This window comes from Streptomyces sp. NPDC002935, assembly GCF_040611295.1.
GTDB lineage: Bacteria > Actinomycetota > Actinomycetes > Streptomycetales > Streptomycetaceae > Streptomyces.
The window spans coordinates 64,410-178,453 of the sequence record NZ_JBEXNW010000007.1; the positions used below are offsets into that span (position 1 = coordinate 64,410).

Genomic DNA, 114,044 nt, shown 5'->3' on the forward strand with positions numbered 1-114,044 from the left:
CTGGACCCCGGGGGGGGGGGCTGACCCCCGGTTTGGGCGGATGGGGGTTGGGGCCCCCCCCCCAACCCCCCCTTCACGTCTGTGTCCCGGAATCCGCCGCTCGCGCCCGTTCCCCGCGGTCACGTGAGTCTGCCCGCTCCTCGCAATGACCCGAGCCTGTTCCTACAGGGACGTGAGGTGGCCCGAGTTGGGCGGCTGGGGCAGCAGCGAGCGTTCGTACGACGCCGATCTCGGCTCCAGCGCCAGCACCGCGGCGACCGGGTGCTCGTCGTCCACCAGGACGTCCGTCGGAGCCGCGGCCGGTTCGGGCGCCGAGCGGGACAGCGTCACCACGCCCCATCCGGCGATCGACGCCCCGGTGAGCGCGAGCAGGATGCCCGCCGCCCCGCCCTGGAGGCGTTCGCCGAGCAGGGACAGCCCGATCACCGCCGCGGCCAGCGGGTTGGCGAGGGTCACGACGGCCAGCGGAGCACCGAGTCCGCCCTGATACGCGGTCTGCGACAGCAGCAGTCCGCCGGCCGCGAAGACCGCCACGAGCAGTGCCACCACGACCACTTGGGCGCTCAGCGGCGCGTCCGAACGGTCGGTCGCGGCCACCGTCACCGTCTGGGTGAGAGCCGAAGCCACACCCGAGGCGAACCCGGAGGCCGTCGCGTGCCGAAGGCCCGGCCGCGCGCCACGCGCCAGAGCGCCGATGACCACGGCGGTCGTACCGGCGACGGCCAACGCCTGCGGCAGGCTGAGCACTTCGTCGGGCGCGGGCCCGGACGCCGTGACGAGCAGCGCGGCGAGGCCGATGAGCGTGAGCGCCGTACCGCGCCACTCGACCGCGCTGACCCGCCGTCCGGCGACCCGCGCGCCCAGCGGCACCGCCGCCACGAGCGTGAGCGCCCCGAGCGGCTGGACGAGTGTGAGCGTCCCGTACTTGAGAGCCGCGACGTGCAGCAGTGCGGCCGAGGCGTTCAGTGTCACCGACCACCACCAGGAGCTGGTGGCCAGCAGGCGCAGCGTGCCCGCGCCGGCCGACCGGGCGGCGAGCCGCTCCTGGGCGACGGCCGCGGCCGCGTACGCGACGGCGGAGAAGAGGGACAGGACGACGGCGGCGAGGGTCGGGTTCATCGCCCCGCTCCCACGAGCTCGGGCAGTTCCCGTACGGGGAAGTCGGCGCGCTCGCGCTCCGGGCGCCGCCCCGCGGTCGTCGCCGTCCGGCGCGGCGGGGGGACCACGGCGAGGGCGATGCAGAGCAGCGCGGTCGCGACGATCGCGTCGAGCCAGTAGTGGTTCGCGGTGCCGACGATCACCACCAGGGTGAGCAGCGGATGCAGCAGCCACAGCAGCCGCAGGCGCGACCGGGTCGCCGCGATCAGGCCGATCGCGACCATCAGCGCCCAGCCGAAGTGCAGCGACGGCATCGCCGCGAACTGGTTCGCCATCGCGTCGGTCGCCGGGTGCGCCCCGTACACCGTGGGCCCGTACACCTGCCCGGTGTCGACGAGACCCGCCTCGCCGAGGAGCCGCGGCGGTGCGAGCGGGAAGGTGAGGTGCCCGACCAGGGCGGCGGCGGTGACCAGGGCCAGGACCCGGCGGGCCCACACATAGTGCGCGGGGCGCCGCAGATAGAGCCAGACCAGGAAGGCCGCGGTGGCCGGGAAGTGGACAGCCGCGTAGTACGTGTTCGCGATGTGCACGAGTGCGTCACTGTGCAGCAGCGTGGTCTGGACGGCGCCCTCGCCAGGCAGGTGCAGGAAGCGTTCCCAGTCCCACACGCGGTGCGCGTCGGCGAAGGCCTCGTCGGTGTGGCCGGTGGCCAGCAGGCGCCCGGCCTTGTAGACGACGAAGAGGCCGACGACGAGCAGCAGCTCCCGCAGGAGCGGTGGCCGCACCGCGGTGTCGTGGGGTCCCTGACGCGGGTGCGCCCTCGCGGCCGCGTCGCGTGACGCGGCCGCGGGTATGGCCGCGTCGGGCGGCTCCGGTTCTGATGCGGACTCGGATGCGGAATCTGCAGGCTCGGTTCGGGAATCCATCCCCGGCCCCCTTGCTGACGGTCTGGTGTGAGGTGGTGCGCGGTGAGCCCAGGACAGGATCCACTCGACCTCCGTGTGCGGGAGGAGTGGATCCTGTCCGAGGCTCATCGATACGGCAGTGTACCGATACGGGAGTGTACCGATACGGCGGTGTACCGATACGGGAGTGTACCGATACGGAGGCGTACCGGTACACTGACGTATCGATTAGAGTGGGTGCAAGACCGCACCGACAGCAGCCGGATCAGCGAGGAGAAGCGCCATGACGTCGCAGGCCGCGGACGGACCGGAGACGGTCGTCGCCTCGCGCCGCTCCAAGATCACGCCCGAGCGTGAGCAGGAGTTCTACGACGCCGTGCTGGAGCAGATCCGGGAGTGCGGCTACGAAGCGCTCACGATGGAGGGCGTCGCCGCGAGCACGCGGTGCAGCAAGTCCACGCTCTACCGTCAGTGGAGGACGAAGCCGCAGTTCGTGGCCGCCGCGCTGCGCAACAACCGCTGTCCGCGGTTCACGGGGATCGACACCGGCTCGCTCGCCGGGGACCTGCGGGCGGCGGCCAGGGCCGCGGGCGAGTGGTCGGCCCGGGACAGTACGCAGCTGCTGCAGGGCCTCGGCAACGCCGTGATGCAGGACAAGGAGCTCCAGCAGGCGCTCCGCGACGCGCTCGTCGAACCCGAGGTCGCCGAGCTGCGGCAGATGATCAGCCGTGGCGTCGAGCGCGGCGAGGTCGCCGCCGACCACCCGGCTCTGGAGTTCATTCCGGCGCAGATGCTCGGCGTCCTGCGGGTCCGTCCTCTCCTGGACGGCCAGTACGCGGACGCGGCGTATCTCACACGGTTCGTGGAGGCGGTCGTGCTGCCGACGCTCGGCCTCACCTGAGACTCAGGCCGCCGTCCGCGGGATGACGGACGTCGACCTGTAATGCGCCGCACCGTGGGGACGGGGGCGGCGCGCACCCACCGGCCGGGTGGGGTTCCCCTTGAGCGGAGGGGAGCCCCACCCGGCCGATCCATGTCGAACGACAGCCGTCAGACGTTCTGCCCGTTGCCGCCGGTCCCGCCCGCCACCTTGATGCCCTTGGTGATCGTGTCGATCATCGACTGCTCGGGAGCCTTGGAGCTGATGTCGACGCCGAAGCGGACGACGACGAGCGAGGTGGAGTCGGCGGGGGACGGGAAGACGAGCGATTCGACGTACCCGTCGTCGCCCTTGCTCGTCGCCACCTTCCAGCGGACCAGATAGCCCTTCTCGCCGGCCACCGTGACCGCCTTCGAGGCGAGCTGCTTGTGCGAGGTGATCGAGCCGTAGCCCTTGCCGTACGACTCGGTGGCGTTCTTGGCGATGTCCTCCTTGGCCGCCGCCTCCGCCGTCGTGGACTTGATTCCCTGTGCCTTCGCCGGGGCCGAGTAGGCGCCGCCGCGCTGACACTTCTGCGAGGTGTCGCCGGGGCACGGGTAGGTGTCCTTGGTGGAGACCACCGCGCTGCCCGTGCCGCTCTGGCCGGTCCAGCCGTCCGGTACCGGGATGCTGATGCCGTTGTAGGGGTCCGTGGCGTAGCCGTCCTCGGTCTGCGGCTGACCCGACTCGCCGGGCGCCGGCGTCTGCCCGCCGAACCCACCGGAGCCGCCGGAGTCCCCCGGAGCACCGCTCGGACCGCCCGAGCCGTCCTGCCCCCCGCCGGGTCCGCCCGGCCCGCCCTGGCCGTTCGACCCGCCGGGGCCCTGGGAGGCCGCGCTGCCGCCTCCGCCGTCGTCCTTGGTCAGCGCGTACACAACGCCGCCGATGCCCGCGAGGACGGCGATCGCCGCGGCGACCGCTATGCCCATGCGCAGCCCGCGCCGCGGGCCACCCGGGGCGAGCGCCGGATACGGTCCGACGGCCGGCGGGTGCGCCGGGGGACCCCATGCGGCGGCCGGCCCGACGGGGCGGGTCTGGTCCGTCCATGCCTTACCGTCCCACCAGCGCTCGGTGGCGGGAGCGTCACTTGTCTGCCCGGGATCGGGATACCAGCCGGGGGGAGTCACCTGCGTCATGGGTCCACCGTATGAGCCCAGGGTGAAAGGCGGATGAGAGGGTTCCCCCTGAAGCCGTTCCGGGACCTGCCGCGCGGATCCCAGGAGAGGGCGACAGGGCTTGCCCGAAGCCCGCCGGGGCTGCCAGGGGCTCCCCCGGAAGGGGAGACGGCCCGGGGGCCGACGGGTGGCGTACGTCGGCAGGTCACCGATCAGCGTGGCCGTAGCCGACCTCTGGACAATGACCGTGATCAGGACCGGCCGCCGTCCGGCGTGGCGGCCGTCCGACGCGGTCGCCGATCAGCGCGGGCCCTACCGGACGGATGAAGAACGCGAGTGCGAAGGACGCCTATGTCGTCAGCGGCGTCTCGGCCTCGCCGCCGCCCTCCGGCGTGAAGGAACGGGCCGCGACGATCGCGGCGAAACAGCCGCGGACGCCGAACTCGTACCGCTCGACGAAGTCGCCCGCGGAGCCGGCGAGCGGGGCCCCGCGGGAGGGCCCGGACCGGAGGGCGCGCAGGTCGGAGTCGTGCGCGGGGGCGCTCATGCCGGTTACTCCCGGGGCGTGCGGTGAGCCGGACCGTCCCGGCACACAGGGGGACTGATGGTGACAGTTGCCTTTGGGTTGTGCACTTTTGACGGCCCATAACTTTCACGGGGGCTGGTGGACGACCGGGGGCGTCGCCTCCGCGCCGTCACCGTCACTCGTCTCGGCAACTGCTGCCCGGTCCCACGTCCACTGTGGCTTCCGGGAGGCTAGGCTCATTGCAGTTACGTCGTTTGGGCGACCTGGGGAGGTAGCGGGATGACGGAGGTACGGCCCGGAGCGGTCGCCTCGGCTTCCCTGTGGGAGCGCGATGAGGAGATCGCAACCTTCGAGGAGGCGATCGCCGCGCTGCGCGCGGACTCCGCGACCTCGGGCAGCCTGCTGACGGTCAGCGGCGAGGCGGGGCTCGGCAAGACCGCTCTCCTCGCCGAGGCGCGCCGGATCGCGGAGAGCAACGGCTGTGCGGTGTGGTCGGCACGCGGCGGCGAGACCGTCACGTCCGTCCCCTTCAACGTCGTACGGCAGTTGCTCCAGCCCGCCCTCGTCTCGCTGCTCCCGGAGGAGGCGCGCGAGTACCTGGGCGACTGGTACGACATCGCCGGCCCCGCCCTCGGTATAGCTGAACCGGGTGACCGGCAGCCCGACCCGCAGGGCGTCTGCGACGGCCTGGTCGCCGCGGTGCGGCGGCTCGCCAAGCGGGAATGGCCTCTCGTGCTGCTCATCGACGACGCGCACTGGGCCGACCAGGAGACCCTGCGCTGGCTCGCCGCGTTCACCGAGCGCCTCGACGACCTGTCCGTCCTCGTCGTGGTCGCCCGCAGGCCCGGCGGGGTCAGTGGCGAGAGCGCCCGGCTGCTCGACGCCGTGGCCGCCGGGGCCCGTCCGGTCTCTCCCCTGAGCGCGCTGACCCCGGCCGCGGCCGAGGGGCTCACCCGGGCCACGCTCGGCGAGCACGCCGACGCGCCGTTCTGCCGCGAGGTGTGGGCGGTCACCGGCGGCAACCCGTACGAGACAGTCGAACTGCTCGCCAAGGTCCAGGACAGCGAGCTGGATCCGACCGAGGGCTCGGCCGCCGAGCTGCGCGACCTGAACCGCTCGGCCCGAGGCCGCGGACTCGTCGCCCGCCTCGAAGGACTCGGCATCGACGCCACCCGGTTCGCCTGGGCGGCCGCCATCCTCGGCACCGGGATCTCCCTCGACCTCGCCGCCCAACTCGCGGGAATGCCGGACGACGAGGCCAACCGCTGTGCCGAACTCCTGGGCGCGGCCCGCATCCTGACCACGGCCGGGCCCGCGAGCGGCCACGGGCCGGACGGCGACCTGGAGTTCGTGCACCCGCTGATCGCGACGGCGGTCTACCGCTCGATCCCGGACGCCCTGCGCACGGCGATGCACGGTCAGGCCGCCTGGGCGGTCACCGAGTCCGGACGCGGTGCGGCCGCTGCCTCCCGCCACCTCCTCGAGGTGCATCCGGACGACGATCCCGAGCTCGTCGACCAGATGCGCGAGGCCGCCCGCGAACACCTCGCCGTCGGCGCCCCCGACGCCGCCCGGCGCTGCCTGGAGCGCGCGCTGAAGGAACCACCGCTTCCCGAGGTGCACGCGCGCGTGCTCTACGAGTTGGGCTGTGCCACGCTCCTGACCGCGCCGTCCACGACCATCGGCCATCTGCGTGCCGCGCTAGAACGGCCCGGCCTCGAAGACACCATGCGCGTGGACGCCGTCTTCCGGCTCTCCCAGGCCCTGCTCCACAACAACCAGCTCGACGAAGCCGTCCGTACGGTCGACGAGGAGCTGGAACGGCTCGAGCCGGGACCGGCCCGGATGCGGCTCCAAGCCGTGCACTACATGTGGGAGGGCATCCACGCGGGCGAGGAACGCTCGGGACACTCCAGCGGCCTCGCGGAACTCGTCACGACCTGTACCGGGCGTGACAACTCCGAGCGCGCGCTCCTCATACTGCGCGGCTTCGACGCGATGACCCGCGGCGAGAACGCCGAGGAGGTCGTGGAACTCTGCGACCGCGCCCTCGTCAACGGCCGCCTGGCTCCCGGACTCGGCTGGACCGACACCGAGTGGGGCGTCGAACTCCTCCTCATGCTGGGCAGCGCGTACGCCTACGCCGACCGGCTCGACCGGGCCGAGAGTCTGTTCAATGAGGCCCTGCACGCCTATGTGAAGGCGGGCTGGAGCGGCGGCCATCTCTCCCTGGCCAACGCCTACCTCGGACTCGCCCACCGCAGACGGGGCCGCCTCGCCGACGCGGAGCACTACCAGCGCGAATCGCTGCGCCTCGCGGAGCGCGTCGGACGCGGGCTGCCCCTGTACTGGTCGGCGACCTGCGGGCTCATCGACACCCTGCTGGCCCGCGGGCACGTCCAGGAGGCCGCGGACATCGCGGAGCGCTACGGCTTCGCACCTCCGTACCCCTCCACGATCGTTCTTCCCGACACCCGCTCCGTGCGCGGCCGCCTGCTGCTGACCCTCGGCCGCACGAAGGAGGCCGTCAACGAACTGGAGGCGGCGGAGAAGGCCGCCGGCGCCCGCGGTCATCACAACACCGTGCTCGCGCCCTGGGCCGTCGATCTCGCCAAGGCGCTCGCCACCGAGGATCCGTCACGCGCCGCCGCCCTGGCGAGTGACGCCCGTCGTCAGGCCGAACGGTTCGGCACCGACACGGCGATCGGCGAAGCGCTCCGCTGCGCCGCGGCCCTCGAGACCGGCCAGCGGGCGGTCCGGCTGGCAGCCCAGGCGGTCACCTATCTGGAAGCCTCTCCCTGCCAGTACGAACACGCGGCGGCCCGCATCGAGTACGGCATCGTGTCCCGCTCCGTGACGGAACTCAACAAGGGACTGACACTTGCCCGTAGCAGCGGCGCGGACGGGCTGGTGACGAAAGCGGAGCTGGCGCTGGCCGGTCTGTAGCCCGCCGCGGCCTCCCGGCCGGGCGGCGGCCGCGGCACCAGCCTGCGCGGGCCGGCCCGGGAGCCACTGACGCGGTCCCTCTCCCGTGCCCCTCGGGGTCAGCCCGAGGGGGAGTCGCCCTCCGTGCCCGCTGGGTTGTCAGGGTTGTCAGGGTTGTCAGGGTTGTTGCGGTTGTCAGTGATCTCTTCCGCCAGTATCCGCTGGGCCACCGCGAACGCCGAATTGGCGGCCGGGACACCGCAGTAGACCGCTGTCTGCAACAGCACCGCGCCGATCTCCTCGGGCGTGAGCCCGTTGCGCCGCGCCGCGCGGACATGCATCGCCAGCTCGTCGTAGTGGCCGTGCGCCACCAGCGCCGTCAGTGTGATCATGCTGCGTTCGCGGCGCGTCAGCGTCGTGTCGGTCCAGATCTCGCCCCAGGCGTAGCGCGAGATGAAGTCCTGGAAGCGGGCCGTGAACGGGCTCTGGCGCGCCTGCGCACGGTCCACGTGCTCGTCACCGAGAACCTGACGGCGCACCTCCATGCCGCGCCGGGCGCCTCCCGCCGAGAGGTGCGCCCGCAGGGCCGTCAGCACGGCCTCCGGACACTGGGCGGGCGCCAGGTGCGAGGCCCCCGGGATCTCGACGAGCGCCGCGCCCTGCACCGCGTCCGCGATCTCCCGCAGATGCGCGGGCGGCGTCGCGGGGTCCTCGCGCCCGGCGATCAGCAGCGTCGGTACGGTGATCGACGCCAGCCGGTCCCGGATGTCGAACGCGGCCAGGGCGTCACAGCAGGCCGCGTACGCCTCCGCGTCGGCGCCCCGGAGGTCCTCGACCAGCTCCGGAACGGTGAAACCGGCGGTGAACCACCGGGTGTCGGCGGTCGCGGCGATCGGCGCGAGGCCTTCGCGGCGCACCAGCTCGGCCCGCTCCTCCCACGGCTTCGACCCGTTGAAGTGGGCCGAGGAACAGATGACGGCGAGCGACGAGAGCCGTTCCGGGTGGTGGACCGCCAGATGCAGCCCCACCGCGCCGCCCAGCGACACACCGGCGTACGAGCACCGCTCGATGCCCAGCGAGTCGGCCAGTTCCAGCACCAGCGCGGCCAGGTCGGCGACCGTCGCCCCCGGCCCGATCAGGCCGGCCGGTGAGCCGCCGTGCCCGGGAAGGTCCCAGCGCACCACCCGGTGGGTGACGGACAGTTCGGGCGCGACCTTGTCCCACAGGGCGTACGACGTCCCGAGCGAGGGTCCGAGGAGCAGCGGGGGAGCGGTGGCCGATCCCTCGGTGCGGTGGTTGAGCAGTTTCACGGTCAACGTCGCTCCAGAGCACGGTCGGTGAGGACTCCGGCGGAGCCCGTGTAGCACATGGGATCGGTGAGGTCCGCGAGGTCGACGCCCGGCAGATCCTTCAGGTCGGGCTCCTCCCCGAGCATGTCCGCGAGGGGCCGCCGCTCGGTGACGGCCCGCCCGGCGGCTCGCGTCAGCAGTTCCTTGGCGCGTGCCCGGCCGAGAACCGGGGAGAGTTCGGCGGCGAGCCGTTCGGAGACGATCAACCCATGGGTGAGGTCGAGGTGTTCGCGCATGGCGTCCGCGTTCACCCGTAGTCCCTCCGTCAGTTCGGCCGCGTCCCGGGCCGCCCCGCCGACCAGGCGGAGCAGATCGCGCAGGGGTTCCCACTCGGCGTGCCAGGCCCCGGCCGGCCGCTCGTCCTCGGCCGCCAGCGAGCCGTACAGCGTGGCCGCGAGCAGGGGCGCGCGCCGGGCCGCGGCGGCCACGAGGGTGGCCCGCACCGGGTTCGCCTTGTGCGGCATCGCGGACGAACCACCGCCGGAACCCTCGGCCAGCTCGGCGATCTCCGTGCGGGACAGGGTGAGCACGTCGGCGGCCGTCTTGCCCAGTGCGCCGGCCGTGAACGCCAGCGCTCCGGCCAGGTCCGCGATCGGTGTGCGCAGTGTGTGCCAGGGCAACACGGGCTCGGCCAGGCCCAGTTCACGGGCGTACGCGGCGGTCAGGGCCCGGGTGTCGTCCGCGCCGAAGGCGGTGAAGGCGGCCAAGGTGCCTGCCGCGCCGCCGAGTTGGGCGGGCAGGGTGGATCGCACGGCGTGCACCCGGTCCCTGGCGTCGAGCACCAGTGACCGCCACCCCGCCGCCTTCAGTCCGAAGGTCGTCGGCACCGCGTGCTGGGTGAGCGTACGGCCCGGCAGCACGGTGTCCCGGTGCTGCTCCGCCAGTCGGGCCAGGGCTCGTCCGGTGCGGTCCAGGTCGACCAGGACCAGGTCCAGGGTGCGGGCCGCGACGAGCATGGTGGCCGAGTCCAGGATGTCCTGGCTCGTCGCGCCCCGGTGGACGTACGGGCCGAACTCCGCGGCGACTGCGGCCGTCAGGTCCGCGACCAGCGGGATCACCGGGTTGCCGCCGCCCCGGGCGCGCAGCGCGATCGACGCGACGTCGAAGTCCGCCGCCTCGGCCGCCGAGGACACCGCCGCCGCGGCCTCGGCCGGGACCAGCCCCAGCGACGCCTGGGCCCGGGTCAGCGCGGCCTCCGCGTCGAGCAGGGCCCGCAGATACGCGGTGTCGCTCGTCGCGGCCGACGCCGGGGAACCCGCCGAGCCGGGAGCGAGCAGGCCGGCGTCGGACGTGACGGGGTCGGCAGCTGTCACTGGAACTCCAGGAAGACCGTTTCGCCTTCGCCCTGAAGACGGATGTCGAAACGGTACGTCCGGTTCGCGCCCTCGGCCGCGATCAGCGTGGCGCGCCGCTCGGCGGGCAGCGCGTCGAGCAGCGGGTCCGTGCCGTCGGCCAGATAGGCGCGGGTGAACAGGTGGTGCGTGAGGCCACGTGCGAACACGCACACGCTGATGTACGGCTGCCCGGCGTTCCCCGGCGGCAGGGTGCGCAGCGCGTAGTGCCCGTCGGCGTCGGTGGCGACGCGGCCGAAGCCCGTGAAGTCGACGCCGTTGCGGCCGAGAAAGCCGCCCGTCGACGGGTCGCGGCGCAGGGAGCCGGGGGTGCCCGTCAGGGAGCCGTCGGGCGCGGCCTGCCAGAACTCCAGCAGTGCGTCGGGGATCGGTGTGCCCGCGCCGTCGAGCACATGGCCGTGCAGGGTGATCGTGTCCGGGTGGCCCAGGGGTGCGATCTCGCCGCCGCCCGGGAAGGGCAGCGCGTGGCCGTAGAAGGGGCCGATGGTGTGGGAGGGGGTGGGGAGCGGCCGCTCGGTCATGCTCAACGTCCTTCCTCGATCCAGGTGGCGGAGGGACCGTCGAGGACGATGTCCCACGCGTAGCCCAGGGAGAACTCGGGCCGCGAGAGATCGTGGTGGTAGGCGGCGATCAGACGGTCGCGGGCCGCTTCGTCCGTCACGGACCGCAGGATCGGGTCGTAGCGGAAGAGCGGGTCGCTCGGGAAGTACATCTGGGTCACCAGCCGCTGCGTGAACGCCGTGCCGAAGACCGAGAAGTGGATGTGCGCGGGCCGCCACGCGTTGGTGTGGTTGCCCCACGGGTACGGTCCCGGCTTGATCGTGGTGAAGGCGTAGCGTCCCTGATCGTCCGTCAGAGTGCGGCCCACGCCGGTGAAGTTGGGGTCGAGCGGTGCCGGGTGCTGTTCGCGCAGATGGGCGTACCGCCCCGCGGCGTTGGCCTGCCAGATCTCGATGAGCTGGCCGCGCACCGGACGGCCGTCGCGGTCGAGCAGTCGGCCCGAGACGGTCATCCGCTCCCCGATCGGCTCGCCCCGGTGCTGCAGGGTGAGGTCGTTGTCGATCTCGGTGATGTCGGTGACGCCGAAGACCGGTCCCGACAGTTCCACCGTCTCCGGGTCGCCGCCGCTCACGGCGACCAGTGGCTGCTTCGGGTGACGGAGCCGGGAGCTGCGGTACGGGGGGTAGTCGCGGGCGGGGTGGTGTCGCACGGGCGCGCCGCCGGCGACCGCCTTGGCGTAGGCGTCCTGGAGATCCTTGATCTCGACGTCGATGTCCGACTGAGTGAGAGCCATGGTCGACTTCCTAGCGTTCGAGGACGAGGGCGAGGCCCTGGCCCACGCCGATGCAGAGGGTGGCGACACCAATTCCGCGGCCCTTGCGGGCGAGTTGGTGGGCGACGGTGCCGGCGAGCCGGGCACCGGAGGCGCCGAGGGGGTGTCCGAGGGCGATGGCGCCGCCCTGGGGGTTGAGGATCTCGGGGTCGAACTCGGGCCATTCGGCGAGGCATCCGAGGACCTGGGCGGCGAAGGCCTCGTTCAGCTCCAGAGTCGACAGATCGTCAAATCCCTTCCCCGCTTTGGCGAGGGCGCGGTTCACGGCCTGAACGGGGGCGAGCCCGAAGTACCGCGGGTCGATCGCGGACACTCCGGTCGCGGAGACCCGGGCGAGGGGTTCGCGGCCGGTGGCCCCGAGACCCTCCTCGTCGACCAGCAGCAGGGCGGCGGCGCCGTCGTTGAGGGGCGAGGCGTTGCCGGCGGTCACGGTGCCCCCTTCCGTGCGGAAGGACGGCTTCAGCCGGGCCATGGCATCGAGGGACGCGTCGGCGCGTACGCACTCGTCATCGCCGAACACGACCGGGTCGCCCTTGCGCCGGGGGAGGGACAGCGGGGCGACCTCGGCGTCGAACAGGCCCTCCGCCCGCGCCCGGGCCGCTTTGTGGTGACTGGCGAGGGCGAACCCGTCCTGCTGCTCACGCGTGATCTTGTGCTTGTCGGCGATGAGTTCGGCGGATTCGCCGAGCGGGATCGTCCACTGCGGGTCCATCCGCGGATTGACCATGCGCCAGCCGAGGGTCGTGGAGTACAGCTCGGCGTGCCCGGCGGGGAAGGGCCGGTCGCTCTTCGGGAGGACGTAGGGGGCGCGGGTCATCGACTCGACCCCGCCGGCCAGGGCGATCGAGGCGTCGCCGAGGGCGATGGCACGCGCCGCCTGGATGACGGCTTCGAGCCCGGAGGCGCACAGCCGGTTGACGGTCACGCCCGGCACGGACGTGGGCAGCCCGGCGAGGAGGGCGGCCATCCTGCCCACGTTCCGGTTCTCCTCGCCCGCGCCGTTGGCGTTGCCGAAGTAGACGTCCTCGATCCGTGACGGGTCCAGGTCCGGGGTCCGGGCGAGGAGTTCACGGATGGCGTGGGCCGCCAGGTCGTCCGGGCGGACAGCGGCCAGCGAGCCGCCGTACTTGCCGACCGGCGTCCGGACGGCATCGACGATGTAGACGTCCTTCACGACTGGATCTCCTCTGCGACACGGACCTCGGCGGCGGTCTTCGCCGTGATCTCCTCCACCGTGACACCCGGCGCCGTCTCCACCAGCAGCAGACCCTCGGCGGTGACGTCGAGAACGCCGAGGTCGGTGATGATCCGGTTCACGCACGCCTTCCCGGTGAGCGGCAGCTCGCACTCCCGGAGGATCTTGGGCGAGCCGTCCTTGGCGGTGTGGGTCATCACGACGATGACCGTACGGGCCCCGTGGACGAGGTCCATCGCGCCGCCGATGCCGGTGACCATCTTGCCGGGGACGGCCCAGTTGGCGAGGTTTCCGCCGGCCGAGACCTGCATCGCGCCGAGCACGGCGACGTCGATGTGCCCGCCGCGGATCATCCCGAACGACAGCGCGGAGTCGAAGTATGAGGCCCCCGGCAGGACCGTGACGGTCTCCTTGCCGGCGTTGATCAGGTCGGGGTCGACCTGGTCCTCGGCCGGGTAGGGGCCGGTGCCCAGGATGCCGTTCTCCGACTCCAGGACCACCTCGACGCCCGCGGGGAGGTGGTTGGGGATCAGCGTCGGCAGGCCGATGCCGAGGTTCACGTACTGGCCGTCCGCCAGCTCGCGCGCGGCGCGGGCGGCCATCTCTTCCCTGCTCCAGGCCATTACTCGCTCACCGTTCCGTCCGCCGCGGACGCCGAGACCGTCCGCTTCTCGATCATCTTGGCGTTCGCCTGCTCGGGCGTCAGGGCCACGACGCGCTGTACGAAGATGCCGGGCAGATGCACCGCGTCCGGATCGATCCCGCCCGGCTCCACGAGTTCCTCCACCTCGGCGATCGTCACCCGGCCGGCCATCGCGGCGAGCGGGTTGAAGTTCCGGGAGGACTTGTTGAAGACGAGGTTGCCGTGCCGGTCGCCCTTCGCGGCCCGGACCAGGGCGAAGTCGGTGCGGATGCCGTGCTCCAGCACGTAGGGGGTGCCGTCGAACTCGCGCACCTCCTTCGGCGGGGAGGCCAGCGTGACGCCCCCGTGGCCGTCGTACCGCCACGGCAGTCCGCCCTCGGCGACCTGTGTGCCGACCCCGGCGGGTGTGTAGAAGGCGGGGATCCCGGCGCCGCCCGCGCGCAGCCGCTCGGCCAGCGTGCCCTGCGGGATCATCTCGACCTCCAGTTCGCCGGCCAGGTACTGCCGGGCGAACTCCTTGTTCGCGCCGATGTACGAGCCGGTGACACGGGCGATGCGCCCGGCGGCGAGCAGGACCGCGAGCCCGGAGTCCATGGCGCCGCAGTTGTTGGAGACCACCCCGAGCCCCTGGACGCCACGCTCATGGAGAGCCTCGATCAGCACGTTCGGTACACCGCTGAGGCCGAATCCACCGACCGCGACTGTCGCGCCGTCCGGTACATCGGCCACCGCCTCCAGCGCGTTGGCGACCACCTTGTCCATCCGTGAAGCCTCATCTCTACCGAGTGTCCAGCATCTGAATTAATCAGGGCACTGATTAATTCTGCGAGGTTTGCAACACGCTGCCACCCGGACTCCGGTCCGTCAAGACCCCTGATGAGCACCCGATTCGAAGCGAGGTCGCGGGCGGGACAGTCGAGGGTGAGGGCGGGTATCGTTCAGTGCACCAATGAATACGACCTTGATGCGACGCGGTCGCACGGGCGTACCGGACCCGAGGAGCGCACATGGCCGCGGTGGACCTCTCCACCCACCCGGGGCACCTGGCCCGGCGACTGCAGCAGGCGCACTACCTGCTGTGGAACACGATGGTCTCCGAGGAGATCACCTCGCCCCAGTTCGCGGTCCTGAACGCGCTCGTCGCCGAGCCCGGCCTGGACCAGCGCACGGTGGGGGAGCGGGTCGGCCTCGACCGCTCCACGATCGCGGAGGTCATCAGCCGGCTCGGACGCCGCGCCCTGCTGGACAAGGTGCGCGATCCGCAGGACGGACGGCGCTTCCTGCTGCGCCTCACGGACGACGGGCTGCGCACCCACCGCAAACTGACCGTGCGCACCGCGCGCATGAACCAGGTCTTCCTGGCCCCGCTCTCCGCCGGGGAACAGACCCTCTTCTTCGACCTCATCCAGCGCGTCTCCGACGCCGCCGAGGGGCTCCGCAACCCGGCGGAACCCCTCGGCGCGCAGCGCTAGAGGCTGCCCGGCGAGATCGGGTCGCCGTCCTCACTCCTTGGCGAAGACCACCCACACCTGGCCCCGGGCGAAGTTCATCGGCGCGCCGTCCGTCGTCGTGAACCGCGTGCCGTCCTCCGCTCCGGACCGCGTCCAGTGCGCGTCGAAGGCACGGCCGTCGCGCAGCACCTGCGCAGTGCCCGAACCCACCGACTCCGTGTACGGCGAGTTGTTGCCGAGGACGTCGTGGTACCGGGACCTGCGCACCTTGACGTGCTGAACGACCACCGTCGCCGGAGCCACCGAGGCGCCGTCGGTCGTCACCGTCGGCGTGCCGTCCATGGCCACCAGCCAGCGCTTCCGCTCGGCGGACCAGGTGAAGGTGAAGCGGGCCGACGGGAAGCGCACCGTGCGGGAGGCCTCGGGGGTGCCGCCCTCGGGGGCCGCGCCGAAGCGGAATCCCGTGGTCAGCGCGGCGTCGCCCGGCGCGGAGTCCACCAGTTGCTGGGGGCGCAGATACAGATTGTGCGGCGCGGCCTTGCCCGACCCCCGGTACCAGGCGCCGGACACGTTCCCCGGGAGCTGGGCGTGCAGCGGAGCGTCGTCGATCAGCGGCAGCAGCTTGCGCTGGGCCCCGGAGAAGGCGAGCGTCGGCTCGTCGAACTGTCTCAGCAGCTCCAGATCCGACTCGCGGGCACTGCGCACGGGTCCGATCGCTTTCGGCAACGTGCTCGCGAAGACCGCCATCAGCCGGCTCAGACCGCCCTCGACCTGTTCCGCGTACACCACGTCCGCCGCGTCGAGCCCGGTCTGGGGGCGGGCCGCGGGCGCATTGTCGATCTTCACCGCGAGCACCGAGCCGACGTTCGACCTGCCGCTCCCGCTGTCGCTCGGGGCCCGGCCGTCGTCGGTCGCTCGGCCGCCCGATCCGTCCCCCGCGGTGCAGCCCGTCATCAGGGAGCCCGCCATCGTGACGGCCAGCAGCGCCGCCGCCCATGCGCCGCGCCGCATCCGCACCATCTCTCGCATGCCCACCGTGCCACCTGTCCCGTGCCATCGATTGTGCGCTCATCAGTTCATCGGTGGCCATACCCGATCGTTTCTGATTGCGCGCGTCGACTGAGCTGATCGGCTCAGCGCCATGATCCGGGCAGGGCGGAACGGAACCGTGGACGAGGCCGCTCCGCTTCCCACGAGTCAGCCCTGCGGCCCGAGGATCTCAGCGAGGTCGTAGCCGACCGGCTCGTCGAGCTGGTCGTACGTGCAGCTCTCGGCGGTGCGGTCGGGGCGCCAGCGGCGGAAGCGGGCGGTGTGGCGGAACCGTACGCCGTTCTCCATGTGGTCGTACGCCACCTCGGCCACCCACTCGGGCCTGATCGGGATCCAGGACAGGTCCTTCTTCGCCGACCATCTGCTGGGCGCGCCCGGCAACCGCGCCGTCTCGTGCGCCGACTCCTGCGCCCACGCCGCCCACGGATGCTCCGCGGCGTCCTCCAGCCGCAAGGGCTCCAGCTCCTCCACCAGCTCCGCGCGCCGCTTCATCGTGAACGCGGCGCTCACGCCCACGTGCTGGAGCGTGCCCCCGGCGTCGAACAGGCCGAGCAGCAGCGACCCGACGACCGGCCCGCTCTTGTGGAAGCGGTAACCGGCGACGACGACATCGGCCGTCCGCTCGTGCTTGATCTTGTACATGGCCCGCTCGTCCCGCAGATACGGCAGCGTCAGCGGCTTCGCCATCACCCCGTCGAGCCCCGCCCCCTCGTACTGCTCGAACCACCGTTGCGCCACCGCGCGGTCCGTGGTCGCCGGCGCCACGTGCACCGGAGCCGTCACCCCGGACAGCGCTGTCACCAGCAGCGCCCGCCGGTCGCCCAGCGGAACGTCGAGCAGTGACTCGTCGGCCAGCGCCAGCAGGTCGAAGGCCACGAACGAGGCAGGGGTCTTCTCGGCCAGCATCCGCACCCGTGAGTCCGCCGGGTGGATCCGCTCCGTGAGCGCGTCGAAGTCGAGCCGCCCCTCCCTGGCGATCACGATCTCCCCGTCCATCACGCAGCGCTCCGGCAACCGCTCCCGCAGCGCCTCGACGAGCTCGGGGAAATACCTGGTCAGCGGCTTGCCGGTGCGGCTGCCGATCTCCACCTCGGCACCGTCGCGGAACACGATGGCCCGGAAGCCGTCCCACTTCGCCTCGTAGTGCATGTCCGGCGGGATCTTCACCACGGACTTGGCGAGCATCGGCTTCACGGGTGGCATCACCGGCAGGTCCATGCTCCGATTCTGCGCGGCGGCGCGGGCATCCGCCCGGTGTGCGCGGCATGCGTGGTGCGCCTACCGTGGCTCGCATGGGCGATGCGGTGGAACTCGAAGCGGCCGGCAGGAGCGTACGTCTGTCCAGCCCGGACAAGATCTTCTTCCCGGAACGCGGCTTCACGAAGCTGGACCTCGCCCAGTACTACCTCGCCGTCGGCGACGGCATCCTGCGCGCCCTCCGCAACCGCCCCACCACCCTGGAGCGCTACCCGGACGGAGTGGGCGGCGAGTCCTTCTTCCAGAAGCGGGCGCCCAAGAACATGCCCGACTGGATCCCGACCGCCCACATCACCTTCCCGAGTGGCCGCAGCGCCGACGAGATGTGTCCCACCGAGCCGGCCGCCGTGCTGTGGGCCGCGCAGTTCGGCACGCTCACGTTCCATCCGTGGCCGGTCCGCCGCGACGACGTCGACCGCCCCGACGAACTGCGCATCGACCTCGACCCGCAGCCCGGGACGGACTACGCCGACGCGGTGCGCGCCGCGCACGAACTGCGCGAGGTCCTCCACGAGTACGGCGGCCTGCGGGGTTGGCCCAAGACCTCCGGGGGCCGGGGGCTGCACGTCTTCGTGCCGATCCAGCCCCGCTGGACCTTCACCCAGGTACGCCGGTCCGCCATCGCCGTCGGGCGTGAGCTGGAACGCCGTATGCCCGATCGGGTCACCACCGCGTGGTGGAAGGAGGAGAGAGGCGAAAAGATCTTCGTGGACTACAACCAGACCGCGCGGGACCGCACCATCGCCTCCGCCTACTCCGTACGGCCCCGCCCGCACGCCCCGGTCTCCGCGCCGCTGCGCTGGGACGAGGTCGAGGACGCCAGACCCCGGGACTTCGACCTGGCGACCATGCCGGCACGCTTCGCCGAACTCGGCGATGTGCACGCCGACATGGACGACCATGCCTTCTCCCTGGAGGCCCTGCTGGAACTCGCCAGCCGCGACGAGCACGACCACGGCCTCGGCGACCTCCCCTACCCGCCCGAGTACCCGAAGATGCCGGGCGAGCCCAAGCGGGTACAGCCGAGCCGCGCCAAGCACGAGGACGCCCAGCCGCCGAGCACGTGATCGCCCGAGGGGCGGATCCGCGCGCGGCCGGATCGCCGGCGGGGTGAGCCCTTCCCTCCGCTCGGTTCGAGCCGATTTCGGTGATCGGGGAGCGCTCTCACGAGCGGGCGGCCGCGCGGCTATCCTGATCCGCATCCGCCGAGGAGGTGCCCTGAGGTGACCGAGACAGCGTCGCGCCCCACGCTGGAGGCCGTGGCCGCGCGGGCCGGGGTCTCCCGGGCCACCGTGTCGCGGGTCGTGAACGGTGGGGACGGGGTCCGTGAGCCACTCGTCGAGCGGGTGCGCCGGGCCGTCGAAGAACTCGGCTACGTGCCGAACCAGGCCGCCCGCAGCCTCGTCACCCGGCGCCACGACGCCGTCGCCGTGGTGATCGCCGAGCCGGAGACCCGAGTCTTCGCCGACCCCTTCTTCGCGCTCCAACTCCGCGGCATCAGCAAGGAACTGACGGCGCACGACTCACAGCTCGTGCTGCTGCTCACCGAGGGCCGCGACGACCACGCACGCGTCGCCCGCTATCTCGCCGGCGGTCATGTCGACGGCGCGCTCGTCTTCTCGCTGCACCTCGACGACCCGCTGCCCGGCCTGATCCACGGTGCGGGCGTACCGACGGTGTTCGGCGGGCGGCCCGGCTGGGGCGAGGGCGTCCGCGAGGCGGTCTACGTCGACTGCGACAACCGCGGCGGTGCCCGCCAGGCCGTCCGGTATCTCCTCGGCCTCGGGCGGACACGCATCGCCCACATCACCGGTGCCCTCGACCAGACGTCCGCGGTCGACCGGCTGGACGGTTTCCGGGACGTCATGGCCGACGCCGATCCGGCGTTCGTCGCGCAGGGCGACTTCACACCCTCCGGCGGCGAACGCGCGATGCGGGAACTGCTGGAACGCCGCCCCGACCTGGACGCGGTGTTCGTGGGGAACGACCTGTCGGCCCTCGGCGTGCTGCGCGTGCTGCGCGAGCAGGGGCGGCGGGTGCCCGAAGACGTCGCAGTGATCGGTTTCGACGACATGCTGCCGATCGCCGAGCAGACGGATCCCCCGCTGACGACGGTCCGTCAGGACATAGAGGAGATGGGGCGGTTGATGGCCCGGCTGCTGATCCGCGGACTGGAGGGCGCTGCGGGGACGGACGGCCCGGTGGCCGAGCCCTCCGGCGTGGTCCTGCCGACGACGGTGGTGCGACGGGCCTCCGCGTAGGTCCCTGACCGGGCACGGAGCGAGGTCGTCGGGCCCGCTCCCGGTACTCACGCACTTCCGAGTGAGGCCAAGGTGCCCGGCGGGAATGGGTGAGTTGACCCGGGGCGACGGCGATCGGCGGGACCCCGCGCCTGCCGGGTCCCGCCGATCGGGACGTCAGCTCTGCTGCGGTGCGCTCTTGATCACCGCGAAGCGTGCCCCGTACGGATCGGCGAGCTTGGCCATGCGGCCGACGCCCTCCATGTCCGTCGCGGGCATGCGGACCGTGCCGCCGAGCTCCTGGGCCTTGGCGACCACGGCGTCCGTGTCAGCGACCTCGATGTACGGCAGCCAGTACGCACCGGACGCCGCCTCGACCGGGTCGTCGGCGAGCGGGACGACACCGCCGAACATGTCCTCGTCCTCGCTCCCCGCGGGGTTGATACAGGTGTAGGTGCCGCCGGGGAACGGGACCGCCGACGTCTTCCACCCGAACGCCGAGTCGTAGAACGCGGCGGCCGCAGCGATGTCCGGGGTGTAGAGCTCGACCCAGCACAGCGACCCCGGGTCCCCGGCCATGCCCAGGCCCTTCGTCCGGCCCGGCTGCCAGATGCCGAAGGTCACGCCCGCCTCGTCGGCGAGCATGGCCATGTGGCCCTCGCCCATCACGTCCATGGGCGGCATGAGCACGGCACCCTTGGCCTGCTCGACCGCCTTGGCCGTGGCGTCGGCGTCCGCCGTCTGGAAGTAGACGTTCCAGGACGTCGGGCCCTGCTCGGAGGTGATCTGCATGCCGCCGGCCACGGTCTTTCCATCGACCTGGAAGAAACCGTAGCCACCGGCGTCGGGCCCTGCCGACTGGAACTGCCAGCCGAAAAGGCCTCCGTAGAAGGAGATGGCGCCTTCGATGTCGGCCGTGCCGACATCCAGCCAGTTCGGGGCGCCGTTGACGAAGCGAGTGGTGAGCATGATTGCCCTCCTTTGAGGGGTCCCGTTGCCTTTGATGCCGAGTCTTCCACCGCCCACTGACAATCGTCGCCCGGACGCGCAGCCCGCCCCCGAGCGACAACCGTCATTACGCTCGGCGGCCGGGAGGATTCGCATTGTTCTCACGCCGTCCCGCGCGCCGCCGTGCCCCGGACCCCCGCCGGGGACATCATCGAGGCCGCCGGACGCGTCGGAACACGGCGTTGATCCCGCGTTGATCGAACGTTTTTCGCCGCGAGGCACGATCTTGACCATGCACCTGGAAACGATCACCCCGTCCGACCTCGCCTGGCAGGAGCAGGCGTTGTGCGCGCAGACGGGGGCGGAATTCTTCTTTCCCGAGCCGGGCAGCTCGGTGCGCGAGGCGAAGCGCATCTGCGGGATGTGCGAGATGCGTTCCGCGTGCCTCGACTACGCGCTGAGCAACGACGAACGCTTCGGCGTGTGGGGCGGCCTCTCCGAGAAGGAGCGTCTGGGCCTGCGACGCGCCTTGGAATGACGCGGGCCCCGTCACCATCGACGGCATGACGCGGACGGGCGGCTGTGGCCCTCGCGGGGAAATCGGGTTCGCCGACCCACCGCCGACCGGCACAATCCCCGCATGAACCCGACCCCGCAGCGAATCGTCGACAGCCTGCTCAACGCTCTCGATCCGCTGCCGTACCCGCAGCGCATGCGCGAACTCGCCCAGCACGTGGATGAGATGGACGAGCTGCGCCCGGTGCTGGAGGAACTCGACGCGCGCGGACCCTACGAACGGGGGATCGGTGTCGTCGCGGCGTCCGTCGGACGTGACGCCGAGTGGATCGCGGACCTCGTCGCCGACCCGGACGCCTTCGTGCGCGGGCACGCCCTGCGGGTCGCCGAGAGCCTCCAAGTACCTGACTCCGCCTACGTGTCGGCGCTCGACGACGCACCGGAGGCGATCCGCCGCGAGCTGCTGCGCGCGATCGTGGCGGGGCGGCGCACCGCGCTCGCCGACCGGCTGGTGGACGGGCTGCGGAGCCGATGGGGTGACGCGGAGGCGGCGCGACTGCTGCCCGGCTGCACGGCGGAGACGGTCGGCAGACTGCTGCCCGGACTCTTCCACGCCGTCACCGGCTGGAAGACGCTCGCCCAACGGCACTCCGGTCTCCTTCTCGACGTCGCCGAGGCGGAGTTGGCCGCGCTGCCCGAATCTCTGCGCGCCACCTGGTGGAGCCGCTACGCGACGGGTGTGGCCGCGGCCGCGGGAGCGGACCCGCACCGCGTACTCGACCTGCTGGAACGCCTCGGGCCGCCCACCCTTCCTCATCAACTGAGGGTCCACCTGCCACGGTTCGCGACCGCCGACGCGAGCCGCCTGCTCCGGCTGCTGCTCGCGCCACCCGAATTCGCCGTGCGCCGCGGCAGGGCCCCGGGGCAGGACGTCCTGCGCCGACTCGCCCGTTCCGAGGCGCCCGAACTCATCGCCTACGGCCGGGCCCTGGCCGAGTCCGGCGACCTCGCGCCGCTCCTGAGAGCGCTGCCTCCGGCGCGGCGCCACGCCTTCCACCGGGCCGCCCAGGAAGGCCGCGGCGCCGGACACGGCACGGTCGACGCGTTCATCCTCGAAGCCCTGCCCCGCAGTTGCGTCGCCGAAGAGGCCCGGCGCATGGCCGCCGACGCCCGCGAACGCGGCGCCCCCTGGCACTCCCCGCTGCTCGCGGAGTCCTTCCTGCCCGTCGCCGAGGTGCGGGGCCGCCTAGACGAGGCCACCCGGCGGCCCGCGGCCGAAGACCGCGCGCAGGCCTGGCCGTTGCTCATCCGCAATGCCGCACGCTCGGACGGCGCCGCGGTCACCTCCGTACTGGAGGACATGCGGCGGCTGCGCAACGAACAGGACCCGGTGCGCTCGGCCGCGCTCGGAGCGCTGTCCGCGGTGCGGCCCGCACTGTTCACCGAGGACGCCGAGCCCGTCCTCGACCGGATCACCGCGGACGCGGTCGAGGCCCGCGACTCCTCGCCCGCCACCCGCCGGCACCTCAGCAGGCTCGCCCTCTCCGTCCTCGGCGAGCACGCGGCGGGCGGATCGCGGGAGTTGGTGAACTGGGCGCTGCGCACCCTGGTCCGGATATCCGGCAGCACCGGTGGCGCCGACCTCGGCCGTCTGGACGCGAAGCTGCGCCGGGGCCAGGAGCACCAGGTGTACGAGGCACTGCGGCCCTGGATCGAGGTGGGCGCCGAGAAGGCCGACTACAGCCTCGCCTTCGCCGTGGCCCGCGCGGTGGGGCGGCGCGCCGCCGGCATGCCCGAACTGCAGGAACTCCTCTGGCAGGCGATCCGGTACGGCAATGACGCCACCGTGCGGACGGCGGTCGATCTGTGGCTGGAGCCACCCGCGACACGGGACGAGCGGGCGACTCGTCTTCTCGCCCTCGAACCCTCGGCGGCCGCCCTGCGGCCCGTCCTCCAGGTCGTCACCCGGCGCCGCACCGACCTGCTCGACCCGCTGCTCGCCGAAGCCCCGCCGTACGGGCGCTTCCTGACCAGGGGCACCCCATGGACCGTACCGCTGGACCGGGACGTACGCCGCTGGGTGCCACGCCAACAGCAGGCCGCACTAAGGCAGTTGGCCGAAGCGGCCGAGGACACCGGACTGCCCCTGCACCGGCGGGCCGCGGCCCTCGCGGGGGCCGCGCTCGTCCCGGGCCGGGGCACCGATCTCGTACGGCGCTGGACACAGGCCCCGGACGTGGTGCTCGCCGAAGCGGCCCTGGCCGCGCTCGCCCGTAGCGACCGGCCCGCCGACGCGCTGCCGTAGCTGTTGGCCCGCGCGGGCGACGACCGGGCCCGGGTCGCCGTGTACGCGGCCACCCGGGCATCCCGGTACGCCGCGCCGTCGCACCTCGCCGGGCAACTGCGTGCCGTGCTCTTCGCGCCGGACTCCAAGGTCACCAGCCGTAAGGAGGCCGCCAGGCTCGCGGCCGTCCGGCTCCCGACAGCGCGAGCGGCCGCATTGCTGAGCGAGGTGTTCGCGGTCCCGGGCGCCCACGTGGACGTGCGCGCCGCCGTCGTGGCCCGCACGGGCGGGCTGCTCGACGAGGAACCGGTCTGGGGCGTGTTGCGCGCCGCCGCGGGTGCCGAGCCGGTGCTGCGCGCCGCGGTCCTCCGGGTCACCGCCCTCGATCTGCCCGAGCCGCACCGCGAGCGTTATGCCCGCCTGGTCCGGGAGGCGACCACCACCGACGACCCGGAGACCGCCACCCTGGCGTTCGCCGCCCTCGCCCGCTGGGCGCCGTGGTCCCCGGAGGCCCCCATGGTTCTCGCCACGGCCACCACCGACCTTTCGGACCGTACGAGCTGGCGCGCCGCGGCCGAAGGGCTGATCACCGTGGCGGTGGGATCGCCGAGTGGCGTCGAAGGGTTCGAGCACGCCCTGAGGACACTCGCGGAGCGGGAGGCGACCTCGGCCGATGCCGATGCCGATGCCGATGCCGATGCGGGTGAGCGGCGGGACCGGCCGGCCCGGCAGCGGCTCGCGCACGTCGTCGCCGGTCTCGCCCGGCGCGCCGCTACGGACCCGGAGGCCGTGCGCCCCGCGGCCCTGGCCGCCGTGGCGCTGCTCGCCGGTCACGACGCCTTGGTGCCGCACGCCGCCGGGATCGCCGTGGCCCATCTGGACCTGGAAGCGGACCCGCGGCTCCTGGAGCGGCTGGCGGCCTTGACCACCGGACGTCCGGCGCTCGCCGTGCGGACGGCGGACGCGCTGGAGGCCCGCCTGCGGTCACCGGAGGGTGAGCCCGACGAGCTGCTCGACGCCGCACGGCGCCTCGCGGCGCACGGCGGCCACGCCGAGGGGCTCCTCGCCGTGGCCGTGACCGGCGGAGTCGGCACCCGCACGGGCTGGGCCGCCCCCTGGCGGGAGCAGCTGAGAGCACTGCGCCGCCACCCGGTGCCCGACGTCCGGGACGCCGCGCTGACCCGGCTGACGGCACAGGAGTGAACGGCCGCGCCATCCCTCGGCGCCCCTCGCGGGCGTGAAGCGAGTGGCTGCGCGCCCGCGCGGGCGGAGGGGGAACGATCCGCAGGGCCGTTCCGCAGGGCTCCGGATACACGCGAGCCCCCGGATCACGTCCCCGCGCGAGGCGGGGCATCGTGAGCCGGGGGCGAAGTGCGGGCCGCGTGTTCTCGCGGGTCGCCGGTGGGTCCGTGTGCGCGGGCCCCGGCTGGAGCCGGGTGCTCGCGGGCGGAGCTACGCGCTCGCGCGGGCCGCCATACGGGCCTTGCGGGCGGCGAGCTTCGCGTCGAACTTCGAGGCCTCCGCGTCGAGACCGCCCATGAAGAGGCCGAGCTCCTCCTGGGCCTGGAGGCCCACGGGGCCGAGGCCGTCCATCTCCAGGACCCTGAGGTGGCGCAGCACCGGCTGGAGCACGTCGTCGTGGTGGATGCGCATGTTGTAGACCTCGCCGATGGCCATCTGCGCGGCCATGCGCTCGAAGCCGGGCATGCCGTGACCGGGCATCCGGAAGTTGACGACGACATCGCGGACCGCCTGCATCGTCAGGTCGGGGGCGAGCTCGAACGACGACTTCAGGAGGTTGCGGTAGAAGACCATGTGGAGGTTCTCGTCGGTCGCGATGCGCGCCAGCATGCGGTCGCAGACCGGGTCGCCCGACTGGTGACCGGTGTTGCGGTGGGAGATGCGGGTCGCCAGCTCCTGGAAGGCGACGTACGCGACCGAGTGCAGCATCGAGTGACGGTTGTCCGACTCGAAGCCCTCGCTCATGTGGGCCATCCGGAACGCTTCGAGCTTGTCCGGGTCCACCGCGCGCGAGGCGAGCAGGTAGTCGCGCATCACGATGCCGTGCCGGCCCTCCTCCGCCGTCCAGCGGTGCACCCAGGTGCCCCAGGCGCCGTCACGGCCGAAGAGAGAGGCGATCTCGTGGTGGTAGCTCGGGAGGTTGTCCTCGGTGAGGAGGTTGACGACCAGCGCGATCCGGCCGATCTCGGTGACCTTGGACTGCTCCTTGTCCCAGGCCTCGCCGTCCTCGAAGATCCCCGGGAAGTTGCGGGCGTCGCTGAAGGGCACGTACTCGTGCGGCATCCAGTCCTTCGCCACCTTCAGGTGGCGGTTCAGCTCCGTCTCGACCACTTCCTCCAGCGCGTACAGCAGGCGAGCGTCGGTCCAGGCGGCTGCCGGGCTGCCGAGGTGAGGAGAGGTGATCGTCACGGGTGCTCCAGGGAGGGACGGGGACAACGAGCGGAAAGCTAACCTACGGCATCGTAGGCTACGTCTCCGTAGGTTACGACACCGTAGGTTAAGAACCTCGTAAAGGCCGCTGATCAGCGGCTTTCCCGGGAAGATCCAGCCCTTTCCCGCCCACGCCGAAGGTGCCCCGGATGCCGAGGTCCAGGGAGCCGGACGGAGGTCTCGATCACTCGTTCAGACGTACAGCTCCCGAAGTCGCACCGAGAGACATGTCACACAGCCTTCGAGCTTCTCGAACTCGCTGATGTCCACCAGAACCGGTTCGTGGCCGAGATCCGCGAGCAGTTCCGCGGTCTTGGGGGCGCCGGCCGACATCAGCAGCTTGCCGCCGCCCAGGAGCACCACGTGCGCCCCGGACTCCTCCGGTACCGGCAGGAAGCGCGGGAACAGCGACGGGGAGTCCACCAGCGGCTCGTGCCCGATAACCGTCCCGTCGGGCAGCGCGGTGACCGCCGACTTCAGATGCAGCACCTTGCTGACGGGGACGGCGACGACCCGCGCCCCGAGCGGTTCGAAGACCGCTCGCAGCTGCTGGACCCCGGCCGCGTTCGTGCGGCCGCCCCGGCCCACATAGATCGTGTCGCCCACCTTCAGGATGTCGCCCCCGTCGAGGGTGCCCGGATCCCAGATCCAGTTCACCGAGCAGCCGAGACGCGCAACGGCCTCCTCGACCCCGGCCGTCTCGGCGCGCCGGGACTCGGCGCCCGGGCGGGCGATCAGGGCGACGTTGCGGAAGACGACGACGGCATCCTCGACGAACACCGAGTCCGGGCAGTCCTCCGCCGGGTCGACCTCCACGGTCTCCCAGCCGTGTGTGCGCAGCGCCTCGGTGTACGCCTCCCACTGCTCGACCGCGAGGTCGACGTCCACCTCCGCCCGCTCCACGTGCGTCACCAGCCCCTCGGCGAGGCGGGGGCTGGGCCTGCGTACGAGCGCTTTCTGGCTGGGCACGGGTGGCTCTCCGAATCGGCAGGGGGTGTCGGCGCAACATCATGCAGCGCGGTTCGCGCGCGCAAAAGCCCCCCGGCCTGACGTCGGGCGCCACCTACCCCCGACGCTAGGCCGCCTCCGCTCCCCGCACTAGGAGGAATACCCGACAGTTTCCGGAGCGATTTCTTTCAGTTCTCCTCCTTCCAGCAGGAGCCGTCGCGTGATGCCGATCGACTCCAGGAACGGCATGTCGTGGCTGGCGACGATCAGCGCTCCCTCGTAGGACTCCAGGGCCGTGGTGAGCTGACGGACGCTCGCCATGTCGAGGTTGTTCGTCGGCTCGTCGAGCATCAGGAGCTGGGGCGCGGGGTCGGCCAGCATCAGGGCCGCGAGCGCCGCACGGAATCGTTCGCCGCCGGAGAGCGTCGCCGCGCGCTGGTCGGCCTTCGCACCCTTGAACAGGAAGCGGGCGAGACGCGCCCGGATCCGGTTGTTGGTGGCGGCGGGCGCGTACCGGGCCACGTTCTCGACGACGGTCCGCTCGTCGTCGAGAACGTCGAGCCGCTGCGGCAGGAAGCGCAGCGGAACATGGGCGCGTGCCTCACCGGACACGGCGTCCAGTTCCCCGGCGATCGTGCGCAGGAGCGTCGTCTTGCCCGCTCCGTTGCGCCCGACGAGCGCGATCCGTTCGGGTCCCCGCAGATCGAACACGCCGTTCACCCGCGCGCCGTACCTCAGCTCCAGTCCGTCGAGCGTGAGGACGGTGCGCCCCGGCGGTACGGCCGTGTACGGCAGGTCGACGCGGATCTCGTCGTCGTCCCGTACGGCCTCCACCGCCTCGTCGAGACGTTCCTTCGCCTCGCTGAGCCTCCCCTCGTGCATGATGCGGTGCTTGCCGGCGGACTCCTGGGCCGCCCTCTTGCGCGCACCCATGACGATCTTCGGCTCGCGCTTCTGCTCGAACATCTTCTGGCCGTAGCGCTTGCGCCGGGCCAATTTGACCTGTGCGTCGACCAGTTCGCGCTTCTGTTTCTTCAGATCGGACTCGGCGACGCGCACCATGCGCTCCGCCGCCTCCTGTTCGCCGGCGAGCGCCTCCTCGTACGCGGAGAGGTTCCCGCCGTACCACGTGACCTCTCCGGACCGCAGATCGGCGATCTGGTCGACCAGGTCCAGCAGTTCGCGGTCGTGGCTGACCACGATCATCACCCCGGACCAGGCCTCCACCGCCGCGTACAGCCGCTGTCGCGCGTACAGGTCGAGGTTGTTGGTGGGTTCGTCGAGGAGGAGGGCGTCGGGTCGGCGCAGCAGGAGCGCGGCCAGCCGCAGCAGCACCGACTCGCCGCCGGACACCTCACCGATCGTACGGTCCAACTCGATGTGTCCGAGCCCGAGTTCGCCGAGGGTCGCGCGAGCCCGCTCCTCGACGTCCCAGTCGTCGCCGACGACGTCGAAGTGCTCCTCGGCCACGTCGCCCGCCTCGATCGCGTGCAGGGCGGCGCGGAGGCGGGCGATGCCGAGGGCCTCGTCGACCCGCAGAGCGGTGTCGAGCGTGACGTTCTGCGGCAGATGGCCCACCTCGCCCGCGACCCGCACGGTGCCGTCGGCAGGGGTGAGTTCTCCGGCGATCAACTTCAACAGGGTTGATTTGCCTGATCCGTTGACGCCGACGAGCCCGGTGATGCCGGGTCCGAAGGCGATCTGGAGGTCGTCGAAGACCTCGGTGCCGTCCGGCCAGGCGAAGGACAGGGAGGTGCAGGAGATGGAGGTGGGGAATGTTGACACAAGGGCCTCGCGGTTGCTGGATGCGGTCGGGGGTACGCGTACGGGACACCGCGAGGCGACGACGATCCAGTTCGGAGGTGAGCGAGAAGAAGGCCCTGCACCGAAGGACGGCTCGAACGCCGAGGTCGCACGCTGCGCACACGCGCGCCGGAAGGATCCGGCCGTGTGTGACGCGGTGTCTCAGACCTCAGACGAGCAACGTCCTTCTCCATTCGACGGCAACAGAACCGCTGTACACCGTAGGGACCGCCCTCTGGGCTGTCAAAGGATTAACGTGGCCACCGACGAACCGAGGAGATCTCGTGCCGAACGGCTCGCTCTCGTTGCCCGCCCGGCTCTACCTCCTGGCCTGGGACACCACGAAACTCAAGATCACCGGGTCCACCCACCTCCACCACCTGGTGCGGGCCGGCGCACTCACCGAGCTCGCCCAGCGCGGGCTCCTCGTCGACGACGACGGCATCGTCACGCCCGTGGACGCCGACTCCCGGACGGGGGACCTCGTCCTCGACGGGCTCCTGGAGCTTGTCGCGGAGTCCCGGCCCCGCAAGTGGAAGCCCTGGGTCACGCTGCGGGCCCGGGTCACCCTGGACGCCGTACGCGCCCAGCTCGCGGCCGGGGGATACCTGCGGGCGGAGAAGAAGCGGGTCCTCGGGCTCTTCCCCTCCGTGGAGTACGAGCTGGACCGGGTGGCCGCCGTGGACGCGCTGCGCGCGGAGGCGCGGCAGGTGCTGGAAGGCCCGCTGCCCGTCGCCGAGGTCTCCGACCGCGACGCCGCTCTCGTGGCCCTCGCCACCGCCGCCGAGCTCCGCACCCTCGCCTCGCCCAAGGACCGCAAGCTCCACAAGGCCCGCATCGACGAACTCGCCGAACGCGGCGGCGCGGCGACCCCGGCCCTGAGGAAGGTCGTCCAGGAGGTCCGTACGGCGGTGATCATGGCGACGACGACGGCATCGACCACGGCCGCCTCGACGACGGGGAGCTGAACGGGGGCGGGCGGATCCTCGCACCCGGAACGCGGGTGTCGGTCACGGCCTCGGTCACGGGGAGCTGAAGGGGCGCGGGAGACGCCGTCGCCCCCGGGAACGCGGGGCCCCGGAGGCGGTGCGCCCTCTCACGTACAGGTCGGATTCCTGCCGGCCCCCGCCGAGCCGCCCGTGTTGGCTGGTCCCCAAGGCGGAGCGCATCGCCGCGGCGCGCGCGGCCGCCGACGCGGCGGACGTGCCGCTGTTCGTCAACGCCCGCATCGACACCCTTCTGCGCGGTGCGGGCGGGGTCGAGGAGACCCTGGAGAGGGCCGCCGCCTTCCTCACCGCCGGAGCCGACGGCGTCTTCGTCCCCGGAGCCGTCGATCCAGTGACCGTGAAGACTCGCGTCGAGGGCGTCGAGGGCCCGCTGAACATCCTGGTGGGCCCCGGAGCGCCGTCCGTCGACGCGCTGGCCGCCCTCGGGGTGGCCCGGATCAGCGCGGGTTCGAGCATCGCGGAGGCCGCGTACGCCCTGGTCCGGCGTGCCGCGCGGGAGCTGCTGGGCACGGGGACCTACGAGACGCTGACCTCGGGACGCTGACCTACGGGACGCCGGCCTACGGAACGCGGACCGACGGACTCGACTACACCGGGCTCAACGCCCTGATGGGCCTCGTCCGTTGAGGGTGCCCGCGCCGTTTCAGCAGGTGCCCCGCAGGAGCTCCGCCAGGTCGTGGTCCAGGTCCACCTGGAGATGCTCCAGGCCGACCGGCACCAGCTCGGTGGTCTGCTGCAGGAAGTTCCGCACCTCGCCCGAGCGCACGTGCACCACGGCGGTGCCCTCGGGAGCGTGGAACTCCAGCACGGTGCGGTCGTAGCCGTACGGCCGCACCCGCACGTCGCCGTACCCCACCGAGTCGTCGAGGCCGGACACGAGCAGCTCGCGGGCGAAGGTCCAGCAGACCTCCACCCCTTCGAGCGTGGCCGGGGCCGGGAAGGTCATGCGGACGGCGAACGGGTCGGTCCGGTCGTAGTGGAGCGTGGCGGGAATGCTCGGCATCCGCGGGGCGGCGGCGACGAGGCGGGCCTCTACGGGCTGCTCGATGACGGTGGACAACGCCTTGCTCCCTTGTGACGGCTGAACGAACTCCGGGCGGATGACGCCGGTCAATTGAAGAGACGGAGAAATGACCCGGCGCGTGCACCTGTAAGCCGAGTGACCTCTGTCACCGCGGTCCTACGCTGAGGAGATCCACTTTCCCCGACCGTGGTGATCCCATTCCGTCCCGCGCTCGCCGGACACCGAAGAGGACACCCGGACGGGCCCCTCAGGTTCCCGCCGGAGGCCATCTGGACGCCATCGGGGGAGTGCACTAGCTTCCCCCGCCATGAGGGGCTTGGGGAAGACGAGACGTACGAGCCGGATGGTCACCGCGGGTCTGGGCGCGGTCACGCTCGCCGCGGCGCTCGCGGTGGCGGTGCCCGCGCAGGCGCACGAGACGGCGAGAACGCCGCACTGGGTGCTCAAGGACAGCGGTACGGACGTACGGTTCCGTGGGCTGTCGGCCGTCAGCAGGGACACCGCGTGGGTGGCCGGCTCGAAGGGCACCGTGCTGCGCACCACCGACGGCGGCGCGCGCTGGCGGAACGTGTCGCCGCCCGGGTCCGCGGACCTGGAGTTCCGCGACATCGAGGCGTTCGACGCGCGGCGTGCCGTGGTCCTGGCCATCGGAGAGGGCGAGGCGTCCCGCGTCTTCAGGACCGAGGACGGCGGCGCCACATGGACCGAGTCCTTCCGCAACACCGACGCCAAGGCCTTCTACGACTGCCTCACCTTCCTCGACCGCAGCCACGGCCTGGCGATGAGCGACCCGGTGGACGGCAGGTTCCGCATCCTGTCGACCAGCGACGGCGGCCGCTCCTGGAAGGTGCTGCCCAGCGACGGGATGCCCGCCGCGCAGGACGGCGAGGCGGGCTTCGCCGCGAGCGGCCAGTGCCTGGTCGGTTCGGGGCCCCGCGATGTGTGGCTGGCGACAGGAGGGGGCGCACGCGCGCGCGTGCTGCACTCCGCGGACCGCGGGCTGACCTGGAGCGCCACCGACACACCGGTTCCCGCCGGTGATCCGGCGCGCGGCGTCTTCGCCCTCGCCTTCCGTGACCGCGTCCACGGAATCGCGGTCGGCGGCGACTACCGAGCCGACCAGGCCTCACCGAAGGCCGCGGCGATCACCCCCGACGGGGGCCGCAACTGGACCACGGCCGCCCAGCCCCCGCCCGCCTACCGCTCGGGCGTCACCTGGCTTCCGCACAGCCGCACCGCCGCCCTGGCGGTCGGCCCGACCGGCACCGACCTGACCACCGACGGCGGACGCACCTGGCGCACCCTGGACACCGGCTCGTACGACACCGTGGACTGCACCCCGGACCTGGGCTGCTGGGCCTCCGGCGAGAAGGGACGGGTCGCCCGGCTGGAGCGCTGAGGCGTGCGGTGTCGGTCAGGCCGGCGTCGACATCACGACGTGTGGCGCGTGACCAGTTCGTACGACTTCAGTCGGTCGGCCAGCGCGTACACGGGTGTCACCAGCATGAGTTCGTCCGCGCCGGTCAGATCCACCAGGTCCGTCAGGTGCCGCGCGACCGTCTCGGGCGCACCGTGCGCCTGGTGGGCGCGGAAGCTCTTCAGGGCCCGGACCTCTTCCGCGGTGAACGAATGAGCCGCCGCTTCCGCGGGTGTGGGGAAGGGGATGTCGCCTCGTCCCTGGAGGAGTCCGGCCTTGACGACGTCCATCGGGCCGGCGAGCCAGGACGCTTCCTTCTCCGTCTCGGCGCACACCGTCTCCACGCAGATCAGCACGCGTGGGCGCGCGCACCAGCGGGAGGGGGAGAAGCCCGCGCGGTAACGGGCCAGCGCGGCCAGGGTGTTGTCCGGACGAATGTGATGGGCGAAAGCGATCGGCAGTCCGAGGTCCCCGGCGAGCGCGGCACCGGCCGTGCTCGACGCCAGCAGCCACGGCTCCGGGAGCGGGCCGAGCGCGACCTCTTCCACCAAGTGGCGCAGCGTCGACGAGACATCTTCGCGGTACTCGTCGTCCGTGGTCGGCCCTGCGCCGCGGCGCAGGGCCCGCGCGGTGGACTCGTCGAAGGTGCCCGGGCCCCGGCCGATGCCCAGGTCGATCCGGCCCTCGTGCAGCGCGGCCAGTGTGCCGAACTGCTCGGCCAGCATGATCGGGGCGTGGTTCGGAGCGAGAACGCCCCCGGAGCCGAGTCGGATGGACGACGTCAACGCGGCCGCGTGGGCGGTCAGGACGACGGGCGGGAACGCTCCGATGGCCGGGGAGTGATGGTGCTCGGCGTACCAGAGGCGCAGATATCCGAGGTCGTCGAGGCGCCGGGCGAACTCGGTGGTGTCTCGTAACGTGTCTGCGGCGCGGGCGCCCGTCTGGACCATGGCCACTTCGAGCGCGCTGAGCGGAACGGTGATCATTCGGTCAGTATAGGAATCGACCGTCGGTGCCAACCCGCGCTGCTCACAAGGGGGTTCGGTGGCCGGACCGGCCACGGGAAGCGCCGTCGCCGGACGCCGGGCATGGACGAGAACGGGCTCCGGCGGGTTCTCGGCCGCGGGTGCGCGGGGTCGCTCGGCCGAGCGGCTCCCGGTACCGATCGAGGCCGGGCGCCGTCTTCGTCGCGACAGCAGCTCCGGAACCCTGGCCCGCCGGCCCGTTCCCGTGCCCTTTAGGCTCGTCCCCATCATGACAACCGTGAGGATTCCCGCGGGCTGGCCCGCCACCGAGGACCAAGCCCGCGCCGTGCAGGACGAGTTGCGCGCGCGGGTGGTGCTCGACGAGCCGGGCCCGCCGCCCGGCACCGGCCGGGTGACGGGTGTCGACGTCGCCTACGACGACGAGCGGGACCTCGTGGTCGCGGCGGCCGTCGTCCTCGACGCGGCGACCCTCGACGTCGTGGCGGAGACCACCGCCGTCGGCCGGGTCTCCTTCCCGTACGTCCCCGGACTGCTCGCCTTCCGGGAGATCCCGACCGTCCTGGCCGCGCTGGAGGCTCTGCCCTGCCCGCCCGGCCTGGTCGTGTGCGACGGGTACGGCCTCGCCCACCCGCGCCGTTTCGGCCTCGCCAGCCACCTCGGCGTCCTCACCGGTCTCCCGACGATCGGGGTCGCCAAGAACCCGTTCGCCTTCTCCTACGAGGAGCCGGGCGTCCGGCGCGGCAGCGCCTCGCCGCTGCTCGCCGGCACCGACGAGGTGGGCCGCGCGCTGCGTACCCAGGACGGGATCAAGCCCGTGTTCGTGTCCGTCGGCCACCGCGTGGACCTCGACAACGCCTGCGCGCACACGCTCGCCCTCACCCCGAAGTACCGTCTGCCGGAATCCACCCGGCGCGCGGACTCCCTGTGCAGACGGGCCCTCCAGGAGGCAACGGCCTGACGTCTCCGGACTGTTGGCCCGCCCGACGTCCCTCACCCGCCGGCCCGCCCGATGTCTCCCACGCGTCGGCGGGGGACTGTCCGAGCGCCTCGGCCGGGACTGTCTGAGTACGTGTTCTGAGTACTCGTACGGATGTATGAAGTTGCCATGATCGGCAAGCTGGTCCGCATGACGACACACCGCGCCCCGAAGCCCGCCGCCGACTCCGCCCGCCCCGTCGAGCGCGCCGTGGTGGCCGCACTCGTGCTCGCCGTGTCGGCCGGTCTCGCCTGGATCGGCGGGATGGTCTACACGGTGATCGGCTGGGCGTCGTGAGGGTCGGCGAACCCTCACGCCCACGTTGTACCCGCCGGAGTCCCTTCCCCGGACTTCCCGGCCTCGCCGGACTTCCCGGCCCTACCGGACCGCCGCCACCCGGAAGGTGATCCCCGCGGCCCGGAGCCTTTCCGTCAGCGCGTCACCCATCGCCACCGCCGGCGTGACCTGCCCGCTCGTCTTCGGCAGCTCGTCCAGGGCGAGAGACAGAGCTGACTCGGCGAGCATCTTGGCGGTCTCGTCGTAGCCGGGGTCGCCACCCGCGACCTCGGTGAACACGCGCCGGCCGCCGCCCTCGCCCACGAAGCGCACCGAGAACCAGCTCTTCGCACGCCGTGCGGCGCTCGGCCCCTCGCCCGGCTTGATCCGGTCGGACAGCCAGCGGCGCGCGGGGGGCAGCTGAGCGGCCGCGAAGATCGCGCTCACCCCGGCGACTCCGCCGAGGGCGATGGGCAAGTGCTCGACGGCCGCGTAGTGGCGGTAGCGGAAGTCCGGCCCGTAGCGGTCCAGGGCCCGCGCCGAGCGCTGCACCACCTGGGCGTCGATCGTGGGCAGCGGCAGCGCCCACGCCCCGACCTCCTTGGCGAACCGCGGCGCGCCGAGAGGGGCCTGGACCCGCCGCTCCATCAGGCGCGGTTCGTGGTGCCGGCGGTCCCGCGCCGCGGCCAGCATGTGCCGGCCTCGCGCGAACTGGTTGAGCGCGGAGGCGAAGGTACCCCCCGAGAACATCGCCTGGGAGCGCACGAATCCGTCCACCTTCAGCGGTACGCCCTCCGGGAGCTGCCGCACGGTGAAGTAGGCGCCCAGATCGTGCGGGATCGAGTCGAAGCCGCAGGCGTGCACGAGCCGCGCCCCCGTCTCCCGCGCGCGTGCGTCGTGCCGGACGTACATCAGGTCCACGAACTCGGGCTCGCCGGTCAGGTCCACGTAATCGGTCCCGGCATCCGCGCAGGCGGCCACCAGGTCCTCCCCGTAGGTGATGTACGGCCCCACCGTCGTGGCCACCACGCGCGCGTGGCGGGCGAGTTCGCGCACCGAATCCGGGTCCGTCACGTCCGCCCGCAGCACACCGGGTGCGCCGCCGAGCCGCTCCCGCAGCCGTTCCAGCTTCTCGGCGCTGCGCCCGGCGATCGCCCACCGCAGTCCTTCGGGCGCGTGCGCGGCGAAGTACTCCGCGGTGAGCTCTCCGACGAACCCCGTGGCTCCGAAGAGCACGATGTCGTACGCGCGGTCCGTCTCGTTCAGCCTGCTCATGACACCCTCCCCACTGGGGGCTGCACTCGATCGTGCGGTGCCCCACGTCGTGCGCGAAGCGCCGTTGTCGGTGGCTGAGGCTAGCGTGAGGTACGAACAGTCGGACGACGAGGTCGCACGAACAGGCCGGAGGCAGCCGTGGCCGTGTCGAAAAACGCCCTGAAAAAGTGGCAGAAGGTGCGCGAGTTCGCGCTCGGCCTGCCCGGCGCCACGGAGGAGTTCCCCTGGGGCGAGACGGTCGCGAAGGTCAACAAGAAGGTCTTCGTCTTCCTCGGCCTCGACGACGGCAGCTACCCGATGGGCGTCACGGTGAAGCTCAAGGACGAGGCGGCGCACGCCCACGCGCTCACCTCACCCGGTGCGGAGCTCGCCGGATACGGCCTGGGCAAGGCCGGCTGGGTGCGCATACCCCTGGAGGAGCAAGGGGCTCCCGCGGCGGAGCTGCTGTGCGACTGGGTCGAAGAAAGCTATCGGGTCATAGCACCCAAGAGGCTGATCGCGGAGCTGGACCAGAGCTGATCCCGTCCGCCGGGCGGTCTCGCTCCGCGACGCGTGCGGGCCGCGGCTCGTTCCCCGGCGGTCGGCGACGGTCCCGCCGCGCGCCCCGTGCGGCCGGTCCGGTTCCGGCGCCCTGACCTGTTACATACCGCTTTGGCCATGATCCGCCACCGGGAATTTAACTAAGCGCTTGCTCGTCAGGGGCTTGCCCGGAGTGGAACACGTTCTTAACATCACTGATGTCACATCAGTGGTGTCACAGTCCTGGGGGCTTGATGGCAGGGGCAGGAACGCCGGGGCACGGTCCCCTCGCCGGGGTGCGCGTGGTCGAGCTGGCGGGCATCGGCCCCGGCCCGTTCGCCGCCATGCTGCTCGCCGACCTCGGAGCGGACGTCGTGCGGGTGGACCGGCCCGGCGGCCCCGGGCTCGGGGTCGACCCGGCCCACGACATCACCAACCGCAACAAGCGGTCCGTGATCATCGACCTCAAGGCCGAGAACGGCCCGTCCAAGGTCCTCGACCTGGCCGAGCGGGCCGACATCCTGATCGAGGGCTACCGCCCCGGCGTCGCCGAGCGCCTCGGCGTGGGCCCCGACGCCTGCCGCGCCCGCAACCCGAGGCTCGTGTACGGCCGGATGACCGGATGGGGCCAGGAAGGCCCGCTCGCCCACCGTGCCGGGCACGACATCGCCTACATCGCGCTCACCGGCACCCTCGGCATGATCGGCAGCCCCGACGAGCCCCCGGCGGTCCCCGCGAACCTCCTCGGCGACTACGCGGGCGGCTCGCTGTATCTCGTCGTCGGTGTCCTCGCCGCTCTCCACCACGCGCGCGCGACCGGCGCCGGGCAGATCGTGGACGCGGCCATCGTCGACGGCACCGCGCACCTCTCCGCGATGATCCACGGCATGATGGCCGCGGGCGGCTGGCAGGACCGGCGCGGGGCCAACCTCCTCGACGGCGGCTGCCCCTACTACGGGACCTACGAGACCGCCGACGGCCGGCACATGGCCGTGGGCCCGCTGGAGCAGCGGTTCTACGACGAGTTCGTCGACCTGCTCGGCATCCCGGAACTCGGCCCCGCCCGCAAGGACCTGGCCCGCTGGGAGGAGCTGCGCGAGACGGTCGCCGCCCGCTTCAGGACCCGTACGAGAGACGAGTGGACCGCCGTCTTCGAGGGCTCCGACGCGTGCGTGGCCCCGGTTCTGTCGCTGCGCGAGGCGCCCGAGCACCCGCACCTCGCAGCCCGCGGCACGTTCGTGGACCACGGCGGCATCACCCAGCCGGCCCCCGCGCCGCGTTTCTCGGCCACCCCCACCTCGGTCCGCGGCGGTCCCGCCCTGCCGGGCGCCGACACCGCGGACGTGGCCCGTGACTGGGACGTTCCCCGGCTGGCGAAGGACGGCGACTGATGGAACTCTCCCTCCCACTCGGCTACGCGGGCGACGGCCGGGCAGGCCGCCGACGAGGATCTCCGCGAGCGCGGCGCCGCCTTCCGGGAGGCCGGGGTGACGATGCTGAACGTCACGCCCGTCGGCCCGGACCCGGCCCGGCTCGTCGAAACCGTCAAGGGCCGGCTCTATCCGGTGTCCCCCCGTATGAACTCAAGGAAGGCGTTTTCCGCATGAAGCGGCAGATCTTCACCGCCGAGCACGACGCGTTCCGCGAGACCGTGCGCACCTTCCTCGCCAAGGAGGTGCTGCCCCACTACGAGCAGTGGGAGAAGGACGGCATCGTCTCGCGCGACGCCTGGCGGGCGGCCGGAAAGCAGGGCCTCCTCGGACTCGCCGTGCCCGAGGAGTACGGAGGCGGCGGGAACGCGGACTTCCGCTACAGCGCCGTGCTCGCCGAGGAGTTCACGCGCGCGGGAGCGGCCGGTCTCGCCCTCGGGCTGCACAACGACATCATCGGGCCGTATCTGACGGACCTCGCCACCGAGGAGCAGAAGCGGCGCTGGCTGCCCGGCTTCTGCGACGGCTCGATCATCACGGCGATCGCGATGACCGAACCCGGCGCCGGCTCCGACCTCCAGGGCATCACCACGCACGCCGAGGACAAGGGCGATCACTACCTGCTCAATGGCTCCAAGACCTTCATCTCCAACGGCATCCTCGCCGACCTGGTGATCGTGGTCGCCAGGACCACCCCCGAAGGCGGTGCGCGCGGGCTGTCGCTGCTCGTCGTCGAGCGTGGCGCGGAAGGCTTCGAGCGCGGCCGCAACCTCGACAAGATCGGCCAGAAGTCGCAGGACACCGCCGAGTTGTTCTTCAACGACGTGCGCGTGCCCAAGGAGAACCTGCTCGGCGAGCTGAACGGCGCGTTCGTCCACCTCATGACGAACCTCGCGCAGGAGCGCATGGGCATCGCCGTCGCCGCCATCGCCGGTGCCGAGTACCTGCTGGAGATCACCACCCAGTACGTGAAGGAGCGCGAGGCGTTCGGGCGGCCGCTCGCGAAACTCCAGCACATCCGCTTCGAGATAGCCGAGATGGCCACCGAGTGCGCCGTCACCCGCACCTTCCTCGACCGGTGCATCGTCGACCACTCCGACGGCGAACTCGACGCGGTGCACGCCTCCATGGCCAAGTGGTGGGCCACCGAACTGCAGAAGAGAGTGGCCGACCGGTGCCTTCAACTGCACGGCGGTTACGGCTACATGACGGAGTACCGGGTCGCCCGGGCCTTCACCGACGGACGCATCCAGACCATCTACGGCGGGACCACCGAGATCATGAAGGAGATCATCGGCCGTTCCCTGCTCGGCTAACACTCCCCGAAAGGCTTACCAGTGAGCACCGAAGCGTACGTGTACGACGCGATCCGCACCCCGCGCGGCCGCGGCAAGCAGAACGGCGCCCTGCACGGCACCAAGCCCATCGACCTGGTCGTCGGGCTCATCCACGAGGTGCAGCGGCGCTTCCCGGGCCTCGACCCGGCCGCCATCGACGACATCGTCCTCGGTGTCGTGGGCCCGGTCGGCGACCAGGGCTCCGACATCGCCCGTATCTCCGCGATCGCCGCCGGACTGCCCGACACGGTGGCCGGCGTCCAGGAGAACCGCTTCTGTGCCTCGGGCCTGGAAGCCGTCAACCTGGCCGCGATGAAGATCCGTTCGGGCTGGGAGGACCTGGTGCTCGCGGGCGGCGTCGAGTCGATGTCGCGGGTACCGATGGCCTCGGACGGCGGCGCGTGGTTCGCCGACCCGATGACCAACCTCGCCACCAACTTCGTTCCGCAGGGCATCGGCGCCGACCTCATCGCCACCATCGAGGGCTTCACGCGCCGCGACGTCGACGAGTACGCGGCCCTCTCCCAGGAGCGTGCCGCCGCGGCCGTGAAGGACGGCCGCTTCGAGAAGTCCGTCGTCCCCGTCAAGGACCGCAGCGGTCTCACGATCCTCGACCACGACGAGTTCCTGCGTCCGGGCACGACCGCCGACTCGCTCGCCAGGCTGAAGCCGTCGTTCGCCGACATCGGTGACCTGGGCGGCTTCGACGCCGTGGCGCTGCAGAAGTACCACTGGGTCGAGCAGATCGACCACGTCCACCACGCGGGCAACTCCTCGGGCATCGTCGACGGCGCCTCGCTGGTCGCCATCGGCTCCCGCGAGGTGGGCGAGCGCTACGGCCTCACCCCGCGCGCGCGGATCGTCTCCGCCGCCGTCTCCGGCTCCGAGCCCACCATCATGCTCACCGGGCCCGCGCCCGCGACGCGCAAGGCGCTCGCCAAGGCCGGCCTGACCATCGACGACATCGACCTCGTCGAGATCAACGAGGCCTTCGCGGCCGTCGTCCTGCGCTACGTGCGGGACATGGGCCTGTCGCTGGACAAGGTCAACGTCAACGGCGGCGCCATCGCGCTCGGCCACCCCCTCGGCGCCACCGGCGCGATGATCCTCGGCACCCTCGTCGACGAACTGGAGCGCCAGGACAAGCGGTACGGCCTCGCCACCCTGTGCGTGGGCGGCGGCATGGGCATCGCCACGATCGTCGAGCGCGTCTGACCTTCCCAACGGATCAAGGATCTACGGAGCATCCCCTGATGAGCACTGAGCCCACCACCATCCGCTGGGAACAGGACGAGACCGGCGTCGTCACCCTCGTCCTCGACGACCCCAACCAGTCCGCGAACACCATGAACCAGGCGTTCCGCGCCTCCCTCGCAGCGATCACCGACCGCCTGGAAGCCGAGAAGGACTCGATCCGGGGCATCATCCTCACCTCCGCCAAGAAGACCTTCTTCGCGGGCGGCGACCTGCGCGACCTCATCCGCGTCACTCCCGGGACCGCCCAGGACCTCCTCGACGGCGGCCTCGCCATCAAGCGCAACCTGCGCCGCATCGAGACCCTGGGCAAGCCGGTCGTCGCGGCGATCAACGGCGCGGCCCTGGGCGGCGGCTTCGAGCTCGCCCTCGCCTGCCACCACCGGGTCGCCCTCGACACCTCCGGCACCAAGATCGGCTGCCCCGAGGTCACCCTCGGCCTGCTCCCCGGAGGCGGCGGAGTCGTCCGCACCGTACGGCTGCTGGGCATCGCCGACGCCCTGCTGAAGGTCCTCCTCCAGGGCACGCAGTACAACGCGACGCGCGCCCAGGAGAACGGCCTCGTCCACGAGGTGGCCGCCACACCCGAGGAACTGCTCGCCAAGGCCCGCGCGTTCATCGACGCCAACCCCGAGTCCCAGCAGCCCTGGGACAAGCCGGGCTACCGCATCCCGGGCGGCACCCCGGCCAACCCGAAGTTCGCGGCCAACCTGCCCGCCTTCCCGGCCAACCTGCGCAAGCAGACCAACGGCGCGCCCTACCCGGCCCCGCGCAACATCCTCGCGGCCGCCGTCGAGGGCTCTCAGGTCGACTTCGAGACGGCCCAGGTCATCGAGGCCCGCTACTTCGTCGAGCTGGCCGCGGGCCAGACCTCGAAGAACATGATCCAGGCGTTCTTCTTCGACCTCCAGGCCGTGAACTCCGGCGCCAACCGCCCCAAGGGCATCGAGCCGCGCCCGGTCCGCAAGGCCGCGGTTCTCGGCGCCGGGATGATGGGCGCGGGCATCGCCTACTCGTGCGCCCGCGCGGGCATCGACGTCGTCCTGAAGGACGTGACGGCGGAGGCCGCCGCCAAGGGCAAGGCGTACTCCGAAAAGCTCTGCGCCAAGGCCGTCTCCCGGGGACGTACGACCCAGGAGAAGGCCGATGAACTGCTCGCCCGCATCACGCCCACCGCCGACCCGAACGACCTCGCGGGCTGCGACGCCGTCATCGAGGCCGTCTTCGAGGACACCGCGCTCAAGCAGAAGGTGTTCCAGGAGATCCAGAACATCGTCGAGCCCGACGCGCTGCTCTGCTCCAACACCTCGACGCTGCCCATCACCGCGCTCGCCGAGGGCGTGGAGCGGCAGGACGACTTCATCGGGCTGCACTTCTTCTCGCCCGTCGACAAGATGCCGCTGGTCGAGATCATCAAGGGCGAGCGCACCGGCGACGAGGCACTCGCCCGCGCCTTCGACCTCGTACGGCAGATCAAGAAGACCCCGATCGTCGTCAACGACTCGCGCGGCTTCTTCACCTCCCGCGTCATCGGGCACTTCATCAACGAAGGCGTCGCGATGGTCGGCGAGGGCATCGAGCCCGCCTCCGTCGAGCAGGCCGCCGCCCAGGCCGGCTACCCGGCCAAGGTCCTCTCCCTCATGGACGAGCTGACGCTCACCCTGCCGCGCAAGATCCGCAAGGAGTCGAAGCAGGCCGTCGAGGAGGCGGGCGGCACCTGGGACACCCACCCCGCCGAGGCCGTCATCGACCGCATGGTCGACGACTTCGGGCGCCCCGGACGCAGCGGCGGCGCCGGCTTCTACGAGTACGCGGAGGACGGCAAGCGCGGCAGGCTGTGGCCGGGGCTGCGCGAGCACTTCGGTACGGCGGGGCACGAGATCCCGTTCGAGGACATGAAGGAGCGCATGCTCTTCTCCGAGGCGCTGGACACCGTCCGGCTCCTGGAGGAAGGCGTCCTGACCTCCGTCGCCGACGCCAACATCGGCTCCATCTTCGGGATCGGCTTCCCCGGCTGGACCGGCGGTGTCCTGCAGTACGTCAACGGCTACGAGGGCACCACCGGCACCGGCCCGGCCGCGTTCGTCGCCCGCGCGCGGGAGCTCGCCGAGCGCTACGGGGACCGCTTCCTCCCGCCGGCGCTGCTCGTCGAAAAGGCGCAGACGGGCGAGCGGTTCACCGACGCGACCTGACCGGGGGCGCGTCACGCCCGGGCGCCACCAAGCGCCCAGGCCCACGCCGCATCCCGGCACACGCCACGAGGTGACGTGTCGCTGAGTGGTATGAGGGACTTGCTCCGCGGGGGCGGGCACCGGACGCTGACCGGCGAACCGGTACCCGTCCCCGCCGAGGAGCCCCCTATGGGTTGCCGTCCCGCCCTCGCTCTGCTGGACATCCTGCGCGGCGAGGGCGTGGACCGCGTCTTCGGCAACCCCGGCACCACCGAACTGCCCTTCCTGGCCGCCCTCGCGGAGACCGCCGACGCGCCCGAATACGTGCTCGGCGTCCACGAGGGCGCCGTCGTCTCCATGGCCGACGGATACGCCCGCGCGACCGGGCGGCCCGCCTTCGTCAGCCTGCACATCGCCGCCGGGCTCGCCAACGGACTCATCGGTCTGCTCAACGCCCGCCGCTCCCGCACCCCGTTGGTGGTGATGGCGGGCCAGCAGGACCGCCGCCATCTCCAGCAGGACCCGATGCTCTCGGGCGACCTCGTCGGGCTCGCCCGCCCCGCCGTCAAGGCGGCCGTCGACGTCCAGCACGCCCGTGACCTCCCGCTCGCCGTGCGCCGCGCCTTCGCTCTCGCACTCCGGCCGCCCGCCGGGCCGGTGTTCCTGTCCGTGCCGATGGACCTGCTCGCCGAGGACACCGAGGTCGAGGTCCCGCCGCGCACACCGACTCCCCGCGCCGGTCCGGCCGTCGGCCTCGACCGCGCCGCCGTGCTGCTCGGCCAAGCCGCCCGCCCCGCCGTCGTGGCCGGTGACGGGGTGGGCCGCGACGACGCCGTTCCGGCGCTCGTGCGCCTCGCCGAGACCTGCGGAGCCCCCGTCCACCACCAGCCGATGGCCGACTGCCTCGACTTCCCGACCACCCACCCGCTGTACGCCGGCATGCTGCCACCGCGCCACGAAGCCATCCGCGAGGCGCTCGCGCCGTACGACACCGTCCTGATCGCCGGGGCGCACGCCTTCACCCCGCACCACTACAGCCCGGGCCCCGCGCTGCCGCCCGGCATCACCGTCGTCCAGCTCGACTCCGACCCGGACGAGATCGGCCGCAACTTCACCGCCTACCTCGGGCTGGTCGGCGCCCTCACCCCCTCCCTCGACCGGCTCGCCGACCTGCTGCGCGACCAGGTCCCCGCCCACAGGGCCAAGGCCAGAGTGCTGCGTGCCGCCGAGCGGCACACGGCCGAACGGGGCCGCGCGGAAGCCGCGGCCCGCGCCGCGTACTCCCCGGCGCCGCTCGCGCCCTGGGCCGCCGCCCACGCCGTGGCACACGGGCTGCCGCCCGGCGCCGCGGTCGTCGAAGAGGCCATCACCGTGGGCCTGTTGCTGCGCCGGCTGGTACGGCTGGACCGGCCCGGCAGCTACACCCACACCGTCGGCGGCGGGCTCGGCTGGGGGATCGGCGCCGCCGTCGGCCGGGCGCTCGCCGAGCCGGGGCGGCCCGTGGTCGCCGTCCTCGGGGACGGCTGCGCCCTGTTCGGCCTGCAGGGACTGTGGAGCGCGGCCCGCTACGCGGTACCGGTGCTGTTCGTGGTGATGGGCAACGGCGCCTACCGCACCCTCCAGGACACCTATGAGGCGATGGGCGGCCAAGGCCCATGTCCCGGGACGGAGCTCGGCGTACTCGACTTCACCCGGGCGGCGGGATTCTTCGGGATCGACGCCGTCCGGGCCGAGAGCGCCGACCACGTACGGGAACTCGTCGCGGGAGCGGGCGAACTCACGCGCCCGATGCTGCTCGACGTGCCGCTCCGGTAGCCCACGGAGGCGCGCCGTTCCGGTGGCGCCACCGGGACGTCCGCCTCCGGTCGAAGGCCTCGGCTAACTCACCCACTGCATATGGCCAGTTGTACGCTCGCCGCCGATCGACGTACCGCTTCGGCGACGGTCGGCGGCCGACGGTGGCCCGCATCTTGTCATCCGGGCTCCGGCGCCCGACCATCGGTCCATGACGGACGGAGCGGTCCCGAAGTCGGTGCTCGCGCGCGGTGCGGCGCTGCTGCGTGCCTGCGGAGAGTCCAAGGAGGCGCTGAGCCTCGCCGAACTGGCCCTGCGCACCGGGCTGCCCAAGCCGAGCGCGCACCGGCTGATCGGCGAACTGGTCCGGTTGGAACTCGTCGAGCGCACCTCCGAGGGCCGCTACCGCATCGGGCTCGCCCTGTTCGTCCTCGGGCAATCGGCGCCGTCCGCCCGGGAGTTGCGGGACATCGCGCTGCCCTATCTCGGCGATCTCCACGAGGAGACGCACGAGAACGTGCACCTCGCCGTCCCCGACGGGCCCGACACCCTCTTCCTGGAGAAGGTCACCGGCCGCCGCGCCACCCCGATCGTCTCGCGCACCGGGGGGCGGCTGCCCGCCCACTGCACGGCCACCGGCAAGGTCTTCCTCGCCCACGCTCCCCGGCCGCCGCACCGGACCCTGCCGCGCCTGACCCCGCGCACCCTCGTCCTGCCGGGCCAGCTCGCCCGCGACCTCGCCGCGACCCGGGCCCGTGGCTACGGCGTCAACCTGGAGGAGGCCGAGATCGGGGTCTCGGCCGTCGCGGCCCCCGTCTACGAACAGGGCCCTTCGGGACCGCGTCCGATCGCCGCGCTCTCGGTCACCGGCGGCACCCGCCGTCTGGACATGGACCGCGTCGGGGCGCGGGTCTGTGCGGCGGCACGGGCACTGACGCGCGCACTGTCGGCGTGAGAGACCGCACGGTGAGCGGGTTGCGGCCCCTCTCGACCCGCTCCCGCCGGCGCCCCGCGCTCACCGTTCTGCGGCCCGCGTCACCCCCGACTGCATCGCCACCGCCAGGGCGTGTTCCGTGAGCCGCTCGCCGTGCACCTCGCCCACGAGCCGCCCCCGCACGAACACCAGCACCCGGTCGCACAGTTCGGTCAGTTCCGCCGGATCGGTCGACGCCGTCAGCACCGCCGCCCCCGACGCGGCCAACTCGTCGACGATCCGGTGCATCTCGGCGCGTACGCCGACGTCCACGCCCCGCGTCGGATCGTCGAGGACGACGATCCGCGGTGCGGTGGCCAGCCACTTGGCGAAGACGACCTTCTGCTGGTTGCCGCCGGACAGCCGGGCCACGATGTCGTCCGGAGCGCCCCGCAGCCGCAGCCGGTCGGTCAGATCCTGCGTGCTCCGGATCAGCCGGGCGCGCGAGGGCAGCATGCCGCCGCGCCCCAGGGCCAGCCCGTTCACCGCGGTGGCGTTCTCCCAGACCGTGCGCTCGGTCATCAGCCCGTAGCGCTTCCGGTCGCTCGGCACGAAGGCCACCCCCGCGCGCACTGCCGCCCGCAGGGACCGGGGCAGCCCCCGCCCGCCCACATCGACGCGCCCCGCCGAGACCGCCGTACGCCCGCACACCACCTCCAGAGCGGTGAGATGGCCCGCTCCCTGGAGTCCGGCCACCCCCACCACCTCGCCCGCCCGCACCGTGAACGTGACGTCGGTGAGCCGCCCCGGGACGCTCACCCCGGACAGCACCACCGGCGGCGGCCCGTCGTCGACGGTGCGCGAACGGCGTACGGGCCCCGGCGGAGCGCCACCGAGCATGGCCGTCACCAGCTCCGGCACATCGACATCGGCGCGGCGTGCCCCAGGGAGCACGACCCGCCCGTCCCGCAGCACCGTGACGCGCTGGGCGAAGCGCATCACCTCCTCCAGGAAATGGGTGACATACAGGACGGCGAGGCCGCGTGCCGTCAGAGCGCGCAGGACACGCTCCAGGCGGTCCACCGCGGCGGCGGGCAGCGCGGAGGTCGGTTCGTCCAGCACCAGTACCTGGGGGCGGCGCAGCAGCGCCCGCGCGATCTCGGTCAACTGCCGGTCGGCCAAGGTGAGTTCGGCCAGTGGCGTGCCGGGGTCGACGTCGAGACCGAGCTCGGCGAGAACCGGCCGGGCCGCGCGGTCCATCGCGCCCCGGTCGAGGAGGCCGAAACGGCGCGGGGGAAGGTGGGGGTAGAGGTTCTCGCGGACGGTGAGGTCGGGAAAGAGGCTCAACTCCTACGACACGACGGCGATTCCACCAGACCGCGCCTCAAGCGCCTCCCGTGCCTCCCGCGCCTCCCGTGCCGTCCAAACCGTTCCCTCGTCGGGCGCCACCGCGCCGGACAGGATGCCCACGAGCGTGGACTTGCCGGCGCCGTTCTCGCCGACCAGCGCGTGGACCTCGCCGCCGCGCAGGCTGATGCCCGCGCCGTCCAGGGCTCTGACCCCGCCGTAGGACTTGACCAGGTCGCACGCCACCAGCATCTCGCCGTCGCCCATGTCAGCGGGCGTCCTTCAGGGGCTTCAGCTGGGCCTTCTGGTCGCCCAGCAGCTTGTCGATCGTCGGCTTGTACCAGGCGTAGGCGGCCTTCGCGGATTTCTGGCGCGTGATGATCTCGTCGATGTTGGACCCGTCGACCACTCCACCGGGGGACAGGAACCAGCCGTCGAGGAGCTTGCCGTCGTGGTCGCGGACCGCCTCGATCAGCATCGCCGTGGACAGATAGCCCTTGAGGAAGTGCTGCGGGTCGATGGTGACGAAGTTCGAGCCGTCCTTGACCGCGTCGAGGGTCTTCGGGTCGACGTCGAAGCCCGCGGTCAGCCAACTGCCGTGCTCGGCCTTCTTGATCTTCGCGAGGTTGTAGCTGTCGGCGTCACCGACACCGAGGAAGGCCAGTGCCTCGGGGTGCGCGTTGACCTGCGCCGACCAGGAACTGTAGTTCTGCCCGGGGTCGCTGTACGTCTGGAAGGGACCCAGGACCTCGACGTTCGGAGCCTGCTTCCTGAACGTGTCGGCGATGCCCTTGGCCCGGTTGTCCAGCACCGGCGTCCCGGGGTTGGGCACGCCGATCACGATCTGCCCCCGGGGGTCCTTGCCCAGCCGCTTGAGCGCCTCCTTCGCCATCAGCTCGCCCAGCCCGTAGTTGTCGTTGCCCACGTAGAAGCCGATCTTGCTGCCGTCGGTCGGTGAGGTGTCCAGGGCGACGACGGGGATGCCCTGGTCGACGGCGCGGGCGGCGGGCCGGGTGAAGATCGGCGGGTCGAGGTTCTCCAGGACGATGCCGTCCTTGGCGCGGGCGGTCAGGTTCTGGAAGAGCTGCACCTCGGCGGGCCCGTCCGTGTTGGGCGGCCCGACGGCCTTGAAGTTCACGTTTCCCTGGTGGCTCGCGGCGCTCTCCGCGCCGAGGACCATCTCGTGGGCGAAGTTCAGGCTGATGTTGGCCACGGCGATGCCCATGTCGAGCCGGCCGTTCTTGCCGTCGGAGCCGCTGTCGGTGCCACACCCGGCGGCGGCGAGCAGGGCCAGCGCGGCGGGCAGGGCGAGCAGCGTACGCAATCGGGGGTGCATCACGGCCTCCAAGCGGCTCCGGACGGGCTCTGAGGTCCGAAGGGGGAAGCCTTCGGGCCGGGGGACTTCACCGGGGGACTTCACCAGGGGACGTCAGCGACGTCGGCGGCCGGTCCTGCGCAGCGCGCTGTCCGCCGCGACCGCGACGAGGATCACGCCACCGGTCGCGAACGACGTCCAGTTGATGGGTACTTCGAAGAAGACGAGTCCGGAGGCGACCACGGCCAGGATCATCGCCCCGGCCACCGCGCCGACCACCGAACCACGCCCGCCCGCGAGCGGGGTGCCGCCGATGATGCACGCGGCGATGGCCTGCAGTTCGTAACCCTGGCCGAGCGTCGGGTCGCCGGCCCCGTAGAACGCGAGCGCGAGCGCCGCCGCGCAGGCCGTGGTCAGTCCGGACAGGGCGAGCGCCTGCACCCGGGTGCGGACGACGGGGATACCGCTGAACTCGGCCGCGTCGGGATTGGAGCCGATCGCCCGCACCCGCGCCCCGTAGCGCGTCCGCGTCAGCACGACCGTCAGCACGACGACCACGGTGAGCAGCACCCACAGCGCGCACGGAACCCCCGCCGCGTCACCGCCCGCCAGCGTGAAGAACGAGTCGTCGAGCGGCAGATCGGTGATCTGCCTGCCGTCGGCGAGCGCGAGCCCGACACCGCGGTAGAGCATCAGCGTGCCGAGCGTCACGATGAACGAGGGCAGCGCGAGCAGCGTCGTGACCAGCGCGTTGAAGACACCGAGGGCGATGCCGGTGGCCAGCATCACCGGGACCGCCAGCCAGGGCGGCGTACCGTCGCGCACCAGCAGCGCGCCGACGACCAGGCACATCGCATAGGTGCCGCCCACCGACAGGTCGACCTCCCGCATGGCGAGCGCGAAGACCATCCCGCACGCCATCAGAGAGATGTAGACGGAGTTGTGCGCGGTGCTGAGCAGGTTGTCGCTGTCGAGGAAGTCGGGGTAGGGGATGCCGATCGCCGCGATCAGCAGCCCGAGGACGACGAGCACACCCAGCTCGTCACGGATCAGCCGGCCGGGGAACGCCCCCGACCTCCTTCGGTCGCCGCCCTGTTCGCTGGAGCGCTCGGCGTCGTCCACGGCATGCTCGGTCTCGGTCATCGGGCACGGCTCCCGTACGTACGGCTGACGCTGGGCGGTCGCCCCGCAGCGTGGGCCCGGCGAACGCCCGCGGCAACAGGGCCGTTCCGGCGAGTGGAATGCGCTCTTGCCGCCCGCCCGACGGCTCTTCACACTCGGCGCATGGAGACACGTACCGCCCTGGTGACCGGAGCGGCACAGGGCCTCGGACAGGAATTCGCCGTCGCGCTCGCCGGGCGCGGCTACCGGGTCGCGGGCATGGACCTGGTCCCGCAGCCCGAGACGGCGAAACGCGTACTGGACTATGTGGAGTTGATCGCGGACGTCACCGACGAGGCGCAGGTCGCGATGGCGCTGGAGCACGTCATCGACCGGTTCGGCACCCTGCACGTGCTCGTCAACAACGCCGGTGTGTACCCGGAGTCGGCCTTCGAGGACACCACGCCCGAGGAGTGGCGGCGGGTCATGCGCGTCAACCTGGAGGCGCCGTTCCTGATGACCCGTGCCGTCCTGCCGTATCTGAAGGAGGCCGGCTGGGGCCGTATCGTGAACATCACCTCCGCGGCCGTCCTCACGGCACCGCCCACGATGGTCGCCTACGTCTCCTCGAAGGCCGGACTGATCGGCTTCACCCGGGCGTTGGCGTCCGCGCTGGGACCGTACGACATCACCGTGAACGCGATCGCGCCGAGCATGGTGCGCACCGCCACCGCCGAACGGACCGTCGGCGCGCACGGCGGCTTCGGACACGTCCGCGCGCAGCAGGTCGTCCAGCGGACCCAGCGGCCGTGCGACCTCGTCTCCACCCTCCTGTACGTGGTCGACGAGGGCAGCGGCTTCCTGACCGGCCAGACCCTCAACGTGGCGGGCGGATCCGCCTACTTGTGAGCTCGCGAGCCGCCGAGGCGGACCGAACCGGGATCAGGAGTCCTTGAGCCACTCCCGCAACTCGTCCTTCAGCGAACGCTGGAACGAGGTGAGCAGCGCCTGCACCACCAGCGGCTGCATGTGCGCCGACAGCGACTTCACCGCCGCCACGGACTCCCGTTCGCCCACAGCGTCGCGGAGCAGCGTGGACAGTTCGTGGGCCGCCGCCCGCGAGTGCTCCAGCAGGACGGTCCGCGCGGCGAGGATCGTCTCGTGCGCGATCGGTACGTCCAGGAGCTCCACGCCGAGCTTCAGCAGTCCGGGGTCCAGCCGGACGGAGTCGCCGGTCCGCTGGATGACGCCCATCGCGGCGAGCCGCTCCAGGTCCGCGTCACCGAGCGGCCGTCCGGCCCGCCGCTCCAGCTCCTCCCGGCTCACGTCCTCCGTCGCGTCGGGCGCCCAGGAGGCCACCACGGCACGGTGGACGGCGAGGTCCTGAGCGCTCAAGCCGGGTGGCAGCTGCGTCAGATGGCGTTCGATCGCTGCCAGCGTCATGCCCTGGTGCCGCAACTCCTCGATGAGCGCGAGCCGGGCCAGATGCTCCTGGCTGTAGTGGCCCACGCGCCGGGGGCCGATCACGGGCGGCGGCAGCAGGCCCCTGGCGCTGTAGAAGCGGACCGTACGGACCGTGACGCCCGCCCGCGCGGCCAGCTCGTCGACCGTGAGCGTCGGCTCCTCGGTGTCCGTCGTCATGGCAGGTCCTCGCCTCTCCCGTCGTACGGCGCGCGCCCTGGGTGACCGGTGGCGGCGCGGTGCAACAGTATTGCTGTCCCACCAGTGTTGTGAAAGCGCCCGTCCACGAGCACCGCGCGTCGCGGCCCACGCGGCCCACGCGGCCCACGCGGCCCACGCGGCCCACGCGGCCCACGCGGCCCACGCGGCCCACGCGGCCTTCGAAGCCGACGGCGCCGGGCTCGCGTCCACGTACACCGTCACCGCCAGACCCGTCTCACCAGCCGCTCGATGACGAGGCCGGGCTTGCGAAAGTTTCTGCAACTTCTTGCCGTGTCGGCCGGGGCCTGCTTGACTCGCTGATCGCAGTCGAGAGGGAGGGTCATGAGCCGCGACATCGACGTCCTCGTCCTGGGCGGTGCGGGTGTGGACACGATCGTCCACGTCCCCGAACTGCCGCTTCCCTACGCCGACAGCTACATGATCCGTCCCGGTATCGAGACCCGGGCCGGGCAGACCGGTGACTTCGTCGCACTGGGCCTGCACGCCCTCGGCCTGCGCACGCACCACCTCGACATGCTCGGCGACGACCCCGAGGGCGACCTGGTGCGAGCCCTGCACCGCGACCGGGGCATCGCGCTCACCGAGGTGCCCCAGCCCGCGGGCACCAAGCGCGCGGTGAATCTCGTCGGCCCCGACGGGCGCAGGCTGTCCCTGTACGACGACAGCCGCTCGCGCGCGGCGGACCGGCTGCCCGAGAAGACGGTCCGGGACCTGGCCGCGGCCAGCCGGCACGCCCATGTGTCCATCACCCACCCGTGCGCCTTCGCCCTGCCGGTCCTGCGGGAGGCCGGGGTGACCCTCTCGACCGACCTGCACAACTGGGACGGCGAGAACCCCTACCACGAGCCGTTCGCGTACGCCGCCGACATCGTGTTCGTCTCCACCACGGCCCTCGCCGACCCCGAGCGCACCATGCGGCGGATCGTGGAAAGGGGCCGGGCCGAGGTGGTCGTCGCCACGGCCGGCGCGGAGGGCGCCTACCTGCTGGCCGACGACGAGTTGACCCACGTCCCGGCGGTCCAGCCCCGTACGCCCGTCGTCGACTCGAACGGCGCCGGGGACTCCTTCGCCGCCGGCTTCCTGTTCGGCCGTCTGACCGGCGAACCGGTCCGGCGCTGCGCCCTGTACGGCGCGGTGGCCGGAGCCTACGCCTGCACCGTGCCCGCGACCCGGGCCGACGCCGTCAGCCGCGACGAACTCCTGTCCCAGGTGTCCGAGTCGGAGGAGAAGGCCACCCGCCGCTGAACCGTGCCACGGGGCGGGCGGCCTTCGTCTCAGCCGGAGTGGACCGCGTCAGTAGCGGCGATCTTCTTCCACGACTTCGGCCGGGCCACGGCCCCCTTCGCCACCGGGGCCACGGCGATCCCCGCACCCCGTGCCTCGGGCGCCGCCGGCTTCGACGGCTGGAACAGCCAGGTGTCGAAGAGCGCCGCGAGCGACGTGCCGGACACCTGCTCGGCGTACTTCTGGAAGTCGCCGACGGACGCGTTCCCGTACGCGTGCTCCTTCGGCCACCCCTTCAGGATCGCGAAGAACGCGTCGTCTCCGACCGCCTCGCGCAGCGCCTGTACCGCCAGCGCGCCCCGGTCGTAGACCGCGGTGTCGAACTGGTTGTCCGGCCCCGGATCGCCGGGCGCCACCGTCCAGAAGGCGTCGTCCGCCGGATGCGAGGCGTACACGTAGTCCGCGAGCTCCCGCGTCGTGCCCTCGCCCTCGTGCTCCGACCACAGCCACTGCGCGTACCGCGCGAAGCCCTCGTTGATCCAGATGTCCTTCCAGCCCTTCAGCGACACATCGTCGCCGTACCACTGGTGCGCCAACTCGTGCACGACCACGGAGGTGTTGGAGCCGTTCGCGAACTGCCGGGGGCTGTAGTACACCCGGGTCTGGGTCTCCAGCGCGTATCCGGTGGTGGTGTTGGGGACGTACCCGCCGGCGGAACTGAAGGGATACGGCCCGAAGTAGCCGCTCAGCCAGTCGACGAGCTCCCCCGTCCGCTCGACACTGGCGCGCGCCGCGCCGTCGTTGTCGCCGAGGTCCTTGCTGTAGGCGTTGACGACCGGGACGCCGCCCTCGGACGTGCCCGTCGTGATGTCGAACCTCCCGACCGCGAGGGTGGTGAGATACGTGGCCTGCGGCTTGTTCGACCGCCAGTTGTAGCGGGTCCAGCCGAGCCGTGAACTCGTCGACTGGAGCGTGCCGTTGGAGATCGCCTGGGTACCGTCCGGAACGGCCACCGACACGTCGTACGTCGCCTTGTCGAGCGGGTGGTCGTTGCTCGGGTACCACCACCACGCCGACTCGGGCTCGTCCGCGGCGACCGCCCCGTCCGGGGTGCGGTGCCAGGTCGAGAAGCCGTACGCGCTCTTCGTGGACGGCACTCCGCTGTAGCGCACGACGACGGTGATCGAGGTGCCCTTGGCCAGCGGCTTCGCCGGAGTGATCTCCAGCTCGTGCTGGCCCGACGTGGCGAACGACGCCTTCGCGCCGTTGACCCGGACCTCGCTCACGTCGAGCAGGAAGTCCAGATCGAACCGGGACAGGTCCTGTGTCGTGGTCGCCAGGAGGGTGGCCGTGCCCTCCAGTTCGTCCGTCCGCGGCTGGTACGTGAGCCGCAGGTCGTAGTGCGAGACGTCGTATCCGCCGTTGCCGTAGGCCGGGTAGTAGGGGTCGCCGATGCCCGGTGCTCCCGGTGTGTAGCTTGCCGCCGATGCCGGGATCGCCAGCAGCAGGGAGGCGGCGAGGGCGCCCGGGGCGATGAGTCTGCGGTGCACGTCAAGCTCCAAGTCGTGGGGGCATGAAGGTGTCCGGAGCCTATTCAGGCCCTGTGGCCCCAGTCATGTCCACGGCCACCCCTGTCACACGATCGCCATTCGGCCGACATGAGTCATCCAGCCCCACAGACCTTTCATCTACCCCCTTTTGCAAGGGAGTTGACCGGGGTACGTTCCGCGCATGCCGATACCAGTGCGCCGCATGCGCTTCACGACCTGGAGATCGCTCGCGACGGCGGCGGTTGCCGCCCTGATGGCCGCCTTCCTCGCCCCCACCGCCGCACACGGCGCCCCGCGGGAGAGCGCCCCGGTCTACTCGTACGAGAACGCGATCCGTGAGTCCGTGTGGGTCGACACCGGTCTGGACGGCGACAGCGACGGAAAGAAGGACCGCGTCGCCGTCGACATCGTCAGGCCCCGCGAACTCGCCAGGCAGGGCCGCAAGATACCCGTGATCATGGATGCCAGCCCGTACTACTCCTGCTGCGGGCGCGGCAACGAGAGCCAGAAGAAGACGTACGACGCGAACGGCCACGTCGTCCAGATGCCGCTGTTCTACGACAACTACTTCGTACCGCGCGGCTACGCCTTCGTCGGCGTCGACCTCGCCGGCACCAACCGCTCCGACGGCTGCGTCGACGTGGGCGGCCGCTCCGACATCCAGTCCGCCAAGGCGGTCGTCGACTGGCTGAACGGCCGCGCCAAGGCCTACACCACCCGTACCGGCGCCGCCACGGCCAAGGCCACCTGGACCAACGGCAGAACCGGCATGATCGGCAAGAGCTGGGACGGCACCATCGCCAACGGCGTAGCCGCCACCGGCGTCAAGGGTCTGAAGACCATCGTGCCGATCAGCGCCATCTCCTCCTGGTACGACTACTACTTCGCCCAGGGCGCCCCGCTGTACGACTCGGGCCCCGACTGGCTCGCCAACTACGTCGACAGCCCCGACGCCCGCACCAAGTGCGCCGCCGTGCAGCGGAAACTGGTCGACGAGGCACCGCGGACCGGCGACTGGACGTCCCTGTGGACCGAGCGCGACTACGTCAAGGACGCCGCAAAGGTGAAGGCCAGCGTCTTCCTCGTCCACGGCATGCAGGACCTCAACGTCCGCACCAAGAACTTCGGCCAGTGGTGGAACGCGCTCGCCAAAAACGGTGTCGAGCGCAAGATCTGGCTCTCCCAGACCGGTCACGTCGACCCCTTCGACTTCCGCCGAACCGCCTGGGCCGACACCCTGCACCGCTGGTTCGACCATGAACTCCTCGGCTACGACAACGGTATCGACGACGAGCCCATGGCCGACATCGAACGCCACCCCGACCAGTGGGCCACCTCCACCGTCTGGCCGCCCCGCACCACCGAGGCCGCGACCCTGCGCCCGGCCACCGGCGCGCAGCCGGGCGTCGGTGCTCTCGGGCTCCGCGGGAACCCCGGCACCGAGACCTTCACCGACAACCCGCTACTGAGCGAGACCGACTGGGCCGCGAACATCGACAGGCCGACCCCCGACAAGGCGGGCTTCGCCACCAAGCCGCTCACCCGCGCCCTGCGGCTCTCCGGCTCCTCCAAGGTGACCGTCACCGCCACGCCGACCACATCGACAGCCCACCTCTCGGCGGTACTCGTCGACCTCGGGCCGGACACCATCCGCGACTACGCGGGCTCCGGCGAGGGCATCGCCACACTCACCGACCGCACCTGCTGGGGCCCGAGCACGACCGGCGACAGCTCCTGCTACAAGGTGACCCGGCCGACCAGGGCCGACGTCGGCTACACGGTCCTCAGCCGCGGCTGGGCCGACCTCGGCAACTACGCCTCGGGCCAGGGCGTTCCGCTCACCCCGGGCAGGGCGTACACCATCACACTGGACCTGGCGGCGACCGACCATGTCGTCCCGAAGGGCCACCGGCTCGCGCTGATCGTCGCGGGCACCGACAAGGACCTGATCGACCCTCCCTCCAGCACGCCGACCCTGACCCTCGACCTCTCCCGCACCTCGGCCCGCGTGCCCCTGGTGGGCGGCGCCGACGCGTTCGCGCGGGCGACGGCGGGCTCCACGGCCGCCCCGGCCGCGTCCGTCCTCGAAGGCGTGGGCGATCCGCGCGCCGCGCTGCGCGTCCCGGGGGAGAGCCGCTGACCCACTGAGGCGGCCGAGCCCGGGCCGCGGCGGTCCCGCCGCGCACGGAGTTCAGGCGGAGGCGGTCGGGCCGGCGAGCTCGGCCGCCTCCCGCGCGCATCCCCACGCCACGGTGACACCGGCACCACCGTGACCGTAGTTGTGCACCAACACCCGCCCGTCCGGCAGGACTTCGCGTTCCAGCCGGACCGTGTCGCGCACCGGGCGCAGCCCCACCCGGTGGTCGAGCACGCGCGCCCCGGCGATCTCGGGGCGCAGCGCCGCGCACCGCTCGACGATCTCCGCCGCCACCTCCGGATCGGGGACCTGCGACCAGTCGTCCTCGTCGGTGGTCCCGCCGAGGACCAGCCGGTCCGGCTGCGGGAAGACGTACGTGGTCGTCCCGGCCGCCGGGTCCGTCGAGACGAGCCACTCGCGTACCCCGGGGTTCTCGACGATCACGAGCTGTCCGCGCACGGGTCGTACGGCCGGATCCGGTACGAGATCACGGGCGCCGAGGCCCGCGCAGTTGACGACGACCGGCGCCTTCGCCTCCGCGAGGTCCGTCACCGTCCGCTCCTCGACCGTCCCGCCCGCCCGCAGGAAGCGCTCACGCAGCATGCGCAGATGCACCGGCATGTCGATCAACGGCAGCCGCGCCCGCAACGCGGTCCCCGGATACTCCTCGGCCGTCGCCGCGCGCAGCCCCGGCACCCGGGCCGCCCACGACCCCAGCTCGTCCAGCCGGGTCTCGCCCATGACCCCCTCGACCACGCGTACGCCCGTCTCCCCGGGCCGCGCCGCCAACTCCTCGTACACGGAGAGGGACACGAGTGCCCACGCGCGGGCCAGCGCCTTCGGCTCGATGCGGTAGGGCCACCAGAGCGCCCCCGCAACCGCCGAGGTGGTCCGCTCGGCGGGCTCCCGCGCCCACACCCGGACCCGCCTGCCGGCCTCGGCCAGAACCACGGCCGTCGTCAGCCCGACGACTCCGCTGCCGACCACGATCACATCGCCGCTCCTGGGCCTCTCCATGCGGGGACGTTAGCGGAATATGTCATGCCGTGCTCAGATCACTCTCCGTCTGGGGATACTCACAACATGTCTGCCGAGTACGCCACCTTCGGCCTGGCACCGGCGATGCGTGCCGGTGGGGTCCTCGCCAACGGTGACTACCAAATACACCGGGACTTCGTCGACTTCATCGTGGACGGACGCCCGCTGCTGTTCCAGCTCTCCGACCTCGACGCGGTGTCCCCGCTCGCCTCCGACGTACCACCCGCGATCTTCACCGCGCAGGTGCGCAGCCTCCTCCTGGAGGCCGACGCCCCGCTGGAGGAGGGCAGGTACGTCATCTACGGCTGTCCCGAGTGCGAGGGCATCGAGTGCGGTGCCGTCACCGCGCTCATCGAAAGAGAGGGCGACGACTATGTCTGGCGCGACTTCGCCTGGCAGACCGGCGAACGGGCCGACCTGGAACGCAACGGCTACCACGGCATAGGGCCGTTCCGTTTCCAGGGCGCCGAGTACCGCAGCGCGCTGAGCTCGCTGCTCGACGGCGACGCGGGCCCCCGCCGCCGCGTCCTGCTGATCGGCGCCCGGGTCGCCCTCCTCGCGAAGCTGGCCGCCGCTCTGCGCGTCATCGGCGTCGGCGCCGACATCGCCTACGACGCCACGGGGGTCCCGGCCGACGAACTGCGCGCCTACGGGGCAGTGGTGTTCGGCCGGGCCGTCCCCGAGGCGGAACGGGCCGCCGTACGGGAGTCCTTCCGCGACGCGGGCGTCGACGTGGCCCACGTCGAGGGCCTCGCCCCGATCGTTCCGCTGCTGGTCGCCCAGATCGAGCACGCCCTGGCCCGCGGCCCGCGGGAACTGCGCCGGCTCACCCGGCTGGTCGCCGCCGACGGGGAGGCCGGAGTCGAGGTCACCTCCGCCTGCCGGGTCCAGCTGACCGCGTACCGGCTGGACCGCCTCTCGCGCGTGCACGCGTACGACGTGTTCGACGGAATCCTGGAGCCCGGCCGACACCGGATCCCGCTGGAGGCACGGACGGTGAAGGGGGAGTCGTTCATCGTGGCGCGGACGACCGGGAGCGTACTGGTGGAACCGATGACCCACTGACCGGCGGCCCGGACAGTCCGCCCCGTGACTGTCGGCCCGTGACCGTCGCCCTTGCGGCCGTCGGGGCCCCGCTGTCCGGTGGCCCTCAGACCGGGCTCTCCGGTGCCCGGGACCGCCCGCCCGGGGCCCGGCGGTCCGAGAATCCGTCTACCTGGTGGGCCAGGAGGCCGTGGGCGGGTGGTCACGGGGCCATGGACCTGGCGGGCCGGGGGCCGTGGGCGTGGGGGCACAGGGATCCTGGGCCCCAGAGATCGGCGGCGCGGAGCGATCCCGCGGGCCGTTAAAATCGGCTCCCTGATGACTGCCACTCTCGTCGCCAAGAATCTCACCGCCGGACACGGCGACCGCGCGCTCTTCGCCGGACTCGACCTCGTCGTCGCCCCCGGCGACGTGATCGGGCTCGTCGGCGCCAACGGCGCGGGCAAGTCCACGCTGCTGCGGCTGCTCGCCGGCCTCCTGGCCCCGGAGGAGGGCGAGCTGCGGCTCTCCCCGCCGTCAGCGACCGTCGGGCACCTGCCGCAGGAGCCCGAGCGCCGGGAGGGCGAGACCGTACGCGACTTCCTCGCGCGCCGTACGGGCGTCGACGAGGCCCAGCGGGCGATGGACGAGGCCACGCAGGCGCTCGTCGACGGAGCGCCCGGCGCGGACGACGCCTACGCGACGAGCCTGGAGCGCTGGCTCGACCTCGGCGGCGCCGACCTCGACGAACGCGCCGAGGAGGTCGCCGACTCCCTGGGGCTCGGGGTCGGTCTCGACCAGCCGATGATGTCCCTGTCCGGTGGCCAGGCGGCCCGAGCCGGACTCGCCTCCCTCCTCCTCTCCCGCTACGACGTCTTCCTGCTCGACGAGCCGACGAACGACCTCGACCTCGACGGTCTGGAGCGCCTCGAACGCTTTGTCTCCGGCCTGCGCGCCGGGACCGTCGTCGTCAGCCACGACCGCGAGTTCCTCACCCGCACGGTCACCAAGGTCCTCGAACTCGACCTGGCGCAGCAGCAGATCACGCTGTACGGCGGCGGCTACGAGGCCTACCTCGAAGAGCGTGACACCGCCCGCCGGCACGCCCGCGACGACTTCGAGGAATACGCCGACAAGCGCTCCGCCCTCGAAGGCCGGGCCCAGATGCAGCGCTCCTGGATGGACAAGGGCGTCAAGAACGCGCGGCGCAAGGCGAACAACGACAACGACAAGATCGGCCGCAAGTTCCGCAGCGAGGCCAGCGAGAAGCAGGCCTCGAAGGCCCGGCAGACGCAGCGCATGATCGAGCGGCTGGACGTCGTCGAGGAGCCGCGCAAGGAGTGGGATCTGCGCATGGAGATCGCGGCGGCCCCGCGATCGGGCGCGGTGGTCGCCACCCTGCGGGACGCGGAGCTGCGGCGCGGGGACTTCACCCTCGGTCCCGCGACGCTGCAGATCGACTGGGCGGACCGGGTGGCCGTCACCGGCGCGAACGGCGCCGGCAAGTCGACCCTGCTGGGCGCGCTGCTCGGCCGGATCCCACTGTCCTCCGGCCACGCCACGGTCGGCTCCGGCGTGATCGTCGGCGAGGTCGACCAGGCCCGCAAGCTCTTCCACGGCTCCGAGTCACTGCTGGACGCGTTCTGCGCGGCCGTCCCGGACACGGAACCCGCCGAAGTCCGCACGCTGCTGGCCAAGTTCGGCCTGAAGGCGGACCACGTCCTGCGCCCGGCGGCCACCCTCTCCCCGGGAGAACGCACCCGCTCGGCCCTGGCTCTGCTCCAGGGCCGGGGCGTCAACCTGCTGGTCCTGGACGAGCCGACCAACCACCTCGACCTCCCGGCCATCGAGCAGCTGGAATCGGCCATGGACTCCTACGAGGGCACGCTCCTGCTGGTCACCCACGACCGCCGCATGCTGGACGCGGTCCGCACGACCCGCCGCCTGGAGGTGGCGGACGGCAAGGTCACGGAGCGCTGAGCCCGGACCGAAGCACTCACCGCCCGGCGCGCGGCACGGGCGGAGACCGATGCGCGGGGCACACCGAGCCCGGATCGCGGAACCCGAGCCCGGACCGCGGAACCTTGAGCCCGGACCACGGAACCCGAGCCCGGACCGCGGAACCTTGAGACCGGACCGCGGAGGGGGCGGCTGCCGATGACGGCGGCCGCCCCCTCCGTGTGTCAGCCCCGGCCTCGCTTGGGGTCGGTCAGGCCCGCGCGCCGCAGGGCGTCGGCCATCGCGCTGTTCGCCGGCGGCGGAGCCTGCCGGGAGCCGCCCCCCGCACCGCCGCCCCCTGTACCGCCTGCGCGGCCGCCCTGCCGCTGTCCACGCTGCTGAGGTGGCCGACCGCCCCGCTCGGGACGACCGCCGCCCTCGGCGGCCTGGGCCGCCGCCTCGTCGTCCAGCCGGAGCGTCAGCGAGATCCGCTTGCGCGGGATGTCGATCTCCAGGACCTTCACCTTGACGATGTCGCCGGGCTTCACGACGTCGCGCGGGTCCTTGACGAAGGTCTTGGACATCGCGGAGACGTGCACGAGCCCGTCCTGGTGGACGCCGACGTCCACGAAGGCGCCGAACGCGGCCACGTTCGTGACGACCCCCTCCAGGACCATCCCGGACGCCAGGTCGGAGATCTTCTCGACGCCGTCCTTGAAGGTGGCGGTCTTGAAGGCGGGCCGCGGGTCGCGCCCCGGCTTCTCCAGCTCCCGGAGGATGTCCGTGACGGTCGGCAGACCGAAGGTCTCGTCGACGAAGTCGGCCGGCCTCAGCGAGCGCAGCACACCCGTGTTGCCGATCAGCGACGCGACCTCGTCGCCCGCCGTCTTCACCATCCGCCGCACCACGGGGTACGCCTCGGGGTGCACGCTGGACGCGTCCAGCGGGTCGTCCCCGCCCCGGATCCGCAGGAATCCCGCGCACTGCTCGTACGCCTTGGGGCCGAGCCGGGCCACGCTCTTGAGAGCCTTGCGGGAGGTGAAGGGACCGTTGGCGTCGCGGTGCGCCACGATGTTCTCCGCGAGGCCGGAGGTGATGCCGGAGACCCGGGAGAGCAGCGGGGCGGAGGCGGTGTTCACGTCCACGCCCACGCCGTTCACACAGTCCTCGACCACCGCGTCCAGCGACCGCGACAGCTTCACCTCGGACAGGTCGTGCTGGTACTGCCCGACACCGATCGACTTCGGGTCGATCTTCACCAGCTCGGCCAGCGGATCCTGGAGCCGGCGCGCGATGGAGACGGCGCCGCGCAGCGACACGTCCATCTCGGGCAGCTCCTGGGAGGCGAACGCGGACGCCGAGTACACCGACGCCCCGGCCTCCGACACCATCACCTTGGTGACATTCAGCTCCGGGTGCCTGGTGATGAGTTCACCGGCGAGCTTGTCGGTCTCGCGCGAAGCCGTGCCGTTGCCGATCGCGATCAGCTCGACCGCGTGCTCCTTGGCGAGCCGGGCGAGCTTGGCGATGGCCTCGTCCCACTTGTTGGCCGGGACGTGCGGGTAGATCACGTCCGTCGCCACGACCTTGCCGGTCGCGTCGACGACGGCGACCTTCACGCCCGTACGGAAACCCGGGTCCAGGCCCAGCGTGGCGCGAGTGCCCGCCGGGGCGGCGAGCAGCAGGTCCCGCAGGTTGGCCGCGAAGACGTTCACCGCCTCGTCCTCGGCGGCGGTGCGCAGCCTGAGGCGCACGTCGATGCCGAGGTGCACGAGAATGCGGGTGCGCCAGGCCCAACGGGCGGTGTCCGTCAGCCACTTGTCGCCAGGACGGCCGCGGTCGGCGATCCCGAAACGGTGGGCGACGATCCCCTCGTACGAGGAAGGCCCCTCGGTGGGCTCCTCGGGTTCCAGGACGAGATCGAGGACGTCCTCCTTCTCGCCGCGCAGCATGGCCAGGATCCGGTGCGAGGGCAGCTGCTTGAAGGGCTCGGCGAAGTCGAAGTAGTCGGCGAATTTGGCACCCGCCTCCTCCTTGCCCTCCCGCACCTTGGCGGCGAGCCGTCCGCGCACCCACATGCGCTCGCGCAGCTCGCCGATCAGGTCGGCGTCCTCGGAGAAGCGCTCGGTGAGGATCGACCGGGCGCCGTCCAGGGCGGCCTGCGGGTCGGCGACGCCCTTGTCGGCGTCGACGAAGGCCGCCGCCGCGGCGAGCGGGTCGACCGACGGATCGCCGAGCAGGCCCTCGGCCAGCGGCTCAAGACCCGCCTCGCGCGCGATCTGCGCCTTGGTGCGCCGCTTGGGCTTGAACGGCAGGTAGATGTCCTCAAGGCGCGCCTTCGTCTCGGCGGCCCTGATCTGCGCCTCGACATCGGCGCTGAGCTTGCCCTGCTCGCGCACCGAGTCGAGGATCGCGGCGCGCCGGTCCTCCAGTTCCCGCAGATAGCGCAGCCGCTCCTCGAGGGTGCGCAGCTGCGCATCGTCGAGCATCTCGGTCGCTTCCTTGCGGTAGCGGGCGATGAAGGGCACCGTCGAACCGCCGTCGAGCAAGTCGACGGCGGCCTTGACCTGCCGCTCCCGTACGCCGAGCTCCTCGGCGATCCTGCCTTCGATGGACCCTACGAGGGGTGTCGTCACGATCCCGTACCGCCTTCTCCACTGAGGTTGCGCGGCAATTGTGGCAGGTGACACCGACAACGGGGGATCACGGCGGCACCCGGACGGGTCGCGCGCCGCGCGCCGGGACCGTTTCGTCTCCCGGAGGGGGAGCCGGGAGACGCCGGGAGACGTCGGGGCACCTCGGGCCCCGCCGGTCATTCCTTGCCGATCATTCCCTCCGGGAACGCGCCGGCGGCGAACGCCGTCATCAGCAGGCCCTTCGCGATCTCGGTGAGCCGCTCCACCCCGGCGGTTCCCAGGTGCTCGTAGGGGGCACGGTCGAGGCGGTCCGTCCGGGCCTCGATGTCCTGGCGCAGGGCCGCACCTGCCGGCGTCAACTCGCCCTCCGTGTCGAGCAACCCGCGCTCCCGCAGCCGCCCGGACGCGGCCTCCCAGTCCTGCCGGGACCAGCCGCGCGTACCCAGCACCCATCGGGGAGCCATGCCCTTGCCGGTGGCGGTGTGGCTCACCAGGGCCTCCACCGGGTCGAGCTCAGCGTCGAGCAGCACCGCGAGGTGACCGTCGCCCCGGTGCTCACGCAGCAGGGTGGCCGCGTGCCAGAGCGCCAGGTGCGGCGCCTCGGGCACGGGGAGGTCCGCGTGCGCGGCGTAGAGCGGGCGGGCGGTCCGGCCGCAGGCCTCGGCCGCGCGCAGGGCGAGCTCCGCGGCCTCGGCCACGTCCTTGGAGACGATGACGTCCTCGCCGAGCAGCCGCCTGAGCGTCGCGTCCACGGCACGCACGCGTGCCGCGAGGACCGCCTCCGGGGAGGCCGTCCGCCACACCGCGGGCACATGCTCGGCCACCAGCTCGTGCCGGAAGTTGAAGAACGTCGCCGTCACCACGCCCGCGCCGACCGCGCCCATCGCGGCGGCCCGCGCCGCGAGGTACCCGGCCCGTTCGTCCTCGATACCGACCGCGGCCAGCTCGCGCCGCAGCTCGGGCGAGAAGTAGTGCGTCGAGTGCAGCGGGTTGAGGACGTTGTGGCAGCGGCGCCCGGCGCGCTCCGGCAGGGGAGGAGTCATGCCCCGCACATTACCGACTGGTTGGTATGTCGTGAACAGTGAGGCCCGTCATGGCAGGAAAGGCGGGGTCCACGTCATTGCGGCCATGAGCGGGCCGGTCGAGAATCGAGGCATGCGAACGGTCCTGATCGTCCTCTTCGACGGCGTGCAGAGCCTCGACGTCACCGGCCCCCTGGAGGTGTTCGCGGGCGCCGAGACCTACCGCGGCGGCTCGTACCGCATCAGCACGGCCTCGCTGGACGGCGCCCCGGTGCGCTCCTCCAGCGGCCTCGTCCTGGTCCCGGACCGGACGCTCGCCGACGTGCCCGACCCGCACACCCTGCTGGTTCCCGGCGGCCGCGGCACCCGGCGCCCGGACCCCCGCCTGATCGGCTGGCTGCGCGCCCACGGTCCGCGCGCCGAGCGTCTGGTCTCGGTCTGCACCGGCGCCGGACTGCTCGCGGCGGCGGGCCTTCTCGACGGCCGCCGCGCCACGACCCACTGGGCGTACTGCGACCAGCTCGCCCACGACCACCCGGCGGTCACGGTCGACCCGGACCCGATCTACGTACGCGACGGCCACGTGGCCACCTCGGCGGGCGTCACCTCCGGCATCGACCTGGCCCTGGCCCTCGTCGAGGAGGATCTGGACCGCGAGGCCGCCCTCACCATCGCCCGTCACCTCGTCGTCTTCCTCCGGCGCCCCGGCAACCAGGCCCAGTTCAGTGCCCAGCTCGCCGCCCAGACAGCGCGACGCGAGCCGCTGCGCGAGGTCCAGCAGTGGATATCCGAGCACCCGGGCGACGACCTGAGCGTCGAGTCGCTCGCCGCCCGCGCCCGTCTCTCGCCCCGCCACTTCGCCCGCGCTTTCCGGACCGAGACGGGTACGACGCCCGGCCGGTACGTCGAGCGGGTCCGTCTCGAACACGCCCGCCGTCTGCTGGAGGACTCCGCCGACGGCATCGAGGAGGTCTCCCGCGCCTGCGGCTACGGCACGCCCGAGGCCATGCGCCGTACCTTCGTGAAGATCCTCGGCTCGGCACCCGCCGAGTACCGCCGCCGCTTCCGGCCGGCCCCCATGAGCTGACGCCGACCCCATGGGCAGACGCCGGCCCGCATTGGCTGACGCCGGTCCCATCGGCAGACGCCGGCCTGCAGGGCGGACGCCAGCCCGCGTGGGCAGACGCCGGCTCCCTCGGGCCGGCGCCGACCGCCACGGGCCGAACCCTGCTCCCCTCGGGCTGAACCCAGCTCATACGGGTCGGCACGGGCCCTCTCCCCGTCCGCCGCGACTCCCGCGCCCACCCACCCACTCACTCAGGGGCCCGCACGAGACCCCTCGTCGAAAGGAACCCGATGCAGATCGCCATCGTCCTCTACGACCGCTTCACCGCCCTGGACGCCGTGGGCCCGTACGAGACCCTCGGCCGCCTGCCCGACGCGGACACCGTCTTCGTCGCCGAGCGCACCGGCCCGGTCCGTTCCGACACCGGCCGGCTCGCGCTGACCGCGGACCGGAGCCTCGCGGAGGTGCCGAACCCGGACATCGTGGTGGTACCGGGAGGGCCGGGCCAGAGCGAGCAGATGGACAACCGGGTCCTCCTCGACTGGCTGCGGGCCGCCGACGGCACCAGTGTCTGGACGACCTCGGTGTGCACCGGCTCCCTGCTGCTCGCCGCCGCGGGGCTCCTGGACGGCCGCCGGGCCACCTCCCACTGGCTGGCCCTCGACCAGCTGGAGCGGTTCGGCGCCGAGCCGACGGCGGAGCGGGTCGTGTTCGACGGCAAGTACGTGACCGCGGCCGGTGTCTCCTCCGGCATCGACATGGGGCTCACCCTGCTCGGCCGGATCGCCGGGGACGAACACGCCCAGGCCGTCCAGCTGCTGACCGAGTACGACCCGCAGCCGCCCTACGACGCCGGGTCCCCGCAGAAGGCGCCCGCGCACCTGGTCGAGGAGTTCCGGAGCAAGAGCCGTTTCCTTCTGACGTAGCCGTAGCCGTAGCCGTAGCCGTAGCCGTAGCCGTAGCCGTAGATGCAGAGGCAGCCGCAGCCGCTCAGGCCGCCGGTCTCATGCGCCCTGCACGGCCGACGCGACCTCACGGGGTCCAGGTGAAGTGCGGCTGCCTGCGCTCCAGGAAGGCGGCGACCCCCTCCTCGGTGTCGCCGCCGCCGCGCGCCTGTTCCACCCAGTACGCGTCACGGTCGGTGCGCCCGTTCGCGAACTCCTTCGCCGCCGCCTGCGTCAGCAGGGAGCGCGCGGCCAGGACGCGGGTGAACTCCGCGACCCGCTTGTCGAGTTGGCCCTCGGGCAGCACCTCGTCCACCAGGCCCGTGCGCAGGGCGCGCTCGGTGTCGATCAACTCGCCGGAGAAGAGCAGATACTTGGCGGTGGACGGACCCACCAGTGCGGCCAACCGCCGCGTGGAGGAGGACGGATAGACGATCCCGAGCTTCGCGGGAGTCACCCCGAACAGCGACCCCTCCTGTGCGAACCGCAGATCGCAGGCGGCCGCGAGCTGGGACCCGCCGCCCACGCAGTAGCCGCGAATCGCGGCCAGCGTCGGCTTGGGGAACGCCGCGAGGGCGTCCTCGGCGCGCACGGCGAGGCCCTGAGCCTCGTCTGAAGAGCCCCGCAGCGTCGAGATGTCGGCTCCGGCGCAGAACGTCCCGCCCTCACCGGTGAGCACCAGGGCGTGCACATCGGCGCGCACGGCCAGCTCGTCCAGCAGCGGCGGCAGCGCTCGCCACATCCCCGTCGTCATGGCGTTCCGCTTGGCGGGGTGATGAATGACGACGGTGGCGACTCCGTCGCCGACGTGGTGCAAAAGCTGCGGCTCCATACGCCGGATGCTATCTGCACCCGCCGACCGGATGATCAGGCCGGGCATGGCACGAGGAGGTGCGGATCGTCCCATATCGGACCCTTTCGTGGGCGACGGAGTCGAGGGGAACGAATCGGGTCACCTGAGGGGCAAACCCGTACAACCCGAAGAGTTTCCGAAGTCGCCACAAGGGGGGCAGGAACTGTCGCAGAATAGACCGGGTCATGCGCGGACGATCAGAAACCATCGATAATTGCTGACTTCTGTTCAGTCATCCGGTACGGACCAGCGCATTACCAACACTCGACATGTGGTGACAATCGAGCGCAAGGGTGGCGACCGGACGATGGAGAACCTCGGGCGGGGGTCCGACCCGAGCCCTGAAGGCGGCGGCGCGACTCCCGGCGTCAGATCGCCGGGACCGCTGCCGTACGAAGGGGTGTGGCGGTTCACCGCTCCCGCGGTCGACGCCTCGGTGCCGCAGGCGCGGCACGCCGTCCGTGATCTGCTGGTCCGCCAGGGGGTACCCGTCTCGGACGATCTCGTTCATGGATTGCTGTTGATCGTCTCCGAACTGGTCACGAACGCCGTCAAGCACGCGGCACTTCTGTCGCCGGTGCTCGCGGTGGAGGTCGCGGTCGGCGCCGAGTGGGTGCGCGTGTCCGTCGAGGACAACCACCCCTACCGTCCGACCGCCCTGGAGGCCGACCACGGGCAGACCGGGGGCCGGGGCCTGCTGCTGGTGAGTGAGGTCACCCGGGAGTTCGGCGGAGTGTGCGACGTCGAGCACACCGCGAGCGGCGGCAAGGTGATCTGGGCCGCCCTGCCGCTCGCTCCAGGCGTGTAGGAGGACCGGCTACCAGCCCGCGGACGGGCCCGTCAGCTCCCGGATCGCCGGACGGGCCGCGTCCAGCACCGTCATGAACCACGCCGAGAAGGGATCTTTGGCGTGCCGCTCCGCCAGCTCGGCGGCGGTCACGAAGGCCGTCGAGCCGACCTCCTCCGCGTCGGGCCGCAGCACCGACTGAACCATCCCGACGAAGAGGTGGTTGTACTCCTGCTCCACCAGGCCCGAGTCGGGGTCCGGGTGGTTGTAACGGACCGTGCCCGCCTCGGCGAGCAGGGTCGGCGACACCCCGAGCTCCTCGTACGTCCGCCGGGCCGCCGCGGCGAAGGGTGCCTCGCCCGGGTAGGGGTGGCCGCAGCAGGTGTTCGACCAGACGCCGGGGGAGTGGTACTTGCCGAGGGCGCGCTGCTGCAACAGCAGCCGGCCCTGTTCGTCGAAGAGGAACACCGAGAACGCTCTGTGCAACTGGCCCGGGGCCTGATGAGCCGCGAGCTTCTCGGCCGTACCGATCGTGTTGCCGTCCTCGTCGACCAGTTCCAGCAAGATCGCTTCAACGGTGCCGTTCGACGAACTGTGCGTCGCGGTGGCAGGTGTGATCGGCATACCCATCCTTCGCATCGGTCTTCAAGCCCCAAGTCTGCCGTACGAAACCGGCACTCCCGGCACTTCGCGGCTCCCGCATGTCCCGCCCGGGGGAGCCCCGAGCGGGACGTACGGCCGACGTGGGTCAGACGCCGAAAGCGGCCGGATACCTGAGGGTGCCCGGTGTCACCGACAAGGAATCGTCGAGGACCAGGGCCATCAGGTGTTCGGAGGGCACGTCGAATCCGGGCCGGATGCCGTAGGCGGCGGCGGGCCCGAAGCCGAACCTCGGGTAGTACCCGGGATGCCCGAGTACGAGGACGAGTCGCTCACCCCGCGCGCGTGCCGCCTCCAGCACCGTGCGTACGACAGCCGATCCGGCGCCCCGGCGCTGCCGGTCCGGCCGGACGGCGACCGGCGCCAGCGCGGCCGCCGGGGCGTCGTCGACATGACAGCGAGTGATCAGGGCGTACGCCGCGATCGTGCCGTCCGGCGCCTCGGCGACGTACGACAGGCCGGGCAGCCATGCCTTTGCGTCGGTGCGCAGCGCGTCCACCAGATCGGCTTCCTCCGCCCGGCCGAAGGCGGCGGCGGTCACCGCGTACACCTCGCCGACGTCGGCAGAGGTCTCCAGGCGGGTGCGCCAGGCAGCGGTGGGTTCGGTGTGTCGGGTGTTTTCGATGGGGTCGGTCAACGTGGAAACCCTTGGATGAGGGGCCCGGCCGACGCGTCGGTGACCGGCGGGTCAGCCCCGGGCCCGGGAAACGGGGACGACGATGTCGCTGCACGGGGCAGCGCCGAACGCGACCGTCATCAACCCACCTCCTGGGATCGCCGGCCACGCTAGCAGGGAGCGCCCCGGTGCCGCCTCCGGATTACGGGCGACCACTCGGCCGCCGGTCCCGGGGCACCGCGGCCGGCACGGGCCGGACGTCAGTGGCAGAGCTTCGCCTCGTGTTCCGCGTGTCCGCTCGGCTCCAGCTGGAACGTGCAGTGCTCGACGTCGAAGTGGACGCCCAGGCAGCCCTGGAGTTCGTGGAGGATCTTCTCGTGGCCGATCGCGTTCAGGATGTCCGAGCTGACGACCACGTGCGCGGACAGGACCGGCATGCCGGACGTGATGGTCCAGGCGTGCAGGTCGTGGATGTCCTCCACACCGTCGAGGGCCAGGATGTGGGCGCGAACCTCGGCCATGTCGACCCCCTTGGGCGCCGCCTCCAGGAGCACGTCGAGCGTCTCCTGGAGCAGTCTCCAGGTGCGCGGGACGATCATCAGGGCGATGGCGATCGAGGCGATCGGGTCCGCGGCCTGCCAGCCGGTGGTCATGATCACCACCGCGGCGATGATGACCGCCAGCGAGCCCAGCGCGTCCGCCGCCACCTCCAGGAAGGCGCCGCGGACGTTCAGGCTGTCCTTCTGCCCGCGCATCAAGAGCGTCAGCGAGATGGTGTTGGCGACCAGACCGATCACACCGAACACGATGGTCAGCCCGCCCCGGGTGTCCGCGGGCGTCACGAAGCGCTGGATCGCCTCGACGAGGACATAGCCGCCGACCACGAGCAGCAGCAGACAGTTGGCGAGCGCGGCGAGGATCTCGGCCCGCGCGTAGCCGAAGGTGCGCTTCTCGCTCGGCGGGCGCGCCGCAAAGTGGATCGCGAGCAGGGCCATGCCAAGACCCAGCGCGTCCGTCGCCATATGTGCCGCGTCCGCGACGAGCGCGAGCGAATCGGCGAGGAGACCGCCGAAGATCTCGACGACCACGACGGTGAGCGTGATCGCCAGCGCGACACGCAGCCTCCCGCGGTACGCGGCCGCCGCCGTACCGGTCGGGGGAGCGCCGTGCGCGTGCCCGTGGTCGTGCCCAGCCCCCATGAAAGCCGCCTCCCGTTTTCTGCTCGGTCGTCACAGTGAACTACGGGCGGAGGGTACCGGGCAACGCGGCACTGAACACCGTTGTCATATGCTCTGACCTGCGGAAACGATGCGCAGGTCAGAGCATCCGCCACGATCAGGCGGGCATGGCCTCCGGATGGTGCAGCAGCCAGCCCCGCCAGGCCGACTCCACCATCTCGCGCACCTCGCGCCGTGCTCCCCAGCCCAGCTGTTCGGCGGCCACGGCCGCCGACGCGACCGCGCGCGGGGCGTCGCCCGGGCGGCGCGGCTCGACGAGCGGCTGCCGGGTGTTCCCGGTGACGTCGGCGACGAGTGCCAGGAGCTCCCGCACGGAGACCCCTTCGCCGCGGCCGATGTTGACCGTGAGGTCACCACTCGCACCGTCGGCCAGCCGCCGGGCCGCCGTGAGATGCGCCTCGGCGAGGTCGGCGACATGGATGTAGTCGCGTACGCAGGTGCCGTCCGGCGTCGGGTAGTCGTCGCCGAAGATCCGCGGGGCCTCGTCGCGGGTGAGCCGGTCGAACACCATCGGGATGATGTTGAAGACTCCCGTGTCGGCGAGCTCCGGTGAGGCCGCGCCCGCCACGTTGAAGTAGCGCAGGCAGACGGTGGCGATGCCGTGCGCCCGGCCCGCGGCCCGCACCAGCCACTCGCCGGCGAGCTTCGTCTCGCCGTAGGGGCTCATCGGGGCACAGGGAGTGCGCTCCGTGATGAGGTCCACATCGGGGTTGCCGTAGACGGCCGCCGACGACGAGAACACGAAGCGCTTGACGCCCGCCCCGGCGACCGCGTCGAGGAGGGTCGCGAGGCCGCCCACGTTCTCCTGGTAGTAGCGCGTCGGTTCGGCCACGGACTCGCCGACCTGCTTGCGCGCGGCGAGGTGCACGACACCCGTCACCGCGTGCTCCGCCAGGACCCGCTTGAGCAGATCCCCGTCCAGCGACGACCCCTGAACGAGCGGAATGCTCTCCGGAAGCCGGTTCGGTACCCCGGACGAGAGGTCGTCGAGGGCGACGACGCGCTCCCCGGCCTCCTCCATCGCCCGGGCCACGTGTGCCCCGATGTATCCGGCTCCGCCTGTGATCAGCCATGTCATGGACGACCACCCTATGCCGGTCCCGCGCGGCCTCCGACGGGCCCCGCCGCGGCGGGGTGCGGAGGGCGCCGTGCGGCATGCCGAGAATGCGCCGGTCTGTGAACCCGGGTTTGTGGCCAGGGCCCGGAATCCCCGATGATGATCGCGGTACCTGCAAGGCAAAACGGGTTGATCGGGCCATGAACGGGCGGTGAACGCCTGCTTCCCTTCATCGGATACCCTCTGCCGACATGCCGCCGGGGCCGCCGCCGCGGACCGGGGGCCATCCCATCACGCACACGCCAGGCGCCAGGCCGCGCCGGCACTCAGGGAGTGAGTTCGCTGCCGACCGCCATCCTCACCGGCCAGCCGGTCCCCGGATCGTCGCTCGAAGGCGATCTGCGGACCCTCGGCTTCGACGTGCGGCTCGCCTCCGACGCGGGGGAGACCGCGACGCTGCTCGCCGCCGTGCCCGCCCGTGACCGGGTCGCCGTCGTGGATGCCCGCTTCGTGGGCCATCCGCACGCCCTGCGCCTCGGCCTGACCGACCCCCGCTTCGCCGCGTCCGCGCTGCCCGGCGCCGTATGCGTGCAGCCCGAGGCCCGGCGGGCGCTGACCCGTGCCGTGGCCCAGGAGAGCGCGGCCGCGGGCAGCCTGGCCGTCGCCACGGAGAACCTCGCCGAGCGCCTCGCCGCCGCACTCGACGCGGACGGCCTCGCCGTGTACCGCCCGGAGCTCGGCAGCCTCGTCGCCGCCGTCCCCGCCGATCCGCAGGAGCGCAACGAGGTCCGGCAGGCCGTCTCGGTCGTCGACGACGAGGCCGTGCGGCTGCGCAGCGCGGTCAAGGCCCGCGACGGCTTCTTCACCACGTACTGCATCAGCCCGTACTCGCGCTACATCGCCCGCTGGTGCGCCCGCCGCGGCCTGACCCCGAACCAGGTCACCACCGCCTCGCTGATCACCGCGCTGATCGCCGCGGGCTGCGCCGCCACCGGCACCCGCGTCGGCTTCGTCGCGGCCGGGCTGCTGCTCATGTTCTCGTTCGTCCTGGACTGCACGGACGGACAGCTCGCCCGCTACTCCCTCCAGTACTCGACGCTCGGCGCCTGGCTGGACGCGACCTTCGACCGCGCCAAGGAGTACGCCTACTACGCCGGCCTCGCGCTCGGCGCGGCCCGCGGCGGCGACGACGTATGGGCGCTCGCCCTCGGCGCGATGATCCTCCAGACCTGCCGGCACGTCGTGGACTTCTCCTTCAACGAGGCGAACCACGACGCCACGGCCAACACCAGCCCCACCGCGGCCCTCTCGGACAAGCTCGACGGCGTCGGCTGGACGGTCTGGGTGCGCCGGATGATAGTCCTGCCCATCGGCGAACGATGGGCGATGATCGCCGTTCTCACCGCGCTGACGACCCCTCGTATCACCTTCTACGCGCTGCTCGCCGGCTGCGCGTTCGCGGCCACCTACACCACGGCGGGCCGGGTGCTGCGCTCGCTGACCCGCAAGGCGCGCCGCACGGACCGCGCCGCCCAGGCGCTCGCGGACCTCACCGACTCCGGCATGCTCGCCGAGTACCTGACCCGATACGCCGACCGCCTCCCGCGCATCGCCCCGGCCCTCGTCGCCCTGGCCGCCGGGGCGATCGTCGTGACCTCCGCCGCACTCGCCCCCTACGGCAGCTGGTGGCCCGTGCTGGGCGCCGTCGTCTACGTCCTGCTGTCGCCGGTCGCCCTGCTCAGGCCCCTGAAGGGCGCCCTCGACTGGCTGGTCCCGCCCTTCTTCCGCGCGGCCGAGTACCTCACCGTTCTGATGCTGGCGGTCAACGCCGACGTGAACGGAGCACTTCCGGCAGCTTTCGGCCTGGTGGCCGCAGTCGCCTACCATCACTACGACACGGTGTACCGCATCCGCGGCAACGCCGGAGCTCCCCCGCACTGGCTGGTGCGGGCGATCGGCGGGCACGAAGGCCGGACGTTGCTGGTCACCGTCCTGGCCGCGGTGCTCGCCGCCGCACAGTTCAAGGTCGCGCTCACGGTGTTCGCCGTGGCCGTTGCCCTTCTGGTGCTCGCCGAGAGCATCCGCTTCTGGGTGTCCACCGGGGCGCCCGCCGTACACGATGAAGGAGAACCCGCATGATCGGCCTCGTACTGGCTGCCGGCGCTGGACGGCGTCTGCGCCCCTACACGGACAGCCTCCCGAAGGCTCTCGTGCCGGTGGGCCCCGCGGGCGCGGAGGACTCCCTCACGGTCCTGGACCTGACCCTCGGCAACTTCGCCGAGATCGGCCTGACCGAAGTCGGCATCATCGTCGGCTACCGCAAGGAAGCCGTGTACGACCGCCAGGCGGCCCTTGAGGAGAAGTACGGCCTCAAGATCACCCTCATCGACAACGACAAGGCCGAGGAGTGGAACAACGCCTACTCCCTGTGGTGCGGTCGTGACGCCCTGAAGGACGGCGTGATACTCGCCAACGGCGACACCGTGCACCCGGTCTCCGTCGAGCGCACGCTGCTCGCCGCCCGCGGCGAGGGCAAGAAGATCATTCTCGCCCTCGACACGGTGAAGAAGCTCGCCGACGAGGAGATGAAGGTCGTCGTGGACCCCGAGAAGGGCGTCCAGAAGATCACCAAGCTCATGGACCCGTCCGAGGCCACCGGTGAGTACATCGGCGTGACCCTCATCGAGGGCGCCGCCGCCGACGAGCTGGCCGACGCCCTCAAGACGGTGTGGGAGACCGACCCGCAGCAGTTCTACGAGCACGGCTACCAGGAGCTCGTCAACCGCGGCTTCACGATCGACGTCGCGCCGATCGGCGACGTCAAGTGGGTCGAGATCGACAACCACGACGACCTCGCCAAGGGACGTGAGATCGCGTGCCAGTACTGACGAGGCTCATCCCCTCGCCGGTCGTCGTCGACATCCGTCCGGGTGCCCTGGACGACCTGGCGAGTGTGCTCAGCGATGAGCGCATCTCGCACTCGGGCAAGCTGGCCATCGCGGTCAGCAACGGCTCGGGCGCGAGGCTGCGCGAGCGGCTCGCCCCGGCGCTGCCGGGAGCCACCTGGTACGAGGTCGGCGGCGGCACGCTCGACGACGCGATCCGGCTGGCCGGCGACATGAAGTCCGGGCACTACGACGCCGTCGTCGGCCTCGGCGGCGGCAAGATCATCGACTGTGCGAAGTTCGCCGCGGCGCGGGTCGGGCTGCCGCTGGTCGCGGTGCCCACGAACCTCGCGCACGACGGTCTGTGCTCGCCGGTCGCGACGCTCGACAACGACGCGGGCCGCGGCTCGTACGGTGTGCCGAACCCCATCGCCGTGGTCATCGACCTCGACGTGATCCGTGAGGCGCCGGTCCGGTTCGTCCGGGCGGGCATCGGGGACGCGATCTCCAACATCAACGCGATCGCCGACTGGGAGCTGTCCAACCGGGTCAACGGCGAGAAGATCGACGGGCTGGCCGCCGCCATGGCGCGCCAGGCGGGCGAGGCCGTGCTTCGGCACCCCGGCGGTGTCGGCGACAACGACTTCCTCCAGGTTCTCGCGGAGGCGCTCGTCCTCACCGGTGTCGCGATGTCGATCTCGGGCGACTCACGCCCGGCCTCCGGCTCCTGCCACGAGATCAACCACGCCTTCGACCTCCTCTTCCCCCAGCGCGCGGCGAGCCACGGCGAGCAGTGCGGCCTGGGCGCGGCCTTCGCGATGTATCTGCGCGGGGCGCACGAGGAGGCGGCGTTCATGGCCGAGGTGCTGCACCGGCACGGACTGCCGGTACTGCCCGAGGAGATCGGCTTCACCGTGGACGAGTTCGTGCAGGTCGTGGAGTTCGCTCCGCGGACCCGGCCCGGCCGCTACACGATCCTCGAACATCTCGACCTGAAACCCCACCAGATCAAGGACATCTACTCCGACTATGCCAAGGCCATCGGTAGCTGAACTCCGCCCCGTCGTTCACCCCCCAGGGGTGAAGGACCGGCGCAGCGGTGAGCACTGGGCGGGACGCCTGTACATGCGAGAGATCTCGCTGCGCTGCGACCGCTACCTGGTGAACACCAGGATCACGCCCAACCAGCTCACGTACCTGATGACCCTGTGCGGCGTGCTCGCGGCCCCGGCACTGCTGGTGCCGGGGATCGCGGGCGCCGTGCTCGGCGTGGTGATGGTCCAGCTCTATCTGCTGCTCGACTGTGTCGACGGCGAGGTCGCGCGCTGGAAGAAGCAGTACTCGCTCGGCGGGGTCTACCTGGACCGCGTCGGGGCCTATCTGACCGACGCGGCCGTCCTCGTCGGCCTCGGTCTGCGCGCCGCCGACCTGTGGGGCACCGGAAGCGCCGACTGGCTGTGGGCCTTCCTCGGCACACTGGCCGCGCTCGGCGCGATCCTGATCAAGGCCGAGACCGATCTCGTCGGCGTCGCCCGCCACCAGGGCGGGCTGCCCCCGGTCAAGGAGTCCGCGTCCGAGCCCCGCTCCTCTGGCGTGGCGCTGGCCCGCAGGGCCGCCGCGGCCCTCAAGTTCCACCGGCTGGTCCTCGGCATCGAGGCGTCCCTGCTGATCCTGGTCCTCGCGATCGCGGACCAGATCAGGGGAGACCTGTTCTTCACCCGGCTCGGCACCGCGGTGCTCGCCGGCATCGCGGTCCTGCAGACCGTGCTGCACCTGGTGTCCATCCTCGCTTCGAGCAGGCTCAAGTGAGTACGGCGACGAAGGTCGGCGCGGTGATCATCACCATGGGCAACCGTCCCGACGAGCTCCGAGCCCTCCTCGACTCCGTCGCCAAGCAGGACGGCGACAGGGTCGAGGTGGTCGTGGTCGGCAACGGCTCACCCGTCCCGGACGTCCCCGCGGGCGTCCGCACGGTGGAACTGCCCGAGAACCTCGGCATCCCCGGCGGCCGCAACGTCGGCATAGAGGCCTTCGGCCCCGGCGGCACGGACGTGGACGTCCTCCTCTTCCTGGACGACGACGGCCTGCTGGCCCACCACGACACCGCCGAGCTGTGCCGCCGGGCCTTCGCCGACGACCCGGACCTCGGCATCATCAGCTTCCGCATCGCCGACCCCGAGACCGGCGAGACCCAACGCCGCCATGTCCCGAGGCTGCGCGCCGCCGACCCGATGCGCTCCTCGCGCGTCACCACGTTCCTCGGCGGCGCCAACGCGGTCCGTACGAGGGTCCTCGCCGAGGTCGGCGGGCTCCCGGACGCCTTCTTCTACGCGCACGAGGAGACCGACCTGGCCTGGCGGGCCCTCGACGCCGGCTGGATGATCGACTACCGCTCCGACATGGTGCTGTACCACCCCACGACCGCCCCCTCGCGGCACGCGGTCTACCACCGCATGGTGGCCCGCAACCGCGTCTGGCTCGCGCGCCGCAACCTCCCCGCCCCGCTGGTCCCGGTCTACCTCGGCGTCTGGATGCTCCTGACGCTGCTGCGCCGCCCTTCGCGAGCGGCCCTGCGGGCCTGGTTCGGCGGATTCAGGGAAGGCTGGACCAGTCCGTGCGGACCCCGGCGTCCCATGAAGTGGCGTACGGTATGGCGGCTGACTCGACTGGGCCGTCCACCTGTCATCTGACAAGCTCGATTCTGAGAGCATTCGGGCCGTACCCGGTCCCCGGCTCATGCCTACGCCCGACCAGTCTGTGTGCATCTTGAAGACGAAAGTTTCCACTTGTGAGTGAGACAACGCATGACGGCGGAGTCGCGGTGAGCGACCGACCGTCGCCCGATGACGGGCTTTCCGCGGCCGAACTGGCCGCCAAGTACGGGCTCGCGGTCAGCGGTGCCCGGCCCGGGCTCGCCGAGTACGTTCGTCAGCTCTGGGGCCGGCGGCACTTCATCCTCGCCTTCTCACAGGCCAAGCTCACCGCCCAGTACAGCCAGGCCAAGCTGGGCCAGCTGTGGCAGGTGGCGACGCCGCTGCTGAACGCGTTCGTCTACTACCTGATCTTCGGCCTGATCCTGAAGGCCAACCGCGGTATGTCGCACGACGTGTACATCCCGTTCCTGGTGACCGGCGTCTTCGTCTTCACCTTCACGCAGAGCTCGATCATGGCGGGTGTCCGGGCGATCTCGGGCAACCTCGGTCTGGTGCGCGCGCTGCACTTCCCGCGCGCCTCGCTGCCGATCTCGTTCGCGCTCCAGCAGCTTCAGCAGCTGCTGTTCTCGATGATCGTGCTGTTCATCGTGGTGATCGCCTTCGGCAGTTACCCGGGCCTGTCCTGGCTGCTGATCATCCCCGTGCTGTGCCTGCAGTTCCTCTTCAACACGGGCCTCGCGCTGATCGTGGCGCGGATGGGCGCCAAGACGCCGGACCTCGCCCAGCTGATGCCGTTCATCCTGCGCACCTGGATGTACGCCTCCGGCGTCATGTTCTCCATCAGCACCATGCTCGCCGGCCGCCCCGAATGGATCGCCCGCGCGCTCCAGGCGAACCCTGCCGCCGTCTACATGGACCTGATGCGCTTCGCGCTCATCGACGGCTACGGCTCCTCCAACCTGCCGCCGCACGTGTGGGCCATCGCCGTCTTCTGGGCCGTGGTCATCTCCGTCGGCGGGTTCGTGTACTTCTGGAAGGCTGAAGAGAGGTACGGCCGTGGCTGAGCTCGAGAAGAGGTCGCACATCCCGACCGTCATCGCGGACGAACTGCACATCGTCTACCGCGTGAACGGCGCCAAGACCGGCAAGGGCAGCGCCACCTCCGCCCTCAGCCGCATCCTCAAGCGCGGCGAGGAGCGCGGTGTGCGCAAGGTGCACGCCGTCAAGGGCGTCTCCTTCACCGCGTACCGGGGCGAGGCCATCGGCCTCATCGGTTCGAACGGCTCCGGCAAGTCCACCCTCCTGCGGGCCATCGCCGGCCTGCTCCCGGCGGAGAAGGGCAAGGTCTTCACCGACGGCCAGCCCTCGCTGCTCGGCGTGAACGCGGCCCTGATGAACGACCTGACGGGCGAGCGGAACGTCATATTGGGCGGGCTCGCGATGGGCATGTCCCGCGAGCAGATCAGGGAGCGCTACGAGGGCATCGTCGAGTTCTCCGGGATCAACGACAAGGGCGACTTCATCACCCTGCCGATGCGGACCTACTCGTCCGGCATGGCGGCCCGGCTGCGGTTCTCCATCGCGGCGGCCAAGGACCACGACGTCCTGATGATCGACGAGGCCCTCGCGACCGGCGACCGCTCCTTCCAGAAGCGGTCCGAGGCCCGCATCCGCGAGCTGCGCAAGAGCGCGGGCACGGTGTTTCTGGTCAGTCACAACAACAAGTCGATCCGCGACACCTGCGACCGCGTGCTGTGGCTGGAGCGCGGTGAACTGCGCATGGACGGGCTGACCGAGGACGTCCTCAAGGAGTACGAGAAGTTCACGGGCAAGTAGCCCGTTTCGCCCAGGGCCCCGCCGGAACTCTTCGGCGGGGCCCTGCGTCTGCCATGGAAACGCCAACTCCCGTCGGCACGAGGAATCTTGACGCCAATCGGTGTGTTGTTGTGATGTGCAGGACACCCCGACGGTCTGTGCCGCGTTGTACAACGTAAGCTGTACCGGTGCTGAATCGCGGCAAGTAGGGCGATAATACGCGACACCCGGCACCGTCGCGCTGTACGGATCTCCGGGCGGCGTGTCCGAAAAGGGCAGTGTTGGGTCGGCAGTGTAGAACGGGAGATGTGACGGCAATGGCTACGGTGACTCTCCAGCTCCGCGATGCGTGTGCCGTCCTCGTCGCGCCGGGCGGCGAGCGGTGACCGAAGCCGGGACGGCCCGCACCGGCGATCCGGCGCGCGGCACCCTCGACAAAGCCGCGGACGAGAACTTTCCCGTGGCCCCGTTCTTCCTGCCCAGGGCCTGGCGCGACGATCTGATGGCGGTGTACGGCTTCGCCCGCCTCGTCGACGACATCGGTGACGGCGACCTCGCCCCCGGTGGCGCCGACGCCCGCCTGCTCGGCGTGTCGGATACGGAGGCCGACGACCGTCCGGTCCTCCTCGACGCCCTCGAAGCCGATCTTCACCGGGTGTTCGACTCGACCCCGCGCCACCCCCTGCTGCGCCGGCTCCAGCCCACGGTCCGCCGCGCGGGCCTCACCCCCGAGCCCTTTCTCGGTCTGATCGCGGCCAACCGTCAGGACCAGCTTGTCCAGCGGTACGAGACCTACGACGATCTGCTCGCCTACTGCGAGCTGTCCGCGAACCCCGTCGGCCGCCTGGTCCTCGCCGTCACCGGAACCTCCACGCCCGAGCGGGTCCGCCACTCCGACGCGGTGTGCACGGCGCTGCAGATCGTCGAACACCTCCAGGACGTCGCCGAGGACCTCGGCCGCGACCGCGTCTACCTGCCCGCCGAGGACATGAAGCGCTTTCATGTCGTCGAAGCGGATCTTGCCGTCCCCACAGCAGGCGCATCGGTGCGAGCACTGGTTGCATACGAAGCAGAACGCGCCTTGAACCTCCTGAATGAAGGCACCCCCCTCGTGGGTAGCGTCCACGGCAGGCTGAAACTGCTGCTCGCGGGGTTCGTTGCGGGGGGAAGGGCGGCAATCCGTGCGATTGCCGCCGCCGAATACGACGTACTTCCCGGCCCGCCCAAGCCCGGCAAGCTCCAGTTGCTGCGCGAGGTGGGAGTGACTCTGCGAGGAGAGGGGTGATCCGGACCGTGGAGTCGGAACAGCACGTGTCCGCACCGGTACTCGCCGCGTACAGCTACTGCGAGGCGGTGACCGGTCAGCAGGCCCGTAATTTCGCGTACGGCATCAGACTGCTGCCGACGCCCAAGCGTCGTGCGATGTCGGCGCTCTACGCGTTCTCGCGGCGTGTCGACGACATCGGCGACGGCACGCTGGCACCGGACGTGAAGGCGGTCCGCCTCGAGGAGACCCGGGCGCTGCTCGCCCGCGTCCGCGCGGGCGACGTCGCCGAGGACGACACCGACCCGGTCGCGGTCGCCCTCAGCCACACCGCCGAGTACTTCCCGGTCCCCCTCGGGGGTCTGGACGAACTCATCGACGGTGTGCTGATGGACGTACACGGTGAGACGTACGAGACCTGGGACGATCTGAAGGTCTACTGCCGGTGCGTGGCCGGGGCGATCGGGCGGCTCTCGCTCGGGGTCTTCGGCACCGAACCGGGGGCGCGTGGCGCCGAGCGCGCGCCGGAGTACGCCGACACACTCGGGCTCGCGCTCCAGCTCACCAACATTCTCCGGGATGTCCGGGAGGACGCCGAGGGCGGGCGCACCTATCTGCCCGCCGACGACCTGGCCAAGTTCGGCTGCTCGGCCGGGTTCAACGGGTCGACTCCACCGCCCGGCTCCGACTTCGCGGGCCTCGTGCACTTCGAGGTGCGCCGGGCCCGTGCGCTCTTCGCCGAGGGCTACCGGCTGCTGCCGATGCTGGACCGGCGCAGTGGCGCCTGTGTCGCGGCCATGGCGGGCATCTACCGGCGTCTCCTCGACCGCATCGAGCGTGAGCCGGAGGCGGTGCTGCGCGGCAGGGTGTCGCTGCCGGGGCGCGAGAAGGCGTACGTCGCCGTCCGTGGCCTCTCCGGTCTCGACGCCCGGCACGTCTCCCGCCGTACGGTCCGGAGGCGCGTCTGATGGACAATATGGGCCAAAGTGATTCCGCCGGAGAAAAGCGGCACGCAACCCTCCGGAGCCGGGCGGCGTCCCTGACTGCAACGGCCTGCCGTGCACCGTTCAATCATCACGGCGCGGCCGCAGGGGAGGGTGCGTGATGAGCGAGGTCGAGTCCATGGACGACTCCGGCCGGGCCACTGCCGTGGTGATCGGCGGCGGGCTCGCCGGGATCACCGCCGCGCTCGCGCTGGCCGACGCCGGGCTGCGGGTGACGCTGCTCGAAGGCCGGCCGCGTCTCGGCGGTCTCGCGTTCTCCTTCCAGCGCGGCGAGCTGACCGTGGACAACGGGCAGCATGTCTTTCTGCGCTGCTGCACCGCCTACCGCTGGTTCCTCGACCGCGTCGACGGAGCCTCGCTCGCGCCACTGCAGGATCGTCTCGACGTGCCCGTTCTTGACGTGGAGGCGGCCCCGGGACGACGGCTCGGCAGGATCGGCCGCAGCGCGCTGCCCGTGCCGCTGCATCTTGCGCGCAGCCTCGCGACGTATCAGCATCTGTCGCTCGCCGAGCGTGCCAAGGTCGGCCGTGCCGCGCTCGCGCTCAAGGGCCTGGATCTCACCGATCCGGCACTCGACGCGCAGAACTTCGGCGACTGGCTCGCCGGGCACGGTCAGTCGGAACGTGCCGTCGAAGCACTGTGGGACCTCGTGGGGGTCGCCACCCTCAACGCGGTGGCCCAGGACTCCTCGCTCGGGCTCGCCGCGATGGTGTTCAAGACGGGTCTGCTGTCCGACCCGGGCGCGGCCGACATCGGCTGGGCGCGCGTCCCGCTGGGCGAACTGCACGACACCCTCGCCCGCAAGGCGCTCGACTCCGCGGGCGTGCGTACCGAGATCCGTACACGAGTCACCTCCATCTCCCCTTACGAAAACGGACGTTGGGGCGTTCAGGTTCCCGGCGAGCGCATCGAGGCCGACACGGTCGTGCTGGCCGTACCCCAGCGCGAGGCCCACGATCTTCTGCCGGAGGGGGCACTCGACGCCCCCGAACGGCTCCTGGAGATCGGCACCGCGCCGATCCTCAACATCCACGTCGTCTACGACCGGAAGGTCCTCACCGCGCCGTTCTTCGCGGCGCTCGGCTCCCCGGTGCAGTGGGTCTTCGACCGCACCGAGGCGTCCGGGCTCCGGGAGGGCCAGTACCTCGCGCTGTCGCAGTCGGCCGCGCAGGACGAGATCGACGAGCCCGTTTCCGTGCTGCGGGAGCGGTACGTGCCGGAGCTGGAGCGGCTGCTGCCCGGTGCGCGCGGCGCCGGGGTGAAGGATTTCTTCGTGACCCGGGAGCGCACCGCGACGTTCGCCCCCGCCCCGGGGGTCGGGCGGCTGCGGCCCGGCGCCCGTACCAAGGCCCCCGGCCTGTACCTGGCCGGAGCGTGGACCGCCACAGGGTGGCCCGCGACCATGGAGAGTGCGGTTCGCAGTGGAGTCGGTGCGGCGGGAGCCGCGCTGAACGCCCTGGGCCGGCCCCGCGACCACCTCCTCGGACTCTTCGAGGAGGCGGCATGACGCTCGACCGGAGCCTGGCAGGCCCCCGCACCCCCGGTACCGCAACAAGAGGAGAGATTGTGCCCACTGTGCCCCCGGCCGAAGCGGCTGCCGAGGCGGTGGACGTGACCGCGCTCCTGGAGCGCGGCCGGACCCTGGCCACACCGGTGCTGAAGGCGGCCGTCGACCGTCTGGCGGCACCCATGGACACCGTCGCCGCCTACCACTTCGGCTGGATCGACGCCGAGGGCAACCCGGCGGACGGCGACGGCGGCAAGGCGGTGCGCCCCGCGCTCGCCGTGCTCTCCGCGCAGGCCGCCGGCGCCGAGCCCGAGGTGGGCGTCCCCGGCGCGGTCGCGGTCGAGCTGGTGCACAACTTCTCGCTGCTGCACGACGACCTGATGGACGGCGACGAGCAGCGCCGCCACCGTGACACCGTCTGGAAGGTGCACGGCCCCGCCCAGGCCATCCTGGTCGGCGACGCCCTGTTCGCGCTGGCCAACGAGGTCCTCCTGGAGCTCGGCACCGTCGAGGCCGGCCGCGCCACCCGGCGCCTGACCACCGCCACCCGGGCCCTCATCGACGGCCAGGCCCAGGACATCTCCTACGAGCACCGCGACCGCGTCAGCGTCGAGGAGTGCCTGGAGATGGAGGGCAACAAGACCGGCGCCCTCCTCGCCTGCGCCTGCTCCATCGGAGCCGTCCTCGGCGGCGCCGACGACCTCACCGCCGACACGCTGGAACGGTACGGCTACCACCTCGGTCTCGCCTTCCAGGCCGTCGACGACCTCCTCGGCATCTGGGGCGACCCCGAGGCCACCGGAAAGCAGACCTGGAGCGATCTGCGCCAGCGCAAGAAGTCCCTGCCGGTCGTGGCCGCGCTCGCCGCGGGCGGTCCCGCCTCCGAGCGGCTCGGCGACCTGCTCGCCGAGGACGCCAAGGCCAGCGACTTCGAGAACTTCTCCGAGGAGGAGTTCGCCGTGCGCGCCGCGCTCATCGAGGAGGCGGGCGGCCGCGAGTGGACCGCCCAGGAGGCACGCAGGCAGCACGCGATCGCCATTGAGGCGCTGGACGCCGTCCCGATGCCCGAGCAGGTACGGGCCCAGCTCGTGGCGCTCGCCGACTTCGTCGTCGTACGGAAGAGATGATCGTTATCGGTCGAATAAACCTCGCGTAGTCGCCGGCCGGTGCCCCGAGCTTCGAACCTCGTTCGAGCAGGGGGGATTCCCATCCGAACGAACGCACCGGCCGACGGCGGACCCACAGCAGAGACACACCACTGCACGAAGGGGAAGCCATGACAGCGACGACCGACGGAAGCACCGGGGCACTGCAGCCCCGCGCTGCCTCGGCCAGCGAAACCCAGCACGAGACGACGCCCGAGGCGGCCGGGACAGTCGAGACCCGAGACGCCGCCACGCGCGCCATGGAGCGCGCCACGGACTTCCTGCTCGCGCGGCAGGACGCCCAGGGCTGGTGGAAGGGCGACCTCGAGACGAACGTCACCATGGACGCCGAGGACCTGCTTCTCCGCCAGTTCCTGGGTATCCGCGACGAGCCGACCACCCGCGGCGCCGCGGTGTTCATCCGCGGCGAGCAGCGCGAGGACGGCACCTGGGCCTCGTTCTACGGCGGCCCGGGCGAGATCTCCACCACCATCGAGGCGTATGTCGCCCTGCGGCTGGCCGGGGACGCCCCGGACGAACCGCACATGGCGAAGGCGTCCGCGTGGATCCGCGAGCGCGGCGGTATGGCCGCGGCCCGTGTCTTCACCCGGATCTGGCTCGCCCTCTTCGGCTGGTGGAAGTGGGACGACCTGCCCGAACTGCCGCCGGAACTCATCTACTTCCCGAAGTGGATGCCGCTCAACATCTACGACTTCGGCTGCTGGGCGCGGCAGACGATCGTGCCGCTCACCGTCGTCTCGGCGAAGCGTCCGGTGCGGCCCGCGCCGTTCCCGCTCGACGAACTGCACGCCGACGCCCGTAACCCCAACCCCGTCAAGCCCCTCGCCCCCGTGGCCAGTTGGGACGGCGCCTTCCAGCGGCTCGACAAGGCGCTGCACCAGTACCGCAAGGTCGCACCGCGCGCCCTGCGCAGGGCGGCGATGAACACGGCGGCCCGCTGGATCATCGAGAGACAGGAGAACGACGGCTGCTGGGGAGGCATCCAGCCGCCCGCCGTCTACTCGGTCATCGCCCTGCATCTGCTCGGCTACGACCTCGAACACCCGGTGATGCGCGCGGGGTTGGCCTCGCTGGACCGTTTCGCGGTGTGGCGTGAGGACGGTGCCCGGATGATCGAGGCGTGCCAGTCACCGGTGTGGGACACCTGCCTGGCGGCCATCGCGCTGGCCGACGCCGGAGTGCCGGCCGACCACCCGCAGCTCGTCAAGGCCGCGGACTGGATGCTCGGGGAGGAGATCGTCCGGCCCGGCGACTGGTCGGTCAAGCGTCCCCAACTGCCGCCGGGAGGCTGGGCGTTCGAGTTCCACAACGACAACTACCCCGACATCGACGACACCGCCGAGGTCGTCCTCGCGCTGCGCCGCGTCCGGCACCACGACCCGGACCGCGTCGAGAACGCCATCGGACGCGGGGTCCGCTGGAATCTCGGCATGCAGTCCAAGGACGGCGGCTGGGGCGCGTTCGACGTCGACAACACCAGCGCCTTCCCCAACCGGCTGCCGTTCTGCGACTTCGGGGAGGTGATCGACCCGCCCTCGGCGGACGTCACCGCGCACGTGGTGGAGATGCTGGCGGTCGAGGGGCTCGCGCACGATCCGCGGACCCGTCGGGGCATCGCGTGGCTGCTCGCCAACCAGGAGCCGAACGGGTCCTGGTTCGGGCGCTGGGGCGTCAACTACGTCTACGGAACAGGGTCGGTGGTTCCGGCCCTCACCGCGGCGGGGCTGCCGGGCTCGCACCCCGCGATCCGCCGGGCCGTGGCCTGGCTGGAGACCGTGCAGAACGAGGACGGCGGCTGGGGCGAGGATCTGCGCTCCTACGACGACGCCGGGTGGAGCGGGCGCGGCGCCTCTACCGCCTCCCAGACCGGCTGGGCGCTGCTCGCCCTGCTGGCCGCGGGGGAGCGGGACTCCAAGGCCGTGGAGCGCGGGGTCGTCTGGCTCGCGGAGACCCAGCTGTCCGACGGCTCCTGGGACGAGCCGTACTTCACGGGGACCGGCTTCCCGTGGGACTTCTCGATCAACTACCACCTCTACCGGCAGGTCTTCCCGCTCACCGCGCTCGGTCGCTATGTCCACGGAGAGCCCTTCCCCGCGGCCGAGGGGGGCTGATGGACAGGCAGCCCGCACCGGCCCCGCTGCTGATCGCCTGCGCGCTCGGCATCGAGCACCTCGCCCTGCGCAGCGGCGACCGGAGCGGCGCCGGCGGGCCGGTCACCGTGCTGCGTACGGGCATGGGGCCCAAGGCCGCCGACCGGTCGGTCACCCGGGTGCTCGCCGACCCGGCGCTGTCCGCGGCGGCCGTACTGGCCACCGGCTTCTGCGCGGGGCTCGCCCCGGGCATGCACCCCGGTGACCTGGTCGTCGCCGAGGAGACCCGGGACCCGAGCGGCACCACGCCGTGTGTGGGCACCGACCTCCTGGTCAAGGAACTCGTGCGCGCCGTCCCCGGCCGCACGGTGCACACGGGGCCGCTCACCGGCTCCGATCACGTCGTCCGCGGTCACGAGCGCTCCGATCTGCTCGCGACCGGAGCCATCGCCGTCGACATGGAGTCCGCGGCCACTCTGCTCGGCGCGGTCCGCTCGGGTCCGCGTCCCGTTGCGGCCGTACGGGTGGTCGTGGATGCTCCAGAACATGAACTCGTCCGGATTGGCACGGTCCGCGGTGGAATATCAGCTTTCCGCGTTCTTCGTGCCGTGCTTCCCGCTTTCTTTGAATGGCACCGTTCTTTGTTGCTCCCTCGGAGGTGAGCCGTATGGCCATGCCGCTTCGGCAGTCCATGAAGGTCGCTGCGTACCTGTTTGAACAGAAGCTCAGGAAGCGGGACAAGTTCGCCCTGCTCGTCGAGTTGGAACCGCTCTTCGCGTGCAACCTCGCATGCGAGGGCTGTGGAAAGATCCAGCACCCCGCGGGTGTGCTCAAGCAGCGCATGCCCGTGGCCCAGGCCGTGGGAGCGGTCCTCGAATCCGGTGCGCCGATGGTGTCCATCGCCGGCGGCGAGCCGCTGATGCACCCTCAGATCGATGAGATCGTGCGGCAGTTGGTGGCCAGGAAGAAGTTCGTCTTCCTCTGCACCAACGCGATGCTGATGCGCAAGAAGATGGACAAGTTCAAGCCCTCGCCCTACTTCGCCTGGGCCGTGCACATCGACGGGCTGCGCGAGCGGCACGACGAGTCCGTCGCCAAGGAAGGCGTCTTCGACGAGGCGGTCGAGGCCATCAAGGAGGCCAAGCGCCGCGGCTTCCGCGTCACCACCAACTCGACCTTCTTCAACACCGACACCCCGCAGACCATCATCGAGGTGCTCAACTACCTCAACGACGACCTGAAGGTCGACGAGATGATGCTCTCGCCCGCCTACGCCTACGAGAAGGCCCCCGACCAGGAGCACTTCCTCGGCGTCCAGCAGACCCGGGAACTGTTCAAGAAGGCCTTCGCGGGCGGCAACCGGCGCCGCTGGCGGCTCAACCAGAGCCCGCTCTTCCTGGACTTCCTGGAAGGCAAGGTCGACTTCCCGTGCACCGCGTGGGCGATCCCGAGCTACTCGCTCTTCGGCTGGCAGAAGCCCTGCTACCTGATGAGCGACGGGTACGTGCAGACGTACAAGCAGCTCCTGGAGGAGACCGACTGGGACTCCTACGGCCGCGGCAAGGACGACCGGTGTGCCAACTGCATGGCGCACTGCGGCTACGAGCCGACAGCGGTCCTCGCGACCATGGGCTCCCTCAAGGAGTCGATCCGGGCGGCCCGCGAGACCTTCACGGAAAGCCGCGGGTGACGTCATGACCGCCGTTTCCCTGGGCCTCCCGGAGCTACCGGTCCGGCCGATCGCGGAGCGCCGTGTCTCACGGCGCATCCAGGTCGGACCGGTGGCGGTCGGGGGCGGGGCGCCCGTGTCGGTGCAGTCGATGACCACGACCCGTACGTCCGACGTCGGTGCCACCCTCCAGCAGATCGCGGAACTGACCGCGTCCGGCTGCCAGATCGTCCGCGTCGCCTGCCCCACGCAGGACGACGCGGACGCGCTCGCCACCATCGCCCGCAAGTCGCAGATCCCGGTGATCGCGGACATCCACTTCCAGCCGAAGTACGTGTTCGCGGCGATCGAGGCGGGCTGCGCGGCGGTGCGGGTGAACCCCGGCAACATCAAGCAGTTCGACGACAAGGTCAAGGAGATCGCGCGGGCCGCGAACGACGCCGGGATCCCGATCCGTATCGGGGTGAACGCCGGCTCGCTCGACCGGCGACTGCTGGAGAAGTACGGGAAGGCGACGCCCGAGGCGCTCGTGGAGTCGGCGCTGTGGGAGGCGTCGCTGTTCGAGGAGCACGGGTTCCGGGACATCAAGATCTCGGTGAAGCACAACGACCCGGTCGTCATGGTCAACGCCTACCGGCAGCTGGCCGCTCAGTGCGACTACCCGCTGCACCTCGGCGTGACCGAGGCCGGTCCGGCCTTCCAGGGGACCATCAAGTCGGCCGTGGCGTTCGGCGCGCTGCTCAGCGAGGGCATCGGGGACACCATCAGGGTCTCCCTGAGCGCGCCGCCCGCCGAGGAGTGCAAGGTCGGCATCCAGATCCTGGAGTCGCTGGGGCTGCGGCAGCGGCGCCTGGAGATCGTCTCCTGCCCGTCCTGCGGGCGCGCCCAGGTCGACGTGTACAAGCTGGCCGACGAGGTCACGGCCGGTCTGGAGGGGATGGAGGTCCCGTTGCGCGTCGCGGTCATGGGCTGCGTCGTCAACGGTCCCGGCGAGGCACGGGAGGCGGACCTGGGAGTCGCCTCCGGCAACGGCAAGGGGCAGATCTTCGTCAAGGGCGAGGTCATCAAGACCGTCCCCGAGTCGAAGATCGTCGAGACCCTCATCGACGAGGCGATGAAGATCGCCGCGCAGATGGAGAACGACGGCGTCGCGTCCGGAGAACCGGCCGTCACCGTGAGCTGATCAGCACGGACCGAGAGGGGGCCCGACGTGACGATTCTGGAGAACATCCGGGGACCACGCGACCTGAAGGCGATGTCCGAGGCGGAAATCGGTGAACTGGCCGAAGAGGTGAGGGAGTTCCTGGTGCACGCGGTCGCCAGGACCGGAGGTCACCTCGGACCCAATCTGGGAGTGGTGGAACTGTCCATCGCCCTCCACCGGGTCTTCGAGTCGCCCGTCGACCGCATCCTGTGGGACACCGGCCATCAGAGCTACGTACACAAATTGCTGACAGGCCGTCAGGACTTCTCCAAGCTGCGCGGCAAGGGCGGCCTGTCCGGCTATCCCTCGCGCGAGGAGTCCGAGCACGACGTCATCGAGAACAGCCACGCCTCCACGGCGCTCGGCTGGGCGGACGGGCTCGCCAAGGCCCGCCAGGTGCAGGGCGAGAAGGGCCACGTCGTCGCGGTCATCGGCGACGGCGCGCTGACCGGCGGCATGGCGTGGGAGGCGCTGAACAACATCGCCGCCGCCAAGGACCGGCCGCTGATCATCGTCGTCAACGACAACGAACGCTCGTACGCGCCGACCATAGGCGGCCTCGCGAACCACCTCGCGACCCTGCGGACGACCGACAGCTACGAGCAGATCCTCGCCTGGGGCAAGGACGTCCTGCTGCGCACCCCGCTCGTCGGCAGCACGATCTACGAGTCGCTGCACGGCGCGAAGAAGGGCTTCAAGGACGCGTTCGCGCCGCAGGGCATGTTCGAGGACCTCGGGCTCAAGTACGTCGGCCCGATCGACGGCCACGACGTGGGGGCCGTGGAGTCCGCGCTGCGCCGGGCGAAACGCTTCCACGGGCCCGTGCTCATTCACTGTCTGACGGAGAAGGGCCGCGGCTACGAGCCCGCGCTCGCGCACGAGGAGGACCACTTCCACACCGTCGGGGTGATGGACCCGCTCACCTGCGAGCCGCTCGCCCCGTCCAACGGCCCTTCCTGGACCTCGGTGTTCGGCGAGGAGATCGTCAGGATCGGCGAGGAGCGCGCGGACGTCGTGGCCATCACGGCGGCCATGCTGCATCCGGTGGGGCTCGGGAAGTTCGCCGAGCGGTTCCCCGACCGGGTGTGGGACGTCGGTATCGCCGAGCAGCACGCCACCGTGTCCGCGGCCGGACTCGCGACCGGCGGTCTGCATCCCGTCGTCGCCGTCTACGCGACCTTCCTCAACCGCGCCTTCGACCAGCTCCTCATGGATGTCGCGCTGCACCGGTGCGGGGTGACCTTCGTCCTCGACCGGGCCGGGGTCACCGGCGTGGACGGCGCCTCGCACAACGGCATGTGGGACATGTCGATCCTCCAGGTCGTGCCCGGCCTCAGGATCGCCGCACCGCGCGACGCCGACCAGCTCAGGGCCCAGCTGCGGGAGGCGGTCGCCGTCGACGACGCGCCGACCCTGATCCGCTTCCCGAAGGAGTCGGTCGGTCCGGCGATCCCCGCCGTGGACCACGTGGGCGGGCTCGACGTCCTGCACCGGGGCGAGCGCCCCGAGGTGCTGCTCGTCGCTGTGGGCGTCATGGCCCCGGTCTGCCTCCAGACCGCCGACCTCCTGGAGTCCCGCGGCATCGGCTGCACCGTCGTCGACCCGCGCTGGGTCAAGCCCGTCGACCCGGCGCTGCCCCACCTCGCCGCCGAGCACCGGCTCGTCGCCGTAGTCGAGGACAACAGCCGGGCCTCGGGCGTCGGCGCGGCCGTCGCCCTCGCCCTCGGGGACGCCGAAGTCGACGTACCCGTCAGGAGGTTCGGCATCCCGGAGCAGTTCCTCGCACACGCCAAACGGGCCGAGGTACTGGCCGACATCGGGCTCACCCCCGTCGAGATCGCCGGGCGGATCAGCGCGGGCCTGGCCATCAAGGACGAGCGGGCCAAGACCGCGTACGAGCTGTCGAAGGCCGCCGACCAGCCGGCCGAGCACGAGCTGTCCAAGGAGAAACAGGAATGACCGACCCTGCGGAGAAGGGGGAGTTCGACCTCGGCGCGCTCCTCGCCGAGCGCGGAGCCGAGCGCTACGAGCTGCACACGAAGTACCTGAACCACCAGCTCCCGCGCATGCTGCACACCATCGGCTTCGACAAGGTGTACGAGCGGGCCGAAGGCGCGCACTTCTGGGACGCCGACGGCAACGACTACCTGGACATGCTCGCCGGGTTCGGGGTGATGGGCCTCGGCCGCCACCACCCCGTCGTCCGCCGCGCGCTGCACGACGTCCTCGACGCCTCACTCGCCGACCTCACCCGCTTCGACTGCCAGCCGTTGCCGGGCCTGCTCGCGGAGCGACTCCTCACCCACAGCCCCCATCTGGACCGGGTGTTCTTCGGCAACAGCGGTACGGAAGCGGTCGAGACCGCGCTGAAGTTCGCCCGGTACGCCACCGGCAGGCCGCGGATCCTGTACTGCTCGCACGCCTTCCACGGGCTGACCACCGGCTCGCTGTCTGTGAACGGCGAGGACGGCTTCCGGGACGGCTTCGCCCCGCTGCTGCCCGACACGGCCGTCCCGCTCGGCGATCTCGACGCCCTGGCACGGGAGTTGAAGAAGGGCGATGTCGCCGCGCTGATCGTGGAACCCATCCAGGGCAAGGGCGTCCACGAGAGCCCGCCCGGATATCTGCGCGCCGCCCAGGAGTTGCTGCACCGCCACAAGGCACTGCTCATCGCGGACGAGGTGCAGACCGGCCTCGGCCGGACCGGGGACTTCTACGCCTACCAGCACGAGGAGGGTGTCGAACCGGACCTGGTGTGCGTCGCCAAGGCGCTCTCCGGAGGCTATGTGCCGGTCGGTGCGACCCTCGGCAAGGACTGGATCTTCAAGAAGGTCTACTCCTCCATGGACCGGGTTCTCGTGCACTCGGCGAGCTTCGGTTCCAACGCACAGGCCATGGCGGCGGGGCTCGCGGTGCTCTCCGTCATGGAGAACGAACAGATCGTCGCCAACGCGCGGGCCACCGGCGAACAGCTGAAGTCCCGGCTGGCGGCACTGGTCGACCGGTACGAGCTGCTCAGTGACGTACGCGGCCGGGGCCTGATGATCGGCATCGAGTTCGGCCGGCCCACATCGCTCAAGCTGCGCAGCCGCTGGACCATGCTCCAGGCCGCGCGCAAGGGCCTGTTCGCGCAGATGGTCGTCGTCCCGCTGCTCCAGCGGCACCGCATCCTCACCCAGGTCTCCGGCGACCACCTGGAGGTGATCAAGCTGATCCCGCCGCTGGTCATCGACGAGCGGGATGTCGACCGCTTCGTGGAGGCCTTCACCGCGGTGATGGAGGACGCCCACAACGGCGGCGGGCTGATGTGGGACTTCGGGAAGACACTGGTGAAGCAGGCGGTGGCGAACCGCTGAGGCCCGCCCGCCCCGGCGGGACGGCGGAGGAACAGCCGAGTCTTTTGCCTCTGGGGCAAGAAAATTGCCCCAGAGGCAATCATCGGGCTCAATAGAGCCATGAGCCCTGCCGATCCAGGGGCGGTCGACGAGCCGTCCGCCGAACTGCACGCCGTGGCGCCCCGGCTCCGCGCGCTGCGCCGCAGCGCCTCCCTCACCCTGGAGGCCGCCGCCCGCGCCGCGGGACTCTCGCCCGCCCATCTCTCCCGTCTGGAGACCGGGCAGCGCCAGCCCTCACTGCCGATGCTGCTCACGCTGGCCCGCGTCTACAGTACGACGGTCTCCGAACTGCTCGGCGAGACGGTGGCCGACCGTGACGCGATCGTGCGCGCCGCCGACATGGAACCGGCCCCGGCGGGCGGCTGGACCTACTGGCAGGCCGGCGCGGCCGGCCGCGGCATGCAGGCACTGCGCGTGCACGTCCCCTACGGCTCGCAGGGCGACATCGTGCGCGTCCATCCGGGCGAGGAGTGGCTGTACGTCCTCCAGGGGCGGCTCAGGCTGCGCCTCGGGGACGCCGAGCACGTCCTCGCGCCGGGGGACAGCGCCCACTTCGACTCGCTCACCCCGCACCGCATCGCCGCCGCCGAGCGCGACGGAGCCGAGCTCCTCTTCGTACACACCCTGCTGCAGAGCCCCGTCGCCGCGCTGTGCCTCGGCCCGGCGACGGGCCACCCCACCTCGGGAGAGACGTCATGACCGAACCCACAGAACCCCGCCGCCGGTCCATGGAGGACAAGTTCCCGCGCGCCCTGTGGGTGCGGCTGATCATCTACGTCGCCGTCGGCCACCTCTTCGCGGCCTTCATCTACCTGCTCTTCACGCTGGGCGCGCAGAACCAGTAGGACCCGTACAACCAGTAGAACCAGTAGAACCAGTAGAACCAGCAGAAATTCCTGCCCCGGCGGGCGGCTCAGTCCAGCAGCCGCTCGCGCAGGCGCTCCCGCAGCTCCGGCGTCATCCCCAGTCCCTGCCCCAGATAGACGTCGACGCTGCCCCAGGTCTCCTCGATCGTCTCGAAGGCGGCCGTCAGGTACTCCGCGCGCGCGTCGAACAGGGGGCTGAGCAGCTCCATGACCTCGGGGGAGTACGCGGAGGCCGAGGAGCTGTTGCGATGCACCTTGTAGCGGCGGTGCGCGGCGTTCGACTCCAGGTAGTCGGCCACGATCGCCTCGCGCTCGACGCCGAGGGCGAGCAGGGTGATGGCGATGGACAGCCCGGCGCGGTCCTTGCCGGCCGCGCAGTGCATCAGCGCGGGCACGCTGTCCTCGGCCAGCGCACGCAGCACCTGGGAGTGCTCGGCCGTGCGCTCCTTGATGATCGTGCGGTAGGAGCGGATCATCCGGTTCGCGGCCTTGCCGTCGCCGAGGATCGCGTGCAGCTGGTCCAGGTCGCCGTCGCGGACCATCTTCCAGAACTCGCTGCCGTCGGCCGGGTCGGACAGGGGCAGATTCACGTTCCGCACGCCCGGCAGCTCGATGTCCGGGCCCTCCAGCTTCTGATCCGCGGCGTTGCGGAAGTCGAAGATCGTGTGGAGCCCCAGGGAGGCGAGGAACGCGGCGTCCTCCTCCGTGGCGTGCGCGAGGTGGCCGCTGCGGAACAGGTGCCCGTAGCGCACTCGTCGGCCGTCCGCGGTGGGCAGTCCGCCCACGTCGCGGAAGTTGCGCACTCCGCCGAGCTCCGGCTCGGTGGACGGGACCTGCTGCGTCACGGGGGCTCCTCCCATTCGGCCGTCGGCGCCGCCGGGCTGGACTCGGCGTCATTCGTCGGCAGTTGTCTTCGGCTCGCGCTCTCGACGATACGACATGGGTTCCTGAGGCAATGAGTTGTCCACAGGCACCGCCGCCGGGACGGGACGCCGTTGATGATGTTCCCATTTTATGGGTACACGTGTTCGAATTTGATGAAGAGTCGGCCGCTCTCTTCGGCCGCCCTCTCCGGCCGCGCCGGATCGATGGGGTGAATTGCACCGGGATGCGGCATTGCGACGTGCCGACGTGCGTACCGACGCGTGTGCCGATTTATGTGCCGATCCATGCGGAGATCCGGATGTGACGGATATCCGCTCGCGTCGCATCTGGCTGTTCTGTCCGAATTGGCGCCTTCGTTACAACTGGCCCTGGAATGAAGCACCCTGGGCCGAGTCGCGTGAGGAGCGTCATATTCGTGACGATGCGTTGCCGCGCCCCTTTCTCAACCCGCCCGCATTTCAGGGAGGGTTGAGAGTCCGGAAAGATCGTCATTCCACGGAGGGTGACGGCGATTTCCGCATGGATCAAGAAAGGCAAGCGCACAGAAATCGCACATAGTTGTCGACGCGCTCTCATCTCGCTTACGTTCTGCCTCAATCCGGACGGACGCCCAATCCTGCCGCCGCCCGGAATCCGCACACTCACCCGTACACGGCAGGAGCGGGGGACCCACAGGTTCCGTGCCTGGTCCGGTCTCCGGAACAGGCTAGGGGTACAGCCACGCAGCACCGTGGCCGGGCATCTCCAGCCCGCACCCGACAGCTCACCCCGCAGGCGCCGGAGAGGAATTCGTCATGCCCGCGAAGGGTAAGCACCGCCGTCCCAAGTCCCTGCGTTTCACCCGCTCGATCGCCGTGGCCGGAACCGGCGGCGCCGCACTCGCGCTGCCTCTGATGGGAGCCACGGGCGCCCACGCCGCGACCCCGGCCACCGCCGTCACGCAGCATGTCGAGAAGGCCGCGACCGCCGCTCCCGTCGCCGCGAAGAAGACCGCCGCCACGAAGACGTACGCGGTGAGGTCCGGCGACTATCTCTCGAAGATCGCCGACGAGCACAACGTCCGCGGCGGCTGGAAGAAGATCTACTCCGACAACCGCTCCGCCATCGGCAGCGACCCGTCGCTGATCCACCCCGGTCTGAAGCTGTCGCTCGGCAAGAAGGCCGCCGCCACCCACTCGTCCACCCGGACGACGACCCCGGCGGCGAAGGCCGGCAAGGCGGCCACGGCCTCCAATGCGGCCGCCTCCAACACCGCGTCCGCCAGCAGCAGTTCCGGCTACACGCTGCCGGTCGAGGGCGCCACCGTCGGAACCAGCTACAAGGTGGCGGGCAGCATGTGGTCCAGCGGCTACCACACGGGCGTGGACTTCGTGGTCCCGACCGGCACCACGATCAAGTCCATCGCCGCGGGCACCGTCGTCTCCGCGGGCTGGGGCGGCGCCTACGGCAACCAGGTCGTCATCCAGCACGCCGACGGCCGGTACTCCCAGTACGCCCACATGTCCTCCCTGTCCGTCTCGGCGGGGCAGACCGTGACCGAGGGCCAGCAGATCGGCCTTTCCGGCGCGACGGGCAACGTCACCGGACCGCACCTGCACTTCGAGATCCGCACCACCCCGGACTACGGCTCGGACGTCGACCCGGTCGCGTACCTGCGCTCGCACGGTGTCGCCGTCGGCTGACGCCCTGCCCCACTCCGTCGCTTGCCCTGCTCCTGACGGCAGGGCGAACGCCCCCGAAGGCCGGACCCCACGATCCCCGGGGTCCGGCCTTCGGTGTTTCCCGTCCAAGGCGCGCGACCGCTGCGGAGCGATTTCGGCGGTGTTCCCCGGCCGATGCGTCGCGGCTCCGTCAACATCCGTGATCCGAGCTTTATTTCAGAGTTGACCAATACTTGGCGAGTGGCTTATCTCACCGCCCGTCAACCCTTCCTTACGGTCGCGTAGCTCACATCGAAAGGTGAATCATGGGTCGATGTGGCAGACGATTCGAAGAGTGACAACAGATCAGTGATCGGGTCGTACGTGGCGGTGGGGGACAGCTTCACCGAGGGCGTAGGCGACCCTGGGCCCGACGGGGCCTTCGTCGGCTGGGCCGACCGCTTCGCGGTCCTTCTCGCGGACCGGCGACCCGAGGGCGACTTCAACTACACCAATCTCGCCGTGCGCGGCAAACTGCTCGACCAGATCGTCGAGTCCCAGCTCCTGCGGGCCAAGGAACTCGGCCCGGACCTGGTCTCGTTCTGCGCGGGCGGCAACGACATCATCCGGCCCGGTACCGACCCCGACGAGGTCGCGGAGCGCTTCGAGCGCGCGATCGCCGACCTCACCTCCGCCGTCGGCACCGTCCTGGTGACCACCGGCTTCGACACCCGTGGCGTCCCCGTACTCAAGCATCTGCGCGGCAAGATCGCCACGTACAACGGACATGTGCGGGCCATCGCGGACCGCTACGGCTGTCCCGTCCTCGACCTCTGGTCCCTGAAGACGGTCCAGGACCGCCGCGCCTGGGACGGCGACCGCCTGCACCTCTCGCCCGAGGGCCACACCCGGGTGGCGCTCCGTGCCGGACAGGTACTCGGCCTCGATGTGCCCGCCGACCCGGACCAGCCCTGGCCTCCCCTGCCTCCGCGCGGCACGCTCGAGATGCGGCGCGACAACATCCAGTGGGCGCGCGAGTATCTGGTCCCGTGGATCGGACGGCGGCTGCGCGGTGAGTCCTCGGGCGACCATGTGGCGGCCAAGGGGACCCTGTCACCGGACGACATCAAGATGCGCATCGAGTCGGTGGCCTGAGACGGGAGCCCCCCGGACGTGGGCGCCCCGGGCCGTGCGGGTCCGGGCCGGCCCGGACGGCCGGGCGCGGGCGTCCGGGGCGGGCCCGGCTCGACCGGTGAGGTGACAGCGCGGGAGTGGCGCGGGGCGGGGCACGGCCGGTGGTGCTGGGATGGCCGCGAACCGCCCCGGCGTCCCGACGGGCGGGCCCCGAAGGAGACTCCGTATGCCCGCCCACTACTCGTCCACCGCACCAGCCGGTTCACACCGCACGCCGACCGAGGGCGTGACGTCCCCGCGTACGTCCGCAGCTCGATCACGGTCCAGGGGTACGTCCGCCGTACGCGCCGTTTCCCTCCGGGCGTCCACCGTCCTCGCCGTGACGCTCCTCGCCCTCGGCCTTGCGCAGGCGCCCTCCGTGTCGGCGCACGTCATGCCGGCCCGCGCCGACTCCGATGCCGAGCCCCTCCTTTCGACGGTCACCGTCACCCGCTAGGGCAGTGCCACCGCCGCGCCGGATCTCGCACTCATCGGCGCGGGGGTCGCCGTCACCGCCAAGACCTCGAAGCAGGCCCTCGCCGCGCAGAGCACCGCGTCCAACGCCCTGCTCGACGCCGTGCGCGCCCAGGGGATCGAGGAACGGGACATCCACACCGAGACGCTCTCGCTCTCCCCGGTCTACGCGGACAAGAAGGGCGTCTCCGAACTGACCGGCTACGAGGCCACGCAGTCGTTCTCGCTCAAGGTGCGTGACATCGGCACCACGGGCGCCGTCCTGCAGGCCGTCACGGACGCGACCGGCAACGCGGGCCGCATCCACTCCGTCGCCTTCGACATCGCCGACCCCGCCCCGCTGCACGCCCGGGCCCGCGAGGCCGCCTACCAGGAAGCGAACACCAAGGCCCTCCAGTACGCCCGGCTCGGTGGTCACCGGCTGGGGCGGCTGGCCTCCCTCACGGAGGGCGGCAGCGGCGCGTCCCGCCCGGTACCGGTCACCGCGGCCGCCTTCGACCAGGGCGGATCGGGGGTACCGATCGCTCCCGGCGAGATCCGGGACACGATCATCCTCACGGCGGTGTACGAACTCGACTGAGCCGACGAAGCCGACGGAGAGCGCGGGGCGGGGGCACCGGGCCGCCGCACGCGTGCTAGGGCCTGTCCGGCGGATCAAGTCGGAGGAGACCTGCGGCGCCTGATCAGCGCACGTGAGCGGGGCCTGGTGCGTGCAACTGCAAGGCGGAGGAGGGCGTCGAGGCGGAGCATCGGCAACCGACGACAACGCCGCTGGGGGTCCCCCCTGCTCGAAGAGCTTGGGGGAGGGCGTGCCAGGCCCCGCGTCTCCGGCATGATCCGCCGGACAGGCCCTAGCGCACCGCTGCCATCAACGCCTTGCGTTCGAGGCCCAGTTCGCGGGCGAGGGCCTCGTCCGCCCACTCCTGGGTCCGCGCCCGTGACACGGCTCCCGGGTACGCCGTCATCTGGACCGCCAGCCCGTCGAGCAGCGCCGTGAGTCTGAGGGCCGCACTCGTGGGGTCCGGGCAGACGAACTCGCCCGCGGCCACGCCCTCCGCGATCACCTCGGTGATCGCGGCCTTCCACTGCCGGTCGAGATCGCCCGTGACCTCGCGCAGCGCGGGCTCACGCAGAGCGGCCGCCCAGCCCTCGATCCACAGGCGCCAGCCCTTCGCCTGGCCCGTCGGGGCGTACCAGCGCACGGCGGTCCGAAGGCGGCGCAGTGCCGTCGTACGGCGGCCGAGCAGCTTGCGGAGATGGGTGAGGTCGTCCTCGGCCGCGTAGGTGAACGCGGCGGCGACCAGCTTCTCCTTGGTCGAGAAGTGGTACAGAACCAGCGCGTTGCTCACGCCGAGGGACGAGGCCACGTCGGCGATCCGTACCGCCGCCACGCCCCGCGCCTCGATCTGTTCGACGGCGGCCCGCAGCAACTCCTCACGCCGCTCCGCCACGCTCAACCGCACTCTGGCCACGCGGCAACCCTACACAGCCCTCAGGGGAGCGGCCCGCGAGGAGTTGACGCCTCCCTCGGCGCCGTCGCCCGCTCCTCGGGAGACGGGCCGACCCGGCCTCCTCGGTCCGCTCGGGCCGGCTCGGCTCGACTCAGGTCGCCGGTCGCCGGTCGCCGTCGGTCGCCGTCAGTCGACGAACTGGTAGTCGGCCCTGATGCGACCGTCCTCGTCCAGGACGAGGAACTCCAGTCCGCCGCCCGTGACCTGCCCGTCCCCGGTGTGGAAGGACTCCCAGCGGAACGTGATCACGTCACTGAGCCGGCGAGCGGACTCCTGGATCCTGAAGACGTACGTCCCGGGGGCCACGAACTCCTCGTAGGCACGCGTCACGCGCGCGTGCAGCTCGTCGTGGCCCCGGGCCTCCAGGGCGGCGGTACCGAAGCCGAGGGACACCGCCGTGTCGTGCATCTCCTGCGGGGGGCGCAGGACATGCACACCGTCCGGCGCCCACAGCTCCTGCACGGTCTCGCGGCGGATCTCGGGGTCGGGTTGGTTCCAGACGCCTATGTAGCGTTCGATCAGGTCCTGCGCGTCGATGGCGGACATGGTGCTCCTCGTGCGGGTCGGTGTGTGCTTCCACGCGGGTTCTTCTGATGCCACCGACTCTGCTTCGCCGCGGCCCGCGCCTCAATTCCCGCCAGGGAATCGCCCTCGTCGGCACGGACTCCCCGTCCGGCCGGGGCGGCGGGTCGCCCTCCGGCCCGACGTGTTCGTGGTGCGGGGCGGTCAGGGTTTCCGCGTCGGTCAGGCGTACCAGCCGAACCGTTCCGCGATGACCGGCAGCCGGTCGGTGACGATGGCGTGGGCGGCCTCCCGCGGCGTCGTGCCGTCGGCCTCCGCGCGCGCGAGTGTCCGGTCGATCAGGGCGCGCATGGAGCGCCGGGTGTGGGCGAACGCCTCGTCCGCGTCGGCGCCGATGTCGCCGAACAGCGTCCACCACCACCAGGCGTTCGTACCGGAGTTGACCACCACGTCCGGCAGGACGACGACCCCGCGCTCGGCGAGCAGCCGCTCCGCGTCCGCCAGGACGGGCATGTTGGCCGCCTCGACGATCCAACGGGCCCTGATCCCCCGCTGGTTCGCCGTGTCGATCGCGTACGACACCGCGGCGGGCACCAGGACCTCGGCGTCGGCGGACAGCCAGGCGTCACCCGGCAGCTCACGGTCCTCGCGGCGCAGCACCGCGCGGTCGACCGTCCCGTACGCGTCCCGTGCCGCGAGCAGCGCGTCGACGTCGAGGCCGTCCGGGTTCGCGATCGTTCCCTTGACGTCGGCGACGGCCACGACCTTGAGCCTCGCGCGCGCGAGGAAGCGCGCCGTGGCCCCGCCCATCGTGCCGAGCCCCTGCACGGCGACGCGCGTACCCGCGTACTCCACTCCGGCCCGGTCCAGGGCCGCGAGCACCGACTCGGCGACACCGCAGCCGCCGACCAGTTCGTCGAGGCCGATGCCGTCCACCTCGACCGCGAAGGCGTCCGAGAGCCGTCTCCGGGCCGCCGCCTCGTCGTCGAGCAGCGGGTAGACGGCCTGGATGGAGGAGACGAGCCCGGCCTCCTCGGCGGCCCGGTCGACCAGGTCCTGGGTGAGCCCGAGATCCTCGCCGGTGGTCCAGAAAGCCTCGATGTACGGGCGCATGGCGCGCAGATAGCGCACCAGCAGGCCGTACGCCGCCGGGTCCTGGGGATCGCAGTCGATGCCGCCCTTGGCGCCGCCCAGCGGGATGTACCGGCCCTCGGGGTTGTAGTGCAGGGCCTCCTTCATGGTCATGCCACGGGCGAGCCCGGCGACCTCCTCCAGCGTGCAGCCGGGCCGCATCCGCAGACCGCCGCTGGAGACGCCGCGCACGAGCCGGTCGACGACGAGGTAGCCCGGACGGCCGGTGACATGGTCCGTCCAGGTGAGCGTCATCAGGGGGGCGGTCATCGGGTCTCCTCGGGGATGGCGATCAGGGTGGGGCCGGGGGTGCGCAGTGCCTCGGTGAGCGCGGCGGTCAGCTCGTCCGGACCGTACGCGTGCGTGCCCTGTCCTCCGTAGGCGCGGGCCAGGGCGGGCAGGTCGACCGGTGCGAGGTCGACAGCCGTGGGCGCGTCACCCCGGGCGGCCATCTCGTCGCGGATCTCCCCGTAGCCGCCGTTGTCGAACACCACGACGGGCAGCGGGAGGTGGAGCTGTGCCGCGGTCGCCAGTTCCTGCACCGTGAACTGGAGGCCGCCGTCCCCGCTGAGCGCCACCACCTGACGGTCGGGGCACGCCGTCTTGGCACCGATCGCCGCGGGCAGCGCGTAGCCGAGCGTGCCGAAGCCGGTCGGGTGAAGATAGCGGCCCTCGGGGCCCAGCGGGAGATGCGGGAGCGCTCCGTAGTAGCAGCACTGGGCGCTGTCCGAGGTGATCACGGCGTCGTCGGCGAGGACGGAACGGACGGCCCGCAGGTACGGGATCCAGCGGGCGTCGCGCCCGGCGGTCTCGGCGTTCCGCGCGGCCCGCAGGGCACCGGACCGCCGGACGGGGTCCTCGTCCGTCACGCGCGCGTGGCGCCGTACACCGCCGGGCCCCCCGACGGCGTCGAGCAGGGCCGTCAGGCAGAGCCGTGCGTCGCCGACGACGGCGATGTCCGCGGGGAGGCCCGCGTACATCTGGTCCGGGTCCAGGTCCACGCGGATCAGCGTGCCGTTCAGGGCGGGCGACACGGACCACAGGTCGGACTCGGCGAGCTCGGTGCCGACGGCGAGCACGGCGTCGCGTTCCGCGAGCCAGTTCTGGATGGTGGGGCTGTGGAGGGAGACGCCGACGGACAGCGGGTGGGTCTCGGGGATGATCCCCTTGCCGTTGGCCGTGGTGAGGACGGGGGCGCCCAGCTCCTCGGCGAGGGCGAGGCCCGGGACGGCCGCGCCGCGTGCCCCGCCGCCGAGAACGAGCGCCGGACGGCGTGCCGCGAGCAGGGCTTCGGCGGCCCGCTCGACGGCCGCCGCGGCCGGGGCGAGGGGAACGGCAGGGGGAGCGAGGCGGACGGGGCCGGTCTCCTCGGCGGCCTCCAGCAGATCGAGGGGGATCTCGATGTGCGCGGGGCGCGGCCGACGGGTGCGGAACAGCGTGAAGGCGCGCGCCACCGCCGCGTCGATCTCCGCGACCGAGGACACGCGGTGACTGAACGCGGCGACGCCCCGCAGGGCCTCCGTCTGGCTGCGCGTCTCGTGCAGCAGACCGGTGGCGAGCCGGGGGTGGCGCAGCGGCATCCCGGGTGAGACGACGAGCAGCGGCACGCTGTCCGAGTACGCCTGGCCGACGGCTGCCGCCGCGTTCAGCAGGGCGGGGCCCGTCGTCGTGATCACGACACCAGGGCTGTGGGTCACGCGCGCGTAGCCGTCGGCGGCGTAGCCGGCCCCCTGTTCGTGGCGCGTCAGGACGTGCTGGATCCCGTACGCGGACAGGTGCCGGTAGATCTCCAGGTTGTGTGTGCCGGGGATGCCGAAGACCCGGGTCACGGCGTGGCCGGACAGGGCGCGGACGAGGGCCTCGCCGCCGGTGAGGGCCTCGCCCATCACCGGCTCCGGGCGATGACGCGCCGCACGACGCCCGAGGCGCTCTCGGTCTCCGACGGCTCGGCGTCGCGCATCGACCACTCGTCCCGGTACGGAGCCTGGCGGCCGAGCGGGTCCGGTTCGGCGGGGAGGTCGGACACGGTGCCTCCAGGGGCGGACGGGCCGGCGTGGCCCGCGGGCCACGGGGACGATGACCAGGTTACTGAATCACGAGTCAGTATCGGAACATGCGCCGGGCCGTGTCAACGCACTGGATCGACCATCAGCGGGAGATGCCGGGGATGCGCCCGCGCGACGGTGCTGAGCGGTGCGGGTCCGCTCGGTGGACCCGGGCCGTACCCGGACGTGGTCGTACGGTGACGGCCTGCCGACGCCCCCGTGGGAGCGGTGGCGCCGAGAACGTTCGTCTAACCCGGAAGAAAGTGCGTGCGTGGCGGGGTTGAGCAGATACAGACCCAGGGCCACGGACGTCGTGCTGTGACCGGGGCGACCCGGCGCTGTCAGAGGCGACGACCATAATGAAAGCCTGACCGACTCCTTGTGGAGGTATCCGTGACCGGTTTCCGTACCTTGAGCTCCGGGCTCCGCGCGCTGCGGCCCGCCGCCTTCGGCGCGGATCCGGGGGGTGCGCGGATGGAGCGCATCCGTAATTCGCCGAACTTCGCGGACGGTGTCTTCCAGAACCCGGAGCGTGCCCGCACCCGCCCCGACGGCTCGATGGTGGATTTCGCGAAGGTCTACTTCCGCAGTGAGGAGCGCGCCCACCGCTCCCCGACCGGCACGGTGCCGGTTCACGCGACGACGCTCGCCGACCTGGCCAGGCCCGCCGTGTCCGGGCTGCGGCTCACATGGATGGGGCACTCCAGCGTCCTCGCCGAGATCGACGGCCACCGCGTGCTGTTCGACCCGGTGTGGGGCGAGCGCTGTTCTCCGTTCGCCTTCGCCGGCCCCAAGCGGCTGCACCCGGTGCCTCTGCCGCTGGCCGCGCTCGGCCCGGTCGACGTCGTGGTGATCTCACACGACCACTACGACCACCTCGACATGCCCACGATCAAGGCGCTGGCCGACACGGACACGGTGTTCGCGGTGCCGCTCGGCGTCGGGGCCCACCTGGAGCACTGGGGCGTCTCGGTGGACCGCGTGCGCGAGCTGGACTGGAACGAGTCGACCAAGGTCGGCGGGATCACCCTGACGGCGACACCGGCGCGCCATTTCTGTGGGCGCGGCCTGCGCAACACGCAGCACACCCTCTGGGCCTCCTGGGTCGCCGAAGGGGACACGCACCGGATCTACCACAGCGGTGACACCGGCTATTTCGACGGCTTCAAGGACATCGGCGCCGCCCACGGTCCGTTCGACGCCACGATGATCCAGATCGGCGCGTACAGCGAGTTCTGGCCCGACATCCACATGACGCCCGAGGAGGGGATGCGCTCCCACCTCGATCTCCAGGGCGGGCAGCCCTCCGGAGTGATGCTCCCGATCCACTGGGCGACGTTCAACCTCTCCACCCACGCCTGGGCCGACCCGGGGGAGGGCACGGTGGCGGCCGCCCGCGCGGTCGGAGCGCGCGTCGCGCTGCCGCGTCCCGGCGAGCCCTTCGAGCCGACGGCCGAGACCGTCCCCGCCGAGCCGTGGTGGCGTGGTGTGGCCCGTGCGCCGAAGGACGGCTGGCCCGTCGTCGAGGAGACCGTCGCCGACACACCGGGTGACGTCGCGGACGGCTCGGCGGAGGGCACCGGAGAGCCGGAAACGGTACCTGCGGGCTGATCACCCGATCTGCGGCGAGGGCCGAGGAGCGAAACGCTCCTCGGCCCTCGCCGTTTGGTTGTGACCACTTCTGACCAGCTCCGATCGGATCCAGGTCCGGTGTGAACGTGTGTCCGACGGCCTTATCGGTCAGCCGTGCGACGCCTCATACCAGAGCGGGATGCTGACCGGGAGAGTTTGTCAACAGCCCACCGCACATGATGCGTTGGCGACTACTGTCAGTTGCCGTCGGGCGACGCAGGGCCGAATTTTTCGGCTCTCTCGACCGGCATCGCGATGGCACATGCCCGAGTCGCGCAGACCCGCGGGAGCCCCGTGCCCCCGACGCATCCAGTACGAGGACGCCGATGTCACACCTTCGCGCACCGGCCGCACGCGCAGACCGCCGTGAGGGCGGGCGGCACGGACGACCGGTCGCCCGTGCCACCCCCTCGCTGCCCGAGACACAGCTGCGGCCCCAACTGCTGCGGCTCGCGGTCCTGCCGCCGACCGCGGTGGCCCTCAGCGCGTGCGCCGCCGTACTGTTCACCGTCCGCTCCACCGGCGCCCGGCCCGGCCCGATCCTGTGGGCCGTCCTCGCCGGAGCGGTGGGCGTGGCCCTGGCCGGCATCCTGATCGCCGCCGTGGCCGCCGACCGCGCCGCCACGTCCGTACGGGAACGCATAGGCGCACTGCGCCGCGCCAGCACCCAGACCGAGGCCGATCTGCGTGCCGTCGTCGAGGGTCTGCGCCGCGGCGAGAACCCGCCCACGCGCACGTCGCGCCGCAGACTTCCCGCCGACGCCGACGACTTCGACCTGCTCGCCGCCGACATGTCCCGCGCCCATGACGGCGCCGTCGCGGCCGTCGTGCAGGCCTCGCAGCTCTCCAGCCACGCGGGCAGCGAACAGAAGGTCGAGGTCTTCGTCAATCTGGCCCGGCGCCTGCAGTCCCTCGTGCACCGCGAGATCTCCATCCTCGACGAGTTGGAGAACGAGATCGAGGACCCGGACCTCCTCAAGGGGCTCTTCCACGTCGACCACCTCGCCACCCGCATCAGACGCCACGCCGAGAACCTGGCCGTGCTCGGCGGCGCCGTCTCGCGCCGTCAGTGGAGCAACCCCGTCTCCATGACCGAGGTGCTGCGCTCCTCGATCGCCGAGGTCGAGCAGTACTCGCGGGTCAAGCTGGTGCCCCCGATCGACGGCACCCTGCGCGGCCACGCGGTCGCCGACGTCATCCACCTGCTCGCCGAACTCGTCGAGAACGCCACGGTGTTCTCCGCCCCGCACACCCAAGTGCTGCTGCGGGTCAATCTCGTCACCGCGGGACTGGCCATCGAGGTGGAGGACCGCGGGCTCGGCATGCAGCCCGGCGAACAGAACAAGATGAACGCCCTGCTCACCGACCCCGACCAGGTCAATGTCGCCCACCTGCTCCAGGACGGGCGCATCGGTCTCTTCGTGGTCTCGCAGCTCGCCCGCCGGCACGGCATCCACGTACGGCTCCAGAGCAACATCTACGGCGGAGTCCAGGCCGTACTCGTGGTCCCGCAGGGGCTGTTGGGCTCGACGCCGGGTGTCCTCGGGGACGGAGGCGTGACACAGGGGCCGCCGCACGAGACGAGCGGGGGGCGGCCGTCCCTGGGCCCCGGGCCCACACAGTCCGCACCGGCGCAGATTCCGGTCGCCCCCGGCAGCCGCGTGGTCGTCCCCGTGCCACGGCAGTCGCAGCGCGAGCCGGCGCAGGGGGAACAGGCACCGCCGCGTCTCGTGCCGGGCGCGCCCGTCGCCGGTCGCGGCGGCCCCGCCCCGCTCCCCGTGCGCGGCGCCCACGGGGAACGGCCCAATCCGGCGGAGGCGGTACCCGGCATCCGCCCCGAGGACCGGCTCGCCGTCACCGAGAACGCCGCCATGCCGCCCACACCACGGTCCGGCGCCGTGCGCGGCACCATGGGCAGGCCCCACCTGCCCAAGCGGCGTGCCCAGGAGCACATCGTTCCCCAACTGCGGGAAGGACCCGTCGCCCGACCGGACACGGAGTACGTCGTCGGGCACGACCCGGGTCTCATGGCGGCGTTCCAGCGCGGGATCGGGCTCGCGGAGGCCGCCCACGCGGAGACGGCGGGCCGGCAGGAGCTGGATTCGTCTCAGGGGCCGTCGCCGACGGATGCGTTGACCGCCCCGGCGTCGTTCCCGGACCGAGCCCGCCCGGAGCGACCTCACCTGGAAGCACCCCTCTGGGAATTGCCGCGCCGCGAAGTGTCGCGCAGGGAATCGCCGCGCCTGGACGGTGTGGCCCAGGTGCACGGGGAGTCGTCCACGGGCGCCCCTCTCGGCGGCGGCGACCCCATGGACGTACCCCTGACGCACGGAACACCGACGGGGTACCCGGGCGAGACCCGCACGACGCACGCGCAGGGGCCGCACCGGGCGCGGGACACCGCGTCCGGACACGACCGCACCACCCGGCACGACGGGAGCGCACCGGCCGGATGACCACCCCCACACCTACCCCCACACCGACCCCCACCGCTCCCGCGGACCTTCGTACCTCAAGGAGTCGATCCCCCATGGCGAGCGATGCGCCGACCGGCCACGTATCCGATCTCGACTGGCTGATGAGCGGCCTCGTCCAGCGCGTACCGCACACCACGAGCGCGGTGCTGCTCTCCTGTGACGGGCTCGTGAAGTCGGTCCACGGCCTCGACCCCGACAGCGCCGACCACATGGCGGCGCTGGCCTCCGGCCTCTACTCCCTCGGGCGCAGCGCGGGCGTGCGCTTCGGGGACGGCGGCGACGTACGCCAGGTCGTGGTCGAACTCGCCTCGACCCTGCTGTTCGTGTCCACGGCGGGCTCGGGGACCTGTCTCGCCGTGCTCGCGGGCCGCGAGGCCGACGCCGCCGTGCTCGGCTACGAGATGGCGATGCTGGTCAAGAGCGTCCGGCCCTATCTGGTCACCGCGCCCCGGCAGCATGCCGCGGAACCCCCGGCGATGAGGCCTTGAGCGCGGCCGCGGCCGGCGACGGGCCCTGGCTCGATGACGCGGCAGGGCGCCTGGTGCGCCCCTACACCGTCAGCAACGGCCGGACCCGGCCGACGACCGCGCTCGACCTCCTTTCCCAGGTCATGTCCACCGGAGCCATGCCCCTCGGCTACCTCGGCCCCGAGCACAGCCAGGCACTCGAACACTGCCGGGCACCGGTCTCGGTCGCGGAGATCGCCGCCCATCTGAAACTGCCGGCGGCGGTCACCAAGGTGCTGCTGTCCGACCTCGTCGACTGCGGGGCGCTCACCACGAAGCCCCCGGAGTTCCACCACAACCCCACTGACCGGTCTCTTCTGGAGGCAGTGCTCGATGGATTACGACGACACCTCTGACCTGTTCCCCACCGCACTGAAGATCTTGGTCGCGGGCGGGTTCGGGGCAGGCAAGACAACCTTCGTCGGCGCGGTGAGCGAGATCGCGCCGCTCAGTACGGAGGAGCTGCTGACCACGGTCAGCGCGGCGACCGACCGGCTCGACGGCATCGAGAACAAGGTCGAGACGACCGTCGCGATGGACTTCGGCCGCATAACCCTCGACCCGGAACATGTGCTCTATCTGTTCGGCACACCCGGGCAGGAGCGGTTCTGGTTCATGTGGGACGAGCTCTCCGAGGGCGCGCTCGGCGCGGTGATCCTCGCCGACACCCGCCGTCTGGAGGACTGCTTCGCGGCCGTCGACTTCTTCGAGCAGCGCGGTCTCGGGTTCATCGTCGCGGTCAACGAGTTCGACGGCTCGTACCGCTACGACCCGGCCGAGGTGCGCGCGGCCATCGATCTCGACCCCGAGATCCCCGTCGTGTGCTGCGACGCCCGGATCTCCAGCTCGGGGGTGCAGACCCTGCTCACGCTGGTCCGTCACCTCCTCGCCCACGCACCGGCCCCCTCCCCGAGCCACGGAGCCCGCACATGAGCTATGACCCGCCGCGACCGGCCGGTCGTCTGCTCCTCACGCCGGAGGACAAGGACGCCCCGGCCCGCGTGAGACGGCTGCGCCGGCTGGGGTTGGGAGAGCGCGCCGAGCCCGCCTTCGACGCCTTCGCGGACCGCCTCTCGGAGGTCGCCGGGGCGCCGTACTCGATGGTCAACTTCATCGACGAGGAGCGGCAGTTCTTCGCGGGTCTGCACACTCCGGACGGCGGTGGCAAGGGCGCCGACCTCGCCGCGAAGGCGGACGGGAGCGAACCCGAAGTGGGCCGCTACATGGCCAGGGACCACGGCTTCTGCCCCCATGTGGTGGTACGCCGCAAGGCACTCGTCCTGGAGGACGTCTGCGACTACCCGCGGTTCGCCGGGAATCCGGTCGTGGACGAGATCGGCGTCCGCTCCTACCTCGGCGCCCCGCTGATCGACCGCACCGGCATCGCCCTCGGCACGATCTGTGTCGTGGACATCGAGCCGCGGCCGTGGGGAAGAGCGGGCCTGGAGACCATCAAGTCGATGGCGGCCGAGCTGGTCGGACAGCTCGAACGGCGGGAGGGCGTCCAGGGGTTCTGACGACGTGCCGCGACGCGGCGGCCACATAGCCACCTCCGCTACCGGAGTCCCCCTCTTGGGCCACTCCGGCGGGCCGACATCCGACCCCGGGCAGGGCTAGGGAGAACTGGGGTGTGAAGGAAAGCTGGGGCCGCGCTTAAGAAATCCTCGATGGACCCGGGGCACCGTCGTACGGCAGATTTCTGGGTGAATTCACCCCTCTCCCCGGTGCGGGCCTCCCTCGGCGTGCCCGTTCCCGGGACCTCACGCACAGGAGCCGTCGAGTGAAGGCGCTGGTCAAGGAGAAGGCGGAGCCCGGACTCTGGCTCACGGACGTTCCGGAGCCGCAGGCCGGCCCCGGTGACGTACTGATCAAGGTTCTCAGGACCGGGATCTGCGGCACCGACCTGCACATCCGCAACTGGGACGGCTGGGCGCAGCAGGCGATCAGCACGCCGCTCGTCCTCGGGCACGAGTTCGTCGGCGAGGTCGTCGAGACCGGCCGCGACGTCGCCGACATCAACATCGGCGACCGGGTCAGCGGCGAAGGCCACCTGGTCTGCGGCAAGTGCCGCAACTGCCTCGCCGGGCGCCGCCACCTCTGCCGTGCCACCGTCGGCCTCGGCGTCGGCCGCGACGGCGCGTTTGCCGAGTACGTCGTGCTGCCCGCCCAGAACGTGTGGGTGCACCGCGTCCCGGTCGACCTCGACGTCGCCGCGATCTTCGACCCGTTCGGCAACGCCGTGCACACCGCGCTGTCCTTCCCGCTCGTCGGCGAGGACGTCCTGATCACCGGCGCCGGTCCGATCGGCCTGATGGCCGCGGCGGTGGCGCGCCACGCGGGCGCCCGCAACGTCGTCATCACCGACGTCAGCGAGGACCGCCTGGAACTGGCCCGCAAGATCGGCGTCAGCCTCGCCCTCAACGTCGGCGCCTCGACGATCGCCGACGGGCAGCGCACGCTCGGCCTGCGCGAGGGCTTCGACATCGGCCTGGAGATGTCCGGCCGCCCCGAGGCCATGCGCGAGATGATCGCCAACATGACGCACGGCGGACGGATCGCGATGCTGGGCCTGCCGTCGCAGGAGTTCCCGGTCGACTGGTCCCGGATCGTCACTTCCATGATCACGATCAAGGGCATCTACGGCCGCGAGATGTTCGAGACGTGGTACGCGATGTCGGTCCTCCTGGAGGGCGGCCTCGACCTCTCCCCGGTGATCACCGGCCGGTACGGATTCCGCGACTACGAGGCAGCGTTCGACGACGCGGCCGGCGGGCGCGGCGGCAAGGTCATTCTCGACTGGACTCTCTGAGGACTCTAAGGAACTGATGATGTTCGACTCCGTTCGTGACGACCTCCGCACCACCCTCGAAGAGATCCGCGCCGCCGGGCTGCACAAGCCCGAGCGGGTCATCGGCACCCCGCAGTCCGCGACCGTGAGCGTCACCGCGGGCGGCCGCCCCGGTGAGGTCCTCAACTTCTGTGCCAACAACTACCTCGGTCTGGCCGACCACCCCGAGGTCGTCGCCGCCGCCCACGAAGCGCTCGACCGCTGGGGCTACGGCATGGCCTCCGTGCGCTTCATCTGCGGTACGCAGGAGGTGCACAAGGAGCTGGAGGCGCGGCTGTCCGCGTTCCTCGGCCAGGAGGACACGATCCTCTACTCCTCCTGCTTCGACGCCAACGGCGGAGTCTTCGAGACCCTGCTCGGCGCCGAGGACGCGGTCATCTCCGACGCCCTCAACCATGCCTCGATCATCGACGGCATCCGGCTGTCCAAGGCGCGCCGCTTCCGGTACGCCAACCGCGACATGGCCGATCTGGAGGCCCAGCTCAAAGAGGCCTCCGACGCGCGCCGCCGCCTGATCGTCACCGACGGCGTCTTCTCGATGGACGGCTATGTCGCTCCGCTGAAGGAGATCTGCGACCTCGCCGACCGCTACGACGCGATGGTCATGGTCGACGACTCGCACGCCGTGGGCTTCGTCGGCCCCGGCGGCCGCGGCACCCCCGAGCTGCACGGTGTCATGGACCGCGTCGACATCATCACCGGCACCCTCGGCAAGGCCCTCGGCGGTGCCTCCGGCGGTTACGTCGCCGCCCGCGCCGAGATCGTCGCCCTGCTGCGCCAGCGCTCCCGCCCGTACCTCTTCTCGAACACGCTCGCCCCGGTGATCGCCGCGGCCTCCCTGAAGGTCCTCGACCTGCTGGAGTCCGCCGACGACCTGCGCGTCCGGCTCGCCGAGAACACCGCGCTGTTCCGCTCCCGGATGACCGCGGAGGGCTTCGACATCCTCCCCGGCGACCACGCGATCGCTCCCGTCATGATCGGTGACGCGTCCGTCGCCGGCCGCATGGCGGAGCTGCTACTGGAGCGCGGCGTGTACGTGATCGGCTTCTCCTACCCGGTCGTCCCGCAGGGCAAGGCCCGTATCCGCGTCCAGCTGTCCGCGGGACACTCCACCGAGGACGTGAACCGGGTCGTGGACGCCTTCGTGGCGGCGCGCGCGGAACTCGACGCCTGACGGCGTGGGCGCCGTCCCGGCCGAGGACGGTGGGCACCGCCTGTGCCTCCCGGCCGAGGACGGTCCCCGGCGAGTGCGCCCTCGTGGCTGAGGGCGCACAGCGGCCAGGTGGCCGAAAAGGGCGTGTGACCTGAGAGAATCGGTCGCATGATCGAAGCGCGGCGGCTCCACATCCTTCGTGCGGTGGCCGACCACCGCACGGTGACGGCGGCAGCCGCCGCGCTGTATCTCACGCCCTCGGCGGTCTCGCAGCAGCTGACCGCCCTGGAACAGGAGACGGGCCACCGGCTCGTCGAGCGCGGCGCCAAGGGCGTACGGCTGACACCCGCCGGCGAGATCCTGCTCGGCCACACCAACGCCGTGCTCGCTCAACTGGAGCGCGCCGAGGCCGAGTTGGCCGCGTACAGCTCTGGCTCCGCGGGTACGGTCACCGTGGCCTCCTTCGCGACCGGCATCGGCCTCGTCGTGGCCCCCGCTCTGGCCCGCCTCGCCGTCGTGGCGCCCGGCATCCGCATCCGCGTCCAGGACGCAGAGGGCGACGCCAGCCTGCCGATGGTGCTCGACCGGCAGGTGGACATCGCGGTGGCCGTCGAGTACCGGGGTGCCCCGGACGCCGACGACCCGCGCCTCACGCACGTCCCGCTCTACGCCGAGCCCTTCGACGCGGTCGTCCCCGTCAGTCACCGCCTGGCCGACGCCGAGGAGGTGCCGCTCGCCGAGCTGGCCAAGGACCCCTGGATCGGCCAGTCCCCGGGCAACCCCTGCCATGACGTGGTCGTCCTGGCCTGTGAGAACGCCGGGTTCCAGCCGCGTCTCGAACACTCCTCGGACGACTTCCGCGCCGTCGTCGCCCTCGCCTCCGCCGACGCGGGCGTCGCCCTGGTGCCCCGCTCGGCGCTGCGCGGCATGGAACTCACGGGTGTGGTCGTCCGCCCGGTCGACGGCATCGCGCCCACGCGCCGCGTCTTCGCCGCCGTACGCCGTGGCGCGGAGGACCATCCGCTGATCCGACCCGTCCTGGACGCCCTGACGCAAGCCGCGAGGGCGGACTGAGGGAGACGACGATCTTCCGCGAACAACTGGGAGCGCCCGCCATCGAAGCGTGAGAGGCCTCGGACCCGGCGCCGAGGGCGTCAGGGCGCCGCGGGCGCCACCGCCCGACTGAGGGCGGTGCCGCGCGATCTTAGGCGGTGCCGCCCGATCTGTGGGCGGCGCGGCCCGATCCGCCGCTGACGTCGTGCTTCGTCGCGTCGATGTCAGAGCCATTGGCTACCGTGCGTCTCATGCCGGATGCCGAAGACGTACGCCGTATCGCCCTCTCTCTGCCGGACACGACGGAGAAGATCGCCTGGAGCATGCCCACCTTCCGGGTGGCGGGAAAGATGTTCGCCACGCTGCCCGAGACGGAGACCTCCATCGCCGTGCGCTGCCCGAAAGTCGAGCGTGACGAACTGGTCCTGGCCGAGCCGGGGAAGTTCTGGATCGCCGACCACGAGGCCGGCTTCGCCTGGGTCCGGGCCCGGCTCTCCGCTCTGGAGGACGACGACGAACTCCGCGACATCCTCGCCGACTCCTGGCGCCAGGCGGCCCCGCCCCGGCTGATCGACGCCCACCCCGAACTGGGGCTCCCGTCCGCCGAGTGAAACGGCCCGGGCGTTGTCGGTGCTCCGTGGCATGATCCGGAAACAGGAGTGGAGAGCGGTACGGACGGCTTCGTGGGGGAGCCGTGGGGGCGGGGCGGGGGAGAGGTGCGGGCGGGATGACCATGACGTCATCGGGCACGTCATCGGGCGAGGAGCCGCTGTGCGGAGCGCCTCCGGACCGCGCGCCGGGGGAGGGCGCAGCGGGGGACGGCCCGGCAGGGGACGGCCCGGCAGGGGACGGCCCGGCGGGGGACGGCTCGGCAGGGGACGGCCCGGCGGGGGACGGCTCGGCAGGGGGCGGCCCGGCGGGCGCCGACGTGGCCGGGGGCGGCTCAACCGAGCGGTGGAGCAAGGCATCCGCGGTGTCGGGCCCAGGACCCACCCGCCCCGACATCCTGGCCGACCGGCAGCCGCGGCCCGTCTGGTCGCGCGATTTCGCCCTGTTCTTCGTCGCGCGAGCCCTCGCCCGGCTCGGCGACACCATGCTGCCGGTGGCCCTCGCCGCGGGACTCCTGCAGTACGGGTACGGGGTGGGCGCCGTCGGCCTCGCCATGGCCGCGTCGGCCGCGCCGTTCGCCGGACTGGTGATCTTCGGGGGAGTGATCGCCGACCGGTTCAGCACCCGCAAGCTGATGATCGGCGCCGACCTGGTGCGCCTGGTGACCCAGTCGCTCGCCGCGGCCCTCTTCTTCGCCGACCACGTGATCCTCTGGCAGATCTGCGTGATCGGCGCGCTCAACGGCGTGGCGGGCGCGGTCTTCCAGCCCGGCGTCGCCAGCACCGTGCCGCGCCTCGCCACCGACGTACAGGGGGCCAACGGCGCCATACGGATCGCCGAGTCCGCCGCCCAGCTCGCCGGGCCCGCGCTGGCGGGTCTGCTCGTCGCGTTCGCCTCCGCCGGAGGGGTCTTCGTGGCCCACGCCGCCACCTTCGCGCTGAGCGCCCTGTGCCTGCTGCTGCTCCGGCTGCCCCCGGCCGCCCCCGGAAGCCAGGCGCACAGCGGCAGCTTCAAGGCCGATCTCGCCGAAGGGTGGCGGGAGTTCAGATCCCGCACCTGGATGTGGGCCGTCATCGTCATCTGGTGCGTCTACATGATCTCCATCTGGGGCCCGACCGTCCCCCTGGTGGCGACCGAGGTGGTGCAGCACCACGGTCCGCGCGCCTACGGCCTGATCAACTCCGCCCTCGGCGCCGGTACCGTCATCGGGGGGCTCGTCGCCCTACGGCTGCGGCCGCGCCGCATGCTGCGCGCCGGCTCCTTCGCCCTCTTCGCCTTCGCGTGCTTCCCCGCGTCCGTAGGGGCGGGGCTCGGGGTGGCCGCGATGTCGGCGGGAGCGCTGATAGCCGGCGCGGGCACCTCGCTGTGGGGCGTGATGTGGGCGACCAGCGTGCAGACGCAGGTCGCGCCCGACGTCCTCAACCGCATCCACGCCTACGACGTCGCGGGCTCCCTGGCGATGATGCCCGTCGGCCAGGCGCTCGCGGGACCCGCCGCCGCGGCCCTGGGCGCCGACAACGTCCTTCTCATAGCCGGCTTCATGACCCTGGTCGTCTCCACGGCCCTGCTGTCGGTGCCCGCGATTCGCAACCTGGTGCGCGTCGACGGCCCCGTACCCCGGCTGCGGACCGGCGCCGCAGTGCCCGAACCGGCCCGGCGGGACAACCACCGAGCCGTCTGAGCGGGTCGACGCGAGCACCACACGACTGCCCGTGCCGCCGGGAACCCCTCGATCCGCTCCCGGCGGGGTCGCGTGCCGAGGCCGTGCGCGCGCGGGTGTCCTCGTCGGTTCCACCCCTCTCCACCCCTCGCACAGCGGGAACCGGTCACCTTTCTCACGCTCATCCGCGCAGGTGAACACCGGACGCGTGCCGCCCGTCCGCTTCCGCGTCCCGCCGACCGCCCGGACGGCGGGAAACGGGTGCGCGACCACCTGCACGAGTGCGGTATTGTTTCCGTGCACGTCCAACCAGGGGAAACCCCAGGTCAGACGGGCAACGGGACGTGGCGCAGCTTGGTAGCGCACTTGACTGGGGGTCAAGGGGTCGCAGGTTCAAATCCTGTCGTCCCGACTGTGAGATGGGCCTTCACGGGCGGAAACCCGTGGAGGCCCATTCGCATGAGGGCCCGCGGCGCTGCCGCGCGCCGCTGCCTACCAGTTGCGTTCCCTTCGGAGGGCTGCCTCTGCCAGTGCGCGGATGTGTACGCCCTGGAGGAAAAGGTCGTAGAACCACTCGGGTATGACCAGGATCGACGCCAAGGCCACACGCCACCCTCGTGCTTTCACGGTGATCGCGCGCTCTATCGCGTAGAACGCTGTAAGGGCTATCCAGAAGGGAGCGATCCTGACGCCGGCACCCGTCATGACAAACCACAGAAGTGACCCGACGTAAATTGTCGATACCGCGGCGCCCAGAAATGCGATCGCTTGTCTGACCCATCCTTCGAGCGTGTAGCGCGTAAGACCGTAGTCAAACAGGTTCTCCAGCGCTCCGCGTTTCCAACGAAGCCGCTGCTTGGCGAGGTCGCCCCACGTCAGCATGACTTCCGTGGTCATTGTGGCTCGGGAAGGGGCGACAACACGCCAACCCCGGTGCTTCAGTGCGAGCGTGAGTTCGTTGTCCTCCGTCAGCACCTTGGTGTCGTACACGCCGTCCGCCGCAGGCAATTGTCCGTTCTCACGGGAGGCCAGAACATCCTTCAAGGCTTCCACCTTGAACAGGCAGGCAGTGCCTGTCAGGCACAATACCTTCCCTTTCTTGCGTCCTGTGTCCCGCGCGTATCGCGCGTACTCATTCCGCTGGAAAACGCCGCACAAGCCACCGCCCGCACGTCCGCGGAAATTCCCTCCCACAGCGGCGTATCCCTGGCGCAGCTTCCTGCGCGTCACTTCGATGAAGTGGGGATCGAGGTAGGTGTCGGCATCCTGAACCAGAACCGCATC

The 114,044-nt window shown here is 71.5% G+C and carries 101 protein-coding genes, 1 tRNA gene, 3 pseudogenes and 1 riboswitch (1 of these 106 only partly in view); of the genes and pseudogenes, 64 read left to right on the forward strand and 41 right to left on the reverse strand.

Going from position 1 to position 114,044, the window contains the following annotated elements:
- Window positions 1-162: 162 nt before the first annotated feature.
- Together ABZX90_RS11460 and ABZX90_RS11465 are read right to left on the reverse strand one after the other, a co-directional pair.
- The gene (locus ABZX90_RS11460; RefSeq protein WP_351119209.1) at window positions 163-1,119 is read right to left on the reverse strand and encodes a hypothetical protein; all 957 of its coding nucleotides are present in this window, start codon (window positions 1,117-1,119) and stop codon (window positions 163-165) included.
- Window positions 1,116-2,024 carry a phosphatase PAP2 family protein gene (locus ABZX90_RS11465; RefSeq protein WP_355203739.1) on the reverse strand — a complete coding sequence of 303 codons (909 nt, stop codon included), beginning with the start codon at window positions 2,022-2,024 and terminating at the stop codon, window positions 1,116-1,118. The genes ABZX90_RS11460 and ABZX90_RS11465 overlap by 4 nt, the downstream gene beginning before the upstream one ends.
- 262 nt (window positions 2,025-2,286) lie before the next feature.
- Here ABZX90_RS11465 and ABZX90_RS11470 point away from each other — a divergent pair, with 262 nt between their 5' ends.
- Window positions 2,287-2,904, forward strand: a complete 618-nt coding sequence (locus ABZX90_RS11470) for a TetR/AcrR family transcriptional regulator (RefSeq protein WP_351119211.1) — start codon at window positions 2,287-2,289, stop codon at window positions 2,902-2,904.
- A gap of 149 nt (window positions 2,905-3,053) precedes the next feature.
- On the opposite strand, the gene ABZX90_RS11475 is transcribed toward ABZX90_RS11470, so the two are convergent.
- Both ABZX90_RS11475 and ABZX90_RS11480 read right to left on the reverse strand, forming a co-directional pair.
- A complete protein-coding gene (locus tag ABZX90_RS11475; RefSeq protein WP_355203742.1) occupies window positions 3,054-4,058 on the reverse strand; it encodes a DUF2510 domain-containing protein in 1,005 nt (334 codons plus the stop codon).
- A 328-nt stretch (window positions 4,059-4,386) separates the two neighbouring features.
- Window positions 4,387-4,584: a hypothetical protein gene (locus ABZX90_RS11480; protein ID WP_355203745.1), complete on the reverse strand. Its 198-nt coding sequence runs from the start codon at window positions 4,582-4,584 to the stop codon at window positions 4,387-4,389.
- Between the two features lie 258 nt (window positions 4,585-4,842).
- Between ABZX90_RS11480 and ABZX90_RS11485 the strand changes: the two genes are divergently transcribed.
- Window positions 4,843-7,509, forward strand: a complete 2,667-nt coding sequence (locus ABZX90_RS11485; protein ID WP_355203748.1) for an AAA family ATPase — start codon at window positions 4,843-4,845, stop codon at window positions 7,507-7,509.
- A gap of 98 nt (window positions 7,510-7,607) precedes the next feature.
- Here the strand turns inward: ABZX90_RS11485 and pcaD are convergent, their stop codons facing one another.
- Genes pcaD through ABZX90_RS11520 form a run of 7 tightly spaced genes read right to left on the reverse strand, consistent with a single transcriptional unit; the run spans window position 7,608 to window position 14,122 of the window.
- On the reverse strand, window positions 7,608-8,804 hold the full coding sequence (pcaD, locus tag ABZX90_RS11490; RefSeq protein ID WP_355203751.1) for a 3-oxoadipate enol-lactonase: 1,197 nt from the start codon (window positions 8,802-8,804) through the stop codon (window positions 7,608-7,610).
- Window positions 8,801-10,150, reverse strand: coding sequence for a 3-carboxy-cis,cis-muconate cycloisomerase (pcaB, locus tag ABZX90_RS11495; RefSeq protein WP_355203754.1), 1,350 nt, complete (start codon window positions 10,148-10,150; stop codon window positions 8,801-8,803). Before pcaB ends, pcaD begins: the two co-directional genes overlap by 4 nt.
- Window positions 10,147-10,710 carry a protocatechuate 3,4-dioxygenase subunit alpha gene (gene pcaG, locus ABZX90_RS11500; protein ID WP_355203757.1) on the reverse strand — a complete coding sequence of 188 codons (564 nt, stop codon included), beginning with the start codon at window positions 10,708-10,710 and terminating at the stop codon, window positions 10,147-10,149. The genes pcaB and pcaG overlap by 4 nt, the downstream gene beginning before the upstream one ends.
- 2 nt (window positions 10,711-10,712) lie before the next feature.
- On the reverse strand, window positions 10,713-11,483 hold the full coding sequence (gene pcaH, locus ABZX90_RS11505) for a protocatechuate 3,4-dioxygenase subunit beta (RefSeq protein ID WP_355203760.1): 771 nt from the start codon (window positions 11,481-11,483) through the stop codon (window positions 10,713-10,715).
- A gap of 10 nt (window positions 11,484-11,493) precedes the next feature.
- Window positions 11,494-12,696 carry a thiolase family protein gene (locus ABZX90_RS11510; RefSeq protein ID WP_355203763.1) on the reverse strand — a complete coding sequence of 401 codons (1,203 nt, stop codon included), beginning with the start codon at window positions 12,694-12,696 and terminating at the stop codon, window positions 11,494-11,496.
- A complete protein-coding gene (locus ABZX90_RS11515; protein ID WP_355203766.1) occupies window positions 12,693-13,340 on the reverse strand; it encodes a CoA transferase subunit B in 648 nt (215 codons plus the stop codon). Before ABZX90_RS11515 ends, ABZX90_RS11510 begins: the two co-directional genes overlap by 4 nt.
- On the reverse strand, window positions 13,340-14,122 hold the full coding sequence (locus tag ABZX90_RS11520) for a CoA transferase subunit A (RefSeq protein ID WP_355203769.1): 783 nt from the start codon (window positions 14,120-14,122) through the stop codon (window positions 13,340-13,342). Before ABZX90_RS11520 ends, ABZX90_RS11515 begins: the two co-directional genes overlap by 1 nt.
- A 245-nt stretch (window positions 14,123-14,367) precedes the next feature.
- Between ABZX90_RS11520 and ABZX90_RS11525 the strand changes: the two genes are divergently transcribed.
- Complete coding sequence (locus ABZX90_RS11525; protein ID WP_355203772.1) at window positions 14,368-14,832, forward strand: MarR family transcriptional regulator; 465 nt, start codon at window positions 14,368-14,370, stop codon at window positions 14,830-14,832.
- Window positions 14,833-14,862: 30 nt separating this feature from the next.
- Here ABZX90_RS11525 and ABZX90_RS11530 read toward each other — a convergent pair whose 3' ends face one another.
- Both ABZX90_RS11530 and ABZX90_RS11535 read right to left on the reverse strand, forming a co-directional pair.
- Window positions 14,863-15,831, reverse strand: coding sequence for a DUF3048 domain-containing protein (locus ABZX90_RS11530; RefSeq protein ID WP_351119385.1), 969 nt, complete (start codon window positions 15,829-15,831; stop codon window positions 14,863-14,865).
- A 177-nt stretch (window positions 15,832-16,008) separates the two neighbouring features.
- Window positions 16,009-17,079, reverse strand: coding sequence for an ATP-dependent DNA ligase (locus ABZX90_RS11535; protein WP_351119224.1), 1,071 nt, complete (start codon window positions 17,077-17,079; stop codon window positions 16,009-16,011).
- Between the two features lie 74 nt (window positions 17,080-17,153).
- Here ABZX90_RS11535 and ligD point away from each other — a divergent pair, with 74 nt between their 5' ends.
- Entirely contained in the window at window positions 17,154-18,185 is a 1,032-nt protein-coding gene (ligD, locus tag ABZX90_RS11540) for a non-homologous end-joining DNA ligase (protein ID WP_351119272.1), read from the forward strand.
- A 156-nt stretch (window positions 18,186-18,341) separates the two neighbouring features.
- Complete coding sequence (locus tag ABZX90_RS11545) at window positions 18,342-19,379, forward strand: LacI family DNA-binding transcriptional regulator (protein WP_351119273.1); 1,038 nt, start codon at window positions 18,342-18,344, stop codon at window positions 19,377-19,379.
- 156 nt (window positions 19,380-19,535) lie between these two features.
- Here ABZX90_RS11545 and ABZX90_RS11550 read toward each other — a convergent pair whose 3' ends face one another.
- Entirely contained in the window at window positions 19,536-20,327 is a 792-nt protein-coding gene (locus ABZX90_RS11550; protein WP_355203777.1) for a VOC family protein, read from the reverse strand.
- Between the two features lie 271 nt (window positions 20,328-20,598).
- On the opposite strand from ABZX90_RS11550, the gene ABZX90_RS11555 reads away from it, so the two are divergent.
- From ABZX90_RS11555 to ABZX90_RS11565, 3 genes are all read left to right on the forward strand, one after another.
- On the forward strand, window positions 20,599-20,844 hold the full coding sequence (locus tag ABZX90_RS11555; RefSeq protein ID WP_351119275.1) for a WhiB family transcriptional regulator: 246 nt from the start codon (window positions 20,599-20,601) through the stop codon (window positions 20,842-20,844).
- A 102-nt stretch (window positions 20,845-20,946) separates the two neighbouring features.
- Complete coding sequence (locus tag ABZX90_RS11560) at window positions 20,947-23,127, forward strand: hypothetical protein (protein ID WP_355203780.1); 2,181 nt, start codon at window positions 20,947-20,949, stop codon at window positions 23,125-23,127.
- Between the two features lie 3 nt (window positions 23,128-23,130).
- Window positions 23,131-24,309: a hypothetical protein gene (locus ABZX90_RS11565; protein ID WP_355203783.1), complete on the forward strand. Its 1,179-nt coding sequence runs from the start codon at window positions 23,131-23,133 to the stop codon at window positions 24,307-24,309.
- 249 nt (window positions 24,310-24,558) lie between these two features.
- Here ABZX90_RS11565 and ABZX90_RS11570 read toward each other — a convergent pair whose 3' ends face one another.
- From ABZX90_RS11570 to ABZX90_RS11580, 3 genes are all read right to left on the reverse strand, one after another.
- A complete protein-coding gene (locus tag ABZX90_RS11570; protein WP_355203786.1) occupies window positions 24,559-25,536 on the reverse strand; it encodes an acyl-ACP desaturase in 978 nt (325 codons plus the stop codon).
- A gap of 213 nt (window positions 25,537-25,749) precedes the next feature.
- The gene (gene ddaH, locus ABZX90_RS11575; protein ID WP_355203789.1) at window positions 25,750-26,526 is read right to left on the reverse strand and encodes a dimethylargininase; all 777 of its coding nucleotides are present in this window, start codon (window positions 26,524-26,526) and stop codon (window positions 25,750-25,752) included.
- Window positions 26,527-26,655: 129 nt separating this feature from the next.
- On the reverse strand, window positions 26,656-28,290 hold the full coding sequence (locus tag ABZX90_RS11580) for an ABC-F family ATP-binding cassette domain-containing protein (RefSeq protein WP_355203792.1): 1,635 nt from the start codon (window positions 28,288-28,290) through the stop codon (window positions 26,656-26,658).
- A 302-nt stretch (window positions 28,291-28,592) separates the two neighbouring features.
- Between ABZX90_RS11580 and ABZX90_RS11585 the strand changes: the two genes are divergently transcribed.
- Together ABZX90_RS11585 and ABZX90_RS11590 are read left to right on the forward strand one after the other, a co-directional pair.
- Entirely contained in the window at window positions 28,593-29,276 is a 684-nt protein-coding gene (locus ABZX90_RS11585; protein ID WP_355203794.1) for a GPP34 family phosphoprotein, read from the forward strand.
- 187 nt (window positions 29,277-29,463) lie between these two features.
- A pseudogene (locus ABZX90_RS11590) lies at window positions 29,464-29,942 on the forward strand (isocitrate lyase/phosphoenolpyruvate mutase family protein); the annotation flags it as partial.
- A gap of 16 nt (window positions 29,943-29,958) precedes the next feature.
- On the opposite strand, the gene ABZX90_RS11595 reads toward ABZX90_RS11590, so the two are convergent.
- On the reverse strand, window positions 29,959-30,375 hold the full coding sequence (locus tag ABZX90_RS11595; protein WP_351119283.1) for an SsgA family sporulation/cell division regulator: 417 nt from the start codon (window positions 30,373-30,375) through the stop codon (window positions 29,959-29,961).
- A 307-nt stretch (window positions 30,376-30,682) separates the two neighbouring features.
- Here ABZX90_RS11595 and ABZX90_RS11600 point away from each other — a divergent pair, with 307 nt between their 5' ends.
- Window positions 30,683-31,738, forward strand: a complete 1,056-nt coding sequence (locus ABZX90_RS11600) for an oxidoreductase (RefSeq protein WP_355204160.1) — start codon at window positions 30,683-30,685, stop codon at window positions 31,736-31,738.
- 32 nt (window positions 31,739-31,770) lie between these two features.
- Here ABZX90_RS11600 and ABZX90_RS11605 read toward each other — a convergent pair whose 3' ends face one another.
- Window positions 31,771-32,742 (reverse strand): LLM class flavin-dependent oxidoreductase, encoded by a 972-nt coding sequence (locus tag ABZX90_RS11605; RefSeq protein ID WP_355203798.1) that lies wholly within the window; start codon window positions 32,740-32,742, stop codon window positions 31,771-31,773.
- 268 nt (window positions 32,743-33,010) lie between these two features.
- Here ABZX90_RS11605 and ABZX90_RS11610 point away from each other — a divergent pair, with 268 nt between their 5' ends.
- Both ABZX90_RS11610 and ABZX90_RS11615 read left to right on the forward strand, forming a co-directional pair.
- The gene (locus ABZX90_RS11610) at window positions 33,011-33,700 is read left to right on the forward strand and encodes an endonuclease V (protein ID WP_351119285.1); all 690 of its coding nucleotides are present in this window, start codon (window positions 33,011-33,013) and stop codon (window positions 33,698-33,700) included.
- A gap of 147 nt (window positions 33,701-33,847) precedes the next feature.
- A complete protein-coding gene (locus ABZX90_RS11615; protein WP_351119286.1) occupies window positions 33,848-34,015 on the forward strand; it encodes a hypothetical protein in 168 nt (55 codons plus the stop codon).
- An 81-nt stretch (window positions 34,016-34,096) separates the two neighbouring features.
- Here the strand turns inward: ABZX90_RS11615 and ABZX90_RS11620 are convergent, their stop codons facing one another.
- Window positions 34,097-35,269 (reverse strand): saccharopine dehydrogenase NADP-binding domain-containing protein, encoded by a 1,173-nt coding sequence (locus tag ABZX90_RS11620; protein WP_355203802.1) that lies wholly within the window; start codon window positions 35,267-35,269, stop codon window positions 34,097-34,099.
- Window positions 35,270-35,407: 138 nt separating this feature from the next.
- Between ABZX90_RS11620 and ABZX90_RS11625 the strand changes: the two genes are divergently transcribed.
- From ABZX90_RS11625 to ABZX90_RS11655, 7 genes are all read left to right on the forward strand, one after another.
- Entirely contained in the window at window positions 35,408-35,788 is a 381-nt protein-coding gene (locus ABZX90_RS11625; RefSeq protein ID WP_355203805.1) for an MmcQ/YjbR family DNA-binding protein, read from the forward strand.
- 254 nt (window positions 35,789-36,042) lie between these two features.
- The gene (locus tag ABZX90_RS11630) at window positions 36,043-37,179 is read left to right on the forward strand and encodes a CaiB/BaiF CoA-transferase family protein (protein WP_355203808.1); all 1,137 of its coding nucleotides are present in this window, start codon (window positions 36,043-36,045) and stop codon (window positions 37,177-37,179) included.
- A gap of 212 nt (window positions 37,180-37,391) precedes the next feature.
- The gene (locus ABZX90_RS11635; protein WP_351119294.1) at window positions 37,392-38,534 is read left to right on the forward strand and encodes an acyl-CoA dehydrogenase family protein; all 1,143 of its coding nucleotides are present in this window, start codon (window positions 37,392-37,394) and stop codon (window positions 38,532-38,534) included.
- 21 nt (window positions 38,535-38,555) lie between these two features.
- Entirely contained in the window at window positions 38,556-39,770 is a 1,215-nt protein-coding gene (locus tag ABZX90_RS11640; RefSeq protein ID WP_351119296.1) for an acetyl-CoA C-acetyltransferase, read from the forward strand.
- Between the two features lie 38 nt (window positions 39,771-39,808).
- Window positions 39,809-42,001 (forward strand): 3-hydroxyacyl-CoA dehydrogenase NAD-binding domain-containing protein, encoded by a 2,193-nt coding sequence (locus ABZX90_RS11645; protein ID WP_355203813.1) that lies wholly within the window; start codon window positions 39,809-39,811, stop codon window positions 41,999-42,001.
- Window positions 42,002-42,169: 168 nt separating this feature from the next.
- A complete protein-coding gene (locus ABZX90_RS11650; protein WP_355203816.1) occupies window positions 42,170-43,795 on the forward strand; it encodes a thiamine pyrophosphate-binding protein in 1,626 nt (541 codons plus the stop codon).
- 190 nt (window positions 43,796-43,985) lie between these two features.
- The gene (locus ABZX90_RS11655; RefSeq protein WP_351119301.1) at window positions 43,986-44,729 is read left to right on the forward strand and encodes an IclR family transcriptional regulator; all 744 of its coding nucleotides are present in this window, start codon (window positions 43,986-43,988) and stop codon (window positions 44,727-44,729) included.
- Between the two features lie 60 nt (window positions 44,730-44,789).
- Here ABZX90_RS11655 and ABZX90_RS11660 read toward each other — a convergent pair whose 3' ends face one another.
- The 4 genes and pseudogenes from ABZX90_RS11660 to ABZX90_RS11675 all read right to left on the reverse strand — a co-directional run bounded on the left by ABZX90_RS11660 (window position 44,790) and on the right by ABZX90_RS11675 (window position 48,492).
- On the reverse strand, window positions 44,790-45,686 hold the full coding sequence (locus tag ABZX90_RS11660) for an ATP-binding cassette domain-containing protein (protein ID WP_355204163.1): 897 nt from the start codon (window positions 45,684-45,686) through the stop codon (window positions 44,790-44,792).
- A 114-nt stretch (window positions 45,687-45,800) separates the two neighbouring features.
- Window positions 45,801-46,301 (reverse strand): annotated as a pseudogene (locus ABZX90_RS11665) (ATP-binding cassette domain-containing protein); the annotation flags it as partial.
- Between the two features lies 1 nt (window position 46,302).
- Window positions 46,303-47,370: a substrate-binding domain-containing protein gene (locus tag ABZX90_RS11670; RefSeq protein ID WP_351119305.1), complete on the reverse strand. Its 1,068-nt coding sequence runs from the start codon at window positions 47,368-47,370 to the stop codon at window positions 46,303-46,305.
- 93 nt (window positions 47,371-47,463) lie between these two features.
- Window positions 47,464-48,492 carry an ABC transporter permease gene (locus ABZX90_RS11675; protein ID WP_351119307.1) on the reverse strand — a complete coding sequence of 343 codons (1,029 nt, stop codon included), beginning with the start codon at window positions 48,490-48,492 and terminating at the stop codon, window positions 47,464-47,466.
- Window positions 48,493-48,633: 141 nt separating this feature from the next.
- Here ABZX90_RS11675 and ABZX90_RS11680 point away from each other — a divergent pair, with 141 nt between their 5' ends.
- Window positions 48,634-49,359, forward strand: coding sequence for an SDR family oxidoreductase (locus ABZX90_RS11680; protein WP_351119309.1), 726 nt, complete (start codon window positions 48,634-48,636; stop codon window positions 49,357-49,359).
- A gap of 33 nt (window positions 49,360-49,392) precedes the next feature.
- Here the strand turns inward: ABZX90_RS11680 and ABZX90_RS11685 are convergent, their stop codons facing one another.
- Window positions 49,393-50,091 carry a MerR family transcriptional regulator gene (locus ABZX90_RS11685; RefSeq protein WP_355203821.1) on the reverse strand — a complete coding sequence of 233 codons (699 nt, stop codon included), beginning with the start codon at window positions 50,089-50,091 and terminating at the stop codon, window positions 49,393-49,395.
- A 363-nt stretch (window positions 50,092-50,454) separates the two neighbouring features.
- On the opposite strand from ABZX90_RS11685, the gene ABZX90_RS11690 reads away from it, so the two are divergent.
- Complete coding sequence (locus ABZX90_RS11690; RefSeq protein ID WP_355203824.1) at window positions 50,455-51,378, forward strand: adenosine kinase; 924 nt, start codon at window positions 50,455-50,457, stop codon at window positions 51,376-51,378.
- A gap of 29 nt (window positions 51,379-51,407) precedes the next feature.
- Here the strand turns inward: ABZX90_RS11690 and ABZX90_RS11695 are convergent, their stop codons facing one another.
- On the reverse strand, window positions 51,408-52,907 hold the full coding sequence (locus tag ABZX90_RS11695) for a M1 family metallopeptidase (RefSeq protein ID WP_351119313.1): 1,500 nt from the start codon (window positions 52,905-52,907) through the stop codon (window positions 51,408-51,410).
- 181 nt (window positions 52,908-53,088) lie between these two features.
- On the opposite strand from ABZX90_RS11695, the gene ABZX90_RS11700 reads away from it, so the two are divergent.
- A complete protein-coding gene (locus ABZX90_RS11700; protein ID WP_355203827.1) occupies window positions 53,089-55,047 on the forward strand; it encodes a Xaa-Pro dipeptidyl-peptidase in 1,959 nt (652 codons plus the stop codon).
- Window positions 55,048-55,098: 51 nt separating this feature from the next.
- Here ABZX90_RS11700 and ABZX90_RS11705 read toward each other — a convergent pair whose 3' ends face one another.
- Window positions 55,099-56,061, reverse strand: coding sequence for an FAD-dependent oxidoreductase (locus ABZX90_RS11705; protein ID WP_351119315.1), 963 nt, complete (start codon window positions 56,059-56,061; stop codon window positions 55,099-55,101).
- Window positions 56,062-56,127: 66 nt separating this feature from the next.
- On the opposite strand from ABZX90_RS11705, the gene ABZX90_RS11710 reads away from it, so the two are divergent.
- Complete coding sequence (locus ABZX90_RS11710; RefSeq protein WP_355203832.1) at window positions 56,128-57,147, forward strand: oxidoreductase; 1,020 nt, start codon at window positions 56,128-56,130, stop codon at window positions 57,145-57,147.
- Window positions 57,148-57,444: 297 nt separating this feature from the next.
- The gene (locus ABZX90_RS11715; protein ID WP_355203835.1) at window positions 57,445-59,085 is read left to right on the forward strand and encodes an ABC-F family ATP-binding cassette domain-containing protein; all 1,641 of its coding nucleotides are present in this window, start codon (window positions 57,445-57,447) and stop codon (window positions 59,083-59,085) included.
- A gap of 203 nt (window positions 59,086-59,288) precedes the next feature.
- Here the strand turns inward: ABZX90_RS11715 and ABZX90_RS11720 are convergent, their stop codons facing one another.
- Together ABZX90_RS11720 and ABZX90_RS11725 are read right to left on the reverse strand one after the other, a co-directional pair.
- On the reverse strand, window positions 59,289-61,679 hold the full coding sequence (locus ABZX90_RS11720; protein WP_355203838.1) for a Tex family protein: 2,391 nt from the start codon (window positions 61,677-61,679) through the stop codon (window positions 59,289-59,291).
- A 176-nt stretch (window positions 61,680-61,855) separates the two neighbouring features.
- Window positions 61,856-62,722 (reverse strand): hypothetical protein, encoded by an 867-nt coding sequence (locus ABZX90_RS11725; protein ID WP_355203841.1) that lies wholly within the window; start codon window positions 62,720-62,722, stop codon window positions 61,856-61,858.
- 112 nt (window positions 62,723-62,834) lie between these two features.
- Between ABZX90_RS11725 and ABZX90_RS11730 the strand changes: the two genes are divergently transcribed.
- Both ABZX90_RS11730 and ABZX90_RS11735 read left to right on the forward strand, forming a co-directional pair.
- Window positions 62,835-63,788 carry a GlxA family transcriptional regulator gene (locus tag ABZX90_RS11730; protein WP_355203844.1) on the forward strand — a complete coding sequence of 318 codons (954 nt, stop codon included), beginning with the start codon at window positions 62,835-62,837 and terminating at the stop codon, window positions 63,786-63,788.
- Window positions 63,789-64,057: 269 nt separating this feature from the next.
- Window positions 64,058-64,693: a DJ-1/PfpI family protein gene (locus ABZX90_RS11735; protein ID WP_355203847.1), complete on the forward strand. Its 636-nt coding sequence runs from the start codon at window positions 64,058-64,060 to the stop codon at window positions 64,691-64,693.
- 106 nt (window positions 64,694-64,799) lie between these two features.
- On the opposite strand, the gene ABZX90_RS11740 is transcribed toward ABZX90_RS11735, so the two are convergent.
- Window positions 64,800-65,543 carry an enoyl-CoA hydratase-related protein gene (locus ABZX90_RS11740; protein ID WP_355203850.1) on the reverse strand — a complete coding sequence of 248 codons (744 nt, stop codon included), beginning with the start codon at window positions 65,541-65,543 and terminating at the stop codon, window positions 64,800-64,802.
- 328 nt (window positions 65,544-65,871) lie between these two features.
- Here ABZX90_RS11740 and ABZX90_RS11745 point away from each other — a divergent pair, with 328 nt between their 5' ends.
- Window positions 65,872-66,372: an ATP-binding protein gene (locus tag ABZX90_RS11745; RefSeq protein WP_355204165.1), complete on the forward strand. Its 501-nt coding sequence runs from the start codon at window positions 65,872-65,874 to the stop codon at window positions 66,370-66,372.
- A 9-nt stretch (window positions 66,373-66,381) separates the two neighbouring features.
- On the opposite strand, the gene idi is transcribed toward ABZX90_RS11745, so the two are convergent.
- From idi to galE, 4 genes are all read right to left on the reverse strand, one after another.
- Window positions 66,382-66,975, reverse strand: coding sequence for an isopentenyl-diphosphate Delta-isomerase (gene idi / locus ABZX90_RS11750; RefSeq protein ID WP_351119324.1), 594 nt, complete (start codon window positions 66,973-66,975; stop codon window positions 66,382-66,384).
- Window positions 66,976-67,099: 124 nt separating this feature from the next.
- The gene (locus ABZX90_RS11755) at window positions 67,100-67,648 is read right to left on the reverse strand and encodes an N-acetyltransferase (RefSeq protein ID WP_351119325.1); all 549 of its coding nucleotides are present in this window, start codon (window positions 67,646-67,648) and stop codon (window positions 67,100-67,102) included.
- Window positions 67,649-67,887: 239 nt separating this feature from the next.
- Window positions 67,888-68,826, reverse strand: coding sequence for a cation diffusion facilitator family transporter (locus ABZX90_RS11760; protein ID WP_355203854.1), 939 nt, complete (start codon window positions 68,824-68,826; stop codon window positions 67,888-67,890).
- A gap of 136 nt (window positions 68,827-68,962) precedes the next feature.
- Entirely contained in the window at window positions 68,963-69,943 is a 981-nt protein-coding gene (gene galE / locus ABZX90_RS11765) for a UDP-glucose 4-epimerase GalE (protein WP_355203857.1), read from the reverse strand.
- Window positions 69,944-70,264: 321 nt separating this feature from the next.
- On the opposite strand from galE, the gene ABZX90_RS11770 reads away from it, so the two are divergent.
- The 20 genes from ABZX90_RS11770 (at window position 70,265) to ABZX90_RS11865 (ending at window position 91,420) form a co-directional block, all read left to right on the forward strand.
- The gene (locus ABZX90_RS11770; protein WP_355204168.1) at window positions 70,265-72,061 is read left to right on the forward strand and encodes a DUF5941 domain-containing protein; all 1,797 of its coding nucleotides are present in this window, start codon (window positions 70,265-70,267) and stop codon (window positions 72,059-72,061) included.
- Window positions 72,058-72,810 (forward strand): phosphocholine cytidylyltransferase family protein, encoded by a 753-nt coding sequence (locus ABZX90_RS11775; RefSeq protein WP_355203860.1) that lies wholly within the window; start codon window positions 72,058-72,060, stop codon window positions 72,808-72,810. The genes ABZX90_RS11770 and ABZX90_RS11775 overlap by 4 nt, the downstream gene beginning before the upstream one ends.
- Entirely contained in the window at window positions 72,798-73,859 is a 1,062-nt protein-coding gene (locus tag ABZX90_RS11780) for an iron-containing alcohol dehydrogenase family protein (protein ID WP_355203863.1), read from the forward strand. Before ABZX90_RS11775 ends, ABZX90_RS11780 begins: the two co-directional genes overlap by 13 nt.
- Window positions 73,837-74,616 carry a CDP-alcohol phosphatidyltransferase family protein gene (locus tag ABZX90_RS11785; RefSeq protein ID WP_351119332.1) on the forward strand — a complete coding sequence of 260 codons (780 nt, stop codon included), beginning with the start codon at window positions 73,837-73,839 and terminating at the stop codon, window positions 74,614-74,616. Before ABZX90_RS11780 ends, ABZX90_RS11785 begins: the two co-directional genes overlap by 23 nt.
- Window positions 74,613-75,497 carry a glycosyltransferase gene (locus ABZX90_RS11790; protein WP_351119333.1) on the forward strand — a complete coding sequence of 295 codons (885 nt, stop codon included), beginning with the start codon at window positions 74,613-74,615 and terminating at the stop codon, window positions 75,495-75,497. Before ABZX90_RS11785 ends, ABZX90_RS11790 begins: the two co-directional genes overlap by 4 nt.
- Window positions 75,498-75,595: 98 nt before the next feature.
- The gene (locus ABZX90_RS11795; protein ID WP_351119335.1) at window positions 75,596-76,525 is read left to right on the forward strand and encodes an ABC transporter permease; all 930 of its coding nucleotides are present in this window, start codon (window positions 75,596-75,598) and stop codon (window positions 76,523-76,525) included.
- Entirely contained in the window at window positions 76,518-77,297 is a 780-nt protein-coding gene (locus tag ABZX90_RS11800) for an ABC transporter ATP-binding protein (protein ID WP_351119337.1), read from the forward strand. The genes ABZX90_RS11795 and ABZX90_RS11800 overlap by 8 nt, the downstream gene beginning before the upstream one ends.
- A 361-nt stretch (window positions 77,298-77,658) precedes the next feature.
- Entirely contained in the window at window positions 77,659-78,561 is a 903-nt protein-coding gene (gene hpnC, locus ABZX90_RS11805; protein WP_355203868.1) for a squalene synthase HpnC, read from the forward strand.
- Window positions 78,558-79,508 (forward strand): presqualene diphosphate synthase HpnD, encoded by a 951-nt coding sequence (gene hpnD, locus ABZX90_RS11810; protein WP_351119339.1) that lies wholly within the window; start codon window positions 78,558-78,560, stop codon window positions 79,506-79,508. Before hpnC ends, hpnD begins: the two co-directional genes overlap by 4 nt.
- Window positions 79,509-79,516: 8 nt before the next feature.
- A complete protein-coding gene (locus ABZX90_RS11815) occupies window positions 79,517-79,645 on the forward strand; it encodes a DUF6380 family protein (RefSeq protein WP_351119390.1) in 129 nt (42 codons plus the stop codon).
- Window positions 79,645-81,051 carry a hydroxysqualene dehydroxylase HpnE gene (hpnE, locus tag ABZX90_RS11820; RefSeq protein WP_355203872.1) on the forward strand — a complete coding sequence of 469 codons (1,407 nt, stop codon included), beginning with the start codon at window positions 79,645-79,647 and terminating at the stop codon, window positions 81,049-81,051. Before ABZX90_RS11815 ends, hpnE begins: the two co-directional genes overlap by 1 nt.
- The gene (locus tag ABZX90_RS11825; protein WP_351119341.1) at window positions 81,048-82,178 is read left to right on the forward strand and encodes a polyprenyl synthetase family protein; all 1,131 of its coding nucleotides are present in this window, start codon (window positions 81,048-81,050) and stop codon (window positions 82,176-82,178) included. The genes hpnE and ABZX90_RS11825 overlap by 4 nt, the downstream gene beginning before the upstream one ends.
- A 149-nt stretch (window positions 82,179-82,327) precedes the next feature.
- Window positions 82,328-84,328: a squalene--hopene cyclase gene (shc, locus tag ABZX90_RS11830; RefSeq protein ID WP_355203875.1), complete on the forward strand. Its 2,001-nt coding sequence runs from the start codon at window positions 82,328-82,330 to the stop codon at window positions 84,326-84,328.
- The gene (locus ABZX90_RS11835; protein WP_351119343.1) at window positions 84,328-84,969 is read left to right on the forward strand and encodes a 1-hydroxy-2-methyl-2-butenyl 4-diphosphate reductase; all 642 of its coding nucleotides are present in this window, start codon (window positions 84,328-84,330) and stop codon (window positions 84,967-84,969) included. The genes shc and ABZX90_RS11835 overlap by 1 nt, the downstream gene beginning before the upstream one ends.
- 5 nt (window positions 84,970-84,974) lie before the next feature.
- Entirely contained in the window at window positions 84,975-85,997 is a 1,023-nt protein-coding gene (hpnH, locus tag ABZX90_RS11840) for an adenosyl-hopene transferase HpnH (RefSeq protein WP_351119344.1), read from the forward strand.
- 4 nt (window positions 85,998-86,001) lie between these two features.
- Window positions 86,002-87,159: a flavodoxin-dependent (E)-4-hydroxy-3-methylbut-2-enyl-diphosphate synthase gene (gene ispG, locus ABZX90_RS11845; protein ID WP_351119345.1), complete on the forward strand. Its 1,158-nt coding sequence runs from the start codon at window positions 86,002-86,004 to the stop codon at window positions 87,157-87,159.
- Window positions 87,160-87,186: 27 nt separating this feature from the next.
- Window positions 87,187-89,139, forward strand: a complete 1,953-nt coding sequence (dxs, locus tag ABZX90_RS11850; RefSeq protein ID WP_355203880.1) for a 1-deoxy-D-xylulose-5-phosphate synthase — start codon at window positions 87,187-87,189, stop codon at window positions 89,137-89,139.
- Window positions 89,136-90,536, forward strand: a complete 1,401-nt coding sequence (locus ABZX90_RS11855; RefSeq protein WP_351119347.1) for an aspartate aminotransferase family protein — start codon at window positions 89,136-89,138, stop codon at window positions 90,534-90,536. Before dxs ends, ABZX90_RS11855 begins: the two co-directional genes overlap by 4 nt.
- 99 nt (window positions 90,537-90,635) lie before the next feature.
- Window positions 90,636-91,274, forward strand: coding sequence for an XRE family transcriptional regulator (locus tag ABZX90_RS11860; protein WP_351119349.1), 639 nt, complete (start codon window positions 90,636-90,638; stop codon window positions 91,272-91,274).
- Window positions 91,271-91,420, forward strand: a complete 150-nt coding sequence (locus tag ABZX90_RS11865) for a DUF6126 family protein (RefSeq protein WP_351119351.1) — start codon at window positions 91,271-91,273, stop codon at window positions 91,418-91,420. Before ABZX90_RS11860 ends, ABZX90_RS11865 begins: the two co-directional genes overlap by 4 nt.
- 68 nt (window positions 91,421-91,488) lie before the next feature.
- Here the strand turns inward: ABZX90_RS11865 and ABZX90_RS11870 are convergent, their stop codons facing one another.
- A complete protein-coding gene (locus tag ABZX90_RS11870) occupies window positions 91,489-92,286 on the reverse strand; it encodes a tyrosine-protein phosphatase (protein ID WP_351119352.1) in 798 nt (265 codons plus the stop codon).
- A 672-nt stretch (window positions 92,287-92,958) separates the two neighbouring features.
- Window positions 92,959-93,116, forward strand: a riboswitch (cyclic di-AMP (ydaO/yuaA leader).
- Window positions 93,117-93,120: 4 nt separating this feature from the next.
- Between ABZX90_RS11870 and ABZX90_RS11875 the strand changes: the two genes are divergently transcribed.
- The 4 genes and pseudogenes from ABZX90_RS11875 to ABZX90_RS11890 all read left to right on the forward strand — a co-directional run.
- Window positions 93,121-94,008, forward strand: a complete 888-nt coding sequence (locus ABZX90_RS11875) for a LysM peptidoglycan-binding domain-containing M23 family metallopeptidase (protein ID WP_351119353.1) — start codon at window positions 93,121-93,123, stop codon at window positions 94,006-94,008.
- 327 nt (window positions 94,009-94,335) lie between these two features.
- The gene (locus tag ABZX90_RS11880; protein WP_351119391.1) at window positions 94,336-95,121 is read left to right on the forward strand and encodes an SGNH/GDSL hydrolase family protein; all 786 of its coding nucleotides are present in this window, start codon (window positions 94,336-94,338) and stop codon (window positions 95,119-95,121) included.
- A 205-nt stretch (window positions 95,122-95,326) separates the two neighbouring features.
- On the forward strand, window positions 95,327-95,596 hold the full coding sequence (locus ABZX90_RS11885; RefSeq protein ID WP_355203886.1) for a hypothetical protein: 270 nt from the start codon (window positions 95,327-95,329) through the stop codon (window positions 95,594-95,596).
- Between the two features lie 12 nt (window positions 95,597-95,608).
- Window positions 95,609-96,193 (forward strand): annotated as a pseudogene (locus ABZX90_RS11890) (SIMPL domain-containing protein); the annotation flags it as partial.
- Between the two features lie 271 nt (window positions 96,194-96,464).
- Here the strand turns inward: ABZX90_RS11890 and ABZX90_RS11895 are convergent.
- The 5 genes from ABZX90_RS11895 to ABZX90_RS11915 all read right to left on the reverse strand — a co-directional run bounded on the left by ABZX90_RS11895 (window position 96,465) and on the right by ABZX90_RS11915 (window position 100,803).
- Entirely contained in the window at window positions 96,465-97,085 is a 621-nt protein-coding gene (locus tag ABZX90_RS11895; protein ID WP_355203889.1) for a TetR family transcriptional regulator C-terminal domain-containing protein, read from the reverse strand.
- A gap of 165 nt (window positions 97,086-97,250) precedes the next feature.
- On the reverse strand, window positions 97,251-97,670 hold the full coding sequence (locus ABZX90_RS11900; RefSeq protein ID WP_351119356.1) for a hypothetical protein: 420 nt from the start codon (window positions 97,668-97,670) through the stop codon (window positions 97,251-97,253).
- 198 nt (window positions 97,671-97,868) lie between these two features.
- Complete coding sequence (locus ABZX90_RS11905; protein WP_355203892.1) at window positions 97,869-99,047, reverse strand: Glu/Leu/Phe/Val dehydrogenase dimerization domain-containing protein; 1,179 nt, start codon at window positions 99,045-99,047, stop codon at window positions 97,869-97,871.
- Window positions 99,044-100,663 carry a thiamine pyrophosphate-dependent enzyme gene (locus ABZX90_RS11910; RefSeq protein WP_355203895.1) on the reverse strand — a complete coding sequence of 540 codons (1,620 nt, stop codon included), beginning with the start codon at window positions 100,661-100,663 and terminating at the stop codon, window positions 99,044-99,046. Before ABZX90_RS11910 ends, ABZX90_RS11905 begins: the two co-directional genes overlap by 4 nt.
- The gene (locus ABZX90_RS11915) at window positions 100,663-100,803 is read right to left on the reverse strand and encodes a hypothetical protein (RefSeq protein ID WP_355203898.1); all 141 of its coding nucleotides are present in this window, start codon (window positions 100,801-100,803) and stop codon (window positions 100,663-100,665) included. Before ABZX90_RS11915 ends, ABZX90_RS11910 begins: the two co-directional genes overlap by 1 nt.
- 412 nt (window positions 100,804-101,215) lie before the next feature.
- Between ABZX90_RS11915 and ABZX90_RS11920 the strand changes: the two genes are divergently transcribed.
- From ABZX90_RS11920 to ABZX90_RS11975, 12 genes are all read left to right on the forward strand, one after another.
- Window positions 101,216-102,433: an MBL fold metallo-hydrolase gene (locus ABZX90_RS11920; RefSeq protein ID WP_355203901.1), complete on the forward strand. Its 1,218-nt coding sequence runs from the start codon at window positions 101,216-101,218 to the stop codon at window positions 102,431-102,433.
- 347 nt (window positions 102,434-102,780) lie between these two features.
- On the forward strand, window positions 102,781-104,910 hold the full coding sequence (locus ABZX90_RS11925; RefSeq protein ID WP_351119362.1) for an ATP-binding protein: 2,130 nt from the start codon (window positions 102,781-102,783) through the stop codon (window positions 104,908-104,910).
- Between the two features lie 74 nt (window positions 104,911-104,984).
- On the forward strand, window positions 104,985-105,419 hold the full coding sequence (locus tag ABZX90_RS11930) for a roadblock/LC7 domain-containing protein (RefSeq protein WP_351119363.1): 435 nt from the start codon (window positions 104,985-104,987) through the stop codon (window positions 105,417-105,419).
- Window positions 105,416-105,793, forward strand: coding sequence for a DUF742 domain-containing protein (locus ABZX90_RS11935; protein WP_355203905.1), 378 nt, complete (start codon window positions 105,416-105,418; stop codon window positions 105,791-105,793). Before ABZX90_RS11930 ends, ABZX90_RS11935 begins: the two co-directional genes overlap by 4 nt.
- Window positions 105,771-106,370 carry an ATP/GTP-binding protein gene (locus ABZX90_RS11940; protein WP_355203908.1) on the forward strand — a complete coding sequence of 200 codons (600 nt, stop codon included), beginning with the start codon at window positions 105,771-105,773 and terminating at the stop codon, window positions 106,368-106,370. The genes ABZX90_RS11935 and ABZX90_RS11940 overlap by 23 nt, the downstream gene beginning before the upstream one ends.
- Window positions 106,367-106,954, forward strand: coding sequence for a GAF domain-containing protein (locus ABZX90_RS11945; RefSeq protein ID WP_351119366.1), 588 nt, complete (start codon window positions 106,367-106,369; stop codon window positions 106,952-106,954). The genes ABZX90_RS11940 and ABZX90_RS11945 overlap by 4 nt, the downstream gene beginning before the upstream one ends.
- A gap of 263 nt (window positions 106,955-107,217) precedes the next feature.
- A complete protein-coding gene (gene tdh / locus ABZX90_RS11950; protein ID WP_351119368.1) occupies window positions 107,218-108,246 on the forward strand; it encodes an L-threonine 3-dehydrogenase in 1,029 nt (342 codons plus the stop codon).
- Window positions 108,247-108,265: 19 nt separating this feature from the next.
- Window positions 108,266-109,459: a glycine C-acetyltransferase gene (locus ABZX90_RS11955; RefSeq protein WP_355203912.1), complete on the forward strand. Its 1,194-nt coding sequence runs from the start codon at window positions 108,266-108,268 to the stop codon at window positions 109,457-109,459.
- A gap of 147 nt (window positions 109,460-109,606) precedes the next feature.
- On the forward strand, window positions 109,607-110,512 hold the full coding sequence (locus ABZX90_RS11960; RefSeq protein WP_351119371.1) for a LysR family transcriptional regulator: 906 nt from the start codon (window positions 109,607-109,609) through the stop codon (window positions 110,510-110,512).
- Between the two features lie 230 nt (window positions 110,513-110,742).
- Window positions 110,743-111,102, forward strand: coding sequence for an MmcQ/YjbR family DNA-binding protein (locus ABZX90_RS11965; protein WP_351119372.1), 360 nt, complete (start codon window positions 110,743-110,745; stop codon window positions 111,100-111,102).
- 116 nt (window positions 111,103-111,218) lie between these two features.
- Window positions 111,219-112,781, forward strand: coding sequence for an MFS transporter (locus ABZX90_RS11970; protein WP_355203917.1), 1,563 nt, complete (start codon window positions 111,219-111,221; stop codon window positions 112,779-112,781).
- Between the two features lie 317 nt (window positions 112,782-113,098).
- Window positions 113,099-113,172, forward strand: a tRNA-Pro gene (locus ABZX90_RS11975).
- An 80-nt stretch (window positions 113,173-113,252) separates the two neighbouring features.
- Here the strand turns inward: ABZX90_RS11975 and ABZX90_RS11980 are convergent.
- A protein-coding gene (locus ABZX90_RS11980; protein WP_351119831.1) for a glycosyltransferase family 2 protein crosses the window boundary here: on the reverse strand, window positions 113,253-114,044 show its 3' portion. Its footprint extends 354 nt past the window's final position; 792 of the gene's 1,146 nt are visible here — the last part of the coding sequence; its start codon lies beyond the right edge, outside the window; it ends in the stop codon at window positions 113,253-113,255.

Bases quoted from the DNA above. Each gene is read 5' to 3' on its own strand.
- ABZX90_RS11515 (WP_355203766.1), bottom strand. From the start codon at position 13,340: ATGGCCTGGAGCAGGGAAGAGATGGCCGCCCGCGCCGCGCGCGAGCTG.
- ABZX90_RS11475 (WP_355203742.1), bottom strand. From the start codon at position 4,058: ATGACGCAGGTGACTCCCCCCGGCTGGTATCCCGATCCCGGGCAGACA.
- ABZX90_RS11815 (WP_351119390.1), top strand. From the start codon at position 79,517: ATGGGCCAAAGTGATTCCGCCGGAGAAAAGCGGCACGCAACCCTCCGG.
- ABZX90_RS11485 (WP_355203748.1), top strand. From the start codon at position 4,843: ATGACGGAGGTACGGCCCGGAGCGGTCGCCTCGGCTTCCCTGTGGGAG.
- ABZX90_RS11605 (WP_355203798.1), bottom strand. From the start codon at position 32,742: ATGATCACCGTTCCGCTCAGCGCGCTCGAAGTGGCCATGGTCCAGACG.
- ABZX90_RS11670 (WP_351119305.1), bottom strand. From the start codon at position 47,370: ATGCACCCCCGATTGCGTACGCTGCTCGCCCTGCCCGCCGCGCTGGCC.
- ABZX90_RS11910 (WP_355203895.1), bottom strand. From the start codon at position 100,663: ATGGGCGAGGCCCTCACCGGCGGCGAGGCCCTCGTCCGCGCCCTGTCC.
- ABZX90_RS11875 (WP_351119353.1), top strand. From the start codon at position 93,121: ATGCCCGCGAAGGGTAAGCACCGCCGTCCCAAGTCCCTGCGTTTCACC.
- ABZX90_RS11885 (WP_355203886.1), top strand. From the start codon at position 95,327: ATGCCCGCCCACTACTCGTCCACCGCACCAGCCGGTTCACACCGCACG.
- ABZX90_RS11480 (WP_355203745.1), bottom strand. From the start codon at position 4,584: ATGAGCGCCCCCGCGCACGACTCCGACCTGCGCGCCCTCCGGTCCGGG.
- ABZX90_RS11745 (WP_355204165.1), top strand. From the start codon at position 65,872: ATGGAGAACCTCGGGCGGGGGTCCGACCCGAGCCCTGAAGGCGGCGGC.
- ABZX90_RS11600 (WP_355204160.1), top strand. From the start codon at position 30,683: ATGGTCACCGCGGGTCTGGGCGCGGTCACGCTCGCCGCGGCGCTCGCG.
- pcaH (WP_355203760.1), bottom strand. From the start codon at position 11,483: ATGGCTCTCACTCAGTCGGACATCGACGTCGAGATCAAGGATCTCCAG.
- ABZX90_RS11945 (WP_351119366.1), top strand. From the start codon at position 106,367: ATGAGCTATGACCCGCCGCGACCGGCCGGTCGTCTGCTCCTCACGCCG.
- ABZX90_RS11620 (WP_355203802.1), bottom strand. From the start codon at position 35,269: ATGAGCAGGCTGAACGAGACGGACCGCGCGTACGACATCGTGCTCTTC.
- ABZX90_RS11525 (WP_355203772.1), top strand. From the start codon at position 14,368: ATGGCCGCGGTGGACCTCTCCACCCACCCGGGGCACCTGGCCCGGCGA.
- ABZX90_RS11645 (WP_355203813.1), top strand. From the start codon at position 39,809: ATGAGCACTGAGCCCACCACCATCCGCTGGGAACAGGACGAGACCGGC.
- ABZX90_RS11925 (WP_351119362.1), top strand. From the start codon at position 102,781: ATGTCACACCTTCGCGCACCGGCCGCACGCGCAGACCGCCGTGAGGGC.
- ABZX90_RS11955 (WP_355203912.1), top strand. From the start codon at position 108,266: ATGTTCGACTCCGTTCGTGACGACCTCCGCACCACCCTCGAAGAGATC.
- ABZX90_RS11700 (WP_355203827.1), top strand. From the start codon at position 53,089: ATGCCGATACCAGTGCGCCGCATGCGCTTCACGACCTGGAGATCGCTC.
- ABZX90_RS11715 (WP_355203835.1), top strand. From the start codon at position 57,445: ATGACTGCCACTCTCGTCGCCAAGAATCTCACCGCCGGACACGGCGAC.
- ABZX90_RS11735 (WP_355203847.1), top strand. From the start codon at position 64,058: ATGCAGATCGCCATCGTCCTCTACGACCGCTTCACCGCCCTGGACGCC.
- ABZX90_RS11560 (WP_355203780.1), top strand. From the start codon at position 20,947: ATGAACCCGACCCCGCAGCGAATCGTCGACAGCCTGCTCAACGCTCTC.
- ABZX90_RS11835 (WP_351119343.1), top strand. From the start codon at position 84,328: ATGGACAGGCAGCCCGCACCGGCCCCGCTGCTGATCGCCTGCGCGCTC.
- ABZX90_RS11470 (WP_351119211.1), top strand. From the start codon at position 2,287: ATGACGTCGCAGGCCGCGGACGGACCGGAGACGGTCGTCGCCTCGCGC.
- ABZX90_RS11930 (WP_351119363.1), top strand. From the start codon at position 104,985: ATGGCGAGCGATGCGCCGACCGGCCACGTATCCGATCTCGACTGGCTG.
- ABZX90_RS11630 (WP_355203808.1), top strand. From the start codon at position 36,043: ATGGCAGGGGCAGGAACGCCGGGGCACGGTCCCCTCGCCGGGGTGCGC.
- ABZX90_RS11555 (WP_351119275.1), top strand. From the start codon at position 20,599: ATGCACCTGGAAACGATCACCCCGTCCGACCTCGCCTGGCAGGAGCAG.
- idi (WP_351119324.1), bottom strand. From the start codon at position 66,975: ATGCCGATCACACCTGCCACCGCGACGCACAGTTCGTCGAACGGCACC.
- shc (WP_355203875.1), top strand. From the start codon at position 82,328: ATGACAGCGACGACCGACGGAAGCACCGGGGCACTGCAGCCCCGCGCT.
- ABZX90_RS11705 (WP_351119315.1), bottom strand. From the start codon at position 56,061: ATGGAGAGGCCCAGGAGCGGCGATGTGATCGTGGTCGGCAGCGGAGTC.
- ABZX90_RS11825 (WP_351119341.1), top strand. From the start codon at position 81,048: ATGACGCTCGACCGGAGCCTGGCAGGCCCCCGCACCCCCGGTACCGCA.
- ABZX90_RS11530 (WP_351119385.1), bottom strand. From the start codon at position 15,831: ATGGTGCGGATGCGGCGCGGCGCATGGGCGGCGGCGCTGCTGGCCGTC.
- ABZX90_RS11465 (WP_355203739.1), bottom strand. From the start codon at position 2,024: ATGGATTCCCGAACCGAGCCTGCAGATTCCGCATCCGAGTCCGCATCA.
- ABZX90_RS11775 (WP_355203860.1), top strand. From the start codon at position 72,058: ATGATCGGCCTCGTACTGGCTGCCGGCGCTGGACGGCGTCTGCGCCCC.
- ABZX90_RS11785 (WP_351119332.1), top strand. From the start codon at position 73,837: ATGCCAAGGCCATCGGTAGCTGAACTCCGCCCCGTCGTTCACCCCCCA.
- ABZX90_RS11655 (WP_351119301.1), top strand. From the start codon at position 43,986: ATGACGGACGGAGCGGTCCCGAAGTCGGTGCTCGCGCGCGGTGCGGCG.
- ABZX90_RS11965 (WP_351119372.1), top strand. From the start codon at position 110,743: ATGCCGGATGCCGAAGACGTACGCCGTATCGCCCTCTCTCTGCCGGAC.
- galE (WP_355203857.1), bottom strand. From the start codon at position 69,943: ATGACATGGCTGATCACAGGCGGAGCCGGATACATCGGGGCACACGTG.
- ABZX90_RS11660 (WP_355204163.1), bottom strand. From the start codon at position 45,686: ATGCGCTTCGCCCAGCGCGTCACGGTGCTGCGGGACGGGCGGGTCGTG.
- ABZX90_RS11610 (WP_351119285.1), top strand. From the start codon at position 33,011: ATGACAACCGTGAGGATTCCCGCGGGCTGGCCCGCCACCGAGGACCAA.
- ABZX90_RS11970 (WP_355203917.1), top strand. From the start codon at position 111,219: ATGACCATGACGTCATCGGGCACGTCATCGGGCGAGGAGCCGCTGTGC.
- ABZX90_RS11520 (WP_355203769.1), bottom strand. From the start codon at position 14,122: ATGGACAAGGTGGTCGCCAACGCGCTGGAGGCGGTGGCCGATGTACCG.
- ABZX90_RS11940 (WP_355203908.1), top strand. From the start codon at position 105,771: ATGGATTACGACGACACCTCTGACCTGTTCCCCACCGCACTGAAGATC.
- ABZX90_RS11860 (WP_351119349.1), top strand. From the start codon at position 90,636: ATGAGCCCTGCCGATCCAGGGGCGGTCGACGAGCCGTCCGCCGAACTG.
- ABZX90_RS11680 (WP_351119309.1), top strand. From the start codon at position 48,634: ATGGAGACACGTACCGCCCTGGTGACCGGAGCGGCACAGGGCCTCGGA.
- hpnH (WP_351119344.1), top strand. From the start codon at position 84,975: ATGGCCATGCCGCTTCGGCAGTCCATGAAGGTCGCTGCGTACCTGTTT.
- ABZX90_RS11730 (WP_355203844.1), top strand. From the start codon at position 62,835: ATGCGAACGGTCCTGATCGTCCTCTTCGACGGCGTGCAGAGCCTCGAC.
- ABZX90_RS11650 (WP_355203816.1), top strand. From the start codon at position 42,170: ATGGGTTGCCGTCCCGCCCTCGCTCTGCTGGACATCCTGCGCGGCGAG.
- ABZX90_RS11865 (WP_351119351.1), top strand. From the start codon at position 91,271: ATGACCGAACCCACAGAACCCCGCCGCCGGTCCATGGAGGACAAGTTC.
- ABZX90_RS11740 (WP_355203850.1), bottom strand. From the start codon at position 65,543: ATGGAGCCGCAGCTTTTGCACCACGTCGGCGACGGAGTCGCCACCGTC.
- ABZX90_RS11635 (WP_351119294.1), top strand. From the start codon at position 37,392: ATGAAGCGGCAGATCTTCACCGCCGAGCACGACGCGTTCCGCGAGACC.
- ABZX90_RS11460 (WP_351119209.1), bottom strand. From the start codon at position 1,119: ATGAACCCGACCCTCGCCGCCGTCGTCCTGTCCCTCTTCTCCGCCGTC.
- hpnE (WP_355203872.1), top strand. From the start codon at position 79,645: ATGAGCGAGGTCGAGTCCATGGACGACTCCGGCCGGGCCACTGCCGTG.
- pcaG (WP_355203757.1), bottom strand. From the start codon at position 10,710: ATGACCGAGCGGCCGCTCCCCACCCCCTCCCACACCATCGGCCCCTTC.
- ispG (WP_351119345.1), top strand. From the start codon at position 86,002: ATGACCGCCGTTTCCCTGGGCCTCCCGGAGCTACCGGTCCGGCCGATC.
- ABZX90_RS11725 (WP_355203841.1), bottom strand. From the start codon at position 62,722: ATGACTCCTCCCCTGCCGGAGCGCGCCGGGCGCCGCTGCCACAACGTC.
- ABZX90_RS11675 (WP_351119307.1), bottom strand. From the start codon at position 48,492: ATGACCGAGACCGAGCATGCCGTGGACGACGCCGAGCGCTCCAGCGAA.
- ABZX90_RS11685 (WP_355203821.1), bottom strand. From the start codon at position 50,091: ATGACGACGGACACCGAGGAGCCGACGCTCACGGTCGACGAGCTGGCC.
- ABZX90_RS11905 (WP_355203892.1), bottom strand. From the start codon at position 99,047: ATGACCGCCCCCCTGATGACGCTCACCTGGACGGACCATGTCACCGGC.
- ABZX90_RS11855 (WP_351119347.1), top strand. From the start codon at position 89,136: ATGACCGACCCTGCGGAGAAGGGGGAGTTCGACCTCGGCGCGCTCCTC.
- ABZX90_RS11760 (WP_355203854.1), bottom strand. From the start codon at position 68,826: ATGGGGGCTGGGCACGACCACGGGCACGCGCACGGCGCTCCCCCGACC.
- ABZX90_RS11900 (WP_351119356.1), bottom strand. From the start codon at position 97,670: ATGTCCGCCATCGACGCGCAGGACCTGATCGAACGCTACATAGGCGTC.
- ligD (WP_351119272.1), top strand. From the start codon at position 17,154: ATGGGCGATGCGGTGGAACTCGAAGCGGCCGGCAGGAGCGTACGTCTG.
- ABZX90_RS11615 (WP_351119286.1), top strand. From the start codon at position 33,848: ATGATCGGCAAGCTGGTCCGCATGACGACACACCGCGCCCCGAAGCCC.
- ABZX90_RS11535 (WP_351119224.1), bottom strand. From the start codon at position 17,079: ATGGACCTGCCGGTGATGCCACCCGTGAAGCCGATGCTCGCCAAGTCC.
- ABZX90_RS11710 (WP_355203832.1), top strand. From the start codon at position 56,128: ATGTCTGCCGAGTACGCCACCTTCGGCCTGGCACCGGCGATGCGTGCC.
- ABZX90_RS11690 (WP_355203824.1), top strand. From the start codon at position 50,455: ATGAGCCGCGACATCGACGTCCTCGTCCTGGGCGGTGCGGGTGTGGAC.
- ABZX90_RS11960 (WP_351119371.1), top strand. From the start codon at position 109,607: ATGATCGAAGCGCGGCGGCTCCACATCCTTCGTGCGGTGGCCGACCAC.
- ABZX90_RS11550 (WP_355203777.1), bottom strand. From the start codon at position 20,327: ATGCTCACCACTCGCTTCGTCAACGGCGCCCCGAACTGGCTGGATGTC.